105 protein-coding genes (2 of these 105 cut by a window edge) are annotated in these 112,838 nt (G+C 65.4%); 50 read left to right on the top strand and 55 right to left on the bottom strand.

All coding sequences use genetic code 11. From position 1 onward, the window contains the following. The 4 genes from ACO2Q5_RS04645 to ACO2Q5_RS04630 form a co-directional block, all read left to right on the top strand. Positions 1–195: the 3' end of a peptidylprolyl isomerase gene (locus ACO2Q5_RS04645; RefSeq protein WP_423288433.1), read on the top strand. 687 nt of this gene lie to the left of the window's left edge; 195 of the gene's 882 nt are visible here — the last part of the coding sequence; the start codon falls outside the window, past its left edge; it ends in the stop codon at positions 193–195. Positions 196–347: 152 nt separating this feature from the next. Next, on the top strand, positions 348–1,601 hold the full coding sequence (argJ, locus tag ACO2Q5_RS04640) for a bifunctional glutamate N-acetyltransferase/amino-acid acetyltransferase ArgJ (RefSeq protein ID WP_423288464.1): 1,254 nt from the start codon (positions 348–350) through the stop codon (positions 1,599–1,601). An 85-nt stretch (positions 1,602–1,686) separates the two neighbouring features. Next, complete coding sequence (locus ACO2Q5_RS04635; RefSeq protein WP_423288432.1) at positions 1,687–2,085, top strand: (deoxy)nucleoside triphosphate pyrophosphohydrolase; 399 nt, start codon at positions 1,687–1,689, stop codon at positions 2,083–2,085. A gap of 105 nt (positions 2,086–2,190) precedes the next feature. Then, on the top strand, positions 2,191–2,331 hold the full coding sequence (locus ACO2Q5_RS04630) for a hypothetical protein (RefSeq protein ID WP_423288431.1): 141 nt from the start codon (positions 2,191–2,193) through the stop codon (positions 2,329–2,331). Between the two features lie 100 nt (positions 2,332–2,431). Here ACO2Q5_RS04630 and infB read toward each other — a convergent pair whose 3' ends face one another. Genes infB through rimP form a run of 4 tightly spaced genes read right to left on the bottom strand, consistent with a single transcriptional unit; the run spans position 2,432 to position 7,949 of the window. After that, a complete protein-coding gene (infB, locus tag ACO2Q5_RS04625) occupies positions 2,432–5,041 on the bottom strand; it encodes a translation initiation factor IF-2 (protein ID WP_423288430.1) in 2,610 nt (869 codons plus the stop codon). 5 nt (positions 5,042–5,046) lie between these two features. After that, positions 5,047–5,679: an RNA-binding protein gene (locus ACO2Q5_RS04620; RefSeq protein WP_423288429.1), complete on the bottom strand. Its 633-nt coding sequence runs from the start codon at positions 5,677–5,679 to the stop codon at positions 5,047–5,049. A gap of 23 nt (positions 5,680–5,702) precedes the next feature. Continuing rightward, entirely contained in the window at positions 5,703–7,316 is a 1,614-nt protein-coding gene (nusA, locus tag ACO2Q5_RS04615; RefSeq protein WP_423288428.1) for a transcription termination factor NusA, read from the bottom strand. Positions 7,317–7,334: 18 nt separating this feature from the next. Beyond that, complete coding sequence (gene rimP, locus ACO2Q5_RS04610) at positions 7,335–7,949, bottom strand: ribosome maturation factor RimP (protein ID WP_423288427.1); 615 nt, start codon at positions 7,947–7,949, stop codon at positions 7,335–7,337. A gap of 329 nt (positions 7,950–8,278) precedes the next feature. Here rimP and ACO2Q5_RS04605 point away from each other — a divergent pair, with 329 nt between their 5' ends. Both ACO2Q5_RS04605 and ACO2Q5_RS04600 read left to right on the top strand, forming a co-directional pair. Then, positions 8,279–10,114 (top strand): autotransporter assembly complex protein TamA, encoded by a 1,836-nt coding sequence (locus ACO2Q5_RS04605; RefSeq protein WP_423288426.1) that lies wholly within the window; start codon positions 8,279–8,281, stop codon positions 10,112–10,114. Next, the gene (locus ACO2Q5_RS04600; RefSeq protein WP_423288425.1) at positions 10,114–13,653 is read left to right on the top strand and encodes a translocation/assembly module TamB domain-containing protein; all 3,540 of its coding nucleotides are present in this window, start codon (positions 10,114–10,116) and stop codon (positions 13,651–13,653) included. The genes ACO2Q5_RS04605 and ACO2Q5_RS04600 overlap by 1 nt, the downstream gene beginning before the upstream one ends. Positions 13,654–13,745: 92 nt before the next feature. On the opposite strand, the gene ACO2Q5_RS04595 is transcribed toward ACO2Q5_RS04600, so the two are convergent. The 10 genes from ACO2Q5_RS04595 to ACO2Q5_RS04550 all read right to left on the bottom strand — a co-directional run bounded on the left by ACO2Q5_RS04595 (position 13,746) and on the right by ACO2Q5_RS04550 (position 22,838). Next, the gene (locus ACO2Q5_RS04595; RefSeq protein ID WP_423288424.1) at positions 13,746–13,946 is read right to left on the bottom strand and encodes a hypothetical protein; all 201 of its coding nucleotides are present in this window, start codon (positions 13,944–13,946) and stop codon (positions 13,746–13,748) included. Positions 13,947–14,137: 191 nt separating this feature from the next. Further along, entirely contained in the window at positions 14,138–14,779 is a 642-nt protein-coding gene (locus ACO2Q5_RS04590; protein ID WP_423288423.1) for a YjbF family lipoprotein, read from the bottom strand. Then, positions 14,770–16,902, bottom strand: a complete 2,133-nt coding sequence (locus tag ACO2Q5_RS04585; protein ID WP_423288422.1) for a YjbH domain-containing protein — start codon at positions 16,900–16,902, stop codon at positions 14,770–14,772. Before ACO2Q5_RS04585 ends, ACO2Q5_RS04590 begins: the two co-directional genes overlap by 10 nt. 85 nt (positions 16,903–16,987) lie before the next feature. Next, the gene (locus tag ACO2Q5_RS04580; RefSeq protein ID WP_423288421.1) at positions 16,988–18,916 is read right to left on the bottom strand and encodes a polysaccharide biosynthesis protein; all 1,929 of its coding nucleotides are present in this window, start codon (positions 18,914–18,916) and stop codon (positions 16,988–16,990) included. A gap of 100 nt (positions 18,917–19,016) precedes the next feature. Beyond that, entirely contained in the window at positions 19,017–19,628 is a 612-nt protein-coding gene (locus ACO2Q5_RS04575) for a sugar transferase (RefSeq protein ID WP_423288420.1), read from the bottom strand. Beyond that, positions 19,625–20,443 carry an NAD-dependent epimerase/dehydratase family protein gene (locus ACO2Q5_RS04570; protein WP_423288419.1) on the bottom strand — a complete coding sequence of 273 codons (819 nt, stop codon included), beginning with the start codon at positions 20,441–20,443 and terminating at the stop codon, positions 19,625–19,627. The genes ACO2Q5_RS04575 and ACO2Q5_RS04570 overlap by 4 nt, the downstream gene beginning before the upstream one ends. A gap of 110 nt (positions 20,444–20,553) precedes the next feature. Beyond that, positions 20,554–20,997, bottom strand: coding sequence for a MarR family winged helix-turn-helix transcriptional regulator (locus ACO2Q5_RS04565; protein ID WP_423288418.1), 444 nt, complete (start codon positions 20,995–20,997; stop codon positions 20,554–20,556). Continuing rightward, positions 20,994–21,827 (bottom strand): carbon-nitrogen hydrolase family protein, encoded by an 834-nt coding sequence (locus ACO2Q5_RS04560; RefSeq protein ID WP_423288417.1) that lies wholly within the window; start codon positions 21,825–21,827, stop codon positions 20,994–20,996. The genes ACO2Q5_RS04565 and ACO2Q5_RS04560 overlap by 4 nt, the downstream gene beginning before the upstream one ends. Next, positions 21,824–22,081, bottom strand: a complete 258-nt coding sequence (gene grxC / locus ACO2Q5_RS04555) for a glutaredoxin 3 (protein WP_423288416.1) — start codon at positions 22,079–22,081, stop codon at positions 21,824–21,826. The genes ACO2Q5_RS04560 and grxC overlap by 4 nt, the downstream gene beginning before the upstream one ends. A 34-nt stretch (positions 22,082–22,115) precedes the next feature. After that, positions 22,116–22,838, bottom strand: coding sequence for a double zinc ribbon domain-containing protein (locus ACO2Q5_RS04550; protein ID WP_423288415.1), 723 nt, complete (start codon positions 22,836–22,838; stop codon positions 22,116–22,118). Positions 22,839–22,862: 24 nt separating this feature from the next. On the opposite strand from ACO2Q5_RS04550, the gene ACO2Q5_RS04545 reads away from it, so the two are divergent. Both ACO2Q5_RS04545 and hemH read left to right on the top strand, forming a co-directional pair. Continuing rightward, positions 22,863–23,705 carry a methyltransferase domain-containing protein gene (locus ACO2Q5_RS04545; protein ID WP_423288414.1) on the top strand — a complete coding sequence of 281 codons (843 nt, stop codon included), beginning with the start codon at positions 22,863–22,865 and terminating at the stop codon, positions 23,703–23,705. Positions 23,706–23,758: 53 nt separating this feature from the next. Then, on the top strand, positions 23,759–24,811 hold the full coding sequence (gene hemH / locus ACO2Q5_RS04540; protein WP_423288413.1) for a ferrochelatase: 1,053 nt from the start codon (positions 23,759–23,761) through the stop codon (positions 24,809–24,811). A 94-nt stretch (positions 24,812–24,905) separates the two neighbouring features. Here the strand turns inward: hemH and ACO2Q5_RS04535 are convergent, their stop codons facing one another. Both ACO2Q5_RS04535 and ACO2Q5_RS04530 read right to left on the bottom strand, forming a co-directional pair. After that, on the bottom strand, positions 24,906–25,085 hold the full coding sequence (locus ACO2Q5_RS04535) for a hypothetical protein (RefSeq protein WP_423288412.1): 180 nt from the start codon (positions 25,083–25,085) through the stop codon (positions 24,906–24,908). A gap of 147 nt (positions 25,086–25,232) precedes the next feature. Further along, positions 25,233–25,808: a L,D-transpeptidase gene (locus ACO2Q5_RS04530; protein WP_423288411.1), complete on the bottom strand. Its 576-nt coding sequence runs from the start codon at positions 25,806–25,808 to the stop codon at positions 25,233–25,235. Positions 25,809–25,993: 185 nt separating this feature from the next. Here ACO2Q5_RS04530 and ACO2Q5_RS04525 point away from each other — a divergent pair, with 185 nt between their 5' ends. Then, positions 25,994–26,509 carry a CAP domain-containing protein gene (locus tag ACO2Q5_RS04525; protein WP_423288410.1) on the top strand — a complete coding sequence of 172 codons (516 nt, stop codon included), beginning with the start codon at positions 25,994–25,996 and terminating at the stop codon, positions 26,507–26,509. A gap of 58 nt (positions 26,510–26,567) precedes the next feature. Here the strand turns inward: ACO2Q5_RS04525 and ACO2Q5_RS04520 are convergent, their stop codons facing one another. The 7 genes from ACO2Q5_RS04520 to ACO2Q5_RS04490 all read right to left on the bottom strand — a co-directional run bounded on the left by ACO2Q5_RS04520 (position 26,568) and on the right by ACO2Q5_RS04490 (position 34,864). Continuing rightward, positions 26,568–27,062: a L,D-transpeptidase family protein gene (locus ACO2Q5_RS04520; RefSeq protein WP_423288409.1), complete on the bottom strand. Its 495-nt coding sequence runs from the start codon at positions 27,060–27,062 to the stop codon at positions 26,568–26,570. 90 nt (positions 27,063–27,152) lie between these two features. Next, positions 27,153–28,394, bottom strand: a complete 1,242-nt coding sequence (locus tag ACO2Q5_RS04515) for a class I SAM-dependent RNA methyltransferase (RefSeq protein ID WP_423288408.1) — start codon at positions 28,392–28,394, stop codon at positions 27,153–27,155. Further along, positions 28,391–30,247: an ABC transporter ATP-binding protein gene (locus tag ACO2Q5_RS04510; RefSeq protein WP_423288407.1), complete on the bottom strand. Its 1,857-nt coding sequence runs from the start codon at positions 30,245–30,247 to the stop codon at positions 28,391–28,393. The genes ACO2Q5_RS04515 and ACO2Q5_RS04510 overlap by 4 nt, the downstream gene beginning before the upstream one ends. Next, entirely contained in the window at positions 30,244–32,091 is a 1,848-nt protein-coding gene (locus ACO2Q5_RS04505; protein ID WP_423288406.1) for an ABC transporter ATP-binding protein, read from the bottom strand. Before ACO2Q5_RS04505 ends, ACO2Q5_RS04510 begins: the two co-directional genes overlap by 4 nt. Positions 32,092–32,146: 55 nt before the next feature. Further along, complete coding sequence (locus tag ACO2Q5_RS04500) at positions 32,147–33,286, bottom strand: CCA tRNA nucleotidyltransferase (protein ID WP_423288405.1); 1,140 nt, start codon at positions 33,284–33,286, stop codon at positions 32,147–32,149. Continuing rightward, positions 33,283–33,888 (bottom strand): CoA pyrophosphatase, encoded by a 606-nt coding sequence (locus ACO2Q5_RS04495; protein WP_423288404.1) that lies wholly within the window; start codon positions 33,886–33,888, stop codon positions 33,283–33,285. Before ACO2Q5_RS04495 ends, ACO2Q5_RS04500 begins: the two co-directional genes overlap by 4 nt. Then, a complete protein-coding gene (locus tag ACO2Q5_RS04490; protein ID WP_423288403.1) occupies positions 33,878–34,864 on the bottom strand; it encodes an Hsp33 family molecular chaperone HslO in 987 nt (328 codons plus the stop codon). The genes ACO2Q5_RS04495 and ACO2Q5_RS04490 overlap by 11 nt, the downstream gene beginning before the upstream one ends. 79 nt (positions 34,865–34,943) lie before the next feature. Between ACO2Q5_RS04490 and ACO2Q5_RS04485 the strand changes: the two genes are divergently transcribed. Next, positions 34,944–35,390 carry an NUDIX hydrolase gene (locus ACO2Q5_RS04485; protein ID WP_423288402.1) on the top strand — a complete coding sequence of 149 codons (447 nt, stop codon included), beginning with the start codon at positions 34,944–34,946 and terminating at the stop codon, positions 35,388–35,390. Here ACO2Q5_RS04485 and ACO2Q5_RS04480 read toward each other — a convergent pair whose 3' ends face one another. Further along, positions 35,391–36,623: a PP2C family protein-serine/threonine phosphatase gene (locus ACO2Q5_RS04480; RefSeq protein WP_423288463.1), complete on the bottom strand. Its 1,233-nt coding sequence runs from the start codon at positions 36,621–36,623 to the stop codon at positions 35,391–35,393. It lies immediately after the preceding gene. Positions 36,624–36,804: 181 nt separating this feature from the next. On the opposite strand from ACO2Q5_RS04480, the gene ACO2Q5_RS04475 reads away from it, so the two are divergent. Next, positions 36,805–37,134, top strand: a complete 330-nt coding sequence (locus tag ACO2Q5_RS04475; RefSeq protein WP_423288401.1) for an Hpt domain-containing protein — start codon at positions 36,805–36,807, stop codon at positions 37,132–37,134. Positions 37,135–37,138: 4 nt separating this feature from the next. Here the strand turns inward: ACO2Q5_RS04475 and ilvA are convergent, their stop codons facing one another. Continuing rightward, positions 37,139–38,386: a threonine ammonia-lyase IlvA gene (ilvA, locus tag ACO2Q5_RS04470; RefSeq protein ID WP_423288400.1), complete on the bottom strand. Its 1,248-nt coding sequence runs from the start codon at positions 38,384–38,386 to the stop codon at positions 37,139–37,141. Positions 38,387–38,498: 112 nt separating this feature from the next. Between ilvA and ACO2Q5_RS04465 the strand changes: the two genes are divergently transcribed. Then, on the top strand, positions 38,499–39,731 hold the full coding sequence (locus tag ACO2Q5_RS04465; protein WP_423288399.1) for an argininosuccinate synthase: 1,233 nt from the start codon (positions 38,499–38,501) through the stop codon (positions 39,729–39,731). Between the two features lie 33 nt (positions 39,732–39,764). Here the strand turns inward: ACO2Q5_RS04465 and ACO2Q5_RS04460 are convergent, their stop codons facing one another. The 5 genes from ACO2Q5_RS04460 to ACO2Q5_RS04440 form a co-directional block, all read right to left on the bottom strand. Next, a complete protein-coding gene (locus tag ACO2Q5_RS04460; protein WP_423288398.1) occupies positions 39,765–40,691 on the bottom strand; it encodes a hypothetical protein in 927 nt (308 codons plus the stop codon). Positions 40,692–40,704: 13 nt separating this feature from the next. Next, positions 40,705–41,412 (bottom strand): HAD family hydrolase, encoded by a 708-nt coding sequence (locus tag ACO2Q5_RS04455; RefSeq protein WP_423288462.1) that lies wholly within the window; start codon positions 41,410–41,412, stop codon positions 40,705–40,707. Between the two features lie 103 nt (positions 41,413–41,515). Continuing rightward, positions 41,516–42,415 carry a D-amino acid aminotransferase gene (locus ACO2Q5_RS04450; RefSeq protein ID WP_423288397.1) on the bottom strand — a complete coding sequence of 300 codons (900 nt, stop codon included), beginning with the start codon at positions 42,413–42,415 and terminating at the stop codon, positions 41,516–41,518. 63 nt (positions 42,416–42,478) lie between these two features. Continuing rightward, complete coding sequence (locus ACO2Q5_RS04445) at positions 42,479–42,883, bottom strand: PaaI family thioesterase (protein ID WP_423288396.1); 405 nt, start codon at positions 42,881–42,883, stop codon at positions 42,479–42,481. Then, on the bottom strand, positions 42,883–45,138 hold the full coding sequence (locus ACO2Q5_RS04440) for an NADP-dependent malic enzyme (protein ID WP_423288395.1): 2,256 nt from the start codon (positions 45,136–45,138) through the stop codon (positions 42,883–42,885). Before ACO2Q5_RS04440 ends, ACO2Q5_RS04445 begins: the two co-directional genes overlap by 1 nt. A gap of 145 nt (positions 45,139–45,283) precedes the next feature. Here ACO2Q5_RS04440 and mutS point away from each other — a divergent pair, with 145 nt between their 5' ends. Beyond that, on the top strand, positions 45,284–47,914 hold the full coding sequence (gene mutS, locus ACO2Q5_RS04435) for a DNA mismatch repair protein MutS (protein ID WP_423288394.1): 2,631 nt from the start codon (positions 45,284–45,286) through the stop codon (positions 47,912–47,914). A gap of 102 nt (positions 47,915–48,016) precedes the next feature. Here the strand turns inward: mutS and ACO2Q5_RS04430 are convergent, their stop codons facing one another. Then, positions 48,017–48,547 carry a nucleotide exchange factor GrpE gene (locus ACO2Q5_RS04430; RefSeq protein ID WP_423288393.1) on the bottom strand — a complete coding sequence of 177 codons (531 nt, stop codon included), beginning with the start codon at positions 48,545–48,547 and terminating at the stop codon, positions 48,017–48,019. Between the two features lie 20 nt (positions 48,548–48,567). Then, positions 48,568–49,638, bottom strand: a complete 1,071-nt coding sequence (gene hrcA / locus ACO2Q5_RS04425) for a heat-inducible transcriptional repressor HrcA (RefSeq protein WP_423288392.1) — start codon at positions 49,636–49,638, stop codon at positions 48,568–48,570. A 121-nt stretch (positions 49,639–49,759) separates the two neighbouring features. On the opposite strand from hrcA, the gene rph reads away from it, so the two are divergent. Genes rph through hemW form a run of 3 tightly spaced genes read left to right on the top strand, consistent with a single transcriptional unit; the run spans position 49,760 to position 52,247 of the window. Beyond that, entirely contained in the window at positions 49,760–50,476 is a 717-nt protein-coding gene (rph, locus tag ACO2Q5_RS04420; protein WP_423288391.1) for a ribonuclease PH, read from the top strand. Next, positions 50,473–51,084: an RdgB/HAM1 family non-canonical purine NTP pyrophosphatase gene (gene rdgB / locus ACO2Q5_RS04415; protein WP_423288390.1), complete on the top strand. Its 612-nt coding sequence runs from the start codon at positions 50,473–50,475 to the stop codon at positions 51,082–51,084. The genes rph and rdgB overlap by 4 nt, the downstream gene beginning before the upstream one ends. Beyond that, positions 51,081–52,247: a radical SAM family heme chaperone HemW gene (gene hemW, locus ACO2Q5_RS04410; RefSeq protein ID WP_423288389.1), complete on the top strand. Its 1,167-nt coding sequence runs from the start codon at positions 51,081–51,083 to the stop codon at positions 52,245–52,247. The genes rdgB and hemW overlap by 4 nt, the downstream gene beginning before the upstream one ends. On the opposite strand, the gene ACO2Q5_RS04405 is transcribed toward hemW, so the two are convergent. From ACO2Q5_RS04405 to rho, 6 genes are read right to left on the bottom strand one after another with little or no spacing between them, the layout of a single operon-like run. Then, a complete protein-coding gene (locus tag ACO2Q5_RS04405) occupies positions 52,244–53,125 on the bottom strand; it encodes a ParB/RepB/Spo0J family partition protein (protein ID WP_423288388.1) in 882 nt (293 codons plus the stop codon). The two genes, hemW and ACO2Q5_RS04405, sit on opposite strands and share 4 nt — an antisense overlap. Before the next feature lie 19 nt (positions 53,126–53,144). Continuing rightward, positions 53,145–53,960: a ParA family protein gene (locus ACO2Q5_RS04400; RefSeq protein ID WP_423288387.1), complete on the bottom strand. Its 816-nt coding sequence runs from the start codon at positions 53,958–53,960 to the stop codon at positions 53,145–53,147. Then, positions 53,935–54,570 (bottom strand): 16S rRNA (guanine(527)-N(7))-methyltransferase RsmG, encoded by a 636-nt coding sequence (locus ACO2Q5_RS04395; RefSeq protein WP_423288386.1) that lies wholly within the window; start codon positions 54,568–54,570, stop codon positions 53,935–53,937. Before ACO2Q5_RS04395 ends, ACO2Q5_RS04400 begins: the two co-directional genes overlap by 26 nt. 1 nt (position 54,571) lies before the next feature. Then, the gene (mnmG, locus tag ACO2Q5_RS04390) at positions 54,572–56,431 is read right to left on the bottom strand and encodes a tRNA uridine-5-carboxymethylaminomethyl(34) synthesis enzyme MnmG (RefSeq protein ID WP_423288385.1); all 1,860 of its coding nucleotides are present in this window, start codon (positions 56,429–56,431) and stop codon (positions 54,572–54,574) included. Positions 56,432–56,442: 11 nt separating this feature from the next. Then, positions 56,443–57,720: a tRNA uridine-5-carboxymethylaminomethyl(34) synthesis GTPase MnmE gene (gene mnmE / locus ACO2Q5_RS04385; RefSeq protein ID WP_423288384.1), complete on the bottom strand. Its 1,278-nt coding sequence runs from the start codon at positions 57,718–57,720 to the stop codon at positions 56,443–56,445. Between the two features lie 22 nt (positions 57,721–57,742). Beyond that, entirely contained in the window at positions 57,743–59,011 is a 1,269-nt protein-coding gene (gene rho, locus ACO2Q5_RS04380; protein WP_423288383.1) for a transcription termination factor Rho, read from the bottom strand. A gap of 541 nt (positions 59,012–59,552) precedes the next feature. On the opposite strand from rho, the gene ACO2Q5_RS04375 reads away from it, so the two are divergent. The 9 genes from ACO2Q5_RS04375 to ACO2Q5_RS04335 all read left to right on the top strand — a co-directional run bounded on the left by ACO2Q5_RS04375 (position 59,553) and on the right by ACO2Q5_RS04335 (position 68,125). Beyond that, positions 59,553–60,143, top strand: a complete 591-nt coding sequence (locus ACO2Q5_RS04375; RefSeq protein ID WP_423288382.1) for a Maf family protein — start codon at positions 59,553–59,555, stop codon at positions 60,141–60,143. Then, a complete protein-coding gene (locus tag ACO2Q5_RS04370; protein ID WP_423288381.1) occupies positions 60,140–60,979 on the top strand; it encodes a shikimate dehydrogenase in 840 nt (279 codons plus the stop codon). The genes ACO2Q5_RS04375 and ACO2Q5_RS04370 overlap by 4 nt, the downstream gene beginning before the upstream one ends. Beyond that, a complete protein-coding gene (coaE, locus tag ACO2Q5_RS04365) occupies positions 60,976–61,566 on the top strand; it encodes a dephospho-CoA kinase (protein WP_423288380.1) in 591 nt (196 codons plus the stop codon). Before ACO2Q5_RS04370 ends, coaE begins: the two co-directional genes overlap by 4 nt. Next, on the top strand, positions 61,559–62,254 hold the full coding sequence (gene dnaQ / locus ACO2Q5_RS04360; RefSeq protein WP_423288379.1) for a DNA polymerase III subunit epsilon: 696 nt from the start codon (positions 61,559–61,561) through the stop codon (positions 62,252–62,254). The genes coaE and dnaQ overlap by 8 nt, the downstream gene beginning before the upstream one ends. Before the next feature lie 108 nt (positions 62,255–62,362). Further along, positions 62,363–63,190, top strand: a complete 828-nt coding sequence (locus ACO2Q5_RS04355) for a flagellar motor protein MotB (protein ID WP_423288378.1) — start codon at positions 62,363–62,365, stop codon at positions 63,188–63,190. A gap of 91 nt (positions 63,191–63,281) precedes the next feature. Then, positions 63,282–64,571, top strand: a complete 1,290-nt coding sequence (locus tag ACO2Q5_RS04350; RefSeq protein ID WP_423288377.1) for a flagellar hook protein FlgE — start codon at positions 63,282–63,284, stop codon at positions 64,569–64,571. Positions 64,572–64,581: 10 nt separating this feature from the next. Continuing rightward, positions 64,582–66,036, top strand: a complete 1,455-nt coding sequence (gene flgK / locus ACO2Q5_RS04345; RefSeq protein WP_423288376.1) for a flagellar hook-associated protein FlgK — start codon at positions 64,582–64,584, stop codon at positions 66,034–66,036. Between the two features lie 2 nt (positions 66,037–66,038). Next, positions 66,039–67,037, top strand: coding sequence for a flagellin (locus ACO2Q5_RS04340; protein ID WP_423288375.1), 999 nt, complete (start codon positions 66,039–66,041; stop codon positions 67,035–67,037). 26 nt (positions 67,038–67,063) lie between these two features. Next, a complete protein-coding gene (locus tag ACO2Q5_RS04335; protein WP_423288461.1) occupies positions 67,064–68,125 on the top strand; it encodes a flagellar basal body P-ring protein FlgI in 1,062 nt (353 codons plus the stop codon). A gap of 42 nt (positions 68,126–68,167) precedes the next feature. On the opposite strand, the gene metH is transcribed toward ACO2Q5_RS04335, so the two are convergent. The 3 genes from metH to ACO2Q5_RS04320 all read right to left on the bottom strand — a co-directional run bounded on the left by metH (position 68,168) and on the right by ACO2Q5_RS04320 (position 73,135). Then, positions 68,168–70,870, bottom strand: coding sequence for a methionine synthase (metH, locus tag ACO2Q5_RS04330; RefSeq protein WP_423288374.1), 2,703 nt, complete (start codon positions 70,868–70,870; stop codon positions 68,168–68,170). Further along, a complete protein-coding gene (locus tag ACO2Q5_RS04325) occupies positions 70,867–71,904 on the bottom strand; it encodes a homocysteine S-methyltransferase family protein (RefSeq protein ID WP_423288373.1) in 1,038 nt (345 codons plus the stop codon). Before ACO2Q5_RS04325 ends, metH begins: the two co-directional genes overlap by 4 nt. A gap of 91 nt (positions 71,905–71,995) precedes the next feature. Next, positions 71,996–73,135 carry an alpha-D-ribose 1-methylphosphonate 5-triphosphate diphosphatase gene (locus ACO2Q5_RS04320; protein WP_423288372.1) on the bottom strand — a complete coding sequence of 380 codons (1,140 nt, stop codon included), beginning with the start codon at positions 73,133–73,135 and terminating at the stop codon, positions 71,996–71,998. A 92-nt stretch (positions 73,136–73,227) separates the two neighbouring features. On the opposite strand from ACO2Q5_RS04320, the gene ACO2Q5_RS04315 reads away from it, so the two are divergent. After that, positions 73,228–73,902 (top strand): DUF1045 domain-containing protein, encoded by a 675-nt coding sequence (locus ACO2Q5_RS04315; protein ID WP_423288371.1) that lies wholly within the window; start codon positions 73,228–73,230, stop codon positions 73,900–73,902. Here ACO2Q5_RS04315 and phnN read toward each other — a convergent pair. The 7 genes from phnN to phnG all read right to left on the bottom strand — a co-directional run bounded on the left by phnN (position 73,884) and on the right by phnG (position 78,879). Then, the gene (phnN, locus tag ACO2Q5_RS04310) at positions 73,884–74,411 is read right to left on the bottom strand and encodes a phosphonate metabolism protein/1,5-bisphosphokinase (PRPP-forming) PhnN (RefSeq protein WP_423288370.1); all 528 of its coding nucleotides are present in this window, start codon (positions 74,409–74,411) and stop codon (positions 73,884–73,886) included. The genes ACO2Q5_RS04315 and phnN overlap by 19 nt on opposite strands. Beyond that, positions 74,408–75,091: a phosphonate C-P lyase system protein PhnL gene (gene phnL / locus ACO2Q5_RS04305; RefSeq protein WP_423288369.1), complete on the bottom strand. Its 684-nt coding sequence runs from the start codon at positions 75,089–75,091 to the stop codon at positions 74,408–74,410. Before phnL ends, phnN begins: the two co-directional genes overlap by 4 nt. 4 nt (positions 75,092–75,095) lie before the next feature. Continuing rightward, entirely contained in the window at positions 75,096–75,854 is a 759-nt protein-coding gene (phnK, locus tag ACO2Q5_RS04300; protein ID WP_423288460.1) for a phosphonate C-P lyase system protein PhnK, read from the bottom strand. 23 nt (positions 75,855–75,877) lie between these two features. Then, on the bottom strand, positions 75,878–76,723 hold the full coding sequence (locus ACO2Q5_RS04295; protein WP_423288368.1) for an alpha-D-ribose 1-methylphosphonate 5-phosphate C-P-lyase PhnJ: 846 nt from the start codon (positions 76,721–76,723) through the stop codon (positions 75,878–75,880). Between the two features lie 67 nt (positions 76,724–76,790). Then, positions 76,791–77,873, bottom strand: coding sequence for a carbon-phosphorus lyase complex subunit PhnI (locus ACO2Q5_RS04290; RefSeq protein ID WP_423288367.1), 1,083 nt, complete (start codon positions 77,871–77,873; stop codon positions 76,791–76,793). Beyond that, complete coding sequence (phnH, locus tag ACO2Q5_RS04285) at positions 77,873–78,439, bottom strand: phosphonate C-P lyase system protein PhnH (protein ID WP_423288366.1); 567 nt, start codon at positions 78,437–78,439, stop codon at positions 77,873–77,875. The genes ACO2Q5_RS04290 and phnH overlap by 1 nt, the downstream gene beginning before the upstream one ends. Further along, positions 78,436–78,879 (bottom strand): phosphonate C-P lyase system protein PhnG, encoded by a 444-nt coding sequence (gene phnG / locus ACO2Q5_RS04280; protein ID WP_423288365.1) that lies wholly within the window; start codon positions 78,877–78,879, stop codon positions 78,436–78,438. Before phnG ends, phnH begins: the two co-directional genes overlap by 4 nt. A 122-nt stretch (positions 78,880–79,001) precedes the next feature. Between phnG and phnF the strand changes: the two genes are divergently transcribed. From phnF to mmsB, 4 genes are all read left to right on the top strand, one after another. Beyond that, a complete protein-coding gene (phnF, locus tag ACO2Q5_RS04275) occupies positions 79,002–79,721 on the top strand; it encodes a phosphonate metabolism transcriptional regulator PhnF (protein WP_423288364.1) in 720 nt (239 codons plus the stop codon). A gap of 158 nt (positions 79,722–79,879) precedes the next feature. Beyond that, positions 79,880–80,959: a multiple monosaccharide ABC transporter substrate-binding protein gene (gene chvE, locus ACO2Q5_RS04270; RefSeq protein WP_423288363.1), complete on the top strand. Its 1,080-nt coding sequence runs from the start codon at positions 79,880–79,882 to the stop codon at positions 80,957–80,959. Positions 80,960–81,071: 112 nt separating this feature from the next. Next, positions 81,072–82,601, top strand: coding sequence for a multiple monosaccharide ABC transporter ATP-binding protein (gene mmsA / locus ACO2Q5_RS04265; RefSeq protein ID WP_423288362.1), 1,530 nt, complete (start codon positions 81,072–81,074; stop codon positions 82,599–82,601). Then, positions 82,601–83,827, top strand: a complete 1,227-nt coding sequence (gene mmsB, locus ACO2Q5_RS04260; protein ID WP_423288361.1) for a multiple monosaccharide ABC transporter permease — start codon at positions 82,601–82,603, stop codon at positions 83,825–83,827. Before mmsA ends, mmsB begins: the two co-directional genes overlap by 1 nt. Before the next feature lie 5 nt (positions 83,828–83,832). Here mmsB and ACO2Q5_RS04255 read toward each other — a convergent pair whose 3' ends face one another. Further along, positions 83,833–84,765, bottom strand: a complete 933-nt coding sequence (locus ACO2Q5_RS04255) for a LysR family transcriptional regulator (RefSeq protein ID WP_423288360.1) — start codon at positions 84,763–84,765, stop codon at positions 83,833–83,835. A gap of 199 nt (positions 84,766–84,964) precedes the next feature. Between ACO2Q5_RS04255 and araD1 the strand changes: the two genes are divergently transcribed. The 12 genes from araD1 (at position 84,965) to ACO2Q5_RS04195 (ending at position 98,466) form a co-directional block, all read left to right on the top strand. Continuing rightward, positions 84,965–85,957: an AraD1 family protein gene (gene araD1, locus ACO2Q5_RS04250; RefSeq protein WP_423288359.1), complete on the top strand. Its 993-nt coding sequence runs from the start codon at positions 84,965–84,967 to the stop codon at positions 85,955–85,957. A gap of 9 nt (positions 85,958–85,966) precedes the next feature. Then, positions 85,967–87,709: an L-arabinonate dehydratase gene (gene araD, locus ACO2Q5_RS04245; protein WP_423288358.1), complete on the top strand. Its 1,743-nt coding sequence runs from the start codon at positions 85,967–85,969 to the stop codon at positions 87,707–87,709. Next, complete coding sequence (locus ACO2Q5_RS04240; RefSeq protein WP_423288357.1) at positions 87,709–88,629, top strand: Gfo/Idh/MocA family protein; 921 nt, start codon at positions 87,709–87,711, stop codon at positions 88,627–88,629. The genes araD and ACO2Q5_RS04240 overlap by 1 nt, the downstream gene beginning before the upstream one ends. A gap of 7 nt (positions 88,630–88,636) precedes the next feature. Further along, positions 88,637–90,142, top strand: coding sequence for an aldehyde dehydrogenase (NADP(+)) (locus ACO2Q5_RS04235; protein WP_423288356.1), 1,506 nt, complete (start codon positions 88,637–88,639; stop codon positions 90,140–90,142). An 86-nt stretch (positions 90,143–90,228) separates the two neighbouring features. Next, on the top strand, positions 90,229–91,188 hold the full coding sequence (gene ytfQ / locus ACO2Q5_RS04230) for a galactofuranose ABC transporter, galactofuranose-binding protein YtfQ (protein ID WP_423288355.1): 960 nt from the start codon (positions 90,229–90,231) through the stop codon (positions 91,186–91,188). A 65-nt stretch (positions 91,189–91,253) separates the two neighbouring features. Continuing rightward, positions 91,254–92,750, top strand: coding sequence for a sugar ABC transporter ATP-binding protein (locus ACO2Q5_RS04225; protein ID WP_423288354.1), 1,497 nt, complete (start codon positions 91,254–91,256; stop codon positions 92,748–92,750). Continuing rightward, positions 92,747–93,760, top strand: coding sequence for an ABC transporter permease (locus ACO2Q5_RS04220; protein WP_423288353.1), 1,014 nt, complete (start codon positions 92,747–92,749; stop codon positions 93,758–93,760). Before ACO2Q5_RS04225 ends, ACO2Q5_RS04220 begins: the two co-directional genes overlap by 4 nt. Next, positions 93,757–94,731 (top strand): galactofuranose ABC transporter, permease protein YjfF, encoded by a 975-nt coding sequence (gene yjfF, locus ACO2Q5_RS04215; protein ID WP_423288352.1) that lies wholly within the window; start codon positions 93,757–93,759, stop codon positions 94,729–94,731. Before ACO2Q5_RS04220 ends, yjfF begins: the two co-directional genes overlap by 4 nt. Beyond that, a complete protein-coding gene (locus ACO2Q5_RS04210) occupies positions 94,728–95,576 on the top strand; it encodes an SMP-30/gluconolactonase/LRE family protein (protein ID WP_423288351.1) in 849 nt (282 codons plus the stop codon). The genes yjfF and ACO2Q5_RS04210 overlap by 4 nt, the downstream gene beginning before the upstream one ends. After that, the gene (locus ACO2Q5_RS04205) at positions 95,573–96,529 is read left to right on the top strand and encodes an aldose epimerase family protein (protein ID WP_423288350.1); all 957 of its coding nucleotides are present in this window, start codon (positions 95,573–95,575) and stop codon (positions 96,527–96,529) included. Before ACO2Q5_RS04210 ends, ACO2Q5_RS04205 begins: the two co-directional genes overlap by 4 nt. Before the next feature lie 267 nt (positions 96,530–96,796). Then, positions 96,797–97,849, top strand: a complete 1,053-nt coding sequence (locus tag ACO2Q5_RS04200) for a Bug family tripartite tricarboxylate transporter substrate binding protein (protein WP_423288349.1) — start codon at positions 96,797–96,799, stop codon at positions 97,847–97,849. Between the two features lie 71 nt (positions 97,850–97,920). Further along, complete coding sequence (locus ACO2Q5_RS04195) at positions 97,921–98,466, top strand: tripartite tricarboxylate transporter TctB family protein (protein ID WP_423288348.1); 546 nt, start codon at positions 97,921–97,923, stop codon at positions 98,464–98,466. A gap of 59 nt (positions 98,467–98,525) precedes the next feature. Here ACO2Q5_RS04195 and ACO2Q5_RS04190 read toward each other — a convergent pair whose 3' ends face one another. Continuing rightward, complete coding sequence (locus ACO2Q5_RS04190; protein ID WP_423288347.1) at positions 98,526–100,070, bottom strand: tripartite tricarboxylate transporter permease; 1,545 nt, start codon at positions 100,068–100,070, stop codon at positions 98,526–98,528. A gap of 271 nt (positions 100,071–100,341) precedes the next feature. On the opposite strand from ACO2Q5_RS04190, the gene ACO2Q5_RS04185 reads away from it, so the two are divergent. Further along, on the top strand, positions 100,342–101,460 hold the full coding sequence (locus ACO2Q5_RS04185; protein ID WP_423288346.1) for a Gfo/Idh/MocA family protein: 1,119 nt from the start codon (positions 100,342–100,344) through the stop codon (positions 101,458–101,460). A gap of 197 nt (positions 101,461–101,657) precedes the next feature. Here the strand turns inward: ACO2Q5_RS04185 and ACO2Q5_RS04180 are convergent, their stop codons facing one another. The 5 genes from ACO2Q5_RS04180 to ACO2Q5_RS04160 form a co-directional block, all read right to left on the bottom strand. Beyond that, positions 101,658–102,437 (bottom strand): 3-keto-5-aminohexanoate cleavage protein, encoded by a 780-nt coding sequence (locus tag ACO2Q5_RS04180; RefSeq protein ID WP_423288345.1) that lies wholly within the window; start codon positions 102,435–102,437, stop codon positions 101,658–101,660. Then, positions 102,434–103,426, bottom strand: coding sequence for a Gfo/Idh/MocA family protein (locus ACO2Q5_RS04175; RefSeq protein WP_423288344.1), 993 nt, complete (start codon positions 103,424–103,426; stop codon positions 102,434–102,436). Before ACO2Q5_RS04175 ends, ACO2Q5_RS04180 begins: the two co-directional genes overlap by 4 nt. Continuing rightward, positions 103,420–104,220, bottom strand: a complete 801-nt coding sequence (locus ACO2Q5_RS04170) for an alpha/beta fold hydrolase (RefSeq protein ID WP_423288343.1) — start codon at positions 104,218–104,220, stop codon at positions 103,420–103,422. Before ACO2Q5_RS04170 ends, ACO2Q5_RS04175 begins: the two co-directional genes overlap by 7 nt. Next, entirely contained in the window at positions 104,217–105,320 is a 1,104-nt protein-coding gene (locus ACO2Q5_RS04165) for an LLM class flavin-dependent oxidoreductase (protein WP_423288342.1), read from the bottom strand. Before ACO2Q5_RS04165 ends, ACO2Q5_RS04170 begins: the two co-directional genes overlap by 4 nt. Positions 105,321–105,416: 96 nt before the next feature. Next, positions 105,417–106,346 carry a LysR family transcriptional regulator gene (locus tag ACO2Q5_RS04160; RefSeq protein ID WP_423288341.1) on the bottom strand — a complete coding sequence of 310 codons (930 nt, stop codon included), beginning with the start codon at positions 106,344–106,346 and terminating at the stop codon, positions 105,417–105,419. Between the two features lie 117 nt (positions 106,347–106,463). On the opposite strand from ACO2Q5_RS04160, the gene ACO2Q5_RS04155 reads away from it, so the two are divergent. The 7 genes from ACO2Q5_RS04155 to ACO2Q5_RS04125 all read left to right on the top strand — a co-directional run. Further along, the gene (locus tag ACO2Q5_RS04155; RefSeq protein ID WP_423288340.1) at positions 106,464–106,979 is read left to right on the top strand and encodes a flavin reductase family protein; all 516 of its coding nucleotides are present in this window, start codon (positions 106,464–106,466) and stop codon (positions 106,977–106,979) included. 203 nt (positions 106,980–107,182) lie between these two features. Next, positions 107,183–108,232, top strand: coding sequence for a tripartite tricarboxylate transporter substrate-binding protein (locus tag ACO2Q5_RS04150; RefSeq protein ID WP_423288339.1), 1,050 nt, complete (start codon positions 107,183–107,185; stop codon positions 108,230–108,232). Positions 108,233–108,294: 62 nt separating this feature from the next. Then, positions 108,295–108,813 (top strand): tripartite tricarboxylate transporter TctB family protein, encoded by a 519-nt coding sequence (locus ACO2Q5_RS04145; protein ID WP_423288338.1) that lies wholly within the window; start codon positions 108,295–108,297, stop codon positions 108,811–108,813. Positions 108,814–108,826: 13 nt separating this feature from the next. Next, complete coding sequence (locus tag ACO2Q5_RS04140; RefSeq protein ID WP_423288337.1) at positions 108,827–110,359, top strand: tripartite tricarboxylate transporter permease; 1,533 nt, start codon at positions 108,827–108,829, stop codon at positions 110,357–110,359. Positions 110,360–110,372: 13 nt separating this feature from the next. After that, positions 110,373–111,446, top strand: a complete 1,074-nt coding sequence (locus ACO2Q5_RS04135; protein WP_423288336.1) for a Gfo/Idh/MocA family protein — start codon at positions 110,373–110,375, stop codon at positions 111,444–111,446. Position 111,447: 1 nt separating this feature from the next. Then, positions 111,448–112,185, top strand: coding sequence for a GntR family transcriptional regulator (locus ACO2Q5_RS04130; protein ID WP_423288335.1), 738 nt, complete (start codon positions 111,448–111,450; stop codon positions 112,183–112,185). 17 nt (positions 112,186–112,202) lie between these two features. Beyond that, positions 112,203–112,838: the 5' portion of an amidohydrolase family protein gene (locus ACO2Q5_RS04125; protein ID WP_423288334.1), read on the top strand. It continues 375 nt past the right edge of the window; only the first 636 of its 1,011 coding nucleotides appear in the window; its start codon is at positions 112,203–112,205; its stop codon lies beyond the right edge, outside the window.

The raw sequence follows: 112,838 nt of genomic DNA, 5'->3' as shown, positions 1-112,838 counted from the left end.
CACCTCGTGCTGGTCAAGGAAACCCGTGACGCCGCGAAACCCACCATCGACGAGGTACGCGAGGAACTGGCCGCCGAGATCGAGAACACCGCGGTCGAGGCGAAGATCAACGAACTGACCACAGCCGCCAAGATCGAAAAGCCCGGCGCCGGATTTGACCCGGCCGTGCTGAAAAACGCCACCCTGATCGACTGAGCGGAGCGCGGCAAATGGCAAAGACCGACTGGAAGGCTGAGGCCAAGTCCCTGAAAAAGAAGGTGAAGGCGCTGAAGGCCTCGCTGACCGAAACTGTCACCCCGGTGGCAGAGCGGATCAGCGATGCCGTGGCCGATGCGGCGGCGAATGTGATGGCCGCCGCGCGCAAGGCCGCCAAGCCGGTCTCGCCGCTGGCGCCCGACAGCTTCCCCGTCCTGCCGGTCATCGCCGGGGCGGCATTTGCCGCCACCGGGGCCGGGATCAAGTATCAGAACCGCTCGGATGTGATGCTGGTGAATCTGGCGCCCGGCACGGTGATCGCCGGGGCCTTCACCCGGTCGACCACCCGCTCCGGCTGCGTGCGCGATTGTGAGACGAAGCTGGCCACCCGCGTTCCCGCAGGTGCGGGCGCGGCGATCATCGTGAACTCGGGCAATTCCAACGCCTTCACCGGCAAGGTGGGCGATGAGGCCGTGGCCGCCGTCACCGGCGGCGTGGCCGAAGCGCTCGGCCTGCCCGCAAGCCGCGTCTTCTCCTCCTCCACCGGCGTGATCGGCGAACCGCTGCCCCATGGCAAGATCACCGCCGTGATCCCCGCGCTGGTCTCGGGCCTGACCGAAGCCGCCATTCAGGGCGCGGCAGAGGCGATCATGACCACCGACACCTTCCCCAAGGGTGCCGCGGCCACCATCGAGGGTGAAGGCGGCCCGATCCATATTGCGGGCATCGCCAAGGGTTCGGGCATGATCGCGCCGGATATGGCAACGATGCTGGTCTATATCTTCACCGATGCTAAGATCAGCGCCGCCGCCCTGCAGAAGCTGGTCAGCAAGCATGTCGGCGGCACGTTCAACTCCATCACCGTCGACAGCGACACGTCGACCTCGGACACGCTCTTGGTGGCCGCCACGGGCCAGTCCGCTGCGGCCGAGGTCAAGGGTCCGGTGCTGAAGACCTTCGATAGCGCACTGGCCGGGGTGATGCAGGACCTTGCCCTGCAGGTCGTCCGGGACGGTGAAGGCGCCACCAAGCTGGTCGAAGTCCGGGTAACCGGCGCCGCCAGCGACGAAGACGCTGCCAAAGTGGCCTTCGCCATCGCCAATTCGCCGCTCGTGAAAACCGCCGTCGCGGGCGAAGATCCGAACTGGGGCCGCATCGTCATGGCCGTCGGCAAATCCGGCGCCGCGGCCGAGCGGGACCGCCTGACGATCCGCTTCGGTGATGTTCTGGTGGCCGAAAAGGGCTGGAAGTCCCCCAAATACACCGAAGAGGCCGGCGCCGCCTATATGAAGGGGCAGGAACTGGTCATCGCGGTGGATCTGGGCATGGGCCGCGCCAAGCGCACGGTCTGGACCTGCGACCTGACCAACCGCTATATCGAGATCAACGCCGATTACCGTTCCTGACCGGCGCCATTCATTTTCTGTCCTTAAGTATCCCGGGGGTCCGGGGGCGGCGCCCCCGGCCTTCGTTCTGCCGAAAGCGCCACCGATGAAAACTCTTCTCGTCTCCGCCGTCGCGCTGATCGACGCCGATGGCCGTGTGCTTCTGGCGCAGCGCCCACCGGGCAAATCGCTGGCCGGTCTGTGGGAATTTCCGGGTGGCAAGGTGGAACCGGGCGAAACGCCCGAGGCTTGCCTGATCCGCGAACTGAAGGAAGAGCTGGGGATAGACACCTGGCAGTCCTGCCTGGCCCCGCTGACCTTTGCCAGCCACAGCTACGACGATTTCCACCTGCTCATGCCGCTGTTCGCCTGCCGCCGCTGGGAGGGGATTCCGACCGGGCGCGAGGGACAGGTTTTGGCCTGGGTGGCCCCGGCCCGATTGCGGGACTATCCGATGCCGCCAGCGGATTTGCCACTTATCCCCATCCTGCGGGATTGGTTGTAGAATATTCGTGCAAAATATGTGTCCGTTGCGTAAAAATAAATATTCCCAAAAACAATGACACTGCTACGCTCTTCCTGAACGGCAGTTTCTTGGGGGGAGAATCAAATGCTGCGGACCATTTCCATCGGTAGCCACATCTCGGTGCAGGGCATCATGGTCGGACAGTCGAAGGACGGGAAGATCATGGTTCGCGTGGACGACAAGACCTTTGTCGGCTATCCGGTCGCGCCCGCCCGCCCGAACTGACCGGATCGGGACGGGTGGCCAGAACCGCCTGTTGCAAACAGTGTGACAAATGAAAAGGGCCGGGAATTTCCCGGCCCTTTCGCATTCCTGGCGCCCTGGATCACAGCGAACGCTGCACTTCCTCACGCTCGAAGATTTCGATCACGTCATTCTCGCGGATGTCTTCATACCGCTCGAACGCCATGCCGCATTCGGTGCCGGACTGGACTTCCTTGACCTCGTCCTTGTGCCGCTTCAGCGTCTTCAGCGTGCCTTCGTGGATGACCACGTTGTCGCGCAGCAGACGCACGCCGGCCGAACGCCGCGCCACGCCTTCGGTGACAAGGCAGCCCGCCACATTGCCCACGCCGGTGATGCGGAAGACCTGAAGGACCTTCGCATAGCCGATGAAGTTTTCGCGCACTTCGGCCTTCAGAAGGCCCGAGGCCGCCTTGGTGATGTCATCCAGCAGATCGTAGATGATCGAGTAATACCGGATCTCCACGCCCTTCTGCGACGCCGCGCTGCGCGCGGTGGCATTGGCCCGGACGTTGAACGCCAGGATCGGAACGCCGCTCGCCTCGGCCAGGCCCACGTCGGAATCGGTGATGGCGCCCACGCCAGAGTGCAGAACGCGCACCCGGACCTCGGCATTGCCCACCTTTTCCAGCGCCTGAAGGATCGCCTCGGTCGAGCCCTGAACGTCGCCTTTGACGATCACGGCCAGCTCGGCCACTTCCTTGTCGGCCTTGGCCTTCGCCATCAGCTGTTCCAGCGTGGTGGCCGCACCGGCCGCCGCGCGTTTGTCCTTGGCGGCCGAGATCCGGTAATCCGCGATCTCGCGCGCCTGCGCTTCCGAGCTGACCACGTCCAGCACGTCACCGGCGGACGGGGTGCCGTCCAGACCCAGCACCTCGACCGGGACCGAGGGTCCGGCTTCGGTGATGGTTTCGCCCTTGTCGTTGACCAGAGCGCGCACCTTGCCCCACTTCTCGCCCACGACGAAGATGTCGCCCTTCTTCAGCGTGCCGTTCTGCACCAGAACCGTGGCGACCGGGCCGCGGCCCACGTCCAGCTTCGCCTCAATCACGGCGCCGCGGGCGGCCCGGTTCGGGTTGGCCTTCAGGTCCAGCAGTTCGGCCTGCAAGCCGATGGCCTCCAGCAGGGCGTCAATGCCAAAGCCGGTCTTGGCCGAAACCTCGACATCCTGCACTTCACCCGACATCGCCTCGACGATGACTTCGTGCTGCAGAAGATCGGTCCGGACCTTCTGCGGATCGGCGCCGTGCTTGTCGACCTTGTTGATCGCCACGATCATCGGCACCTTGGCGGCCTTGGCGTGGTTGATCGCCTCGATCGTCTGCGGCATCACCGCGTCGTCGGCAGCCACGACCAGCACCACGATATCCGTCACCTGCGCGCCACGGGCCCGCATGGAGGTGAAGGCCGCGTGGCCGGGCGTATCAAGGAAGGTGACCAGATCGCCCTTCGGCGTCTTGACCTGGTAGGCCCCGATATGCTGCGTGATACCCCCGGCTTCGCCCGAGACCACATTGGCCTTGCGGATCGCATCCAGAAGCGAGGTCTTGCCGTGGTCGACGTGACCCATGATCGTCACGACCGGCGGCCGGGTGATCAGGTCTTCGGCCTTGTCCTCGACGCTGTCGATGGCCTGTTCCACATCGGCATCGGTGACGCGGACAGCACGGTGGCCGAATTCCTCGATCACCAGTTCCGCGGTGTCGGCGTCGATGGGCTGGTTCATCGTGACCAGCATGCCCATCTTCATCAGCGACTTGACCACGTCAGCCGCCCGTTCGGCCATCCGGTTGGCCAGTTCGCTGACCACGATGGTTTCCGGCAGCTGCACGTCGCGGGCCTGCTTCTCGGGCTTCGAGAAGCCCATGGCCTTTTGCCGTGCCTTTTCCTGCTTGCGCTTCATCGCGGCAAGGCTGCGCTGACGGCCGCCATCTTCGCCCGTCGCGGCCGACAGGGTCAGCTTGCCGGCACGGCGCACGTCTTCGCCGCGCTTCGCGCCACGGTCGGTCGCACGGTCTTCCCGCTCACGGTCGGTCTTGCGCGGGGTCAGGCCGGGCTTCGGCCCGCCGCCGCTGCGGTCGGCTTCGCCACCGGCGGCTGCCGGGGCAGCACCGGGCCGCGGGCGCGACTGGCCAGCCCCACGGTCGCCGGGAACGGCGACGGGCGCGGGTTCAGCCGCAGGCGCGGCCGGCTGGCGGCGCTGCGTGCCCAGCACATCGGCCTTGCGGGCGGCGGCTTTCGCCTTCGCCTCTTCCTCGGCCTCGCGCTTCAGGCGCTCTTCCTCTTCGGCCTTGGCACGAAGAGCCGCTTCACGCTGGCGCTCCTCGCGTTCCTTGGCCTCGATCTCTTCGCGGCGGCGCTGGCGGTCTTCTTCCCGCTGACGCTCTTCCTCGGCACGGCGGGCATTGTCCTCCTGCTCGCGCGCCTTGGCGGCACGCAAAGCAGCAAGGCGCCGCTCCATCTCGGCGTCCGAGATCCCGGCGGGACGCTTGGACGGGTCGCCCAGATGCGACGCACCCGAACCGCCACCCCCTGCCGGAGCACCCGGCTTGGCCGGGTTGGGCACCAGCACGCGCTTGCGCTTGGTCTCGACAACCACCGCATGCGTCCGGCCATGGGAGAAGCTTTGCTTCACCTGTCCGGAACGCGGGCCACCCAGCCCGAGGGGTTTCTTGCCGTCAGTATCGCTCATCCGTCCTACATGTCCTTCCCGGCGGGCTGGCCGCCGAACTGCTCGCCCCGGGTTCTGACCCCGGCGAGCCTTGCCGCTTCCTCTACAACACGGGTCGTGAGTCCACCAGCCGCAAGCGCGGCGTGTATGGCACGTTCCCGGCCGAATGCCAAACCCAATTCCCCGGCCGAAAGGCAGGAAATCAGGCTTTCTTCGCCCGCTGGCGGGCGCAACTTCGTCTTTCCGCGCTCTGACCCGTCTTCGGCCTGGATCAGCACTGCGGCCCGGCCCGAAACGAGCCAGTCCTTCACCTTCTCATAGCCGGTGACCGCCTCGCCGGCCTTGCGGGCCATGGCCAGAAGATCGGTCACCCGCCGCAGCAGAAGATCGGCCACCAGATCGGCCAGCCCCTCGGGCGCCTTCACCGGCTGTCGCGCCGCGCGCGAGAACAGGTTCTTCGCCCCCGCCTTCGTGATGGCGGCCCGGTCGGCCGACACCCAGATGCCCCGGCCCGGCAGGCGACCCAGAATATCGGGCACCACCAGACCATCCGGCGAAACGACAAAACGGACGAGGCCCGCCTTGGGCCCCGTCTCGCCGGTGACGATGCATCGCCGCTCCGGCCCGTCCTTCATATCTTCCCGGCCGCCGCGCGTCATGCGCGTGTCCCCGAGGCCTGAGATCAGGCCTCGGCCTCCTCGTCTTCGCCGGCCGCCGGCTCTTCTTCGGCCGCCGCCTCGGTCGGATCGACCCAGCCCAGCATGACACGCGCGGTCATCACCAGCGTCTGCGCCTCTTCCAGGCTCATGTCGAACTTCTCAAGAATGCCTTCATCCTTCTTGCGCTGGCCATTCTCGGTCGTCCAGCCGCCCGCCAGTTCCCAGTCGGCACAGGTGGCGAAGTCTTCCAGCGTCTTGATACCTTCCTTGCCCAGCGCCTCCAGCATCTGGGGAGTGAGACCTTCGAATTCAATAAGGCTTTCCTCGACCCCCATCGTCCGGGCGGCCTCAAGCGCCTTGCGGGCCTGCTCTTCCAGATAATCGCGGGCGCGGGCCTGAAGCTCGTCCGCGGTGCCTTCGTCAAAGCCGTCGATGGACAGAAGTTCGTCCTGATCGACATAGGCCACTTCTTCCAGATTGGTGAAGCCTTCGGCCACCAGAAGCTGGGCCATCATCTCGTCCACATCCAGCGTCTCCATGAAGAGCGCGGTGCGGGCGGCGAATTCGGCCTGACGGCGGCTGGCCTCTTCGGCCTCGGTCAGGATGTCGATGTCCAGCGCCGTCAGCTGGCTGGCCAGACGGACGTTCTGGCCGCGGCGACCGATGGCCAGCGACAGCTGTTCGTCGGGCACCACCACCTCGATCTTGCCGGCATCTTCGTCCACCACGACCTTGGAGACCTGCGCCGGTTGCAGCGCGTTCACCAGGAAGGTGGCCTGATCGGCATTCCACGGAATGATGTCGATCTTCTCGCCCTGCAGCTCGTTCACCACGGCCTGCACGCGGCTGCCGCGCATACCGACGCAGGCGCCGACCGGATCGATCGAATTGTCGTAGGAAATCACGGCGATCTTCGCGCGCGAACCCGGGTCACGGGCCACGGCCTTGATCTCGATGATGCCGTCATAGATTTCCGGCACTTCCATCTTGAACAGCTCGGCCATGAACTGCGGGTCGGTCCGCGACAGGAAGACCTGCGGGCCGCGCACTTCGCGGCGCACATCCTTGATGTAGCAACGGATGCGGTCGCCGATGCGATAGGCTTCGCGGCCGATCTTCTCGTTCCGGCGCAGGATGCCTTCGCCGCGGCCCACGTCCACGATGACGTTGCCGTATTCCTCGCGCTTGACCACACCGTTGATGATGCTGCCCTTGCGGTCCTTGAATTCATCGAACTGACGGTCGCGCTCGGCCTCGCGCACCTTCTGGAGAATCACCTGCTTGGCCGATTGCGCGGCGATCCGGCCCAGATCGACCGGCGGCACATCGTCCACGATCTCATCGCCGATCTGCGGGTTGGGCAGGTATTGCTTGGCCTGCTTCACGGTCAGCTGGGCGTGGTAATTCTCCACCGCCTCATCCTCGACCACCGTCCGGATGCGGGTAAAGCTGGCACGACCGGTCTTGCGGTCGATCTTCACCCGGATGTCCATATCAGCGCCATAGCGCGACTTGGCCGCCCGGGCGAGGCTGTCCTCCATCGCCTGGATCACCAGATCCGGGTCGATCATCTTCTCGCGCGCGACCGCCTCGGCGGTCTGGAGAAGCTCAAGCTGGTTGGCCGAAGTAATCGCCATGGGTCTCTCCCGGAGTCCTTAGTGTTTCGTCTCGGGGGCGTCGGTCTCGTCGTCGCCCTCTTCGGTTTCTTCGATCTCGTCAAAGCCGCCGTCTTCGGGCAGCGCCACCTTCTTCTGGCGCAGCATCTCGGCGATCAGCTCGTCGGTCAGGATCAGCTTGGCATCGGACAGCCAGTCGAACTGCAGCCCGATGGTCACGTCCTGGCCGCCTTCCTCGATCTCGATCAGCACCTCTTCGCCCTCAACACCCATCAGCCCGCCCTTGAAGCGGCGGCGGCCGTCGATCAGCTCGGTCGTCTCGATCCGGGCTTCCCAGCCCTTCCACATCTCGAAATCCTTCAGCCGGGTCAGCGGCCGGTCGATCCCGGGGCTGGAAACCTCCAGCGTGTAATTGTCTTCGATCGGGTCTTCGACATCCAGCACGGCCGAAACCGCGGTGGAAATCTTCGAGCAATCCTCGACCCCGATCCCGCCTTCGGGGCGGTCGGCCATGATCTGCAGGGTGCGCTGCACCTTGCCATGCCCGCCCATCAGGCGCAGGCGGATCAGTTCGAATCCCAGCCCCTCGATCACCGGGCCGACGATGTCGGCCAGGCGGCGGTCGATGGCGGTTTTCGCGATAAGATCGTTCATCCTTGGTTCCAAAACGAAAAAGCGGGCTCAGCGGCCCGCTCGTGCTTTCCGGTAGCTTCGGGTTTGGACCCCGAAACCGCTGTTGCATGTGCATATACGCCGGACCCGCACGTTTCGCAAGGGCCGGAAAAACGGCGGAAAGCGGCCTGCCCGTATGACCGAAAGCCGTCGCTTGGCGGCCATCCGATCACAAGCTGCTGATTCCATTGAAAGTATGTATCCCAGGCCCGTGATCAACCTGTTGCGGTCCCCGGGCCAGAGTTTACCGCAGGGTGTTGCCCTTGGCGCCCTGCCTGCCATACTGATTCCCGATCCTTGGGGGTGTGTTCGTGCGACCTGTGTCCATCCGTCAATTCTTGTTGAAATCCTCCGGCGTTGCACTGGTTGCCGCCTTGGCCATGGTCGCGGTGCCACAGCCCTCACCGGCGCTGGACCGGCTGGATTTTGCCGTCACCGGGGGTGACAAGGCGCTGGAAAAGACGGTGCGTGGCGCCTCGCTTCTTCTGGCCCAGCAGGTGGATGGCAACACCGATGCCGAAGACCTGTTTGCCGCCGCCCGGGCCGATTACGCCAATATCCTTGGCGCACTCTATGCCGAGGGCTATTTCTCTGCCGTCATCCGCATCACCATCGACGGGCGCGAGGCTTCGGCCATCGCCCCGCTGGATGCGCCGTCGCGCGTCGGAACCGTGGCCGTCCGCGTGGAAACCGGACCCCGGTTCAAATTCTCGAAGACTGAGGTCGGTCCGCTGCGGCCGGACACCGAACTTCCTGTCGAATTCGCCCCCGGAGAGGTCGCCGCCACCGGCGTCATCGAAGATGCGGTTGATGAGGCCACGCTGGACTGGCGCAATGCCGGTTTCGCCAAGGTCCGCCCCGTGCGCGAAGACATCGTGGCGCATCACCCCTCGGCCACCCTGTCGGCCGACATCCGGCTGGACCCCGGCCCCGAACTGCGCTTCGGCCCCGTCACCGTGAAAGGTGCCGACCGGATGGAGGTGCGCCGCATCCTGAAAATCGCCGGCCTGCGTGAGGGGGAAAAGTTTTCTCAGCTTGAACTCGACCGCGCCTCGGCCCGGTTGCGGCGCAGCGGTGTATTCTCCTCGGTCACCCTGTCGGAAAGCGAGACGATCCTGAACGGCGGCCTTCTTCCCATTGAGATCACCGTCGCCGAACAGAAGCCCCGCCGCTATTCCGTGGGCGCCGAGATGACCAGCCAGGAGGGGCTGGCGCTGACCGGCTACTGGCTGCACCGCAATCTTCTGGGCGGGGGAGAGCGGTTCAAGATCGAAGGCGCGATCCAGAACATCGGCGCCAAGAACAGCGGGGCCGATTACGGGCTGACCATTTCGATCGAACGCCCGGCAACCCTGACCCGCGACACCACCGCCGGGCTGACCTTCACCCTCGGCCATCTGGACGAAGAGGATTATCAGGCCGATCTGGCAGAGTTCGGGCTGACCTTCACCCAATATGTCTCGGATCAGCTGACGGCACGGGCCGGTATCCAATACGAATACGTCCGCGGCAGTGACCCGGGCGGCAAGTTCGAATACCGCAACCTCTCGCTGCCGCTGGGCCTGACCTGGGACCGGCGCGACAGCACCACCGATGCGCGCCGCGGCTTTTATATCGACGCCACGGCCAAGCCCTTCCTCGGCTTCGGCACCACCGATTCCGGCATTCGCCTGACCTTCGACACCCGGGGCTACCGCAGCTTTGGCGAGCGCGACCGCGTTACTTTGGCCGCCCGCATCCAAGGCGGCGCGATCTATGGCAGCAGCCTGCTGGGCACGCCCCGGGATGAGCTGTTCTTTTCCGGCGGCGGCGGCACGGTGCGCGGACAGCCCTACAAATCTCTGGGAATTCCCGTCCTGCGGGGCATGGGGTCCGAATTCCTGATCGGTGGCAAATTCATGCTGGCCAGCTCGTTCGAGGTGCGCGCCCGCGTGACCGAAAGCATCGGCGTGGTCGGCTTTGTCGATGCCGGCCGCATCGGGGGCGAGGGGTTCTTCGACGATCTGGGCGGCTGGCATGCGGGCGCGGGGCTTGGCCTGCGCTATGAAACCGGCTTCGGCCCGATCCGTCTGGACGTGGCCGCCCCCGTAGGCGGCGATACCGGCGACGGGGTTCAGCTTTACATTGGTCTGGGGCAGTCTTTCTGATGCGCGCGCTTGTTCCTTTCGCCCTGACCGCCGCCCTTGCCCTTCCTCTGGCATCCCCCATCCTTGCGCAGGACAGCGGTGACAAGGGTTATCTCACGAATTTCCTTGAGGAAAATCTGTCCGGTGCTGGGCGCAATGTGGTGATCGACGGCTTCACCGGCGCCCTGTCATCCCGCGCGACCATCGCGAAGATGACCATCGCCGACGACACTGGCATCTGGCTGGAGCTGAACGATGTCGTGCTGGACTGGAGCAGGACAGCCCTGCTCTCCGGTCAGGTCATCGTCAATGAGCTGAGCGCGAAGGAAATCATCCTGACCCGCATTCCTGCGGTGCCGGCGGATGAGACCACCCCCACGCCCGAAGCGGGCACATTCAGCCTGCCGGAACTGCCGGTCTCCATCGACATCGGCGAGGTCCGGGCCGACCGTATCGTTCTGGGCGAATCCGTTCTGGGCCAGCCGCTGGAAGGCACGCTTTCGGCAAAGCTGCACCTTGCGGGCGGCGACGGCACCGCCGGGCTGACCATCCAGCGCACCGATTCCGGCCCCGACGGGCAGATCGTGCTCGACGCCAGCTATTCCAACGCCACCGGCCAGATTTCGGTCAATCTTGACGCCCGTGAAGGTGCGGACGGGATCGTGGCCACCAAACTTGGCCTGCCCGGCACACCTGCCGCCGCGCTGATCCTGCAGGGTCAGGGCACCTTGGATGATTTCGCCGCCGAATTCCGGCTGGAAAGCGACGGGGAAGAGCGGCTGTCCGGTCCGATCACACTGAAGGCGGCCGGAGAGGGCGCGCGCGATTTCGCGGCCGAGCTGACCGGCAACCCCGCGCCGCTGTTCCTGCCCGCCTATGCCGAATTCCTGGGCACCGATCTGCGGATCGGCGTTCAGGGCCGCCAATTTGCGGACGGCCGGCTGGACCTGTCGGAACTGGCGCTTCAGGGCCGCGCGCTGACGCTGGACGGCACCCTTGCACTGGCCGCCGATGGGCTGCCGGAGAAATTCGACCTGACCGCGGCGATTGCCTTGCCCGATGGCAGCCCGGTGCTGCTGCCGATCTCCGGCCCGAATGAGACGCGGGTGGACCGCGCCGATCTGGGCCTGAAGTTCGATGCCGCGCAGGACAGCGGCTGGACCGCCAATCTGGTGCTGACAGGACTAGACCGCCCCGATCTGACGCTGGACCGCGCCACGCTGAAAGGCTCCGGCACTATCGACCGGCTGGCGGGGCAACGCGGTGTCGCAGGCACGCTGGATTTCGCGCTGACCGCCATCGGCGGACTGGATGCGGCGCTGCTGGCGGCGCTTGGCCCCGATGTCTCGGGCACCACGCAATTTGTATGGCGCGAAGGCAGCGGCAGTTTCGACCTGCCGCAGATCGTCCTGAACGGAGCGGATTACGGTGCCACGGCCTCGCTGGCCATTCAGGGACTGGATACCGCGCTGACCACGACCGGACGGATTGCCCTGTCGGCAAAGGATCTGTCGCGTTTCTCGGCTCTTGCCGGGCAAAGCCTTGGCGGCGCGGCCGAGGCCACGGTTGCCGGCACCATCCAGCCGCTGACCGGCGCCTTCGATCTTGATCTTTCGGTCATCGGCACCGGGCTGAAATCCGGCATTGCCGAGGCGGACCGCCTGCTGGCCGGTTCCTCGGTCATCACGGCAAAGCTGGTGCGGGATCAGACCGGGCTGGCGCTGCGCAGCTTCACCGCAGATGCGGGCACGCTGAAGCTGACCGCGGCGGGCACGTTGGCCACCGCGGGCTCGGTGCTGGATGCCACATTGGACTGGGGCGATCTTGCCGATCTGGGTGGCCGCTATGGCGGTGGCCTGAAGGCCAGCGCGCGGTTCGACGGCACGGCCCAGAATGCCACCCTGTCGCTGAACGGAACCGGAAACAACCTTCGCATCGGCCAGCCAGAGGTGGACCGGCTCATCGGTGGCGCCTCGACCCTGGCCGTGGAAGCCGCCTTGCAGAATGGAACGCCGGTTCTGCGCAGCTTTGACCTTTCGGCCCCGAACCTGACGGCAGAGGTGGCCGCCGCAGGCAGCGACGGCACCCTGCGCGTCACCGGGCGGCTCCGCGATCTGGCGCTGATCCAGCCGGAGTTTCCGGGGCCGGTCACGCTCTCGGGCACGGTGCGTCCGGCGGGACAGGATGTGACGCTGGACCTGCGCGCACAGGGGCCTGCAGGTATTGACCTTCGGGTCAGCGGGCGGGCGGGCGCTTCGGCACCCGACCTGGCCGTTTCCGGCACGGCCAATGCGGCCGTGGCCAATCCCTTCACAGATCCGGTGACGCTGGCGGGCGCGCTGTCTTACGACATGCGGCTCTCAGGCGGCTATGCGCTGCAGAACCTGTCGGGCCGGGCGACCCTGTCCGGTGGCAGCGTCGCGGTGCCCGCACGTGGCCTGTCGCTGGAACGGGTGGCGGTCAGTGCCGACCTGTCCGGCGGCTCTGCCCGGGTCACCGCGACGGCGGAACTGCCACGCGGCGGCCGGCTGCGGCTGGACGGTCCGCTCGCCCTCGCCGCGCCTTATCGCGCCGATCTGGCGTTGACTCTGGACGGGCTGCGCCTGCGCGATCCTGAACTTTACGAGACAACGCTGAACGGCAGCCTGCGGCTTTCCGGCCCGATGCTGGGATCGGCGGCGCTGACCGGCAACATCGCGCTGGATGAAACCGAAATCCGGGTGCCCTCCACCGGCTTTGCCACGGCGGCCGATCTGGACAAGGTGTCCCATATCGGCGACAGCGCCGCCGTCCGGGCCACCCGCGCCCGTGCCCATGCGGGCGAAGGCGGCGGCGACGGTGGCAGCAGCGCCTCTGGCCTGCCGCCTTGGGCACTGGATATCCTGATCTCGGCCCCGAACCGGATCTTCGTGCGTGGCCGCGGTCTGGATGCCGAACTGGGCGGAGAGTTCAGGGTCGGCGGCACGCTGAACAATATCGTGCCCTCCGGCACGCTGGAGCTGATCCGCGGCCGTCTGGACATTCTGGGCAAGCGGCTGGACCTGTCCGAGGCATCGCTGGTGATGGAAGGGGATTTCAACCCCTACCTGACGGTGACGGCCAGCAATACCAGCGACGATGTGACCAGCATCGTCTCGATCACCGGGCCGGCGAATGCGCCTGAGGTCACCTTCTCGTCCGAACCTCAACTGCCGCAGGAAGAGGTGCTGGCCTGGCTGCTGTTCGGCCGCGGGTTGGACACGATCTCGGCCTTTCAGGCGGCCCAGCTGGCCAGTGCGGTGGCCACGCTGGCCGGACGCGGCGGCGAAGGCATCATCGGCAAGCTGCGCAAGGGATTCGGCTTCGACGATCTGGATGTGACCACCGACGCCGATGGCAGCGCCACGGTGAAGGCCGGCAAGTACATCTCCGAGAATGTCTATACCGAGGTGGGCGTGGACCAGAACGGCAATACCCAGATCAACCTGAATCTTGACCTGCGGCCCGGCGTCACCGTCAAGGGCAGCGTCAAAGGCAACGGCAACAGCGGGATCGGCCTGTTCCTGGAAAAGGATTACTGAGGCCGGACCCCCAGCCCACACCTGATCAGGAAAAGACAAAGGCCGGTCTTTCGACCGGCCTTTTCATTGGCTTCTTCGGACGATCCGTCGGATCAGGTACCGTCACCGCCGCACAGAGCGGCGCAGAGAAGAACGGCACCGGCAGCCAGCGGCAGCCAGCCAGCGGCCGACGACGAGGTCGTGCCGGTGACGACGATCGGCTCGTCTTCTTCTTTGATGACAACGGGGCCACCGGCGAACACTGCCGTGCCAAGCACGGACAGAGCGACCGAAGCGATCAGAACTTTCTTCATGGATGCCTCCAGGTTAAAATGACTTCTGTTTCCACATACCATCTGACAGCGTCAGATCAAAGTAAGCAGATTCTACTTTCGAGCACATTCTGAAACGAAGTCCAGAGCTGTGGCAAATTTGGGCAGCTTTCCGCTTTCTGCACTGCGGCGCGAGCGTTTTGGACCGCCCACTCTGCATCCTTGCACAGAAATCAGTCGATGATCCGCTCAAATTCCAGATAACCCATTGCGGGAGAGACCCATTCCCGCGCTTTGCGAATCACCGCGCCATCCATCCAGTATTCATTGGTGATGCTGCCGATGCCGCTGGTGCAATATTCGGTGACATGGGTGGTGGCATGACCGCGGCCAAAGACCGCGATATTGTCCGCCTGGCGCCCCTTGATGCTGCAGGTGAAATCAATGCGCTGTGCCACATCATCCGGCCCCAGCACGAAATAGGTCCGCGAATGGCCGTTGCCCTGCAGCAGCGTCGTGCGCAGCGGCATGGCTGAGGACAGGAGGTCCGGTCCCAGACCGCGGGTTTCGATCAGCACACCGTCGCGGAACGTCAGCAAAACGCCGTCAGGGGTGCCCCAGGACAGAATGCCATTGGCCTTGCGGTCGCGAATCAGCATCAGCGTATCGCGCTTCGTCTCGGCCATATTGGCCCAGAGCACCGGCTGACCCGCCTTCTCGATCTCGGCCCGCGGGATGGATTTCGCGGGGACCGGGGTTTCTTTCGCGGCCAGAAGCGACGCGATCAGCGTGCCTGCCGGGCTTTCCTTGATCTTCGCGCAGCCCGCGATGGTGACCGTCGCCAGAACCGCGACGATCAGAGATTTCAGCGCCATACCCTGCTCCACTGATCGTCCAGCCGGTCCACGTGATAATCGCGGATCGTATCATACAGCCGGCCCTGCACATCGACCCGGGCCCCGCCGTCGCGTTGCAGCGGGCGGATGGTCTGATCAATCTCTTGACGGGCGGGCGCGCCGAGAATCCAGTTCATCGGGATCGACAGCCGGATGCCCTTGTCGAACGAGCCTTCGCCGAAATCGGCCGAGCTGGCATCGGTGAACGTGGCAAATGCGCCAAGCCGCCAGCCGTTGGCGAATTCACGGTCAAGGCTGACGGTGGCCCCGATGTCGCCCGCCAGATAGCGGCCCACATCCAGCTGCCCCAGATAGCCGTTTCCGAAATCGTAATAGGCCGAGACATGACCGGTCACGATCGAATAATCGTATTCGCCGAAGCCGAAATCGCCATCCGTGTCACGTTGCTTGGTGTAGTTCACCTCGACACCCAGGGCAAAAGGGCTGTCCACCCGCTTCCACAGCACTTCGGCCGAAACCCCGGCATGCATCCGTTCCAGATAACCGGCGGTGACGCGGGTATAAAGATTGTCTGCGGGATGGGTATACCAGGCCAGCGTGACACGTTCGAACGACAGGCTGCTGTTCTTGTTGTATCTGCCCACATCGCTGCGGACATAAGGCAGCCCGGAAAACTCCTTCGGACGGCTGATCTTGTCGTAATTGTCGGCCAGCCGCTTGTAGACCTGACCGGAGGCGATCCAGCCCGGCGCCAGCTCATAAGTGCCGGAGAATCGCAGACCCACGTCGCCGCGCAGCGGATCGCTGGGCCGGGCCGCGGGCATCAGCCGCCAGGTGAATTTGGGATACAGCGCGTCATCCGGGCCGCTGCCGCCAAGCCGCGGCTCTGCCGCCGAGAAGGTGACACGATCATGCAGCACGGCATGGTTGCCCGCCGTATGTTCCAGCGTTTCCAGATCGCTGCGGCGGATGGTGATCTTCGACGTGCCCATGCCGCGGACCACCGGCACGATCTCGAACACCTCGACCGAAGCGGGCATGATATGGCTCAGCGCGCGCGCGGTCCGGCCCACGGCCTGGGCCCCGGAATCGAATGTGTTGTTGCGGATGCGGATCTGAACCGTACCGGCCGTATATTTGAAATCCTCGATGTAGATGCCATCGGGTTCCAGATATTTGCCCAGGCTCTTGCGCAGCAAAGCGTCTGCATCGGGCTGGGTCACCCAGCCGCCATCATAGGATTCGGGGTCCGAAGCACGCGACGGGCGCACCTTCACGGCCACCGGTGCGGCCCCCAGAATGCCCGGCGTGCTGCGGGTTTTCGGATCAAGGATCAGGTGAAAGCCCAGCCCCACCTCTGACCCGTAAAGGGAGTAAACCCCCATCCGGAACGTGTCGCCGCGCTGGTACTCAATGCCAAAGTTGAACGGGCTGTCGCGTTCAAACGTCTTGCGGTCTCCGGCCTCGACCTCATAGGCGTCGGTCGAATATTCCGCCTTCAGCGTCCAGTTGTCGTTGATCTTCCATTCCACCCCGCCAAAGACCGAGGCCGGGCCGCGGAACCATGTCTCGGGGTTGGGCTTTGCACCCTGCCCCACGTCCGGTTCCGGCCGGTCACCAAAGGGCGCACCGATGGAATTGTAGCTGCCAAGCCGGCCCCAGCCGACCCCGGCTGTGACCTTCACCCGGTCCGAGAAGGTTTTCGTTGCCGCAACATATTCGGCCGCATAAACCCCGGTGCCCGCAAAATCCTGCAGCCCGACGGTCAGTGCAGGCAGCCAGTTCGATTCGCGCAGCACATGGAAGCGCAGGTCGAAACTGCGGTCATTGTAAGACGAATATCCATCGTCCAGCGGCGTGCCCAGCACCGCATCGTTCCAGTTGCGCACGTTCTGGAGCCGGAAACTGCCGGAAATCCAAGGCGCGATCTGAAAGCTGAGCGTGGTGCGGCTGATCGGGCCGAAGCCTGCAACCGATATGGTGACGGCGCCGTCGGGCATCGCCTCGCCCGAGGGCATGTCGACCAGGCCCGGAACGCCCGAAAAGGTCAGAGTCGGCCGCATTTCGGCCCCGGCGGCCAGCGTGGTGGCCCCAAGGGCCATGGCGGCCATCAGAAAGGTGTTGGTCCAGCTGCGTGCCACTTTGGTCCCTCCGGCATCCCATCTATGGGCGGAGCAGCGGGCGCTGGCAAGCATTCCGCATGCCCGGCATCGCCATTCCCGCAGACTATGACTGGTTCGCCGCAGTCATCACCCGGAACGGGGCCGGATCCGCTTTGCCAAAGGCCACATCCAGCGCCAGCTTGCGCGCTGTATTCGCATCCCCCAGCGCAGCCAGTCGGCCAAGCTCCTGAATCGCGCCCGGAATTGAAAGGCCGGTCGCGGGGTTTTCGGCCGCGCGCAGGATCTTTGGATGCGGTGTCTTCTTCAGATCCTGATCATCGGTCAAAAGCTCCTCATGCAGCTTTTCGCCGGGACGCAGGCCCACCACCTTGATCTCGATATCGCCCGAGGGATTCGCACCGTCGCGCACGGTATAGCCCGCGGCATGGATCAGCTGCTCGGCCAGTTGCCGGATCTTCACCGGCTTGCCCATGTCCAGCACGAAGACATCGGCCTGACCATGGCTGGCGTCGTCGCTGAACGAACCGGCCAGCAGCACCAGACGCGCCGCTTCCTGAATGGTCATGAAATAGCGGGTCACATCCTCATGCGTCAGGGTCACCGGGCCGCCGCGGCCGATCTGTTCCTTGAACAACGGGATGACCGAGCCGGAAGAACCCAGCACATTGCCAAAGCGCACGATGGAAAACTGCGTCCGCCCGGACCGCCGCGCCATATCCTGGATCACCAGTTCGGCAAAGCGCTTCGATGCGCCCATCACATTGGTCGGCCGCACCGCCTTGTCGGTCGAGACCAGAAGGAACCGCTTGACCCCGTGTTTCACGCAGGCATCGGCCAGCGTCCGCGTGCCAAGGACATTGTTGGTCAGGCCGGAGATCGGGTTTTCCTCGACCAGCGGCACGTGTTTGTAGGCCGCGGCATGCAGGACAATCTCGACCTCGTGGTCATCCAGCGCCTGCCGGGTAGAGCGGGCATCCGTCACCGAACCCAGAACCGGAATGATCCGCGTGACCTTGTCATTGCACAGCTCGCGCAGTTCCCGGTCGATATTGTAAAGCGCAACTTCGCTGACCTCGAACAGCACCAGTTTGCGCGGGCGGCAGGCCAGAATCTGGCGGCAAAGCTCTGACCCGACCGAACCACCGGCGCCCGAGACCATGATCGACGCGCCCATATAGGCCGAGCTTCCGCTGGGCAGGCTGCCGTCCAGCCGGTCGCGGCCCAGAAAGGCCATCGGCACCAGCGGTGTAAGACGGTCCACCAGAACCTCGGTCCCGATCAGCTGCGCGAAGGACGGCAGAAGCTGCACCTCCAGCCCCAGCGCCTGAAGCTTGCGGCCGATCTGCGCCTGTTTCGGTGCCGAAATCGACGGCATGGCCAGAATCACGCGCGAGATTTCGTGGTTGCGGGCGATCTCTTCGATCTCCGACCCCGGATGGATGCGCAGGCCCGCCAGCCGTTCGCGGTGCAATGTCTCATCATCGTCGATGAAGCCGGCAACCGTGATCGTCTCATGCGACTTCAACGCCGAGGCCAGCTGAAGCCCGGTGGTCCCCGCGCCGTAGATCAGCACCTTGACCTGCGGTTTCTTGTAGCGCAGCGCCCAGATGAACATGGTCAGCAGCGCCATCCGGATGCCGTAGGACAGGAACAGCACGATCAGCGTAAAGGCCAGTGTACCCACCACCGGGAAAGCCAGCTCGGGCAGCAGGGTCATGGTCAGGGCCGCAGCCCCGAGGATGACAGAATAGGGCAAAATGCCCCCGATGCCGAAGGATTCATAGGTTTTCAGCTTGACCCACGGCAGGCCCAGCAACAGCGATGCTATCCCGCCGGTCAGCGCCAGCATGGGAAACAGCAGCGCCAGCCGCGACAGATGCGCCTCGGGCCAGAAGGCGGAATAAGTGAACATGCAGGCGATCAGGAACCCGGCTGGCGCCACGCCCACATCAATCAGCCAGATGGAAATTTGTTTGCTGCGGCGCGTCAACGCCTGTGAGAAGCCGAATAGAGAGCGGCGGAACAAGTCCATGATCAAGGTCTGTCCTGTGTTCATTGGCCAGCGGGGGCCGACAGTCCGAAATGGGTCATATTAAGCGAAGCTGCCGTCCTTATAGCATGCTCCGTAGGGATCAATGCCTACGGAATACCCTCCTAACGGTGTCGATGACAATCACAACATCATAACACAGGGTACGGTTTCGCTGATAAATCAGGTCAAGATACGCTTTTTTGGGCACGCAGCGTTTCGCATAAGCAGAATCAGTCTCTTCGCGGCTGCGGCATTCGGCAAGAATCCGCTCTTCATGGCGATGGAACAGCAGCGTCGCCAGCCCGGTCACGCCCGGCCGGCTTTGCAGTACGGCACCGTAGAGCCCGGGGAAACGCTCGACATACTGGCGCAGCGGCGGGCGGGGTCCGACAAAGCTCATGTCGCCCTTCAGGATGTTCCAGAGCTGCGGGATCTCATCCAGCCGAAAACGCCGCAGGATGCGGCCTTCGGGGGTGATCCGCGCGGTCTTGTCCCCGCCCGAGACGCCGGTATCGCCCGAGGCCACGGTCATGGTGCGGAACTTCCACAGTTGGAACGCCTCGGTCGGGGTCTTCATCCGTTCGGACAGATAAAACACCGGCCGGCCGGAACGGATCAGCACCCACAGCGCCAGCACCCCGGTGGGCAGGGCCAGAACGGACATCAGCAAAAGCGCGAGTGTTATATCGAACAGGCGCTTGGACAGGGTCATGCGCGCACTCCAAGACTGCGGATTTCGGCAATCAGACCGGCGGCGTCCGCCTGCGGCAACGGGCACAGCGCGGCCAGCCGGTCCACCGCCATCACCGCATCGGGCACCACCGCCGGATTGGGCGGCCCCCAGTGCCACGCCCGTCCGGCGGCCTCCAGCAGCGCCTCCATCGGCAGGGGCGGGTCCGATGCCACGTTCAGCACTGCGGGCAGGTGGCGTTGCGGTGCCAGCGCCGCCAGATGGGCCAGCACCACGGCCAGCGTCTTCGGCCCGATCCAGGACCGGACCGGACCGCTGTCGCGCCCGGGCACCGGGTCCAGCCGGACGATACCGTCATTGCGGCCCAGAAGCGCATCAGCCCCGGCCACATTGCCGATGCGCAACCGGGTGACCGGCAGCGTGGCCGCCGCAACCAGATGCTCGGCCGCAAGTTTCGCCCGGCCATAGGGGTTCTGGGGATCGGGCGGCGTGTCCTCTCCGGCCGGAACAGCCGAGGGGCGATAGACCGCCGCGGTCGAAGCGAAAAGCAGCGCCGCGGCGCCGTTCTGCGCACAGGCCGCCAGAAGCGGCGGGATCAACGCCGCATTGCGGGCCAGATCTGCCTCTGTCCCCCGCACCACGCCCGCCAGATGCAGCACGACCGCACCGCGCGGCCAGACCGGCACGGTTCCGGCCCCGATGTCCCATGACAGGTCATATCCGTCGCCGCGCCCGACCCAAATCGGCCGCAAATCCGCAGGCGCAGCTTCGGCCCAGGCGAGGCGGAGGAAACGGGCAATGCGCCCTCCCGCTCCGGTCACGACAAGATCAACCACGCCCTGATGGCCTCCGGACTTACATGCAACAGCGGGGGCGGCTCATCCCCCGGAACCGCTGCAAACTATGGCCGGCCGGAGGGATTGTCTATTCCCCGGCCCCTGCCGCCTCAGCCCTCACGCTCCAGCCGGGCGCGCAATTCGCGCAGCACCGGCAGGACCGCGCGCACCCGGTCGGCACCAAGCGCATCGACCACCTCGCCGATCAGCGGCGCCACGGATTGCACCGCCGCATCCCGCGCCGCGCGACCCGCGGGGCTGATCGCCACGAATTTCTGCCGGGCATCGTCCCAGTCGGGGCGGATATGCACATGCCCCGCCCATTCCAGCCGGTTCAGAGTATTGGTCATCGCGCCGCGGGTGACGTGGAAGGCCCGGGCCAGCTGTGCAGGCGTGCGTTCGTCACCGATCCGCGCCAGATGGTTCAGCACCGAGAAATGCGACAGCTCCATCCCTTTGGGCAGCGCCTTGGACACGCGGTTGCGGGCCAGCTGATCGGCCATGAACAGCTCTCCGAACAGCGCAACCGCCAGATCGTCGTTGCGCTCGCTCATGGCCCTTCGACCTGACGGTCGTGGCTCAGCGACGGCACCCGGCCGCGGGCACGGTCCACGGCGGAAAGGTCGATCTCGGCGAAGAGAACGCCCGGCTCCGTCCCGGCATCCGCCACCACCTCGCCCCATGGGGCTACCACCAGCGAATGGCCGAAAGTGCGGCGGCCCTTGCCATGCGCCTCGGCGTGAAAGCCGGTCTGCGCGGGCGCCAGAACCCAGCACCCCGTCTCAATCGCGCGGGCCCGCAGCAGCACATGCCAATGCGCCTCGCCCGTGATGTGGTTGAAGGCGGCGGGCACAGTCAGCACCCGCGCCCCGGCCTGCGCCAGACGGCGGTAAAGATAGGCGAACCGCACGTCATAGCAGACGCTCATCCCCACCGGACCGAAGGGCGTATCGGCCAGAACGGCGCGGTTGCCGGGCCGATAGCCCGCGCTTTCGCGGTAAACCTCGGTCTCGGACACGTTCACGTCGAACATGTGGATCTTGTCATAGCGCGCGGCAATGCCGCCGTCCGGCGCCACAAGGAAGGATCGGTTCGCAAACCGCCCGTCCGCATCGCCGGTCTGCAGACCAAGCGAGCCGATCAGCAGCCAGACCCCCGCCCGCGCCACCGCGGCGCGCAGCGCGGCCAGCGTCTCATCCTCATCTTCGGTCCGGTAGATCGCGCGCTGATGATCGCGGCTGGAGGACAGGCAGTTCGTCATCTCGGGCGTCAGCACGAATTCCGCGCCGCCCGCCACCGCCTGATCCAGATAGCCCAGCACCTGCCGCAGATTGGCGGCAGGATCGTCGGTCACGGTCAGCTGGATCAGCGCGACGCGGGTCATCCGGCCAGCATCGCGTCCAGCTTGCCCTGATGGTCAAGCGCGTGAAGATCGTCCGAACCGCCGACATGCTGTCCGCCGATAAAGATCTGCGGCACGGTGCGGCGGCCATGGGCGCGGTCCGTCATCGCGGCGCGCAGGTCGGGATCGGCACTTACGTCGATCTCGGTGAACTCCGCGCCCTTGCGGGTCAGCAGCCGCTTGGCCGCGTGGCAATAAGGGCAGGAGGGTGTGGTGTAGATTTCAACGGTTTGCATGCGGGGTCCCCGGTTCGGTGCGAACTATAGGGATTTAGGCATCCTTCGCAACGCGTGCGAGTGACAGGACGCAAACCTCTGTTGCACCTGCGGCAATCAGCGCCGTGGCCGCGCCCGCGAAAGTGGCGCCCGAGGTCATCACATCATCCACCAGCAGCACAGGGCGCCCGGCAATCCGCGCGGCGCGGCGGGGATGGATGGTAAAGGCCCCCGCCAACGCGGCAAAGCGCGCCTCGCGGTCCCGCCCCTCCTGACTGCCGGTGTTGCGGCGGCGGAGCAGCGCATCGGGGCAATGCGGCAGCCCCAGATCGCGCGCCAGCCCGCCCGACAGCAGCGCCGCCTGATTGTAGCGCCGCCGGAGAAGCCGCAGCCAGTGCAGCGGAACCGGCACCACCACCATGCCCGGCCGGACCATCGGCTGCGCCGCGCGGCGCAGCCAATGGACCGCCGGCCGTGCCAGTTCCATCCGGTCGCCATGTTTCAGGGCCAGCACCAGCTTGCGCCCATTGTCGCGGTACAGCATCGCCGCCGCCCCGACAGACCACGGGCGCGGGTTGGCAAGGCAATCGTCGCACTGAACCCCTGTCTCGTCCCCTTCACCCGCAACGGGCGCGCCGCAGGTGCCGCAGGTCAGCCCGGTGATGAAGGGCGTTGCGCGCCAGCAGGCCGGGCACAGGCCGAAGTCGCTGGCGACCTGTGTGTCACAGGTCACGCATTGCGGGGGATAAACCGCCGCGATCACCGCTTGCATCTTCATCCTGCCCGCCTATGGTTCCCGCCCATGTCGCAGCCCCCCCTTCTGACCGACCGCGCCGCGCTGGCGCAGCACCGCACCCGCGCCATGCGTCTGCCGGAACCGGCCTTCTTCCTGCAGGAAGAGGCGGTTCTGGAGGTGAAGGAGAGACTGGCAACGGTTAACAGAACCTTTACGGATCTGGTGATCGTGTCGGCTTTCCCCGATCTGTGGCAGCGCGCCTTCCCGCAGGCCCGCGTCATCCCCGACAGTGCCATTCTGGACCTTGCCCCCGGCGCGCAGGATTGCGTGGTGCATGCCATGGCGCTGCATTGGGCCGACGATCCGGTGGGCCAGATGGTGCAGGCGCACCGGGCGCTGCGGCCGGACGGGCTGTTCCTTGCGCTGTTCTTCGGCGGCCAGACCCTGCACGAGCTGCGCGCCGTTCTGGCCGAGGCCGAGGCTGAGGTTCTGGGCGGCCTGTCGCCCCGGGTGCTGCCCATGGCCGAAATCCGCGACGCAGGCGCCCTGCTGCAACGCGCGGGGTTCGCCCTGCCGGTGGCCGACGGCTTCACCCGTGAGGTGGCCTATCGCAACCTCTTCCATCTGGCCGAGGATCTGCGCGCCATGGGCGAAAGCAACGCGCTGGCCGCCCGGTTGCGCCGCCCCGTGCCTCGCGCGCTGTTCCTGCGCGCGGCCGAGATCTACGCCCGCAGCTTCCCCTCACCCGGCGACCGGATCGAAGCCACGTTCGAGGTGATCTGCCTGACCGGCTGGACCCCGCATGAAAGCCAACAGAAACCGCTGCGCCCCGGCTCGGCGGCGGCCCGGCTGGCCGATGCGCTGAATGCCACGGAACATCCCCTGCCCCGCGACCGCACGCCCGGTTGACCGCCGCGCGCCAGACTATATCTGGGAACGGAACAGAAGAAGGAGCGCGCAAGATGGACGGTTCTGCCCCGGCCAGCCCTATCCCCGCCGGCCATCCGCCGGTGAAACCGCCGAAGATCGGCGTGCTTCTGGCCAATCTTGGCACGCCGGACGGCTATGACTACTGGTCGATGCGACGCTATCTGAACGAGTTTCTGTCGGACAAGCGGGTGATCGACTATCCGTCATGGAAATGGCAGCCGCTGCTGCAGACCATCATCCTGACCAAGCGCCCTTTCAGCTCGGGCGCGAATTACAAGCTGATCTGGAATGAAGAGCTGAACGAATCCCCGCTGCTGACGATCACCAAGGCACAGACGGCGGCCATCGCAGCCGCGCTGTCCGAGCGCCACGGCGCGGCGGTGATGGTTGATTTCTGCATGCGCTACGGCAACCCCTCCACCGCATCCAAGGTCCGCGCCATGGTCGAGGCGGGCTGCACGAAGATCGTGTTCTTCCCGCTTTATCCGCATTACGCGGGCGCCACCTCGGGCACGGCGAACGACCAGTTCTTCCGGGCCCTGATGGAAGAAAAGCGTCAGCCCGCCGCCCGCACCGTGCCGGAATATTTCGAACATCCGCTGTATATCGAGGCCTTGGCCGGATCGGTGGAACGCGCCTATGCCGCGCTGGATCACCGGCCCGATGTTCTGGTGGCCAGCTACCACGGCATGCCGAAACGCTATCTGACGGATGGCGACCCCTACCATTGCCAGTGCCAGAAAACCTCGCGCCTGCTGCGGGAACGGCTGGGCTGGGAAAAGGGCACGATCGACACCACCTTCCAGTCGGTCTTTGGGCCGGAGGAATGGCTGAAGCCCTATACGGTGGAACATGTGGCCGGACTGGCGAAGCAGGGAAAGAAGCGCATCGCCGTGATGGCCCCCGCCTTCAGCGCCGATTGCATCGAGACGCTGGAAGAAATTCAGGGCGAGATTCAGGAGGCCTTCCTGCACGCTGGCGGAGAGGTCTTCACCTATATCCCCTGCCTGAACGACGACCCGGCCCATGTGACGGCGCTGGTCGCGGTGATTGAGGAGAATCTGGCGGGCTGGATCGGGCGCTGAGGCGCCCTTTCCCCGCCATGCGGGACAGGGAATATCCGCACAAATGAAAAGGACGGCAGCCGAAACTGCCGTCCTTTCCTGAAGTCTGAACCGCTTAGTTCGAGGCGGCGGCGGCGATGACCACCAGCAGCAGCAGCGGAACGATGATGCCAGCGGACGACGACGAAGTCGAAGCCTTGACGACTTCCGGCTCCATCACCGGCTCAACCAGGCCACCAGCCATGGCGGACGAAGCAGCAACCGACAGCGCAGCGGCGAGCGCGATTTTCTTCATAGTAAACCTCCAGTTATCGCGTGCCATCAGTTGTTGCAGAGGCGACGGCACGCACCCAAGACTGTCCTCGTGATCATCTGTTAAACCTCTGTGCGCAGAAATTGCAATCTGGCACGTCGCAGCCTGCAGATGACCATTCGGATATCGTCAAATTAGCAACACCTGTGTTCCAACTTGCGCCATCTCGAAAAGTTCCTCGATGTGCTCGTTATAAAGACCGACGCAGCCGTTCGAGGATTTGCGCCCGATCTTGCGGGTGTCATGGGTGCCGTGGATGCGGTAATAGGTCCAGCTGAGGTAAAGCGCGCGGGTGCCAAGCGGGTTGTCCGGGGCGCCGCCCTCGACCACATCCGGCCATTCGGGGTTGCGTTCCTTCATCGACGGCGTGGGCCGCCAGCTGGGATTCACCACCTTCTGCACCACCTCGGTCCGGCCCTTGCGGGTCAGATCGTCCGACAGCGGAACCGAGGTCGGATAAAGCCGGTAGATCGACTGATCCTCGGACCAGTAATGCAGCGCGCGCGAGGTGATGTCGACCAGGATGGCCCCCTTGCGCGTGTTGTCGAAATAGCTGTTCCAGTCCAGCATCCGGAAGCTGGAGGCGTTGTTGCGGATGATCGCGTCGGAATCCTGCGCGCGCACCAGCGCCGGCACGGCCAATGCACCAACGGCCACGGCGGCCCCGCCCAGCAGGCGGCGGCGGTTCAGCGGGCTGCCACTCATGATAAACTCCTCGACTCCTCGGGATGTTGTTCTTTGCCGCTTTCATACGCCTTCCGGCGGAAACCCGCAAATCAAAGCCCCGTCACACGGCGGCAATGCGCTGGCGAATGTTTGCCAGCGCGGCGCGTTTTCGCTAAACGAAAGGCGAGGTGCCCGTTTCGCGGGCTCGTGCAGTGGTGGAAAAAATGAACAGAAGAACGGTCGTGCTGCTTGGGCCGGCGCTTTTCCTCGCAGCCTGCGTATCGGGCGGAAGCGAGGTCCAGCTGGGCCCGGATGGCAAGCCCCTGCCGCGGGTTTACCGGATCACCCCGGATGTCGCGCAGCAGATTCCCTACAGATTTCTCGACTCGGTCAATACCCTGCGCTCGGCCAAGGGGCTGCAGCCGCTGGCCTTCAATGCGCAGCTGAATGCCGCGGCGGAAACACATTCGCGTGACATGTCGGTGCAGAACCGGCCGTGGCACTTCGGTTCGGACGGATCCTCGCCGCTGACCCGGGTGCAGCGCGTGGGCTATACGGGCAAGCTTCTGGGCGAGAATATCTCGGAAACCTACCAGACCGAGCTGGAAACCCTGTCCACCTGGATGGAGGCCCCCGATCAGCGTGCCATCATCATGGACCCCGCCGCACGGCAGCTGGGGTTCGCCTGGTATCAGGAAGAAGGCGGCAAGATCTGGTGGACCATGGTCACCGGCGCCTGACATGCAAAAGGGCGGCCGCGGCCGCCCTGTTCTTATATGATCCCGCAGAAAAACCCGGTCACGGGAAGATGTAGACCGGGGTCCCTTCCTTCACCATGGCATAGATCCGCTCGATCTCCTTGTCCGAGACGGCGACGCAGCCCGCGGTCCAGTCGCGCTGATAGATCTTCTTCTTCGGCCCGCCGTGGATGAAGATATCCCCACCCGGCGATTTGCCCATCGAACTGGCATAGGCCCGGTCCTGCGGGTTGGGATAAGAGATCTTCAGCGACAGGTGATATTCTGAATTCGGGTTCTTGTAGTTGACGTAATAGACGCCTTCGGGCGTCTTGCCGTCCCCCTCGAACTCCTTGTGGCCGACCGGCGCGAAGCCAAGCGCCATGTCATATTCCTTCAGCACCTTGTCATCGTGCAGAAGGTACATCTTGCGCGCGCCCTTGTGGACCTGCACCTGCGTGACCTCGGGTCCGCGGTAGGTCTTGAACTTGGAATTGCCGCATGCCGCCAGCCCAAGGGCCAGCACGAAAAGCAGAAGGAACCGGAATGCCCGCATCGTTGTTTTGCCTGATTGTTTTTTCTTTCCGATAGCCGATTTTCGGGCTTCAGGCCAGCACCACGAAGAAAGGCGTCGCTCACGGATTCGTTATGTTGCGCGGTGAAACCGGGCGGCCACCTCGATATGAACCGACCAACGGAACTGATCCACCACCTGCACCCAGTCCAAAGCATAGCCGCCCTGCACCAGAATCCGCGCATCGCGGGCAAATGTCACCGGGTTGCAGCTGACCATGGCGATGACGGGAATGGCCGAAGCGGCCAGCCGCGCCACCTGCGCCTCGGCCCCCGCGCGGGGCGGGTCGATGACCACGGCGCCATATCCTTTCAGCTCGTCGCTCTCCAGCGGGCGGCGGAACAGGTCGCGGGTTTCGGCGGTCACCCGGCGCAGCCCCGGCACCATCCGGGCGGCCCGGTCCAGCGCGGTGGTCAGCACGGAATCGCCTTCAACGGCATGAACCTCGGACACCTCGGCCAGGGGCAGGCTGAAGGTACCCATGCCGCTGAACAGGTCCAGCACCCGGCGCGGCTGGCCCGCTGCCCCGCCCACGGCCTCACGCACGGCGGACAGAAGGCTGGCCTCGCCCGCCTCGGTCGCCTGCATGAAAGCGCCGGGGGGAAAGCCGACGCGGGCACCGCCCATGGTCACCTGTGGTTCGATTCGCTGCGCCACGATTTCACCGTCCCAGGTCAGCCGGGCCAGCCCGAACTGCTCGGCCAGACGGGCCAGATCCATCCGCAATGTGGCATCGGCAGGCTTGCCGCCGGTCACCGTCACATCCGGCCCGGTCAGGCTGCGGGTGACGGTCAGCGACAGTTCCGCCGTGCGCGATCCGCCCAGCACAACCAGCGCCTCCAGCGCGGGCAGGGTGGCCATCAGATCAGGATGCAGCAACCGGCACTGCGGCACCGGAATGATCAGATCGCGGCCGCGTGCGTGAAAGCCCAGAAGGGCACCGCCCTTGGTACGCCGCCCGGACAGGGTGGCCCGCCGCCGGCTGTTAGGTGGAGAGGTCGCCACCCCGTCCCGGATCGGTGCCGACAGCCCCTGCTGCACCAGCGCCTGCCGGACGACCCCCTGCTTCCAGTCCGCCACGAACGGATCGGCCGCATGCTGCAACTGGCATCCGCCGCAGGCCCGCGCATGGACACAGGGCGGTTTCACCCGCGCGGAACTGGGGGTGACAATCCGCACCTCCTCCAGCCGGTCGCCGTTCAGCGTGCCCTCCACCTCTTCGCCCGGCAGGATGCCGGAAACGAAGACGGGACCCGAAGGCCCCGGCGCGATGCCGTCGCCGTGATGGCCCAGACGTTCGACGGTCAGCTTCATTCCGCGGCCTCGGGCTCATCTTCGTCGGTGATGATGAAACCGCCGGATTGCCGCTTCCAGTAGCGGGCATACAGCCCGTCCTGTGCGATCAGCTCTTCATGGCTGCCCTGTTCGGCGATGCGGCCCTGATCCAGCACGATGATCCGGTCCATTTCCGCAATGGTGGACAGGCGGTGCGCAATGGCCAGCACGGTCTTGCCCTGCATCACCCGGCCAAGGGCGGCCTGAATGCTGGCCTCCACCTCGGAATCGAGGGCAGAGGTCGCCTCGTCCAGCACAAGAATGGGCGCGTCCTTCAGGAAAGCCCGGGCCAGCGCGATGCGCTGCCGCTGCCCGCCGGACAGTTTCACTCCGCGTTCGCCAAGGAAGGCGTCATAGCCCTTGCGGCCCTTGTCATCCTGCATCTGGAGGATGAATTCATGCGCCTCGGCTGCGCGGGCGGCAGCGATCATGTCCTCTTCGGTGGCATCGGGCCGGCCGTAAAGGATGTTGTCCCGCGCGGTCCGGTTGAACATCGCGGTTTCCTGCGTGACCATACCGATGTTGCGGCGCAAACTCTCTTGCGTGACGCCGCGGACATCCTGCCCGTCCACCGTCACCCGCCCCTCTTCGGCATCGTAAAGCCGCAACAGAAGCGAGACGAGCGTGGATTTCCCCGCGCCAGAGGCGCCGACGATCCCGATCCGCTCTCCGGGCCGGATATGCAGATCAAGCCCCTGCACCCCACCACGCCGCTTCCCATAGGCAAAGCTGACATGGTCGAAATCCACCGCGCCCTGCACCCGGTCCAGCGCGAGGGCATCCGGCGCATCGGCCAGCAGATGCGGCACGGCGAGGGTGTTCATCGCGTCTTCCACTTCCCCGACCGAGGTATAAATCCCCATCAGGGTAAAGCTGACCCAGCCCGACATCTGCGAAATCCGGATCGAGATGGCCCCCGCTGCCGCAATCTCACCCGGGGTGGCCGCGCCTTGCGTCCACATCAGCACCGTGCCGCCGATCAGCAGCACCGGCAGAAGCCCGGCCAAAGTCATCAGGGACAGCCGGAACCATGTGGAAATCTCACCGAATTCCAGTGATTTGTCGCGGAACACCTCCATCGCGTCCAGCGCCACGCGGTCCTCATGCGCGGCATGGGCAAACAGCTTCACCGTCTTGATATTGGTGATGGTGTCCACGACCTGACCGGAGACCATGGCCCGCGCCCCGGCCCGCGCGGCGGAATTCACCCGCACCCGCGGCATGAAGAACCGGATCAGCAGCATATAGGCCACCAGCCAGACGCCCAGAGCCGCCGCCATCCGCCAGTCGATCGCCAGAAGGAAGATGACGGAACCAATGACCGAGGCCAGCGCAAAGGCCACGGTGTTGATCATTTCCGTGACCGTGTCGGTGACGGCGCGGGCGGCCTGCATCTGCTTCTGCGCGATGCGGCCCGCGAAGTCATTGTCGAAGAAGGTAACGGCCTGCCCCAAAGTCCAGCGGTGCAACCGGCTGAGCACAAGGGGCATCACATTCGGCCCGATCACGATGGAGTTCGAGGCCGAAGAAAGCCCGAAGGCCACCGGACGCAGGATCAGGTAGAAGGCCAGAAACAACAGCAGAAGTGCCGCATGTTCCACAAAGAACACGGCCGGTTCGCCGTTACTTACTGCGTCCACCACCCAACCCAGAATGGTGGCCGAAAACACCTCGGTCGCGCCGGCGATGGCGGAAATGACCGCGGCCAGCCACAGGGCCGGCCACGATCCCTTCAGGCACCAGCGGAAGAAGGCGCCCAGATGGCGGGGAGGCGGGCCATCCGCCGGGCGGAAGGCATCAACCAGATTACCAAGGCTCTGGATCACGTTCATTGCGCCGCCTCCTCGTCCAGCCCGATGAATCCGCCGGATTGCCGGGCCCAGAACCGGGCATAAAGCCCGTCCTGCGCCAGAAGCTCGGCATGGCTGCCTTCTTCGGCAATCGCGCCGTCTTCCAGAACCACGATCCGGTCCATCGCCGCGATGGTGGACAGGCGGTGCGCAATCGCGATCACCGTCTTGCCCTGCATCACGCCATACAGCGCCTCCTGAATCGCGGCCTCAGCCTCGCTGTCCAGGGCGCTGGTCGCCTCGTCCAGAATCAGGATCGGCGCATCCTTCAGGATCACCCGCGCCAGCGCCACCCGCTGCCGCTGCCCGCCCGAAAGTTTCACCCCCCGTTCGCCGACATGGGCATCATAGCCTTTGCGGCCCTGCGGGTCCTCCAGCGTCAGGATGAAATCATGCGCCTCGGCCCGTTTTGCGGCGGTGACCATCTCCTCCTCGCTGGCGTCGGGACGGCCATAAAGGATGTTCTCCCGGACCGAGCGGTGCATCAGGCTGCTGTCCTGCTGCACCATGCCGATCTTGCGGCGCAAACTGTCCTGCGTGACCTGCGCAATGTCCTGACCGTCGATCAGGATGCGTCCCGTCTCGGCGTCGTAGAACCGCAGCATCAGCTTCACCAGCGTGGATTTCCCGGCGCCGGAGCGGCCGACCACCCCGATCTTCTCACCGGGTTTCAGCGTCAGAGTGATGTCGCGCAACCCGCCCGAGCCGCGGCCGTAATGATGCGACACGCCCTGAACCTCGATCAGACCGGCGCGGTAATCCAGCGGTTTCGCGCCGCGCGCATCGACCAGACCGATGGGCTGGGTGATGGTCTCCATCCCCTCCTGCACCACGCCAAGCGCCTGCACCAACGAGGAAAACGCCCACATGATCCAATAGGTCATGTTGTTCAGCCGCAGAACCAGCGCCGAAGCCGCCGCCACTGTGCCCACCGAAGCCGCGCCCTGCAGCCAGAGTGCAATGGCCCAGCCGATGATCGCCACGATCAGGAAGCCGTTCAGCACCGTCAGCCACAGATCCATCTTGGTGATGATCCGCATTTCCTGCTTGAACGTCTCGCGCGCGGTCTCGATCGACTCCTTGGCATAATCCAGCTCGCCCTGATGATGGGCGAAAAGCTTGACCGAATGGATGTTGGTATAGGCATCCACCACCCGCCCGGTCACGGCAGAACGCGCGTCGGAACTGGCCTTGGCCGCCGGACCCGCGCGGCGGATCGTCCAGCGCACCAGCCACAGATAAAGGACAAGCCACACCAGCAGCGGCACCAGAAGCCGGGGATCCGCCTCGGCCAGCATCAGCCCCGCGCCCACCACGGTGACGCTGGCAAAGGCCACGGCGTCAAAGGTCTGGAACACCGCATCGCCCGCGGCGGGCGGCGTCTGCATGATGCGGTTGGCGATCCGGCCCGCGAAATCGCTTTCGAACCAGCCGACCGGCTGGCGGATCACATGGGCATGGGCGCGCCAGCGGATCATCGTGCCGAAGTTCGGCAGGATGGTGTTGTGCAGAAGGGCCACATTCCCCACAAGGATCAGCGGTCGCAACACCAGGACGGCCAAAGCCATGGTCAGCACTTCCCAGCCATGCGCCGCCACAAAGCCCGCCGCGCCGGTTTCGGTCAGCAGGTCCACCAGACGGCCCAGATACCAGATCAGCGCCACATCCAGAAAGGCCGCGGCCACGGACAGAACCGCCGTCACCGCGAACACCTTGCGGAACGGGCGGATATACTCTTTCAGAAACGGCCAAAGCCGCCGGGGTGGCGTGTCGGTCTGCTCGTAAGGACCATAGGGGTCCACGAGGTTTTCGAAATATCGAAACATCTTTGCCCTCGGGAATGTCCCGGGCCTATAGCCGCTTTTGCAGGCAAAGGGAATGTCACGCCAGAAGTTCGGCTTTGGTCAGCCGCAACCCGCTGTCCAGCCAGCGCTGCCGCAGTTCTTTCAGCCGCTGGCCCAGGGCGGGGCCGGACAAATCCGGCAGGTCTTTCGCGCTGATGGGGAACTGCGCCGCCGCGCCGCGCGCCACCTCGGCCTGCCAGCCCGCAGGCGGGGTTATGCCGGACAGGGCGGCACGGGCCAGCAGGATCGCCGCCGCACGGTCGACCCCCAGCAGAAAGCCCAGCGCATCCGGGCGGTCCAGACCGCCGATCCCGTCCCGCACCGCGGCCAGATCCGCCGCCTCGGCCCGGGACAGGCGCAGACGGTCGGCCGGGTCTTCGCCGCCCAGAACGGCCAGACGGCGCAGCCACCACGGCGGCAGGTCGCCCTCCAGATGCACCAGAACCGGCAAGGCGCGGGCATCGGCGCCGGGCAGGATCTGCGCCAGAACCCCCGCCGCCGACATCGCCGCTACGGCAGGCGCGGGATCGGGCGCGGACAGAAGCTTGCGCATTTCCGCTCCGATCCGCTCTCGCGAAAGCGTCTCTATTCCTGCGGAATCTGCGGCACAGGCGGCCAGACCCTCCGGGTCCGGTCCCTGTGCCGGGTCGCCATACCACGCATAGAACCGGAAGAAGCGCAGGATGCGCAGATAGTCCTCGCGGATGCGGTCTTCGGCATCGCCCACGAACCGCACCCGCCGGGCCAGCGCATCGGCAAGACCACCCAAAGGGTCCACCACCGTGCCATCCGCCAGCGCATAAAGCGCGTTCATCGTCAGGTCGCGACGCTGCGCATCCTCTTCGATCCGGTCCGAAAAGGCCACGACCGCGCGGCGGCCGTCGGTTTCCACATCGCGGCGGAAGGTGGTGATCTCATAGGGAATGCCACGGGCGACCACGGTGACAGTGCCGTGGTCGATCCCGGTGGGGATCGCCTTCAGCCCGGCCCCGCGGGCCAGCGCCATCACCCGTTCGGGCCGCGCATCGGTGGAAATGTCCACATCGCCGACCGCCGCGCCCAGAAGCGCATCGCGCACGCAGCCTCCCACGACAAAGGCGCTGTGGCCGGCGCCGGTCAAGAGACCCAGAACAGCCTGGGTCTCCTCGCGCGCCAGCCAGTCCCCGGCGATCTTCATTCCAGGGCCCCCGGCTCCGCGGCCCCGGCCAATCCGCGCAGCATCCGTGCGGTGGCCCCCCAGATGTAATAGGGTCCCCACGGCACCGTGTAGTAGCTGCGCCACTGGCCCAGCCAGCGCCGCCGTTCGATCCGGTAGCGGCGGGGATCCAGCAGATGCTCCAGCGGAACGGTAAAGACCTCTTCCACCTCACCCGCTTCGGGCACCGGGGTGAAGGGACCGCGGATCAGCGCCAGAACCGGGGTGACGGTGAAACCCGTCACCGTCTCATGCGCGGGCAACCGACCCAGAATCTGCACTGAAGCCGGGTCCAGCCCGATCTCCTCATGACTTTCGCGCAGGGCGGCCGCTTCGGGCGTACCGTCCTCCGCCTCGATCTTGCCGCCGGGAAAGGCCACCTGCCCCGGATGATGCTTCAGCTGCGACGACCGTTTGGTCAGCACCACCCGCGCACCATCCGCTGCGGAGATCACCGGCACCAGCACGGCGGCGGGGCGCAGCTTGCGCCCCTCCGGCAGGCGGATGCCGGGGTTCAGGTCGTAATCCGAAGATGCCCCGGCCGGGCGCGCCAGCAGCGCGCGCAGCCGCTGTTCAACCGGCATCCTTCCCCTCAAAGCCCAGCGTGACCGGGTCCATGTCGTAATGCGCGCCGCAGAACTGGCAGTCCGCCGTGACGCGGCCCGCTTCGTTCGTCATATGGCCGATGTCCTTCTGGCTGTAGATCGACATGGTGTTGCGCACCTTCTCTTCCGAGCAGGAACAGCCGAACCGTGCCGGTTGCGGGTCGAACACCCGCGGCTCTTCCTCATGGAACAACCGCACCAGCAGATCGGTCGGCGTGACGGTCGGCCCGATCAGCTCCAGCTCTTCGACCGTGTCCAGAAGGTGGTTCGCCCGGTTCCAGTCTTCCGACTGCTGGCCGGACAGGATGTCGGCATGGGTCAGAAGCCCGCCCTCGCCCGAACCTTCGGCCGCGGCCACCCCGCCGGTCTGCGGCATATGCTGCAGCATCACGCCCCCGGCACGCCAGCGCGACGGGCGCCCCGGCTCGGTGCTTTTGCCGAAAGACAGCGAGAACCGGGTCGGGATCTGCTCCGACTGCGCGAAATATGTCTCGGCACAAGCGGCGAGAGAGCGGCCGGTGATCGGCGTAAAGCCCTGATAGGGCAGCATCCCCTGCCCCTGATCCAGCATGACCGCAAGATAGCCCTCGCCGATCAGCGAGAACGGGTCCTTCGTCTCTACCATGCGGTCGGCATCATAGCTGGCATAGGCCCGGATACGGGCCGGTTCGCCCTCTTCGGTCGGGCCATAGTAATCCGTTGCGATCAGCCGGGCCGGACCCTTGCCGCGCACCTGCAGCGAGAGTTTCCAGCGCAGCTTGATCGTCTGCCCGATCAGCGCGGTCAGCAGCGCCATCTCGGCCACCAGTGCCTCGATCTCGGCCGGGTAGTTGTGCTGTTTCAGGATCTGGTCCAGCGCCCCGTCCAGCCGGGCCACGCGGCCGCGGATGCCGGAACGGTCAAGTTGGAACGGGAGGACGCTGTCGTCCCATGCGAGTTGGGTGCCAATGGCCATTTGGGGGTTTCCTTGGGGTGCCGGGTCTGGCAATCCGCGCCTATATAGGCGCAACTGCGGGCCTGACCAAGGGGGACACATGATCCGGCGTTACGGCGAACCCTTCCGCACGGGCCAAACCTACCGGCGCAGGCCCGGCATCTATTCGGTCCTGCTGCAGGGCGACCACATCCTTGCCACCCATCAGGCCAGCCCCCAGCCGGAGTTTCAGCTGCCCGGCGGTGGTATTGACCCGGGTGAACAGCCCATCGCCGCCCTGCACCGCGAGGTGTTCGAGGAGACCGGCTGGAAAATCGCCGTCACCCGCCGTCTGGGCGCCTTCCGCCGCTTTGTCTATATGCCGGAATATGACCTTTGGGCGGAGAAGGTCTGCACGGTCTATCTGGCCCGGCCGGTGCTGCCGCTTGGCCCACCCTCCGAACCCGGGCACACCGCCATCTGGCTGCCGGTGGAAGAGGCGCTGCACCTTCTGGGCAATGACGGCGACCGCGCCATGCTCGCGCTGGCTTTGCGTCCAGGCCTGTAGTCAGGGCACATAATCCAGGATCAGGCCCGAAACATCGTCGGGAAACCTGTCCGTCCCGGCATGGGCCGTCAGATCCCAGACAAGGGATTCCAGCAAGGCCGCGCTGTCCATTCCCGCCAACCGGGCCACGATCCGCTCTGCCCCGTCTTCGCCCAGTTCATGACCCTGTGGATCGGGGCATTCGGTCACCCCGTCCGACATGAGGAGCAGCCGGTCCCCCGGATGCAGCTGCAGGGCCACCGTATCATAACGCGCCTCCGGGATCAGGCCGACGGGCAGGCCGCCCTGTCCCGCCCGCTCAACACGGCCATCCCGCCGCAGGATCAGCGGATGGGGATGCCCGGCCTGTGCCAGCGTGACCTGCCCGGTCGCAAGCTCGATCACGGCATAGACCATGGTGAAATACTGTTCGACCTGCAGATCTTCCAGCATCAGATGGTTGAAGGCGGCCATCAGTTCGGCCGGGGTGCGGATGGTCCGCGTGCCGTCCGGCGCCATGTGATATGCAAAATTCTGATCCGGGGCGCCGCCAGACAGATAACCCGCGAGCCGCGCCGTCATCATCGCCGAAGCGACACCATGCCCCGACACATCCACCGAATAGACCGCCACCCGGCCGGGATCTATGCGGAAGCAGCCGACCAGATCCCCCCCCACGTGACCTGAGGCGCGAATCATCATCGCCACTTTCACGGCGCCATAGTCGCGCAGCCGGTCGCGCATCAGCGTCTGCTGCAGCTTCCGCGCCTCGATCAGGTCGCGGTCCAGCGAATCATATAGCCCCTGCAGCTCCTCCAGCGTGCGGGCCACCTGACGGTTCTTCTCGATCAGCTCGGCCTGCATGGTAAGGATGCGGATGCCGGCCCGCAGCCGCGCGCGCAGTTCATTCGCGCTGACGGGTTTGGTCAGGAAATCATCGGCCCCCGCCTCCAGCCCGCCGGCGATTTCGGATTTGGAGGATTTGGAGGTGAGCAGGATGAAATAGCCATAGCCCTCGCGCGGCAAGGCCCGGAACCGGCGGCAGAATTCCGGCCCCGTCATCCCCGGCATCATCCAGTCGCTGATGACCACATCAAAGGATTGCGTGGCACAAAGATCCAGCGCCTCTTCCGCGGTGCCGGATTCGATAACCTCATAGCCCCAGCGCCGCAGGCACATGGTCAGAAGCTGCCGCTGTGCGCGGCTGTCATCCACCACCAGAATCCGCGCAGGGATCTCCGGCAGCACATCCATGAACACCGGTTCCGTCACCACCCGCACCCCGCACCAGACCTGCCACAGGCTGCAGCGCGCAGGTTAACCCGATGTGAAATCTAAACTTTGAAAGACATTCGCCCTGCCCGTTACAGGTTGTTAATTCACGGGTGAAAGGCTGATGCCGGGGTGTGGCAGGCGTTTCGGGCCGGAGGGTGCGATGATCGACTGGAGCAGGCTGCGCGAATTGCGCGAGGAAATCGGTGCCGACGGCCTGTCCGATGTGGTGGGGGTGTTTCTGGATGAAACCGATGAGGTGATGGCAGGCCTGCCGCGGATGGCGCCCGCACAGCTGGGTGCGCCGCTGCATTTCCTGAAGGGCAGCGCCCTGAATCTGGGCCTGCGCGCCTTTGGGGCTCTGTGCGAAGAGGGGGAGCAGATGGCCACCGCTGGCGATGCCGCGCCGGTGGATCTGGCGCGGCTGCGAACCGTCTATGAAGCCTCAAAGACCGCCTTTCTGGCGGCCCTGGCCCGCGGCGCAGCGGCCTGACAGGTCAGACAAGAAATTCGGCCAAAGCCTCATCATCAGTGATGTCGCGGTAGGAGAAATCCGCCGCATCCATCCGCCCGGTGAATTCGGCAAAGCTCTCGGCCCGTTTCGTCTCGATCCCGATCAGCACCGATCCGAAGTTCCGCGCCGATTTCTTCAGATACTCAAAGCGGCTGATATCGTCATCCGGCCCCAGCATCGACAGAAACTCGCGCAACGCACCCGGTCGCTGCGGCATGCGCAGGATGAAATACTTCTTCAGCCCCGCATAACGCTGCCCGCGCTCCTTGACCTCCGGCAGCCGCTCAAAGTCAAAATTCCCGCCCGAGGTGACGCAGACCACCGTCTTGCCCCGGATCTCTTCGGCCAGCTGCGGCAAAACGTCGATGGACAGCGCCCCCGCCGGTTCCAGCACGATGCCTTCGACATTCAGCATCTCCAGCATGGTGATGCAGATGCGGTCTTCCGGCGCCAGCAGCACCTGATCGGGCGTGGCCCAGTTCAGGCACTGCCAGGTCAGATCGCCCAGCTTCGCCACCGCGGCACCGTCCACAAAGCTGTTCACCCGCGGCAGTTTCACCGGATGCCCGGCGTTCAGCGCGGCCAGCAGGCTGGCACCCCCCAAAGGCTCGACAAAGCGGAACTGCGTCTCCGGCGCCGCGGCCCGCAGGTAGCCCGTCACGCCCGAGGACAGCCCGCCCCCGCCCACCGGCAGAACCACCAGATCGGGCGCGCGGCCCAGCTGCGCCAGCAGCTCCACCCCCACGCTGGCCTGCCCCTCGATCACGTCCTGATCGTCGAAGGGTGCAAGGAAATGCGCGCCCTTCTCGGCACAAAATGTCTGCGCGGCAGCCAGCGTCTGGTCGAAATAATCGCCCAGCAACTCGATCGTGACATTCGGCCCGCCAAAGGCGCGGGTCTTGTCGATCTTCTGCTGCGGCGTCGTCACCGGCATGAAGATCGTGCCCTGCACCCCGAAATGCCGGCAGGCAAAGGCCATGCCCTGCGCGTGGTTGCCCGCACTGGCACAGACGAAATGCGTCTGATCGGGCGCCTCGGCCCGCACCTTGCGCATGGCGTTGAAGGCGCCGCGCAACTTGTAGCTGCGGACGGGCGTCAGATCCTCGCGCTTCAGCCAGATGTCGGCCTCATAGCGGGCCGACAGATAGTCGTTCCGCTGCAGCGGGGTTTCGGGAAACAGCTGGCGCAGGGCGCGCGTGGCGGCTTGGGCGGCAAGGGCAAACTGTGTCATGTGCCAGCCTTGGCGCAAGGCGCGGGTCCGTGCAAGCCTTGGCCTGCCGGCTCGCTTGCCCTTTGCAGCTTTTCCTTATATCCGCGGGCGAAACCGGCGATGGAGCCTTTGCATGAAAAAGCCCAATAAAGTCGTGCTGGCCTATTCGGGCGGCCTCGACACTTCGATCATCCTGAAATGGCTGCAGACCGAATACGGCTGCGAGGTGGTGACCTTCACCGCCGATCTGGGCCAAGGCGAAGAGCTGGAACCCGCGCGCCAGAAGGCGCTGCTGTTGGGGATCAAGGAAGAGAATATCCACATCCTTGATCTGCGCGAAGAATTCGTCCGTGACTTCGTCTATCCGATGTTCCGGGCCAATGCGCTGTATGAAGGCGAATATCTGCTGGGCACCTCGATCGCGCGCCCCCTGATCGCCAAGCATCTGGTGGAAATCGCGCAATCGACCGGCGCCGATGCCGTGGCCCATGGCGCCACCGGCAAGGGCAACGATCAGGTCCGGTTCGAACTGGGCGTGGCCGCGCTGGACCCGTCGATCCGGGTGATTGCGCCCTGGCGGGAATGGAACTTGTCCAGCCGCACCAAGCTGATCCAGTTCGCCGAAGAGAACCAGATCCCGATTGCCAAGAACAAGCGGGGCGAGGCGCCCTTCTCGGTGGATGCGAATCTGCTGCACACCTCCTCCGAAGGAACTGTTCTTGAGAACCCGGCCGAAGAGGCGCCCGATTATGTCGCGCAGCGCATCGTCGCCGTGGAAGACGCGCCCGACACGCCCGAATTCATCGAGATCGCCTTCGAGAAGGGCGATGCCGTGACCCTGAACGGCGAGGCTTTGTCCCCGGCCACCATGCTGACCCGCCTGAACGAACTGGGCGGCAAGCACGGGATCGGTCTTCTGGACTTCGTGGAAAACCGCTTCGTCGGCATGAAATCGCGCGGGCTTTATGAAACCCCCGGCGGCACCATCCTGCTGGCGGCGCACCGCGGGATCGAGCAGATCACGCTGGACAGCGGCGCGGGCCATCTGAAGGATTCGATCATGCCGCGCTATGCGGAACTGATCTACAACGGCTTCTGGTTCAGCCCTGAACGGGAGGCCCTTCAGGCGCTGATCGACAAGACGCAGGAGCATGTCACCGGCACGGTGAAGCTGAAGCTGTACAAGGGCATGGCGCGCGTCGTGGCGCGGTGGTCGGATCACACGCTTTACAGTGAAAAGCATGTGACCTTTGAAGAAGACGCTGGCGCCTATGATCAGAAGGACGCGGCAGGCTTTATCCGCCTGAACGCCCTGCGCCTGCGCCTGATCGCCACCCGCAACGCGCGCGTGGCGAAGAAGGGCTGAACCCGCCCGGAACGAAACGCAAAGAGGGGCTGATCAGATCAGCCCCTCTTCCGCTTTCAGCACCCCCTCGATCAGCCGGAACACCTGTCCCAGATCGGCCGAGGCCGAGCGGATGTCGGCCATGATCTCTGCCTCGCTGGCGCGCAGGCCACCTACCTTGAACAAATCCTTGTCGTGGCGCAGCGCGATGTGCCATTCGCCATTGGCGCTGTAGATCGAATAAAGCGCGGATTTGTGCAGCACCTCGGGCGCCAGATCGGCGATGCGCTTGGCCACCGGCCGCAGCAGCGCGGCATCGGTCGTGGCGCCTTCGGGGGTCCAGATCCCGTATTGCACGCCGTCCGGGCCCGAGACGGTGTCGATGTTCTGCATCCCCTCCACCCGGACATTGCCCTTGAAGAACAGGAACCCCTTGGTTTCCTTGTGCGAGGCCATCAGGAATTCCGGCGGCCGCCCCCGGCTGTGCAGGGTGATGACAACACCGCGGAACAGGGTCTGCGAATTCTTGCCCCCGGTCTCGGTCTTGACCTCGGCCAGCCGGAACCATTGTCCGGCCAGCTGGCCCGACAAAGTGTCATCACAGCTGCGACGACCGCCGAAGGGGATGAAGACCCGCGGGATGGTCTGGAAAATGCCGTTCGCATCCTTGGCATAGGTCAGGCCGAAGGTCTGGCAGACGGTCGGCAGCACCTCGCGCTCAATCGCCTTGCGCGCGCTTTCGGCGGGCCAAAGCGACAGGATCGGCCCGGTGATCAGCACGCCAATGCCATATCCCAGCGCATCGCCCCCGGCCATGATCAGCAGGACACCCACCACGATCGACACGACAAGGATCAGGATCACCCAGAGCCAGCCCATACGCTGGCGTCGTCGGATCACCGGCATGGCGGCGGACAGCGCGCGGATGGCAGGATCGTCGGCCCCGGAAATACCTGCGGGGCTGGTCAGCGCATCGGTCATTCAGACCTCCCGTTCATGAAATCGAATGCGGCAATAGCCTTTCATAATACGGAAGCGCCTGATCCACCAAGTGGCGGTATTCCGACGGCAGGTCGGGCAGATCGCCCTCGGGCGCGTCAAAGCCGGTCGAGGCGTGGACGGCATTATACCAATGCGGCGCCCAGACGCCGTCATGCGGCTTTGGCCCGGCGGGCCAGTTCAGCATACGGTCGGTGAAGGGGATCTCCAGCGCGGCACAGAGCTTTGCCAGCGCATCGCGCGGGTTGGCGCGGATCGTCACGCTGTCGATCACCGGCGGTGCCGATCCCTGCATCTGGGCGACCTGATCGAAGAGTTCCGCCTGCTGGACAAAGCCGATGTCCAGAAGCGTGGGCGCCTCGCGTTTCTTGGAATAGCTGGCCACCACCCGCGCGGGATGGCGGATCAGAAAGGCATTGCTCACCCGCCGCAGAAACCCCCGGTCGAAGCCGGGGATCATATGCAGCGTCATATGCTTCTGATAAAACAGGCTCTGCGCCTGCGGAATCGGCCCCAGGCAGGCCCCGGCCACATGATCGGGATCGACCAGACCGCTGGCGATGACCTGATCCTTCATCGGATGATCCAGCCCCGTGGCCGCCAGATAGGCGGCATAGAACGGCTCATCCCAGACGGCACAATCGCCGCGGGCAGCGAAGGCATACATCATCGCGGTCGAAAGGTTGCGCGGGCCGGACCACATGGCGATGCGGCTGGTCGGAAGGGTCATGCGTGGTGCCTTTTGCTGGCGGCGAGGCGGGGGCCAGCCCCCGCACCCCCGGGATATTTAGGAACAGATGAAGGGATCAGGCGCGGACCAGATCCTTGTACAGCGCGCGCAGGCGTTCTGTCATAGGGCCCATCTGTCCGGTGCCGATCTGGCGGCCGTCGATGCTGCCCACCGGGGTTTGCGCGCCGAAGGTGCCGGTCAGGAACGCCTCATCCGCGCCATAGGTGTCGACAAGGCTGAAGTTGCGTTCGAAGACCGGGATGCCGTTCGCGCGGCAGAGGTCGATGACCTTCTGCCGGGTGATGCCGTTCATGCAATAATCACCGGTCGAGGTCCAGACCGCACCCTTGCGCACGATGAAGAAGTTGCAGGCGTTGGTCGTGTTCACAAAACCATGGATGTCCAGCATCAGCGCCTCATCCGCGCCGGCCTTCTGTGCGGCGATACAGGCGAGGATGCAGTTCAGCTTGCTGTGCGAATTCAGCTTCGGGTCCTGCGTCATCGGCAGGCCGCGCAGATGCGGCACGGTGGCAAGCGTGATCGGGCGCGGCAGTTTCGGGCGGGAATGTTCCATGATGATCACCATGGTCGGCCCCTGCTGGCTGAGCCGCGGATGCTGGAAGGGCCGCGTCTTCACGCCGCGCGTGACCATCAGCCGGGCATGGGCATCCGTGGTCATGCCATTGGCCTTCTGCGTCTCGAACAAGGCGGAAATCACCTGTTCCCGGGTCCGGCCGATGTCGAGGTCGATGGCCTTGGCCGCCTCGAACAGGCGGTCCATGTGATCGTCCATAAAGGCCCAGCGCCCGTCGTAAAGCCGCAGCCCCTCCCACACGCCATCGCCCAGCATGAAGCCGGAATCGTAGACCGAGACCACGGCCTGCGGCTTTGGCTTCAGCGCGCCATCGACCCAGATCAGGATATTTTCGTTGCGGGCGTCTTCCTCGGCCTGATGGGTCGAGACGTGGTCGGTCATGGCCTTGGTCCTTCGCGGGCTGTGCCGCAGGCTAGACCGGCCCCGCGACGGGCGGAAGGGGGATCAGCGCGGCCGCAGCGTCAGCTGGGTCTGCGTCACGATGGCTGCCACTTTTCCGTCCGGCAGCAAAAGCGTGGTTTGCCAGACCTGTGTGGTGCGGCCCCGGTGCAGCGGCACCGCCACCGCGCGCAGCACCGTATCGGGCGGAACCGCGCGGAAGAAGTTGGTCTTGCTTTCCACCGTCGTCGTGCCCTCGCCCTCGGCCAGGTTCAGAAAGGCCGCGGTTCCGCCGATATTGTCGGCCACCGCCATGATCGCCCCGCCATGCAGCACGCCGTTGCGGTTGATCAATTCCGGCGCGACCGGCAGTTCGGCCACCACCTCATCGGGGGTGGCCGAGACGATACGCAGGCCCAGATGCCGCGAGAACGGCGGCTGGTCCAGTGCAATGGGGTGAATTTCGGCCATCAGCCCACCTTGCAGGCGGCCATCACCGCCATGTTCAGGATGTCATTCACCGTGGCATTGGTCGAGCAGATCTGGATCGGCTTTTTCACCCCGGTCAGGATCGGGCCGATCACCGTGGCACCGGCCATTTCCTGCATCAGCTTGACCGAGATCGAAGCCGAGTGCCGCGCGGGCACCACAAGGATATTGGCCGGGCCGGTCAGGCGGCAGAACGGGTAATGCGCCATCTGATCGGGGTTCAGAGCCACATCCACGGTCATTTCGCCGTCATATTCGAAATCCACCCCGATACGGTCCAGCACTTTGGGCGCAACATGCATCTTGGTGGCACGCTCGCTGACCGGATAGCCGAAGGTCGAGAAGGAGACGAAGGCGACCCGCGGCTCCAGCCCCAGATTGCGCGCCACACCCGCCGCGCGGATGGCGATGGTCGCCAGATCCTCGGGCTCGGGCCATTCATGGACCAGGGTGTCGGCGATGAAGAGGATGCGGCCCTTGTGCAGCAGCGCCGTCACCCCCACGGCGCCATCTGTGGCCTTGGCATCGAAGACGTTGTTGATCAGGCTCAGGACATGGGCGGATTTCCGGGTGGCCCCGGTCACCAGCCCGTCGCCATGACCATGGGCCAGCATCAGGCTGGCAAAAACGTGACGGTCGCGCGCGGCCAGACGGTGGATATCCTGCCGGTCATGCCCCTGCCGCTGCAGGCGGCGGTAGAGAAAATCCTTGTAGGCGTCCAGATGCCGGGTGTTGGCGGCATTCACCACCTCCAGCTCGCGCACGGCATCGCCAAGGCCCGCGGCTTCCAGCTTTTCCTTCACATCCGTGTCGCGGCCCACGACCAGCGCCTTGCCCAGACCGGACCGCTGATAGGCCACGGCCGCGCGCAGCACGCGCGGATCGTCCCCTTCGGCAAAAATCATCCGGGCCTGGGCCTGCCGTGCACGGGCATGGATGCCCTGCAGGATGCTGGCCGTCGGGTCCATCCGGGCCTTCAGGCTGGCCTCATAGCCCTTCATGTCGATGATCGGACGGCGGGCGACGCCGGTGTCCATCCCGGCCTGCGCCACCGCCGGCGGGATCACATAGATCAGCCGCGGGTCGAACGGCGTGGGGATGATGTAATCCCGCCCGAACGACAGCTTGCGGCCATAGGCCATCGCCACCTCATCCGGCACATCCTCGCGGGCGAGTTTCGCCAGCGCCTGCGCGCAGGCGATCTTCATCTCGTCATTGATGGCCCGGGCATGGATGTCCAGCGCGCCGCGGAACAGATAGGGGAAGCCCAGGACGTTGTTCACCTGATTGGGATAGTCGCTGCGCCCGGTGGCCACGATCGCATCGGCGCGGACGGCATGCGCCTCTTCCGGGGTGATCTCCGGATCAGGGTTCGCCATGGCGAAGATGACCGGATTGTCGGCCATGCTGGCCACCATCTCGGGCGTCACCGCACCTTTGGCGGAGACGCCTAGGAACACATCCGCGCCCTTCATCGCCTCTTCCAGCGTGCGGGCATCGGTCCGCGCGGCATGGGCCGATTTCCACTGGTTCATGCCCTCGGTCCGGCCCTGCCAGATCACGCCCTTGGTGTCGCACATGATGCAATTGTCATGCTTGGCGCCCATGGATTTCAGCAGTTCCAGACAGGCGATCCCGGCGGCCCCGGCGCCATTCAGGACGATCTTCACATCCTCGATCTTCTTGCCCGAGATTTCCAGCGCATTGATCAGACCGGCGGCACAGATCACGGCGGTGCCGTGCTGATCGTCGTGAAACACCGGAATGTCGCAGATTTCCTTCAGGCGCTGTTCGATGATGAAGCATTCGGGCGCCTTGATGTCCTCAAGGTTGATGCCGCCGAAGGTCGGCGACATCAGCTTGACCGCCTTGATGATCTCATCCGCGTCTTCGGTGTCCAGCTCGATGTCGATGGCATTCACATCGGCAAAGCGCTTGAACAGCACCGCCTTGCCTTCCATCACCGGCTTCGACGCCAGCGCCCCCAGATTGCCCATGCCCAGAATGGCCGTCCCGTTGGAAACGACCGCCACCATGTTCCCCTTGACCGTATAGTCATAGGCCGTCTCGGGCGCGTCGGCGATGGCCTGCACCGGCACGGCAACCCCCGGCGAATAGGCCAGCGACAGGTCGCGCTGCGTCGCCATCGGCTTCGAGGCCACGATATCGTATTTCCCGGGGCGGGGTTCGAAATGGTAGGCCAGCGCTTCTTCGGGCGTGGTCTTGGCGCGGGACATGGGCAGGCTCCTCCTCGGCGACCCCGGAACGGGGCTTTGGGGTGTTATCGCGGGGGCGGCCACCTGAAAAGCCTGTTTGCGACGGACATTCATCTTTTGCAGGGCGGGCGGCTTTTGTAGGGTCCCCCCAGCCGAAGGGGACCCCATGACAGAAGACGCAGTCACGCCGATGATGGCGCAGTATCTGGAGATCAAGGCGCAGAACACAGGCGCGCTGCTGTTCTACCGGATGGGCGATTTCTTCGAAATGTTCTTCGAAGATGCGGTGCAGGCGGCCGAGGCGCTGGATATCGCCCTGACCAAGCGCGGCTTTCATCAGGGCGAACCGATCCCGATGTGCGGTGTCCCCGTCCATGCGGCCGAGGGTTATCTGCTGACGCTGATCCGCAAGGGATTTCGCGTGGCGATTGCCGAACAGATGGAAGACCCGGCCGAGGCCAAGAAGCGCGGGTCGAAATCGGTGGTGAAACGGGCGGTGGTGCGGCTGGTGACCCCGGGCACCCTGACCGAAGATTCCCTGCTGGAGGCGCGGCGCCACAACTACCTTGCCGCCTTTGCCGAGGTACGGGACGAAGGCGCACTGGCCTGGTGCGACATTTCCACCGGCGCGCTGCATGTGATGCCCTGCCCGGCGGAGCGTCTGGGGCCGGAACTGGCCCGGCTCGCCCCGCGTGAGGTGCTGGTGTCCGATGCGCGTGATCGCGATTTCGCGGAACTGGTGGCAGATTCCGGCGCGGCGATGACACCCCTTGCCCGCGCCAGTTTCGATTCCGCCGGGGCGGAAAAGCGGCTGTGTGCGCTATATGCCGTGGGCTCTCTGGAGGGGTTTGGCAGCTTCACCCGGGCTGAACTGTCCGCCATGGGCGGGCTGGTCGATTACCTGGACCTGACGCAGCGCGGGCGCCTGCCGCTCCTGCGCCCGCCGGTCCGCGAAAGCGCGGGCGGCACGGTGCAGATCGATGCCTCCACCCGCCGCAATCTGGAAATCGCACAGGCGCTGTCCGGCGGGCGGGAAGGCTCGCTCCTCATGGCGGTGGACCGCACCGTCACCGCGGCCGGCGCGCGGCTTCTGGAACGGCGGCTCGCCTCGCCCTCGCGCCATCTGCCCCTGATCCATGCCCGGCATGAGGCATTGCGCTTCCTTCTGGACCAAAGCCCGCTGCGCCATACCCTGCGCGAGGTGCTGCGGCGGGTGCCGGACATGGACCGCGCCCTGTCCCGGCTGGCGCTGGACCGCGGCGGCCCGCGCGATCTGACCGCGATCCGGGCCGGGCTGACCCAGGCGCTGGAGCTTTCCGCGCGGCTGACCGAGGTGCAACCGCTTCTGGCGCAATCCGCCCGCGCACTGACCGGGCATGAGGCGCTGACCAGCCTGCTGGATCAGGCCCTGGTGGCCGAACCGCCGCTTCTGGCGCGCGACGGCGGCTTCATCGCCGAAGGTTTTGATGCCGAACTGGACGAAACCCGGCTTCTGCGCGACGAAGGCCGCGGCATCATCGGCCAGATGCAGGCGCAATATGCCGAAGCCGCCGGCGTGCCCGGCCTGAAGATCAAGCACAACAACGTGCTGGGCTATTTCATCGAGGTGACGACCACCCATGAAGAGAAGCTGCGCGCCCGGCCCGATCTGTTCATCCACCGCCAGACCACCGCCGGACAGGTCCGGTTCACCACCGTGGCGCTGTCCGATCTGGAAACCCGCATCCTGAACGCCGCCAATCACGCGCTGGAGATTGAAAAACGTCACTATGACAGCCTGAAGCGCGCCATTCTGGACCAATCCGGCCCCATCGGGGCCGCCGCCGCCGCGCTGGCCGAAATCGACCTGACCGCCGCCTTTGCCGATCTGGCCGCGGAACAGGACTGGACAGAGCCGCAGGTGGATGACAGCCGCGCCTTTATGATCCGGGGCGGCCGGCACCCCGTGGTAGAACGCGCCTTGCGCCGTCAGGGCGGCGCGCCCTTCGTGGCGAATGACTGCGACCTGACCGCCGGGAAAAGCCCGGCGATCTGGCTGCTGACCGGGCCGAACATGGCCGGGAAATCCACCTTCCTGCGGCAGAATGCACTGATCGCCCTTCTGGCGCAGGCGGGCAGCTTTGTCCCCGCCGCCAGCGCCCATATCGGCCTTGTCAGCCAGATCTTCAGCCGGGTCGGCGCCTCTGACGATCTGGCGCGGGGACGGTCCACCTTCATGGTGGAAATGGTGGAAACCGCCGCAATCCTTAATCAGGCGGATGACCGCGCATTGGTCATTCTGGATGAGATCGGCCGCGGCACCGCCACCTGGGACGGGCTCTCCATCGCCTGGGCCACGCTGGAACATCTGCACGAGGCGAACCGCTGCCGCGCGCTTTTCGCCACCCATTACCATGAGATGACCGCGCTGGCGGGCAAGCTGCCCGGCGTAGAAAACGCCACCGTGGCGGTGAAGGAATGGGAAGGCGAGGTCATCTTCCTGCACGAGGTGCGCCGCGGCGCCGCCGACCGCAGCTACGGCGTGCAGGTGGCCCGGCTGGCCGGGCTCCCCGCCAGCGTGGTGGACCGCGCCAAGGTCATCCTCGACGCGCTGGAAAAGGGCGACCGCGACGGCGCCAAGGCCCCGGCCCTGATCGACGATCTGCCGCTGTTCCGCGCAGCCCCGCCGCCGCCCGCGGCCAAACCGCAAAAGACCTCGGATGTCGAAGACCGGCTGAACGCGGTGCAGCCCGACGATCTGACCCCGATCGAGGCGCTGCGGCTGGTCTATGATCTGAAGGCCATGACGCAGAAATAGAAATGCCGCGCCCTGACCTGCGCGGCATTCCATTCCAGTTTGCACAAATATCCTCTGGGGGTCCGGGGGGCGAAACGCCCCCGGCGGGCCGCCCGAAGCGCCTCAGCCCGGGGTCGAGGAGACACCCACCTGCGCGGGCCTCAGCAGCCGGTCATGCAGCAGGAAGCCCTGGGTCATCACCTGAATGATCTGGCCCGCCTTGGTGCCCGGAACCGGCGCCTCGAACATCGCCTCATGCTCCTGCGGGTTGAACATATCGCCTATGGCGGGCGAAATCGCCTTCACGCCGTGCTTGTCCATCACCTTGGTCAGCTCGCGCAGGGTCAGCTCCACCCCTTCGATCAGCGCGGCCGAGGCGGCGCGGCTGTCGTCCGGGATCGCGGCCAGCGCGCGGCTCAGGTTGTCATAGACCGGCAGCAGATCGCGGGCCAGCCGCGTGCTGCCATACATTTCCGCCTCGCGCCGGTCGCGGTCGGCGCGCTTGCGGGCATTTTCCGCATCGGCCAGCGCCCGCATGAACTTGTCGCGGTATTCATCCCGCTCCGCCTTCAGCGCCTCCAGCTCACCATCGGTGATGAACTCTTCCAGCTCGGGCAGATCCCCGGTTTCGGGGGCCGCATTGTCCTGCGCCATGTCCTTCGTCTTCCTTGTCCTCAGGCCCGCCCGCGGTCGGCAACCATCCGCCCCACAAGCTGCGCCGTGTAATCCACGATGGGGACCACCCGCCCGTAGTTCAGCCGCGTGGGGCCGATGACTCCGACTGCGCCGATGATCTTCCGCTCGGCGTTCATATAGGGAGAGACCACCAGACTTGAACCGGAAAGTGAGAAAAGCTTGTTCTCCGAGCCGATGAAAATGCGCACCCCGTCGCCGTCTTCAGCAAGGTCGATGAATTCGGCAATGTCCCGCTTACGTTCCAGATCGTCGAACAGGCTGCGGATGCGTTCCACATCCGCCTCGCTGGCCCCGTCCAGCAGATTGGCCCGGCCGCGCACGATCAGCCTTTCCTGCGACATGCCGGGGTTTTCCCAGACGGCGATACCGCTTTCCACCAGCTCCCGCGCCAGCGTGTCCACCTCTTGCCGCCGCGCCTCGATCTCGCGCCGCAGGCTCCGGCGCAGGTCTTCGAGTGTCCGCCCCCCCGCCATGGCATTCAGGAAATTCGCCGCCTCGCGCATCGAACTGGGTGTCTGGCCCGCAGGCGGCCGGAACAGCCGGTTCTCCACCTGGCCATCGGCAAAGACCAGCACGACCAGCGCCCGGTCCGCGGCCAGCGACACGAATTCGATATGCTTGATCGGCGCCGATTCATGCTTTGGCGTCAGAACGATGCTGGCCCCCCGCGTCAGCACCGACAGCGCATTGGACACATGGTCCAACAGGGATTCCACGTCCTGATCATTCCGGCTCATCGTGGCGTCGATCCGCTCACGGTCGGCCTCGGCCACGGTGCCCACTTCCATGAAGCCGTCCACGAACATCCGCAGGCCCAGCTGCGTGGGCACCCGCCCGGCCGAGACATGCGGCGAATCCAGAAGGCCCAGGAATTCCAGATCCTGCATCACATTGCGGATCGTGGCGGCCGAAACGGTTTCGGTCATGGCACGGGTCAGCGTGCGCGACCCCACGGGTTCACCGGTGGCCAGATAGCCTTCGACCACGCGGCGGAACACCTCGCGTGAGCGATCTGTCATTTCGGTCAGGACTTTGGCCTTGTCGGACATCTGTTCTGCAATGCGGCAGCTTCTTTCCCTGAATAAAGGCGCTGCGGGGCCGCTCGTCAATCGGGGTTGCATCAAGGGGGGCACGGGGCCTATCTGGCCGGGAATCACGAAAGGAAATGCCATGCGTCCCTCTGGCCGTGCTCTGGACCAGCTCCGCGCCCTCTCCATCGAAACCGGCGTTTCGCGCCATGCCGAAGGCTCCTGCCTGATCAAGGTAGGTAACACCCACGTTTTGTGCACCGCCTCGCTGGAAGACAAGCCGCCGCCCTTTCTGCGCAATTCGGGCATGGGCTGGGTGACGGCAGAATACGGCATGCTGCCGCGGTCGACCCATACCCGGTCAAAGCGTGAGGCGGCCTCGGGCAAGCAATCCGGCCGGACGCAGGAAATCCAGCGGCTGATCGGGCGCAGCTTGCGCGCCGTGGTGGACCGGCAGGCCTTGGGTGAGCGGCAGATCACCGTGGATTGCGACGTGATCCAGGCCGATGGCGGTACCCGCTGCGCGGCGATCACCGGCGGTTTTGTCGCGCTGCGTCTTGCAGTGAACCAGTTGATGAAGAAGGGTCTGGTGACCTCGGACCCGATCATGGACCATGTGGCCGCGGTCTCCTGCGGGATCTATGCCGGGCAGCCGGTGCTGGATCTGGACTATGATGAGGATTCCGCCGCGGGCACCGACGGGAACTTTGTCATCACCGGCGCGGGCCGTCTGGTCGAGGTGCAGGCCTCGGCGGAAGGTGCGCCGTTCTCGGTCCAAGATCTTGGGGTTCTGATGGATCTGGCCACCAAGGGTATTGCCGATCTGGTGCAGGCGCAGAAGGAGGCGCTGTCCAAGTGACCCGCCGTTTCTCGGGCGACCGGCTGGTCGTCGCCACGCACAACAAAGGCAAGCTGGAGGAATTCTCCGCGCTTCTGGCGCCCTTGGGCATCACCTGCCTCTCTGCCGGAGAGTTGGGCCTGCCGGAGCCGGAGGAGACGGAGACCAGCTTTCTGGGCAATGGCCGGATCAAGGCGCATGCCGCGGCAAAGGCCAGTGGCCTGCCCGCGCTGGCCGACGATTCCGGCCTGACGGTCGATGCTTTGGCCGGCGCGCCCGGGGTCTACACCGCGGACTGGGCCTTCACCCCCCATGGCCGGGATTTTTCCATGGCGATGGAAAAGACCTGGGGCCTTCTGGAAAAGGCCGAAGCTCCCCTGCCCCGGTTGGCACAGTTCCGCTGCACGCTGGTGCTGGCCTGGCCGGACGGGCATGACGAATATGCCGAAGGCGTCTGCGCCGGGCAACTCGTCTGGCCACGTCGCGGGGCCGAGGGTCATGGCTACGACCCGATGTTCCAGCCGGACGGCCATGACCAGACCTTTGGCGAGATGTCCGCCGATCTGAAGAACCGCATCAGCCATCGCGCCCGCGCGGTGGAGCAGATGCTGGTCCAGTGTTTCACGTGAAACAGAGCGATGATCCGGTAGAGGGCGGCTTCGCCCTTTACCTGCACTGGCCCTTTTGCAAGGCCAAATGCCCCTATTGCGATTTCAACAGCCATGTGCGCGCCCGGATTGATCAGGCGGACTGGCAGGCGGCCTATCTTCAGGAACTGGACCGTGCCGCTGAAGAGACCGGCGGCCGCATCCTGCGCAGTGTGTTCTTCGGGGGCGGCACGCCGTCGCTGATGGAACCTTCGGTGGTCGGCGCCATTCTGGACCGGATCTCCCGGCATTGGCGGCTGTCCAACGATATGGAGGTCACGCTGGAGGCCAACCCGACCTCGGTGGAGGCCGGGCGTTTCGCGGGCTATTGCAGCGCGGGGGTCAATCGGGTATCTCTTGGGCTTCAGGCGCTGAACGACACCGACCTGCGCCGCCTTGGCCGCCAGCATTCCGCGGCCGAAGGGCTTGTCGCGCTGGATCTGGCCCAGTCGATTTTCGACCGTACCTCCTGTGACCTGATCTATGCCCGTCAGGATCAGTCCTTTGATGCATGGACCAAAGAGCTGCGCGCCCTGCTGTCGCGCCGCCCCGATCACATCTCGCTTTACCAGCTGACAGTTGAAGACGGCACAGCCTTCGCGCAGCTTTACGACGCTGGCAAACTGCGCGGATTGCCGGATGAGGACCTTGCCGCCGACATGTATGAGGTCACGGCAGAGCTTTGCGCTGAAGCCGGGCTGAAGGCCTATGAAGTCTCCAATTATGCCATTGAAGGCGCCGAATCGCGCCACAATCTCGTCTATTGGCGAATGGGGGATTATCTGGGCATAGGGCCCGGAGCGCACGGAAGGCTGACGCTGGACGGCACACGATATGCGACGAACACCCATCGGATGCCCGAGTTCTGGCTGGAATCGGTGCGGCAGAAGGGCCACGGCGAAGTTTCACGTGAAACACTCGATCCCCGGGCGCAGGCGATTGAATATCTGATGATGTGCCTGCGGCTCAGCGAAGGCCTGTCCCTGTCGCGCTACACCCGTCTGAACGGCGCACCGCTGAACGGACAGAAGCTGGCGCAGTTCCGGGAAGACGGGCTTGTCCTCGTCGAGGGCGACCGGCTGCGCACGACAAACAGCGGCCGGTTGCTGCTGAACCGGCTGCTGCTGGAGCTTTCAGACGACTAATCGCGGGCGAAGCGCTCTCCAGCCGCCGAGAGGAGCTGGCAGATCGCGTCCAATTCTTCCAGATTGCTGTAGCGGATGGTCACACTGCCCGCCCCGCCGCGGTCGTCGATCGACACCGGCAGGCCCAGATTGGCCGAAAGATCGCCTTCCAGCGCGCGGGTATCGGCATCTTTCTCCGCCGCGCCGCCGGAAGGCCGCTTCGGGGTCTTGCCGCCCTCGCCTTCGCGCACCAGCTTTTCCGCCTCGCGCACCGACAGGCCGTTGACGGCGATCTTCTTCGCCACGCCCACAGCATCCGGCACGCCGATCAGCGCCCGCGCATGCCCGGCCGAGATCACGTCCTCGCGCACCATCTTCTGCACCTCATCGGGCAGGTTCAGCAGGCGCAGAAGGTTCGCCACATGGCTGCGACTTTTGGACAAGGCTTCGGCCACCTTCTCCTGCGTATGGCCGAAACGGTCGATCAGCGCCTTCAGGCCCAAAGCCTCTTCAATGGCGTTCAGATCTTCGCGCTGGATGTTCTCGATGATCGCAACTTCCAGCACCTCGGTGTCATCCAGTTCACGGATGACCACGGGCACCTCATGCAGCTGTGCGATCTGCGCCGCGCGCCAACGACGTTCCCCGGCAACGATTTCATAGCTGTTGTCGCCCACCGGGCGCACCACCAGCGGCTGGATCACCCCCTTCTGCCGCAGGGACGCGGCAAGAGCCTCCAGCGCGGTCTGGTCGAAATCCTTGCGCGGCTGATTGGGATTGGGGCGGATCCGTTCCACCGGCAGCGTGGCATCCGGCCGGCGCGGACCTTCGGATTCCGGCCGCAGATTCACATCCGACATCAGCGCCGACAGGCCGCGGCCCAGACCCTTGCGTTCCATCTTATCCTCCGGATTCGTCTTAGCGCCGCAAACGGGCGGCGATTTCGTCTGCCAGACCACGATAGGCCTCGGCCCCTTTCGATGCGGGATCGTAAGAAGTCACCGGCAGGGCATGGCTGGGCGCCTCGCTCAGGCGCACGTTGCGGGGGATGATGGTCTGGAACACCAGCTCCCCCAGATTCTCACGCGCGTCGGTTTCCACCTGCTGCGCCAGGTTGTTGCGGCCATCATACATGGTCAGCAACACGCCTTCGATCCGCAGATTCGGATTGGCGGACCGCCGCACATCCCGCACGGTCAGAAGAAGCTGCGACAGCCCCTCCAGCGCAAAAAACTCCGCCTGCAGCGGCACCAGAACCGCATGCGCGGCCACCAGCGCGTTCACCGTCAGCAAGGACAGCGACGGCGGGCAGTCGATCAGCACCACGTCAAAGCCCATGGCGTCGATTTCGGGGTGCCGCAGGGCATCATGCAGCAGGAAACTGCGCTTTTCATTGGCCACAAGGTCAATATCAGCCGAAGCCAGATCGGAATTCGCCGGCGAAATCCAGAGATTCTCCAGCTTGCTGGGCCGGATGATCGCCTCCGGCCGGCCATCCGACAGAATCAGGTCATAGGTGGTCAGCTTGCGGTCATTCGTGGCCACGCCAAGGCCGGTCGAGGCATTGCCCTGCGGGTCAAGGTCCACCAACAGCACGCGAAAGCCCTTTTCCGCCAGCGCGGCGGCCAGATTGATGGCCGTAGTGGTTTTGCCCACGCCCCCCTTCTGGTTGGCGATGGCAATGACATGGGCAGGCTTCAGGTCAGCTTCAGGCAAGGGTTTCGCGGCCAGCACGATGCAGGTTCCTCAACGCCAGGATTGCCGAACCCTTATGCCCCGGATCGGCGTGCGCATCCAGTTCGAACCGCCAGTTTTTCCGCGCCGCGGCAACTTCTGCCTCCCAGGTCTCGCCCTTCGGGAACAGCGCCGTGGTTTCCGGCACGCCATGTGTCTCTACAATGGCGCAAAGTGCGTCCAAAGCGGCCAGAGCACGGGCTGAAATGACATCCGCGACCAGCGGGGAAATGGCTTCTGCCCGTTCCGCCCGGACCTGCACCGAAAGACCCAGAAGACGGGCAGCTTCACGCAAGAAAGTGGACTTTCGCTGATCGGATTCAATCAGCACCACTTGGGTCTGCGCCCCGCGGTCGGCCAGCAGGCAGGCCACGACGATGCCCGGAAAGCCGCCGCCTGCGCCGAAATCGGCCCAAAGCCGGGGCTCCGGCGGTGCGACCAGCAGAATCCGCGCCGAATCCTCAATATGCCGCGACCAGAGGTCCGGCACCGTCGATTTCGAGACAAGATTGATCCGCGCCGTCCATTTTTCGGCCAGCGCGGCAAATTCCTTCAGCTTGGCCAGCCCCGATTCGCTGGTGCCCAACATCTGCCAGAGCGTGTGTTCCACCTCAGACCGCCTGCTTTCGCGGCTTTTTCAGCGTGGCAATCAGCAGCATCAGGGCGGCCGGGGTCATCCCCTCCATCTGCCGCGCCTGATGAATATTGTCCGGCCGTCTGCGTTCCAGCTTTCCGGTCAGTTCCGACGACAGACCGGACAGCGCGCGATAATCGAAATCCTCGGGTATCCGCAGCGATTCGTGTTTGCGCAGATCCTCGGCATCGGCGGCCTGACGGTCCGCATATTGCGCATAAAGCGCCTCGATCTCGGCCTGCGCCCGCACCTCGGCCGGGTGATCGGCCAGATCAGGCACCAGACGGTCCAGCACGGCCGGATCATAATCGGCAAAGGCCATCAGGTCGAAGGCGGACCGGCGGCTGCCATCCTGACTGACCTGAATTCCCACGGCGCCCAGCTCTTTCGGGGTGAAGCGATGCTCCTTCAGCACGGCAACCGTGCGTTCCAGCGCCTCCATCTTCTCGCCAAATGCCCTCGCCCTACCCTCACGGACACAGCCCAAGGCCAGACCCTTCGGGGTCAGCCGCTGATCGGCATTGTCGGCCCGCAGGCTCAGCCGGTATTCGGCGCGCGAGGTGAACATGCGGTAGGGCTCTGTCACGCCGCGGCTGGTCAGATCGTCGATCATGACGCCGATATAGCTGTCCGTCCGGCTGAAGGTCGCCGGATCACGGCCCTGCACGGCCAGCGCGGCGTTCAACCCGGCCACCATGCCCTGGGCTGCCGCTTCCTCATATCCTGTGGTGCCATTGATCTGGCCCGCAAGATACAGGCCCGCCAGCGCCTTCAACTCCAGCGTCGCGCGCAACCCGCGGGGGTCCACGTAGTCATATTCGATAGCATAGCCCGGCTGGGTGATCACTGCCCGTTCCAGCCCGGCGATGGTGCGGACATAGGCCTCCTGCACCTCGGCGGGCAGGCTGGTGGAGATACCGTTCGGATAGACGGTATCATCGTCCAGCCCCTCCGGCTCAAGGAACACCTGATGGCTGTCCTTGTCGGCAAAGCGCACCACCTTATCCTCGATGGACGGGCAATAGCGCGGGCCGACACCTTCGATATGGCCGCCATACATGGCACTGCGGCCAAGGTTCTGGCGAATGATCTCATGCGTGGCGGCGCTGGTATGGGTGATCCCGCAAGCGATCTGCCGCGCAATCGGCTTGCGGTTCAGGAAGGACAGCATCACCGGATCGTCGTCAGCCGGCTGCATCTCCAGCCGGGCCCAGTCGATGGTCTTGCCATCCAACCGCGGCGGGGTGCCGGTCTTCAGCCGCCCGGTCGTCAGACCCAGACCCCGGATCTGCTCGGCCAGCCGGACCGAGGGCTGGTCGCCCACGCGTCCACCGGGCCGCTTCTGATCGCCCACATGGATCAGCCCGTTCAGGAAGGTGCCGGTGGTCAGAACCACAGCGCCTGCGGTCAGCTCTGACCCGTCAGCCAGCCGCAGACCAGCAACGCGGAGGCCGTCCAGCATCAACTCTGCCGCCTCACCTTCGACAATCGTCAGGTTCGGCTCTTCCGCAAGCAGGGCCTGAACCGCCTGCCGATAAAGTTTGCGGTCGGCTTGGGTGCGCGGACCCTGCACTGCCGGACCTTTGCGGCGGTTCAGCAGGCGGTACTGAATGCCACCCATATCCCCCGCGCGGCCCATGATGCCATCCATCGCGTCGATTTCGCGGACCAGATGGCCCTTGCCCAGACCGCCAATGGCCGGGTTGCAAGACATGACGCCAATCGTCTCTGCCCGCATGGTCACAAGGGCCGTGCGCGCACCCATCCGGGCCGCCGCCGCCGCCGCATCGGCGCCCGCATGACCGCCCCCCACTACAACCACGTCGAAGTGTTTCACGTGAAACATCCTCACTTCCCGATGCAGAAGCTGGAGAAGATCTCGCCCAGCAACTCATCCACATCCACCCGGCCGACCAGAGCGTCCAGCGCCCGGATCGCCCGCCGCAATTCCTCGGCCGCGATTTCCGCAAGATGCGGACCGGCCAGCATGTCCTGAACCCGGCGAATCGCCAACAGCCCCTGTTCAAGGGCCAGACGGTGCCGTTCACGGACCATGATACCAGCCCCCGCCACCTTTTCCGAGAGGCGGCACGAAATCTCTTGCAGCAGGGCGTCCACCCCGGCCCCGGTCTTGCCGGAGACCGCCAGCCCCTCGCCCGATGTCAGATCGGCCTTGCCACGCACCACCAGATCGCCGGGCTGCGGCGTCAGATGGGTTTCCCCGCCGCCCAGAAACACCCGCAGATCGGCGGCCAATGCCCGATCCACCGCACGGCGGATGCCTTCGCGTTCCACCGGGTCGTCACTGTCGCGCAGACCCGCGGTGTCCAGCAGGGTGACGGCCAGACCGTCCAGATCCATCCGGACCTCGATCACATCCCGCGTCGTGCCGGCGATTTCCGAGGTGATTGCTGCCTCTCGTCCCGCCAGACGGTTCAGGAGGGTGGACTTCCCCGCATTGGGTTCGCCCACGATGGCGACTTCGAACCCCTCGCGGATGCGTTCCGCCTTTTGCACGGCGTCCGCCTCGTGCTGAAGTTCGGCCATCAGGGCGGACAGCAGCTCCAGAACCTCCGGCGTCACATCCACCGGCACGTCTTCTTCGGCAAAGTCGATGGTGGCTTCCAGCAGCGCCGCGGCACGGATCAGGTGCGCACGCCAGCCCTCCACCCGCTGCCCGATCTGCCCGGACAGAACGCGCAACGCTTGTTTCCGCTGCGCCTCGGTCTCGGCGTCAATCAGATCGGCCAGACCTTCGACCTGTGTCAGATCAAGAACGCCGTTCTCCAGCGCGCGCCGGGTGAATTCGCCCGCTTCCGCCAAACGGCACAGTCCGGTTTCCGACAGCGCCCGGAGCACCGCGGACGAGGTGGCAAGGCTGCCGTGGATCTGGAACTCCACCACCTTTTCGCCGGTAAAGCTGGCGTTGTCGTCAAAGACCAGCACCAAGGCTTGATCCAGAAGCTCTCCACCCCACGATATGTTGCGGAGAACAGCTTGGCGGGATACAGGAACCCCGCCCGTCAGCAGACGGCACACCTCATGCGCGGACGACCCGGAAACCCGGATGACCGCCACCCCCGCCCGGCCGCGGGCCGTGGCGCTGGCATAGATCGTGTCCGCCATGACAGGGCCCGTGCGCCTTGGATCAGGTGTTCATCGAGTCGAAGAACTCGGAATTGGTCTTGGTCTGCTTCAGCTTGGACAGCAGGAATTCGATAGCCTCGGTCGTGCCCATCGGGTTCAGGATCCGGCGCAGCACATAGGTCTTCTGCAGATCGGTCTTTTCGACCAGCAGATCCTCTTTCCGGGTGCCGGACTTCAGAATGTCCATCGCCGGGAAGACGCGCTTGTCGGCAACCTTGCGGTCGAGCACCAGTTCCGAGTTGCCGGTGCCCTTGAACTCTTCAAAGATCACCTCGTCCATCCGGCTGCCGGTGTCGATCAGGGCGGTCGCGATGATGGTCAGCGACCCGCCCTCTTCGATGTTCCGCGCCGCGCCGAAGAACCGCTTCGGCCGTTGCAGTGCATTGGCATCCACACCGCCGGTCAGCACCTTGCCCGAGGACGGGACGACAGTGTTATAGGCGCGGCCCAGACGGGTGATGGAGTCGAGCAGGATCACGACATCCCGCTTGTGCTCGACCAGGCGCTTGGCCTTTTCGATCACCATCTCCGCCACGGCCACGTGCCGCGTTGCCGGTTCGTCGAAGGTCGAGGAGATGACCTCACCCTTCACGGACCGCTGCATATCGGTGACTTCTTCCGGCCGTTCGTCGATCAGCAGAACGATCAGATAGCATTCCGGATGGTTCACTTCGATCGACCGGGCGATGTTCTGCAACAGAACCGTCTTACCCGTGCGCGGCGGCGCCACGATCAGCGCGCGCTGGCCTTTGCCGATGGGGGCCACAAGGTCGATGATCCGGGCCGAACGGTCTCGGATCGTCGGGTCCTCGATCTCCATCTTCAGCCGTTCATCGGGGTAAAGCGGCGTCAGGTTGTCGAACAGAACCTTGTGCTTGGCGCGTTCCGGATCGTCAAAATTGATCCGCGTCACCTTCACCAGGCTGAAGTAGCGCTCATTCTCCTGCGGGGCCTTGATCACACCTTCGATGGTGTCGCCGGTGCGCAGGCTGAACTGGCGCAGAATTTCGGGCGAGACATAGATGTCATCGGGTCCGGGCAGATAATTCGCCTCAGGGCTGCGCAGGAAGCCGAAGCCGTCCTGCAGCACTTCCAGAACGCCGTCACCGCCGATTTCATAACCTTCCTCGGCATGTTCCTTCAGAATCTGGAACATCATCTCGCCCTTCCGCATGGAAGGCGCGTTCTCGATTTCCCATTCTTCGGCCATGGCCAGAAGGTCGGCCGGGGTCTTGGCCTTGAGATCGGAGAGGTTCAGGCGTTCGGTCATGGCAATATCCTGCGGGCAGACACGCCAAACGGCGCGGGCCGGGATCAATATGTAAACGGGAGGCGCTTGGACCGGACGGCCCTGCTGTGCAGCCAGATAGTGCTGCTTCTGTGCAAAGTCAATCTGGGCGCGCGAGTGGTCTTCTTCCTTCTTCAAAAGACTAAAAGAAAGAAAAGAGATGATGTTGATTTAGGGGCCGGGGATAAGAGGATCACCGCACCCCGGGATTGGCTGCCCCCAGAGCTGCAGACATGTGGGCAAGTGCGGGAAAAGCTGCTGCCCAAACGAAGAGGTGATAATTTTAGTATTAAAATCAAAGTATTAATCCGGTGTGCAAAAAAATCTTCTCCACAGGGTCTTTGAGTATGGGCATCGGAGGAATCGGTTTTCCCACAGACAGGGGATAGTGTCATGCGCCTTGGGATAACCCGCGCCCGGCTTGACAGGCAAAGGCCGGACAGGGCAATCCTGCCCGCAAGGGGTGGTTTATCCGCGGACCGGCCCGCAAGAACAAATCAGGTTTTTCCCCAGGGTTTCCCTCATGCTTCTTTTGGCCTCGGCCTCGGAAACCCGGCTTAAGATGCTGCGCGCAGCCGGTCTTACGGTCTCAGTGCAGCCCGCACGGGTGGATGAAGAATCAATCCGGTATGCGCTGGAGGAAGAAGGCGCCACTCCGCGCGATGTGGCCGATACCCTGGCCGAGATGAAGGCGCGCAAGCTGGCCGACCGCAATCCTCAGACACTGGTTCTGGGCTGCGATCAGGTGCTGGAGCTGAACCGCAAGATCTACGGCAAGCCCGCCTCACCCGAAGAGGCGATGCATCAGCTGCAGGCCTTGCGCGGGCAGACGCACAAGCTGCTGTCCGCCGCTGTCTTATATGAGCATGGCCGCCCCATCTGGCGCCATGTCGGCGAAGCACGGCTGACCATGCGCGCGTTTTCCGACAGCTATCTTCAGGATTATGTCGCCCGGAACTGGGATGCGATCCGCCATTCCGTGGGTGGCTATCAGCTGGAGGCGGAAGGTGTGCGGCTTTTTTCTGCCGTGGCTGGCGACCATTTCACCATTCTTGGTCTGCCGCTCTTGCCGCTGTTGAACTATCTGTCTGACCGGGGAATGATCGAGGCATGACTGACCATCCGCGTATCCCGCTGGCCGGCGTTCTTGGCCATCCCGTTGCCCATAGCCGCAGTCCTGCGCTGCACGGCTACTGGCTGCGCCGCTATGGGCTGAAGGGACATTATATCCCGATCGACGTGGCGCCCGCAGATTTGCCCCATGTGCTGCGGACCCTGCCGCAAATGGGCTTTGTCGGGGTGAATGTCACCATCCCGCATAAAGAGGCGATCCTGCAGATCGCCGATATCATCACCGACCGGGCGGCACTGATCGGGGCGGCGAATACCGTGATCTTCCGCAAGGATGGCAAGATCCACGCCGACAACACCGATGGCACCGGCTTTATGGCGAACCTCCGCCAATATGCAACGCTCTGGGACCCCTCCGCCGGCCCCGCGGCTGTTCTGGGTGCCGGGGGTGCCGCCCGGGCCGTGATCGCCGCGCTGATCGAAGCAGGCGTGCCGGAAATCCGGCTGGCCAACCGCACCCGTCCCCGGGCTGATGCGCTGCGCGCTGATTTCGGCGCGAAGGTCGTGGTTCATGAATGGAACATGGCCGGGCTGATGATCGAGGATTGCGCGACGCTGGTGAACACCACCTCGCTTGGGATGACCGGCAAGCCGCCGCTGCATCTGAATATGGAGCGGCTGTCCCCCGATACGCTGGTGACCGATCTGGTCTATACGCCGCTGAAGACCCAGTTCCTGCTGGAGGCTGAGGCGCGGGGCTGTTTCACTGTGGACGGTCTGGGGATGCTGCTGCATCAGGGCGCCCCGGGGTTCGAACGCTGGTTCGGACAGCGGCCGGAGGTGGATGAGGCGACCCGTCAGGCCGTTCTGTCGGCATGAGTGCGTTCCGTCTGGGCCTGACCGGCTCCATCGGCATGGGGAAAAGCACCACGGCTGCGATGTTCGCGGCCGAAGGTGTCCCGGTCTGGGATGCGGATGCGGCGGTGCACCGGCTGTATGGTGCGGGCGGTGCGGCGGCCGCAGCGCTGACAGCGCAGTTCCCCTCTGCCGTGACGGACGGAATTGTTTCACGGGAAACATTGAAGCGGCTTCTGGCACAGGACCCGGCGCTGCTGCCGGTTCTGGAATCGCTCGTGCACCCTTTGGTGGCGGCGGATCGGGCTGCTTTTCTGGCTGCGGCGGATGCCGATCTGGTTGTTCTGGACATCCCTCTGCTGTTCGAAAAAGGGACTGAGGGCGAATGTGACGCCACGCTTCTGGTCACCGCCCCGTCTGCGGTGCAACGCGCGCGCGTTCTGGCCCGGCCCGGCATGACCGAGGAGCAATTCACGCTGATCCTGTCACGCCAGATGCCCGATGCGGAAAAACGCCGCCGGGCGACCCATATCGTCGAGACTCTTTCCCAAGACAGCACCCGCGCCTATGTGCAGGCCCTGATCGCCCATCTGCGGAGCCGTCATGCGTGAGATCGTCCTTGACACCGAAACCACCGGCTTTGACCCTGAACAGGGCGACCGGATCGTCGAAATCGGCGGGGTGGAGCTGTTCAATCACCTGCCCACCGGGCGGACCTATCACCAGTATATCAACCCAGAACGCTCCATGCCGGCCGAGGCCTTTGCCGTGCACGGGCTGGGCGACGAATTCCTGCGCGACAAGCCGGTTTTCGCGCGGATCGGGCAGGAGTTCGCGGATTTCGTCGGCGATGCGAAGCTGGTGATCCACAATGCCGCCTTCGACATGAAATTCCTGAATTTCGAGCTGAAGCGGATAGGCCTGCCCACTTTGCCATGGTCGCAGGCCATCGACACGCTGGCGATTGCGAAGCAACGCTTCCCCGGTTCGCCGGCCTCGCTGGATGCTTTGTGCCGCCGGTTCGGCGTGGACAATTCCAAGCGGGAAAAACACGGCGCGCTGCTCGATTCCGAAATTCTGGCCGAGGTTTATCTGGAACTGATCGGTGGCCGTCAGCCGGATCTGGTGCTGGCGCCTTCGGGTGCCGGGCGCAGCGCGGGGGGTGTGGCGCAGGCTGACTGGCGTCCCCGGCCCCGGGCTGAACCGCTCCCCCCCCGTCTGACCGGGGCCGAGGAAGAGGCCCATGCCGCCTTTGTGGCCAAGCTGGGTGCCGGGGCGATCTGGCTGAAGCGGCAGTAGCCCCGCCGATTGTGGCAAGCCCGCGGCATTTCCCTCAATTCCAAAGGCTTAACCCCGGATTCACCAGCCCCCGCCATTCTGGCCCTGGGTGTGAAGACGGGTGAACGGATGGCCGGGCAGACGAATGCGCCGCCAGTCATCATCAAACGGAAAAAGGTTGTGGCCGGGGGCGGCCACCATGGTGGGGCCTGGAAAGTGGCCTATGCGGACTTTGTGACCGCCATGATGGCCTTTTTCCTGCTGATGTGGCTGCTGAACGCGACAACGGAGAAGCAACGGAAGGGGCTGTCGGATTATTTCAATCCGTCCATCCCCATGAGCCGGGTCTCCGGCGGTGGCGACGATACGCTGCAGGGTGATACGATCTTTGCCGAGGATACGCGGGTGCGCAATGCCACGGGCGGCACCGCGATGGAACGCGGCGCCTCCAACGGTGCCGATCGCGACAATCTGGCCCGTGAACAGGCCGAGGCACAGCAGAAGGCGGTGGAAAAGGCCCTGTTCGACCGTGGCGGCGAAAGCAACACGATGCGGCAGATGCTGCGCCATGTGATCACCCGCGTGACGGATGAGGGGCTGGTGATCGAACTGTTCGATCTGGACCGTACGGCGCTGTTCATGGGCGATACGGCCACCCCGCAGGACAGCACGCGCGCGCTGATTGGCATCGTGGCCGAAGTGCTGGCGCTGGCGCAGAATGGCATCGCGGTGAACGGTCATGTCCGAAGCTATCCCGTCACCCTGACCGCAGACCCGGGCTGGGACCTGTCGGCCGAACGCGCGCAGGCGATTCGGCTGCTTCTGCAGCAGGCCGGGATTCCGGCGGTGCGGATTCAGCGGATCGGCGGTTTTTCCGACCGGAAACCCGCCGTGGCCAATCCCGCGGCCATTCGTAACAACCGGATCGAGATCATTCTTCTGCGCGAGGACCGCTGAGCGATCCTTCAAATTTTAGCTGTTAGAGGAAATTTAGCACCCGCGCCCCAGTCTGCGGCTGACAGGTCACAGCATCAGAAAGGCGCAACCGATGACCATTTCCTCTGCCCTGAATGCGGGTGTGGCCGGGCTGAATGCCAATGCGGCCCGGCTCTCCTCGATTTCGGACAACATCGCCAATTCGGGAACCTATGGCTACAAACGCGCCTCGACTGAATTCTCCAGCATGGTCCTGACCGGCAATCAGGGGTCCGGTCTCTATTCCGCTGGCGGGGTGCGGGCGTCTTCCCTTCGCCTGATCGAGGAGCGGGGCGGCCTTGTCGGCACCTCGAACCCGATGGATCTGGCGGTCAGCGGGCGGGGCATGTTGCCGGTCACCACGGAAACCGGCGATGGCGGTCTCTACATGACCACGACCGGCGCCTTCCGCACCGATGAAAACGGTGTGCTCAGGACCGAAACCGGGCTGGTGCTGATGGGCTGGCCCGCCAATGCCGATGGCACGGTACCTGCTTTCCCGCGCGATTCCTTGGCCGGGCTGCAGCCGATTGTCATCAATGCCAGCCAGACCGCGGGCGACCCGACAACGCGCATTTCCCTGGGAGTCAACCTGCCCGCCACGGCCACCTCGGCCGGGGCCACGGGCACCGCGCAGCCGCTGCCGGTGGAATATTTCGGCAATCTTGGCAGTTCCGAGAGATTGGACATCTCTTTCACCCCCACCGTTCCCGCCACCGGGTCATCCAACCAATGGACCATGACCATCCGGGATTCGGCCAGTGGCGGCGCAGTCGTGGGCGAATATTCCCTGACTTTCGATGAATCGCGGGCCGCGGGCGGCACCATCGCCTCGGTCACGCCGGTCTCGGGCGGGGGCTATAATGCCGCTACGGGTGAACTGGCGCTGACCGTGGCGGGCGGCCCGCTCAGCCTGTTCATCGGCCGTCCCGGCGATACCGCGGGTCTGACGCAGCTTTCGGATGCTTTCACACCGGGTCAGATCACCAAGGACGGCTCACTCGTCGGCAATCTCAGCTCGGTCGAGGTGGATGAGAACGGCTTCATCAATGCGACCTATGACACCGGGTTCACCCGCCGCCTGTATCAGATTCCGCTGGTCGATGTGCCCAATCCGAACGGGCTGACCGCGCTCAGCAACCAGATTTATGAGGTTTCGCCGGATTCCGGTGCCTTCTACCTGTGGGATGCTGGCGATGGTCCGACGGGTTCGATCGAAGGTTATGCGCGTGAGGGGTCCACCACCGATGTTGCGGCAGAACTGACCTCGCTGATCCAGACGCAGCGTGCCTATTCGTCGAACGCGAAGATCATCCAGACCGTGGATGAGATGCTGCAGGAAACCACCAATATCAAACGTTAAGGGCTGAGCCATGTCCGTTGCCGCCGCCTTCAGCAGCGCCCTGTCCGGTCTGGGTGCTGCTGCCCGACAGGCCGAAGTGCTGTCCTCGAACGTTGCCAATGCGGCAACCCCCGGCTATGCGCGGCGCGAGGTGGCGCTGACCGTGCGGGATGTTGCGGGCACAGGACAGGGCGTCCGGGTCGCGGCGATCCTGCGGGATGTGGACCTGCATCTGCTGAACGACCGCCGCCGGGCCGAGGCAGGATCGGCAGCCGCCGACAGCCGGGCTGCCTTTCTGAACCGGCTGGAAGACATCCATGGCGACAGCGACAGCCCCGGTTCGCTGACCGGGCGGATCAATGCATTGGACAGTGCGCTGATCACCGCGGCCAGCCAGCCACAGTCCGAAGCGGGCCTTGCTGCCGCGGTCACGGCTGCCGGGGCGCTGGCCGATGCGCTGAACGCGGCGACCGATGCCGTTCAGGCAGAAAGGCTGGCCGCGGACCGGGCGATTGCTGCCGGGGTGGACCGGATCAACACCGCCTTGCAGCAGATCCGCGACCTGAATGTCGAGATCGCCGCGTTCGGTGGGGCCGGGCGCGATCCTTCCTCACTGATGGACCAACGGGCGCAGATCGTGGATGGCATCGCCGGGTATTTGCCCCTGCGGGAAGTGCAGCGCGATAACGGACAGATTGCCCTTTTTACCACGGGGGGCGCGGTCTTGCTGGAGGGCAGTCCCGCGACACTCGGCTTCACACCCGCGAATGGCATGGTTGCGGAAATGACCCTTGCGGCGGGCGCGCTGTCGGGCCTGACGCTGAACGGGCAGCCTTTGGCAACCTCTGGTCCCGCCAGCCGGATTCAGGGCGGGGAACTGGCGGCCCTGTTTTCCCTGCGCGACGATCTGGGCACCCGGGCGCAATCCGGTTTGGATGCGCTAGCGCGCGATCTGGTGGAGCGGTTTTCGCAATCCGGTCTTGACCCGACACTTGCGCCCGATGCGCCCGGCCTGTTCACCGATGCAGGACTGGCGCTGGACCCTGCGCAGAATACCGGGCTTGCCGGACGGATTGCGCTGAATTCCGCGGTCGATCCCGCGGCGGGGGGCAGCGTGACACGGTTGCGCGACGGCTTGGCGGCGGCAACCGCGGGGCCGTCCGGGGCCGCGGCTCTCCTGAATGCGTGGTCCGGTGCGCTTCAGGCGCAGCGCCCTGTGGCCGGCGGCATTCCGGCTGGCCAGTACAGCGCCGACGGTCTGGCGGCAGATCTTCTGTCGGGTGTCGCCACCGCCCGCCTCTCGGCCGAAACGGAGCAGAGCTACAACGGTGCCCGCCTGTCCGCCCTGCAGGATATGCAGGCGGCGCAGGGTGTCGATGTCGATGCCGAGATGCAAAGCCTTCTGGTGATCGAAAAGAACTATGCCGCCAATGCCCGGGTGATTCAGGCGCTGGACGAAATGCTGCAATCGCTGCTGGGGATCTGATCATGACCGTGCTGACCGCCTCTCCCTTCCTCACTCCCTCCTTGTCCCGTCAGGGGGCCGGGCTGCGCGCCGCGATCGAGCGTGCCACCGCGGAACTGGCCAGCGGCCGGGTCCAGGATCAGGGCGCAGCGGTGAAGGGTGATTTTTCGGCCCTCTCTGCTCTGGACCGCTCGCTCTCTCGGCTTGACGGCTATGCAGCGGCGACTTCAGCCTTGTCCTTCACGGCCGTGGCGATGCAGACGGCATTGAAAACCATGTCGGATACGGCGGATGATCTGGCTTCGCGCCTGACAAGCACAGCTGCTCTTTCCGGAGAGGCGCAGCTTTCGACGCTGGCGGCCTCGGGCGCACAGGGATTTGCCACGGCTTTGGCGGCAGTGAACACCTCGGCCGGCGGTCAATCGCTGTTTGCCGGGATTGAAACCGGCACCGCGCCCTTGCCCAGGCCCGACGCTTTCCTCGCCGCGCTGGAAACAGCGGTCGCCGCCGCAATGACTGCAGAGATGGCCAAAACAGCCATCGCCGGATGGTTCGCCGATCCCGGCGGATATGCGGCATTGTATCAGGGCGGCGATCCCCGTGCCGCGCTGCCCGTCGCTCCCGGAGAGGCGGCGCAGCTTTCCGTGACCGCGCTGGACCCCGCGCTTCGCGACACGCTGGCAGGTCTGGCGACATTGGCGCTTCTGGACCGCGGGCTCCTGTCCGGAGATCCGGCCGCCCGGGCCGCACTGGCCGCTGGGGCGGGAGAGGATCTGATGTCCGCCGTTGCGGGGCGGGTCCAGCTTCAGGCGCGGCTTGGCGTGGTGGAGGAACAGGTCACCGCGGCGAAGACGCGGAATGAAGCCGAACGCACGACCCTTGATATTGCACGGCTTTCGCTGATCGAGGCGGATCCCTACGAAACCTCGGCCCGGCTGAAGGATCTGGAGACGCGGCTCGATGCCTTCTACACCCTGCTCTCCCGGCTTTCGGGCCTGAGCCTGACGGGATATCTGCGGTGATCCGGCTGGTTCTGGCGCTGATCCTGATGGCGCTGCCGGTGATGGCCCAGCCGGTCCGTCTGAAGGATCTGGTCGAGGTGGATGGGGTCCGGGGCAATGATCTGGTGGGTTACGGGCTGGTGGTGGGCCTGAACGGCACCGGAGACGGTATCCGCAATGCGCCCTTCACCGAAGAGATCATGGCCAATCTGCTGGAACGGCTGGGCGTCAACGTCGCCGGAGAGGATTACCGGCCGAAGAACGTGGCCGCCGTCTTTGTGACGGCAACCCTGCCCCCCTTTGCCCGGGCGGGCGGGCGCATCGACGTGACGGTTTCCGCCATCGGCGATGCCAAAAGCCTCTTGGGCGGTACACTGGTGATGACACCGCTGAACGGGGCGGATGGTCAGATCTATGCCGTGGCGCAGGGCACGATCATCGCCGGCGGTGTCTCGGCCGAAGGCGATGCGGCGCGGGTGGTGCAGGGTGTGCCCACAGCAGGCACCATTCCCACCGGCGCGCGGGTGGAGCGGGAAGTGCCTTTCGATTTCAGCCAGCTCTCCGTCCTGCGGCTGGCGCTGAAAGTGCCGGATTTCACCACTGCCCTGCGGATCGAACGGGCGGTGAATGCGGAATTCGGGCGCAGGGTGGCGCTGATGCAGGATGCGGGCACGGTGACGCTGGACCTCGCGCGCAGCAATGCCGCGTCACCCGCGCATGCTCTTGCCCGGATCGAGGGGATTCTGGTCGAGCCGGAAACCCGCGCCCGGGTTGTGGTGGACCAACGCTCTGGCACCATCGTGATGGGTGCCGATGTGCGCATCAGCCGCGTGGCCGTGGCGCAGGGCAACCTGACCCTGCGCGTGGAAGAGGCGCCGATGGTCGTGCAGCCAAACCCTTTCGCGGAAGGGGAAACCATCGTGGTGCCCCGCAGCAATGCCTCGGTCGAGACGACGGGCACCGGACTGGCCGAGGTGGCGGCCGGAACCAGCCTGTCCGAGGTGGTGGCCGGGCTGAACGCACTTGGCGTGCCGCCGCATGACATGATCGACATTCTGAAAAGCATCAATGCCGCGGGGGCGCTGCATGCGGAATTCGTGATCCAGTGATACCGCAGGGTGCTGACCCCCCGGGCCCGCGGTGGTGTGGGGTCAGGCCACCCGGTCCACCGCAGGTGCCGGCTGATAGTTCAGGATCGGCGCCAGCCAGCGTTCCGCTTCGGCCAGATCCATCCCTTTGCGGCGGGCATAGTCTTCGGCCTGATCCCGCTCTACCTTGGCCACGCCGAAGTAATAGGACTTCGGATGCCCGATATAGAGGCCCGAGACAGAAGAGCCCGGCCACATCGCCATGCTTTCGGTCAGCGTTACGCCGGTGGTCCGCTCGGCATCCAGCAGGTGGAACAGGGTGCGCTTTTCGGTATGGTCGGGCTGCGCCGGATAGCCGGGCGCGGGGCGGATGCCGGCATAGGGTTCTCCGATCAGCTCTTCGGGGGCATAGCTTTCAGCAGGGGCATAGCCCCAGAACTCGCGCCGGACCCGTTCATGCAGCATCTCGGCCATGGCCTCGGCAAAGCGGTCTGCCAGCGCCTTCACCAGGATCGCGCCGTAATCGTCATTCGCGCGCTCATAGCGGGCGGCGACCTCCTGCTCTTCCGGTCCTGCCGTCACCACGAAGCCGCCGACCCAGTCCCGCGCCACCCCCGCGGGGGCCACGAAATCGGCCAAAGCCACATTCGGGCGGCCGTCGCGTTTGGCTGTCTGCTGGCGCAGGGTATGCAACGTGGCCAGCGGATGCACTCGGTCCTCACCCGAGAACAGCACGATATCGTCGCCCAAAGATTGCGCGGGCCAGAAGCCCACCACCGCGCGCGGCCTGAACCAGCGCTCGGCGATGATCCGGGCCAGCATCTCCTGCGCATCGGCGAACAGCTGGCGCGCGGCCTCGCCCTGCGCCTCATCCTGCAAAATCTTCGGATAGACGCCCTTCAGCTCCCATGTCTGGAAGAACGGGGTCCAGTCGATGTAGCGCGCGATCTCGGCCAGGTCCCAGTCATCCACCACGCGCGGGCCGGTGAATTGCGGGGCGGGCGGCGCATAATCCGCCCAGTCTAGCCGCAGCGCATTGGCGCGGGCCGCCTGCAGCGGCACCCGCTGCTTCGCCCGTTCGCTGCGTTCGTGGCGGGCCGCCACCTCGGCATATTCCTCGCGCAGCGCCTGCACATAAGGCGTCTTCTGCGTCGTCGACATCAAGGAGGAGACCACACCCACCGCACGGCTGGCATCGGTGACATAGACCGCCGGACCGCGGGTGTAGCGCGTCGCGATCTTCACCGCGGTATGCACCTTCGAGGTGGTCGCTCCGCCGATCAGCAGGGGAATGTCAAAGCCTTCCCGCTCCATCTCGGCCGCCAGATGCACCATCTCATCCAGCGAAGGGGTGATCAGGCCCGAAAGGCCGATGATGTCCACCTTCTCCGCCCGCGCGACCTCAAGGATCTTCTGCGGCGGCACCATCACGCCCAGGTCGATAATCTGGTAATTGTTGCAGGCCAGCACGACGCCGACGATGTTCTTGCCGATGTCATGCACATCGCCCTTGACCGTGGCCATCAGCACCTTGCCTGCGGCCTGACTGGTGCCGTCCTTTTCCGCCTCCATATGCGGCAGCAGGACGGCCACGGCCTGTTTCATGACGCGGGCGGATTTCACCACCTGCGGCAGGAACATCTTGCCCGCACCGAACAGGTCACCCACCACGTTCATGCCCGCCATCAGCGGGCCTTCGATCACATGCAGCGGGCGTTCGGCGGCCAGACGAGCCTCTTCGGTGTCGGCCTCGATGAATTCGGTGATGCCGTTCACCAGCGCATGTTCCAGCCGCTTTTCCACCGGCCAGTCGCGCCATTGCAGATCGCGAACCTTTTCCTCTTTCGCGCCACCGCGGAAGCGTTCGGCCACCTCCAGCATGCGCTCGGTCGCGTCGGGGCGTCGGTTCAGCACCACATCTTCGCAGGCCTCGCGCAGATCGGGGTCTATCTGGTCATAGACGGCCAGTTGGCCCGCATTGACGATGCCCATATCCATGCCCGCCTGAATGGCGTGATACAGAAACACCGCATGCATCGCCTCGCGCACGGCTTCGTTGCCGCGGAAGCTGAACGACAGGTTCGACACCCCGCCCGAGACATGGGCGTGGGGCAGGTTCGTCCTGATCCAGCGGGTGGCTTCGATGAAGTCCACGCCGTAATTGTTGTGCTCTTCGATCCCGGTCGCCACGGCAAAGACGTTGGGATCAAAGATGATGTCTTCCGGCGGAAAACCCATCTCCTCGGTCAGGATGCGGTAAGCGCGGGCGCAAATCTCGGTCTTGCGCTGATAGGTGTCGGCCTGCCCGGTCTCGTCGAAGGCCATCACGACCACCGCGGCACCATAGGCCAGACACAGGGCCGCATGGTGGCGGAACGCCTCTTCGCCCTCCTTCAGGCTGATCGAGTTCACGACCGGCTTGCCCTGCACGCATTGCAGCCCGGCCTCGATCACCTCCCATTTCGAAGAGTCGATCATCACCGGCACGCGGGCGATGTCGGGTTCAGAGGCGATCAGGTTCAGGAATTCGACCATGGCGGCGCGGCTGTCGATCAGCCCCTCATCCATGTTGATGTCGATGATCTGGGCGCCGTTTTCCACCTGATCGCGGGCCACCTCCAGCGCGGCGGCGTAATCGCGGTTGGTGATCAGCTTGCGGAAGCGGGCGCTGCCGGTGACATTGGTGCGTTCGCCCACGTTGACGAAGGGAATGTCCGGGGTCAGGACAAAGGGCTCCAGCCCGGACAGGCGCAGGGTACGGGTCATTTCACGCTCCTCGGGGCGAAGGGGGCGACGGCCTCGGCAATGGCGCGGATGTGGTCGGGCGTGGTGCCGCAGCAGCCGCCGACGACATTCACCAGACCTTCGCGGGCGAAATCGGCCACCTGCCGGGCGGTGTCTTCCGGGCCTTCGTCATATTGGCCAAAGGCATTGGGCAGACCGGCATTGGGGTAGGCGCAGGTGAAGGTATGGGCCACCCCCGCCAGTTCCGCGATATGCGGGCGCATGGCGGCTGCGCCAAGTGCGCAGTTCAGCCCTACGGTGAAGGGTCGTGAATGGGCGACCGAATGCCAGAAGGCCGTGGGCGTCTGCCCGGTCAGCGTCCGCCCCGAGGCATCGGTGATCGTGCCCGAGATCATGACGGGCAACCGCTGGCCATGTTCGGCAAAGGCCTCGAAACAGGCAAAGATTGCGGCCTTGGCGTTCAGCGTGTCAAAGATCGTCTCGATCAGGATGATGTCAGCGCCGCCTTGGATCAGGCCGCGGACCTGCTGGCCATAGGCGCGGCGCAGATCGTCAAAGCTGACGGCACGGAAGCCGGGGTTGTTCACATCCGGGCTGATGCTGGCGGTGCGGTTCGTCGGCCCCACGGCCCCGGCCACAAACCGCGGCTTGCCGTCGATGGCGGTGGCCCGGTCCAGCGCGCGGCGGACGATGCGGGCGCCTTCGACGTTCAGGTCATGCACCGCGCCTTCCATCCCGTAATCGGCTTGCGCGATGGTGGTGGCGGAAAAGGTGTTGGTCTCCACAATATCCGCGCCTGCCATGGCATAGCGGAAGTGGATCTCCTCGATCGCGTGCGGTTGGGTCAGGATGAGAAGGTCGTTGTTGCCCTTCTGCGGGTGATCGGAATGATGGTGGCAGGCACAGCCAGAGCCGTGGCCGGTGTAATCCTCCTCGCCCAGACCCAGGCCCTGAATCTGCGTGCCCATGGCGCCGTCCAGAATCAGGATACGCTGACGCGCCAGCGCCTCCAGCTGGGCGATGGCGGGCGACGGCGGAAGGTCTAGGCGGATCATCGGCATCTCCTGCAGAAGGCGCAGGCATAGGCTGGATGGAGCGCAAGGTGAAATTCATAATCCTCACAAGGATTATGAATTTCCTGCAAGTTCAGGCAGTCCGTTCGCCCGCGACCCAGACCCCGCGCACCGCAACCGCACCGGCCACCCGGGTGACGCGGATCACGTCGCCGCGCAGGCCGGGTTTAATTCGGCCGCGGTCCGCAAGGCCGGTGGCCGCAGCGGGGGCCGCCGTCACCGTGGCGATGGCGCGGGCCATATCGCCCCACAGATCGCCCAGCATCATCGCGCCCGACAGGAGCGAGGACGGCACGTAATCCGACGACAGGATGTCCAGAAGCCCCTTTTCCGCCAGATCGGCGGCGGCCACATTGCCGGAATGCGACCCGCCCCGAATCAGGTTCGGCGCACCCATCATCACCTTGATGCCATGGTCGTGGCAGGCCCGCGCAGCCTCTGCCGTGGTTGGGAATTCGGCAAAATGCACCCCGTGGCCCGCCGAGGTGGCCACCTGCGGCGCGGTCGTGTCGTCATGGCTGGCCAGAACCGCGCCGAACCGCCGCGCTTCGGCCACGGCGGTCGCCTCGTGCAGGGCACCCAGACGGTCGCGCAGGGCGCGCTGGCTGGCCACATGGTCCAGAAAGCCCTGATCGGACAGGCCATGCTTGCCGCAGACATATTCTTTCAGCTTCGACAGATCACGGAACTGCCGCTCACCCGGCGTATGGTCCATCAGGCTGACGATGCCGATGGCATCATCAGGGCCGAATTTCGCCAGCTCCGCCACCAGCGTCTCCGAGCAGACCTCGGCCCGCAGATGCAGGAAATGGCTGATCTTCAGCGCGCCCTTGGCCCGCAGGTCCAGAATCTCATCGGCCAGCGCGCGGGCATATTCGCCGTAATTGGTGGCGTTGTTCACCACCGACCCCACCCGCAGCGCGTCGAACACCGTGGTGATCCCGGTCGAGGCGAGTTCGGCATCATGCGCGATGATCGCCGCCTGATGCGGCCAGTTCACCCGCGGCCGCGGCTGCATATGCTGTTCCAGATTGTCAGTGTGCAGTTCGATCAGCCCCGGCATCAGCAGATCGCCGTTGCAGTCCACCGCGCCCGGCGGCACCGCGCTGCCCGGATCGACCGAGGCGATCTGCCCGCCGGTCATGCGGATCGATCCGCGGATCACCTCTTCCGGCAGGACAAGGGTGGCATTGGCAAGGATGGTCTCGGTCATGGCAGGTCCTGTCTTGCGGTCGGGCGGAGGAGGCGGCTGAATGGCACCCGGCTGTCACAGCGGTGTGACACCCGAAGGCTAAGGCGCGCGGTATGGATCAGATCAAGCGATATGCCGTGTATTATGCCCCGCCGGCGGGGGAATTTGCCGATCGGGCGGCGGAATGGCTGGGCTGGGATGCCGCCCGCGGTCTGGCCGTGGTGCAGCCCGATCTGGGCCTGCCCGCGGCAGAGATCACCCGCGACCCGCGGAAATACGGGTTCCACGGCACGATCCGCGCGCCGTTCCGGCTGGGCGAGGGCGTGGATTTCCCGGCGCTGGATCAGGCGTTGACGGCACTGGCGGCACGGCTGGCTCCCGTCAGGTTGGACGGGCTGCGGTTGGAAAGCCTGGGCGGGTTCCTTGCGCTGGTGCCCGAAGGGGACGAAAGCCCGCTTCTGGAACTGGCGGCCGAGGTGGTGTCTGCGCTGGACCCCTTGCGCGCGCCGCTGACCGCGACCGAGATCGCAAAGCGGCGGCCCGAGCGGCTGTCCTTCCGCCAGCGCCAGCTGCTGGAAATCTGGGGCTATCCCTATGTGATGGAGGAATTCCGTTTCCATCTGACCCTGACCGACCGGCTGGCCGATCCGGGCCCGGTGGCGGCGGTGCTGCGGGACCATTTTGCCCCGGTCCTGCCCCGGCCCTTCCCCATCGGCGATCTGTGCCTGTTCGGCGAAGGTCAGGACGGGCAGTTCCGCATCCTGCATCGCTACACCCTTTCCGGCTGAAGCGCGGCCAGAAACCGCGCCAGCCCCCGCGCTGCCGTTCCGTCATTCGTCACTGTGATGGCGGAAATCCCGTCCGGCAGCGCAAATTCGGCCCGGGCCAGACGGGTGGCGCGGTCACCGGCCGCCTCTCGTCCGCGGGCGGCAAGGCGCTGGGCGAGAACCTCGGACGGGGCGGTGACAAGGATCACCGAAAGTTCAGGGTAAAGCGCCCGCGCCTGTGGCAGCACGGCGCGCGAGCCGTTGAACATCAGCACGCCCTGCCCCGTCAGTTCGGCCCGCGGGATGCCGTAATGCAGACCATGCGCCTGCCAGTGCAGCGCGAAATCGCCTTGGGCCAGACGGTCGTCAAAGACCGCATCCGTCACGCCCTCGAAATCCTCGCCGCCTGCTGCCTCGGGGCGGGTGATCACACGGCGCACCGCACGGATGCGCGGATCGGCGGCGCAGGCCAGCGCCATGAGCGTATCCTTCCCCGCGCCCGAGGGGCCGACGACCGCCACCAGCCTCATGCCGCGCGCCCCGGGGTGAAGGCGGTGACATCGACCAGCCGGTCACAGACCCGCGCCCGGGCCGGTTCGTCGTGGAAAATGCCCAGGATCGCTGCGCCGCGGGCCTTTGCCTCTTCGATCAGGGTCAGCACGACCTCGCGGTTCTGCGCATCAAGGCTGGCGGTCGGTTCGTCCAGCAACAGCGCCGGGTAGGGATGGGCAAAGCCGCGGGCGATGTTCACCCGCTGCTGCTCCCCGCCCGAGAATGTCGTGGGCGACAAGGACCACAGCCGTTCCGGGATATTCAGCCGGGCCAGCAGCGCGGCCGCCCTGCCCCGCGCCTCCTCCGGGTCTGTGCCAAGGCGCAGCAGTGGCTCGGCCACGACCTCGATCGTCGGAACGCGGGGCACCACCCGCAGGAACTGGCTGACATAGCCCAGCGTGTCACGCCGCAAGGCCAGCACCTGCCGCGGGGCCGCGGTGACGACATCGGTCCCGCCGATAAGGATTTCCCCGCCCGCCGCCAGATAATTGCCGTAGATCATCCGCATCAGCGTGGATTTCCCCGCCCCGGACTGGCCCACCAGCCCAACGCATTCGCCGCGGCGGACCGACAGTTTCGCCCCTGCCATCACCGGGATCTCCGCGCTGCCCTGATTGTGCAGGGTGAAGCTTTTCGAAAGGTTCCTGACCTCAATCATGTCTCTATACCTGCAGAACAGAGGAAACGAGCAGCTGGGTATAGCCATGCTGCGGATCGTCCAGCACCTGATCGGTCAGCCCGGTTTCTACCACACGCCCCGATTTCATCACCATCAGCCGGTCGGCCAGCAGCCGCACGACGGCAAGGTCATGCGTGACGATGATCACGGACAGGCCCAGATCGCGGACCAGCCCGCGCAGCAGGTCCAAGAGCCGAGCCTGAACGGACACGTCCAGCCCGCCGGTCGGCTCGTCCATGAACACCAGCCGCGGCCCGGTCACCAGATTGCGGGCGATCTGTAACCGCTGCTGCATCCCCCCGGAAAAGGCCGAGGGCCGGTCGTCGATCCGTTCGGCCGCGATCTCTACCCGGCCCAGCCAGTCTGTCGCGGTGTCGCGGATATTGCCGTAGTGGCGGGCGCCGGTGGCCATCAGCCGTTCACCCACATTGCCGCCGGCGCTGACACCCATCCGCAGCCCGTCGCGCGGGTTCTGATGGACATAGGCCCAATCCATCCGCAACAGCCGCCTCCGTTCCGCCTCGCTAAGGGTCAGCACATCGTCTCCGTCATAAAGCACGTGGCCAAGATCGGGCCGCTGATGGCCAGCCAGACAGGAGAGCAGCGTGGATTTGCCGGATCCGCTTTCGCCGACGATACCCAGCACCTCTCCGGGATAAAGGTCGAAGGACACGTCCGCACAACCGATCCGCGCGCCGTAGCGCTTGGTCAGGCTCTGCACGGAGAGGAGTGGAACCGTCATTTCGGCATGTTTAGAGACGATATTCATGGCTTTCCTCCGTCCCGCTGCCGCGTTTCACAGAAATCGGTGTCCGAGCAGACGAACATCCGGCTGCCGCGGTCATCGGTGATCACCTCATCCAGATAGCTGGTGGCCGAACCGCAGAGATCGCAGCAATGGTCGGCTTTGCTGGGTGTGAACGGGTGGTCTTCGAAATCAAGGCTGACCACTTCGGTATAGGGCGGCAGCGCATAGATCCGCGCCTCACGTCCCGCACCGAACAGCTGGATCGCCGGATTGCCGCCCAGCTTCGGATTGTCGAACTTCGGGATCGGCGAGGGGTCCATGACATAGCGCCCCTCGACCTTCACCGGATAGGCGTAGGCGGTGGCAATCTCGCCATGGCGGGCGATGTCTTCATACAGTTTCACATGCATCAGGCCGTATTCCTCCAGCTCGTGCATCTTTCGGGTCTCGGTCTCTCGCGGTTCCAGAAAGCGCAGGGGTTCGGGGATCGGCACCTGATAGACCAGAATCTGCCCCTCGGTTAACGGCTGTTCGGGGATGCGGTGGCGGGTCTGGATCACGGTCGCTTCTGCCGTGTGACCCGTCACCTCCACCCCCGCGGTGCGCTGAAAGAAGCGGCGGATCGACACGGCATTCGTCGTGTCATCGGCGCCTTGGTCAATGACCTTCAGCCGGTCCTCGGGCACCAGACAGGCCGCCGTCACCTGCACCCCGCCGGTGCCCCAGCCATAGGGCATGGGCATTTCCCGGCTGGCAAAGGGCACCTGATAGCCCGGCACGGCCAGCGCCTTCAGCAAAGCGCGGCGGATCATCCGCTTGGTGTCTTCGTCCAGATAGGCGAAATTATAGGCCTGATCGGTCATCTCGGGCGGACCTTCTTCTGGCCGCACAGCAGCGCGGCGGCGGCGAACAGTGGGATCATCGGGCGGGTCATTCGGCGGCCTCCCGCATCTGCAGAGCTTCGGCCCGCAGGCGGCGGACCAGTTCCAGCTCTGCCTGAAAATCCACGTAATGGGGCAGTTTGATATGTTCCAGAAAGCCGGTGGCCTGCACATTGTCGCAATGGGACAGGACGAATTCCTCATCCTGCGCGGGGGCGCCCATGTCGTCTTCGCCCAACTCCTTCCAGCGCAGGGCGCGGTCCACCAGGCTCATCGACAGGGCCTTGCGTTCTGACTGTCCCAGAACCAGCCCGTAACCGCGGGTGAACTGGGGCGGTTCGGTTTTCGAGCCCTTGAACTGGTTCACGGTTTCGCATTCGGTCAGCTCAACCTCGCCAATGGCGACCGAGAAACCGAGTTCCGGGATCTCCATCTCCACCTCGACCCGGCCGATCCGCAATTCGCCCACGAAGGCATGGGTCCGGCCGTAGCCGCGCTGGGTGGAATAGGCCATTGAGAGGAGGAAGCCCTCATCCCCCCGCGCCAGCGCCTGCAACCGCAGCGCGCGCGAGGCAGGCAGCTCCAGCGGCTCGCGCGTCAGGTCCGGCGGCGGGGTGTCGTCCATGGGTTCGGATTCGATCAGCCCGTCCCGGCCCAGCAGGGCCATGACATGGGGCACCGCTTCTGCCGTGGCAGGGGCGCGGGGCGCGGGCGGCACTTCGCCTTCGGCCATCAGCGCGAAATCCAGCAGCCTGTGGGTATAATCGAAGGTCGGCCCCAGCACCTGCCCGCCGGGCAGGTCCTTGAAGGTGGCGCTGATGCGGCGGTCCACGGCCATGGTGGCGGTCTCCACCGGAGCCGAGGTGCCGAAGCGGGGCAGCGTGGTGCGATAGGCGCGGATCAGGAACACCGCCTCGATCAGATCGCCGCGGGCCTGCTTGATCGCCAGCGCGGCCAGATCGGGATCATACAGCGAACCTTCGGCCATCACCCGGTTGACGGCCAGCGCCATCTGTTCGCGGATTTGCGGCACCGAAAGCTCCGGCACGGCAGGATCGCCGCGGCGTTCTTCCGCCAGCCAGCTGTGGGCGGCGTCGATGGCGCGTTCGCCCCCTTTGACGGCAACATACATCAGTTGTCCTCCACGCGGGTGGACCGGGGCAGCGCCGCAAGCCGGGTGCCGCAGGTCAGGATCGTGTCAAAGCCCAGCGGGTAGAGCGCCCGGTTGGCACGGAAGGCGGCGGTTTCCGGCAGGGACAGGGCGGCTTTCCGGGCAATGCCGGGGCCGGTCAGGACTGCGCCTTCCGCTTCCAGCCGGTCCATCTCGACGATCAGCGTGGCTGCGCGGTCGGGATAGGACGGTTCGCCGATGCGGAAATGGGTGACCGGCTGAAGCGCGGCCCAGGTGCCAAGGGCAAAGCGCGCCTCTTCGGCGCTGACCAGCGGCGCGCCGGTGTGAAAGGCAACCCAGCCGCGCACCGCCGGGCAGTCGGCCGCGCCGGCCAGATGCAGCGGGGTGGTCGGGTCCGTCAGCGTGAGCAGCATCACCCCGGCCGCCACCGACAAGGGCGCGGGCGGTTCGGCGCCGGTGACCGGAAAGATGCGGCCGGGGCGGGCCATGGCTTCCATGATCGCACGGAAGGCCTGTGCCGATTGCACCGCGGGTTCGGCGAAGCCGCCGGTCAGCAGCGCGGTCATTTGTCCTCTCCCCGCACGAGGGTGAAGAATTCCACGCGGGTGGCGGCGGCTTTTGCGGCCCGCTCCTCATGCCTCTGGTCGGCCTCATCGCGCAAGGGGCGGATCAGAACAGTCTCGAACGTGGCTGAATTACTGCCCTGCATCAGCGCATCGCCCAAAGCCGCGCGGCGGGCATGATCCTTGTCGCGGCCCTGCACCCAGGCGTGTCCGACGGTGCCGTCCTCCAGCCGGACGGAGCAGCGGGTCACCGTCATCTCGCCCAGATTGAACGGCGATCCGGTGGCACCGGTGCGCCCCCGCATCATGACGGTGCCGGTCTCCGGCCCGCGCAGCAGGGCATGGGGCGGCAGGTCTGGCATCAACGCGGCCAGACGGGCGGGCGCGGCCTTCGCCAACACGCCCATCCAGTTCCGCCGCGGGTTTTCGATGATTTCCGTCATTCGCCCCTCGACAAGTTTGCGGATTTGTCTAGATTACTATACAACTAGACAAGTGATAGCGCGCTGCCTGAGTCGGCTCAACAAGAGAAGCGTGAATTTTCCGTGACAGAGGCCTTGCCGCGATGACCCGTAGCCCGATCTGGAAATCCATCTCCACCGCGCTGGCCGCGGAGATCGCCCAGGGGCGCTACCACCCCGGGGACCGCCTGCCGACTGAGGCGGAACTGGCTGCACGCTTCGGGGTGAACCGGCATACGGTGCGGCATGCACTGTCGGCGCTGGTGGAGCAGGGCACCCTGCGCACGCGGCGGGGGGCGGGTGTGTTTGTTGCGGCCCGGCCCACGGATTACGCCCTTGGCCGCCGGGTGCGGTTTCATCAGAACGTGGCCGCCTCGGGGCGCACGCCCTCGCGCCGTGTCACCCTGCGCGCGACCCGCAGCGCCGATCCGCGTGAAGCGGCGGCGCTGCACTTGGCCGAAGGTGCTGCGGTCCACGTGATCGAAGGTGTTTCGCTGATCGACGATCAGCCGGTGGCGGTGTTTCGGTCGGTTTTCGACGCGCTGCGCTTTCCTGCCCTGCTGGACCATATGGCCGAGCAGAACTCGGTCACTGCAGCGCTGGCGGCCTGTGGTCTGACCGATTACACGCGGGCCGAGACACGGCTGACGGCCAAGGCCGCCCCGGCCACGCTGGCGCTGACGCTTCAGATCGCCGAAGGGGCGCCGTTGCTGCGGTCGGTCGCGGTGAATGTGGATGCCGCGGGGATTCCGGTGGAATATGGCACCACATGGTTTGCCGGGGACCGGGTGACATTGACCATCCATCCCGATGACAAGGGTTGACGCCTTCAGCATACCACATTTGCTATAGATCAGCGCCAAACGTTCATTTGACGATCATGGCCCCGGCAGCGCAATGCTGTGCTGGTCCACCCGTGCCGCGAAGGCCCGGGTCCGCAGAGGACAATCCATAGCGGCACTGCTTTCTAGGGAGGAAAAGCATGAAGCTTTCAAGACGCGCCGCGCTGGCACTGGCCAGCGGGCTTGCAACGCTCAGCCTCGTGGCGGGTGCCCCGATCTTTGCCCAAGACAAATCCACCATCGGCATCGCCATGCCGACGAAATCCTCGTCGCGCTGGATTTCCGACGGCAATTCCATGGTCCAGCAGTTCGAGGCCGCAGGCTATGCGACCGATCTGCAATATGCCGAGGATGACATTCCGAACCAGCTGGCCCAGATCGAGAACATGATCACCAAGGGCGTGGATGTGCTGGTCATTGCCGCCATCGACGGCACCACCCTGTCCAACGCGCTGGAGAATGCGCAGGCGGCGGGCATCAAGGTCATCGCCTATGACCGGCTGATCCGCGACTCGGGCGCGGTGGACTATTATGCCACCTTCGACAACTTCAAGGTCGGCGTGCTGCAGGCCGACAGCCTGGTCCAGTGCCTGAAGGAACGTTTCCCGGACGCCAAGCCCTGGAACATCGAACTGTTCGGCGGCAGCCCGGACGACAACAACGCCTTCTTCTTCTACAATGGCGCCATGTCCGTCCTGCAGCCGATGATCGACAGCGGCGAGATTGCTGTGCCCTCGGGTCAGATGGGCATGGATGTCGTGGGCACCCTGCGCTGGGATGGTGCGGTGGCCCAGTCGCGGATGGACAACCTTCTGTCGGCGAATTACGGCGACAAGACCCTGATGGGCGCGCTGTCACCCTATGACGGGCTGTCGATCGGCATTCTCTCCTCGGTCAAGGGCGTGGGCTACGGCTCGGGCGATCTGAAGATGCCCTGCGTCACCGGGCAGGATGCGGAAATCCCCAGCGTGAAGTCGATGCTGGCGGGCGAGCAGTACTCGACCGTGTTCAAGGACACCCGGGCGCTGGCCGGTGTGACCGTGAAGATGGTGGATGCGATCCTGAAGGGTGGCGAGCCGGAGATCAACGACACCACGACCTATGACAATGGTGTCAAGGTGGTGCCGTCCTATCTGCTGGAGCCGATGGCGCTGGGCGTGGCCGATATCGACAAGGTACTGGTCGAGTCGGGCTATTACACCGCCGATCAGCTGAAGTGATCTGAATCTCCCGGGGGTGCGCCTGTCTTCGGATGGCGCGGTGGGGGGCCAGCCCCCCACACCCCCCGGGATATTTATGCCAAGATAAAGAGCAGGCCGGGGCGGGGGAATCATGGGAACGCTTCTGGAAATGCAGGGGATCGGGAAGGCCTTTCCCGGGGTCCGCGCGCTGGATCATGTGAACCTGTCGGTCGAGGCGGGCGAAATCCATGCCATCTGCGGCGAAAACGGGGCGGGCAAGTCCACGCTGATGAAGATCCTGTCAGGGGTCTATCCGCAGGGCAGCTATGAGGGCCAGATCGTCTATGACGGGCAGGTGCTGGCGCTGCGCGACATCCGCGACAGCGAGGCGCGGGGCGTCATCATCATCCATCAGGAACTGGCGCTGGTGCCGCTGCTGTCCATCGCCGAGAATCTTTTCCTGGGCCACGAGGTCGCCCGGAACGGCGTCATCGACTGGCCGCTGACCTTTCAGAAGACCGAAGGCTGGCTGCGCAAGGTGGGGCTGAGCGAGGCACCCTCCACCCCCGTGGGCAAGCTGGGCGTGGGCAAGCAGCAACTGATCGAGATTGCCAAGGCGCTGGCCAAGGATGTGCGGCTGCTGATCCTGGACGAGCCGACGGCCGCCTTGCAGGAGAATGACAGCCAGAAGCTCTTGGACCTGATGCTGGAGCTGAAGGCGCAGGGCGTGACGCAGATCATCATCAGCCACAAGCTGAACGAGATTTCCCGCGTGGCCGACCGGATCACCGTGCTGCGGGACGGGCGGTCGGTGTCCACCATGGACCGTGACGAGATTTCCGAGGACCGGATCATCCGCGACATGGTGGGCCGCGACATGGCGCACCGCTACCCCGAGCGCAGCCCGCAGATCGGCGAGGTGCTGATGGAGGTCAAGGGCTGGTCCGTCCGTCACCCCGAAGATCCCGAGCGGATGGCGATCCGCGATGCCGCATTCACCGTGCGGCGCGGCGAGATCGTCGGCATTGCCGGGCTGATGGGGGCGGGGCGCACCGAACTGGCGATGAGCCTGTTTGGCCGCAGCTATGGCAGCGGGCACCGGGGCGAGGTTCGGATGAACGGCCGGCTGGCCGATGTCTCGACCGTGGAAAAGGCGATTGCCGCGGGCCTGTCTTATGTGACCGAGGACCGCAAGGGTCTTGGCCTGATCCTGGAAGAGCCGATCCTGAAGAACATCAGCCTTGCCAATCTGGCCGGTGTCGCACTGCGGGGCGTGCTGGACAAACGGCGGGAGGCGCGGGTGGCCGAGGATTACCGCAAAGCGCTGGCGATCCGCACGCCGGGGGTGCAGCAGAAGGTGGTGAACCTGTCCGGCGGCAACCAGCAGAAGGTGGTGCTGTCGAAATGGCTGTTCACCGATCCGCAGGTGCTGATCCTGGACGAACCCACGCGGGGCATCGACGTGGGGGCCAAGTTCGAAATCTATCAGATCATGAACCAGCTGGTGGCCCAGGGGCGCGGCGTGGTGATGATCAGCTCTGAAATGCCCGAGCTTCTGGGCATGTGCGACCGCATCTGCGTCATGAACGAGGGCCGGATCGTGGGCGAGCTGACCCGTGAAGAGGCGTCTCAGGAAAAGATCATGGCAATGATCCTCAGGACCACCGGAAAGGCTGCGTGATGGCAGGGAATTCGACGGCTCGGCCCGCGGCGGGCAAGGGTATCAGCGCCCATCTGGGCGGACATCTGCGGGAAAACGGCATGTTGGTGGCGCTGGTCGCCATCGTGTTCTTTTTCACGGTGATCGTGCGGGTCACGATCGACGTGGATTTCCTGTCGGCGCAGAACATCACCAACCTGTTCCTGCAGAATTCCTACGTCATCATCATGGCGCTTGGCATGCTGCTGGTGATCGTGGCGGGGCATATCGACCTGTCTGTCGGATCGGTCGCAGCGTTTACCGGGGCGATTTCGGCAGCGCTGACCGTCACGCTGGGCCTGCCGGTCTGGGTGGTTATCCCGGTCACCCTGCTGGCGGGGGCGGTGATCGGCGCGGCGCAGGGCTATTGGGTGGCGTTCTGGGGCATCCCGTCCTTCATCGTGACGCTGGCCGGGATGCTGGTCTTCCGCGGGCTGACGCTGTGGCTTCTGGGTGGGCAGAACATCGGCCCCTTCCCTCGGACGTTTCAGGGCATGTCCAACGGCTTTGTCCCCGATATTTTTGGAGACTGGGATCAGGCGCTTCTGGGAATGGAACGGCTGAACGGCACCGCCGTTCTGGCGGTTCTTGCCGCGGCGGCGGTGCTGGTCTGGCTGGGGCTGCGCGCGCGGCGGCGCGATGCGGAATTCGGCATCGTGCCGGAACCTGCGGGCCTGTTCTGGGCGCGCAATCTGGTGGTGTCGCTGGCGCTGGTCTTTGTCGGCTGGAAGCTGGCGCAGTTCCGCGGCCTGCCGAATGTGCTGGTGATCCTGGTCGTGCTGACAGTGCTTTATGCCTTCTTCACCGAAAACACCTCGGCCGGGCGACGGATCTATGCCACCGGCGGGAATGAAAAGGCCGCGCGGCTGTCCGGCATCCGCACCAGCCGGCTGGTCTTCTGGTGCTTCGTCAACATGGGGGCGCTGGCGGCGCTGGCGGGGATGATCGTCACCGCGCGGCTGAACAGCGCCACGCCCAAGGCGGGCGTCGGGTTCGAGCTGGACGTGATCGCGGCCGTGTTCATCGGCGGCGCGTCGATGGCCGGCGGATCGGGGCGGATCGTCGGCGTGGTGGTCGGCGCGCTGATCATGGGGGTGATGAACAACGGCATGTCCATTCTGGGCATCGGCATTGATTACCAGCAGGTGATCAAGGGGCTGGTGCTTCTGGCCGCCGTCGCCTTCGACGTCTACAACAAGCGCAAGTAATTAAGTCAGTTCCGGGGGATCTGCGCGGCGAGCACCATGTCGCGCAGCCGCCGGGCCAGCGCCGAAAGCTCGCGCCGCCGCAGGTGCAAGAGGTAATAGGGCGCCACAAGGATCTCGCCCGGCAAGGGCAGTGCCACCAGTTGCGCGGCGACCGGCGGGCGGATCATCAGATCCGCCACCTCGCTGGAGACGGGGGCCACCGCGAAGGATTGGGCGATATAGGCCAAAGCCAAGAGGCTGGACGGGCTGTTGATGACATTCCGCGGCTCAGGCAGGCCAATGCCGGAAAAGGCGGACAGCACCGCCTCGCGGATGGGGGCGCCGCGCTGCTGCATGACCCATTCGTAATCCTGCAATTCGGTCAGCGTCACCACCGGCGCGCGGGCCAGCGGATGATCGGCCCGGGCGAGGATGCTGACCTTTTCATCCGCCATCGGGTGCACCACAAATTCGTTCCCGTCGAATTCCGGCAGGTTGCGGGCCAGCACGAAATCCATCTCTCCCGCCACCAGATGCGAGAGGAGATCGCGGGACGGCAGCACGTCCAGCGTGATTTCCGCCCCCGGGGCCAGCTTGCGCAGGTCCCGCACGGTGGACACCAGCGTGCCCACCGCAGGCCCTGTCACCGCCCCCACCCGGACCGAGCCGCCCAGCCCGCCCAGCACATTGTGCAGATGCAGGCTAAGCCCCTGCAATTCGCGCAGGATGATGGCGGCACGGCGCAGCACCATTTCCCCCACCTCGGTCGGCACCATGCCGCGGGGCTGACGCTGGAACAGGGCGGCGCCCAGATGCCGCTCCACCTCGGCCAGCATGCGCGAGGCGGCGGGTTGCGTCATGCCCAGCACATCCGCCGCCTGCAACAGCTGGCCATGTTCGGCAATGGCCACGATCAGCTGCAGCTGCACCGGCTTCAGCATCTGGCGGATGTTCTGCATGGCTTATCCGTTTTGGTATCTGAAACGTGTCAGAAGTCATTTTACCTGCAATCCGTTCTGGTGCTATCCCCAATGTGCTGTGGAGGAGCAGCCCATCCGTGCCTGATTGTCCGCCCGCAGGGCGGTCATGGTCACCGGCCCTTGCGGGGGCCGGGCGATGTTGTGTCCTCTGCGTGAAGCCGGACGGAAGAGGACGACCATGCTGCATCTTTCCCAGATTCGTTTGCCGCAGGGCGGTCGCACCGTGGTGGCCCGGCAGGGGGACGTGGCGCGGATCGTGCCCGGCGCCATGTCCGTGCTGGAACTGGCGCAGGCGGCCATTGCCGCGGGCCACGGGCTGGCGGATGAGGTCTCGGCCCGCGGGCCGGGTGAGGCAGTGGATCTGTCCGCCGCGCTGGCCGACGGGCGCGTGCTGCTGCCCGTGGATCATCCCGATCCGGCCCATCTGCATCTGACCGGCACCGGGCTGACCCATCTGGGCAGCGCCTCCACCCGCGATGCCATGCATGCCAAGGCCGACCCAGAGACGATGACGGACAGCATGAAGATGTTCCGCATGGGTCTGGAAGGCGGGCGTCCCGCTGCGGGGGCCGTGGGCGCACAACCGGAATGGTTCTACAAGGGCAACGGCCATGTCGCCGTGGCGCCGGGCGCGCCGCTGGTCTCGCCCGGTTTCGCGCTGGATGCGGGCGAGGAGCCGGAGCTGGTCGGCCTCTATCTGATCGGCCCGGATGGCACGCCCTTCCGGCTGGGCTTTGCGCTTGGCAATGAATTCTCGGACCATGTGACCGAGCGGGGGAATTACCTCTGGCTGGCGCATTCCAAGCTGCGGCCCGCCAGCTATGGCCCGGAACTGCGCGTGGGGCCCCTGCCCGCCGATGTGCGCGGCACCAGCCGCATCTGCCGTGACGGCGCGGTGATCTGGGAAAAGCCGTTCCTGTCGGCCGAGGCGAACATGTCCCACACGCTGGCCAATCTGGAGCACCACCACTTCAAATATGCGCTGTTCCGCCAACCGGGCGACCTGCATGCGCATTACTTCGGCACGGCGACCCTGTCCTTTGCCGATGGCATCACCCCCCGGTCGGGCGATGTGTTCGAGATCGAGGCCCCCGATCTGGGCCTGCCGTTGCGCAATCCGTTGCAGGTGGAGCCCGCGCGCCCCGGCATCATCCCCGTCACCGCCCTCTGAGAGCATGCGATGAGCTTCAAACCCGCGCCCTGGCCCCGGAAACTCCGCTCGCAGCACTGGTATGGCGGCAATTCCCGCGACACGATCTATCACCGCGGCTGGCTGAAAAATCAGGGCCACCCGCATGACCTGTTCGACGGGCGCCCGGTGATCGGCATCCTGAACACATGGTCGGACCTGACGCCCTGCAACGGCCATCTGCGCGAACTGGCCGAGAAGGTGAAGAACGGCGTGTGGGAGGCCGGCGGCTTTCCGGTCGAGGTGCCGGTGTTTTCCGCCAGCGAAAACACCTATCGCCCGACCGCGATGATGTACCGCAACATCGCTGCCATGGCGGTGGAAGAGGCGATGCGTGGCCAGCCCATCGACGGCGCGGTGCTGCTGGTCGGCTGCGACAAGACCACGCCCAGCCTCTTGATGGGCGCGGCCTCGACCGACATTCCGTCGATCGTCGTCACCGGCGGGCCGATGCTGAACGGCTGGTTCCGGGGGGAACGGATCGGGTCGGGCACCCATCTGTGGAAATTCTCCGAAGCCGTGAAGGCCGGAGAGATGACGCAGGAGGAGTTTCTGGAGGCGGAGGCGTCGATGTCCCGCTCCTCCGGCACCTGCAACACCATGGGCACCGCCAGCACCATGGCCAGCATGGCCGAGGCTTTGGGAATGGCCCTGTCCGGCAACGCCGCCATTCCCGCGGTGGACAGCCGCCGCCGCACCATGGCGCAGCTGACCGGGCGGCGGATCGTGCAGATGGTGAAGGACGATCTGAAACCGTCGGACATCATGACCAAACAGGCGTTCGAAAACGCCATCCGCACCAATGCGGCCATCGGCGGCAGCACCAATGCGGTGATCCACCTTCTGGCCATCGCGGGCCGTGTCGGGCTGGACCTGACGCTGGACGACTGGGACCGCTGCGGCCGCGACGTGCCGACCATCGTGAACCTGATGCCTTCGGGCAAATATCTGATGGAGGAATTCTTCTATGCCGGTGGCCTGCCGGTCGTGCTGAAACGGCTGGGTGAGGCGGGGATGCTGCACCGCGATGCGCTGACCGTCTCGGGCCAGACCGCGTGGGAGCAGGTGAAGGATGTCACCAACTGGAATGACGACGTGATCCTTCCGGCGGAAAAGGCGTTGACGCAATCCGGCGGGATCGTGGTGCTGAAGGGCAATCTGGCCCCGAAGGGCGCGGTCCTGAAACCCTCGGCCGCCAGCCCGCATCTGATGGTCCACCGCGGCCGCGCCGTGGTGTTCGCGGATATCGACGACTACAAGGCGAAGATCAACGATGACGCGCTGGACATTGACGAGACCTGCGTGATGGTCCTGAAGAACTGCGGACCCAAAGGCTATCCCGGCATGGCCGAGGTCGGCAATATGGGCCTGCCGCCGAAGGTTCTGAAAAAGGGCATCACCGATATGGTGCGGATTTCGGATGCGCGCATGTCGGGCACCGCTTACGGCACCGTGGTCCTGCACACCGCGCCCGAGGCGGCAGCGGGCGGCCCGCTTGCGGTGGTGCAGACCGGCGACTTCATCGAACTGGACGTGCCGAACCGCCGCCTGCATCTGGACATTTCCGATGCGGAACTGACCGCCCGGCTGGCCGCATGGCAACCGGCGGCGGATCGTCCGGCCTCGGGCTATGCATGGTTGCATCAGGCGCATGTGGAGGGCGCCGATACAGGGGCGGATCTGGATTTCCTGAAGGGTTGCCGTGGCAGCGAAGTCGGCAAGGATTCGCATTGATGGACCGGCTGAACGTCGCCTTGGTGGGGATTGGCAAGATCGCGCTGGATCAGCACGTGCCCGCACTGCTGGCCAGCGGGGACTGGACTCTGGCTGCCACCTGCTCGCGCCATGGCGCGGTGGAGGGCGTTCCCGCCTTCACCGATTTCACCCGGCTGCTGGAAGACCGGCCCGATATCTCCGTGGTCTCGCTCTGCCTGCCGCCTGTGCCGCGCTTTGCCTATGCCGAGGCTGCGCTCCTGGCGGGCCGCCATGTCATGCTGGAGAAACCCCCCGGTGCGACACTGGCCGAGGTGCGGGAGCTGGAGGCGCTGGCCTCCGCCCGCGGCCTGACGCTTTACACCACATGGCACAGCCGCATGGCCCATGCGGTGGAGCCCGCGCGGGCGTGGCTGGCCGACAAGGCCGTGCAGGAGGCGCATATCACCTGGCGCGAGGATGTGCGGAAATGGCATCCCGGTCAGGACTGGGTGTTCGAACCCGGCGGCATGGGCGTCTTTGATCCCGGCATCAACGCGCTGTCGATCCTGACCCATATCCTGCCGCAGCCGGTGCATCTGACCGAGGCCACGCTGGAATTTCCCGCCAACCGGCAGACGCCGATTGCCGCGCAGCTGCGCTTCTCCGGGCAGGTCACCGCCGATTTCGATTGGCGCCAGACCGGGCCGCAGACCTGGGATATCGTGGTGGAAACCGACCGCGGTCAGCTGGCGCTGCGGATGGGCGGCAATGTGCTGGAGATCGACGGCGCGCCCGCGGGCGGGGCCAATACGATCATGGGCGAATATCCCGCGCTTTATGCCCGGATGGCGGAACTGGTCCGCGCCGGGCAGTCCGAGGTCGATCTGGCTCCGATGATCCATGTCGCCGATGCGCTGACACTGGGCCGCCGCCAGATCACCGATCCGTTCGAATTCTGAGGTCAAGATGTCCTATGTCCCTCATGGAATGCATCTGATCGGCGGCGACTGGGCCGGGTCCGGCGCCAGCTTCCTGTCCGCCCCGGCGCGTGGCGCCGCGCATCGCTTTGCCTCGGGCACGGCAAGGCTGGTGGACAAGGCCGCTCGCGCGGCCGAAGCGGCCTTTGCGGATTACAGCCAGACCAGCCGTGCCGATCGCGCCGCCTTTCTGGAGGCTATCGCCGATGCGATCGAGGCGCGGGCCGAGGCGATCACCGAAATCGGGTCGCAGGAAACCGGTCTGCCCGCCGCCCGGTTGCAGGGCGAACGCGGGCGCACCACGGGGCAGCTGCGGCTGTTCGCCCGGCATATTCTGGCGGGCGACTACCTTGACCGCCGCCACGACCCGGCGCTGCCCGACCGTCAGCCCCTGCCCCGCCCGGATCTGCGGATGATGCAGCGGCCCATCGGCCCGGTGGCGGTGTTCGGTGCGTCTAACTTTCCGCTGGCCTTCTCCACCGCGGGGGGTGACACCGCCTCGGCGCTTGCGGCGGGATGTCCGGTGGTGGTGAAGGGCCATCCGGCGCATCCCGGCACCTCGGAACTGGTGACCGAGGCGGTTCTGGCCGCGATCCATGCCACCGGCATGCCGGCCGGCACCTTCTCGATGATCCATGGCGATACCCATGAAACCGGCGCCGCGCTGGTCACCCATCCGCTGATCCGCGCCGTGGGTTTTACCGGATCTTTGCGCGGGGGAAAGGCACTGTTCGACCTCTGTGCCGCACGGGCGGAGCCGATCCCGTTCTTTGGCGAGCTGGGCAGCGTGAACCCGGTCTTCGTGTTGCCCGCCGCGCTGGCCGCGCGGGCCACGGCAATGGCGCAGGGCTGGGCCGCCAGCCTGACCATGGGCGCCGGGCAGTTCTGCACCAATCCGGGCGTTCTGGTCCTGTCCGAAGGTGGCGATGATTTCATCGCCGCCGCGCGGGCCGCGCTGGAACAGGTGGCGCCGCAGGTCATGCTGACCGACGGCATCGCCGCGGCCTATGGCAGCGGGGCGGACCAGATGGCGGCGGGTGCGCAGTGCCTGATCACCGGCGTGGCCGAGGGGCGGAATGCCCGCCCTGCCCTCATGCAGACCGATACCGCGGGGTTCCTTGCCAATCCCGCGCTGGCGCATGAGGTGTTTGGGCCGCTGGGTCTGATCGTCACCACCCGCGATGCCGCGGACCGCGCCGCGCTGGCCGCCGCCTTCGAAGGTCAGCTGACCGCCACGCTGCAGATGGACGAGGCCGATACCGCCGAGGCCCGCGCCCTGCTGCCGGTGCTGGAACGCAAAGCCGGGCGCATTCTGGTGAACGGCTGGCCCACCGGGGTGGAGGTGGCCGATGCCATGGTTCATGGCGGCCCCTACCCCGCCAGCACGAATTTCGGCGCGACCAGCGTCGGCACTCTGGCCATCCGGCGCTGGCTGCGCCCGGTTTGCTACCAGAACCTGCCCGCGGCGCTGCTGCCCCCGGATCTGGCCGCCTGACTGCGGCCCGACCAACCGCCGGTCCTGCAGGGCCGGTGAACCCGCCGGAAGCCAAGACCGGCACCACATGCGAGGGAGGAACTCACATGACCATCAAGACGCTGCTTGCGACCACCGCCACACTGGCGGCCTTGTCCACCGCCGCCTTTGCCGAAGGCGAGGTGATCGGCTTTTCCCAGATCGGATCTGAATCCGGCTGGCGCGCGGCCGAAACCACCGTGACCAAATCCGGCGCGGAAGAGCGCGGCTATACGCTGCAATTCTCGGATGCGCAGCAGAAGCAGGAAAACCAGATCGCTGCGATCCGGTCCTTCATCGCGCAGGGCGTGGACGCCATCCTTGTCGCCCCCGTCGTGGCGACCGGCTGGGATGCCGTGCTGACCGAAGCCAAAGAGGCCGAAATCCCGGTCGTCCTGCTGGACCGGATGGTGGACAGCGACCCGTCGCTTTACCTGACCGCCGTGGGGTCGAACCTTGTGCATGAGGGAGAGGTTGCGGGCCAATGGCTGGCCGAGACGGTGGGCGATAAAGAATGCCGCATTGTCGAGCTTCAGGGCACCACGGGTTCCTCGCCCGCCATCGATCGCAAGAAGGGCTTTGAACAGGGCATCGCCGGTCACCCGAACCTGACCATCGTGCAAAGCCAGACCGGCGATTTCACCCGTTCGCTGGGCAAGGAAGTGATGGAAACCTTCCTGCAGGCCGAAAACGGCGGCAAGGACATCTGCGCGCTTTATGCCCATAACGACGACATGGCCGTGGGCGCCATTCAGGCGATCAAGGAAGCCGGGCTGAAGCCGGGGACCGACATTCTCGTCGTGTCGATCGACGCGGTTCCGGATATCTTCAAGGCGATGTCCGAGGGTGAGGCGAATGCCACGGTGGAATTGACGCCGAACATGGCGGGCCCCGCCTTCGACGCGCTGGAAGCCTACTGGAAAGACGGCACCGAACCGCCGAAGTTCATCCAGACCGAGTCGAAGCTTTACACGCAGGCCGATGACCCGGCGGGCGAATATGAAAAGCGCAAGGGTCTGGGCTACTGATCGTCTGACACCGGCCCGGGCCGCCTTTGGCCCGGGTCCCCTTCGCAACGGACAGGAGGCGCGGAATGCTGCTGTCGATCCGGTCTCTGACCAAGTCCTTTCCCGGCACCCGTGCACTGGACGGCGTGGATTTCGACCTGCGCGCGGGTGAGGTTCACGCCCTTCTGGGCGAAAACGGTGCGGGAAAATCCACCCTGATCAAATGCCTGACCGGCGCCTATGCCCGGGATGGCGGCACCGTCACGCTGGACGGGCAGGAGATCGACCCCCGGTCCACCGGCGCGGCACAGGAACTGGGCATCGGCACCGTCTATCAGGAGGTGAACCTGCTGCCGAACCTGACGGTGGCGCAGAACCTGCTGTTCGGGCAGGAGCCGCGGCGGTTCGGCTTTGTGGACCCGCGGGCGATGCGGGTGAAGGCGCAGGCGCTGCTGGCCGAATACGGGTTGGACCTGAACGTGGACCGCGACCTTGGCACCTATTCGGTGGCGATCCAGCAGATCGTGGCCATCGCCCGCGCGGTGGCGCTGTCGGGCAAGGTGCTGATCCTGGACGAACCCACGGCCAGTCTGGACGCGCGCGAAGTGGAAATGCTTTTCACCGTGGTGCGCGGGCTGCGCGACCGCGGGCTGGGGATCATCTTCGTCTCACATTTCCTGTCGCAGGTGTTCGACCTGTGCGACCGGGTCACCGTGCTGCGCAACGGGCGCCATATCGTCACGACCGAGATTGCCGCGCTGGACCGGGTGAAGCTGATCGAGCATATGCTGGGCCGTTCGCTTCAGGATGAGGTGCTGCACGGCCGCCCGCCCGCGCGGACGACCACGCCGATGCTGCGGTTTGAGGGCATCGGCCGTCCGGGCGTGGTGGAGCCGTTCGACCTGACCATCGGCCGGGGTGAGGTGGTGGGGCTGGCCGGACTTCTGGGGTCCGGCCGCACCGAAAGCGCCGAGCTGCTGTTCGGGCTGACCCCGGCGCAGACCGGCACCGCGCGCGACGATACCGGCCCCCTGTCCCTGACCAGCCCGCGGGCGGCCATCGCCCATGGCTTCGGCTTTGCGCCCGAAGACCGCAAGACCTCGGGCATCGTGGCGGATCTGTCGATCCGTGAGAATATCATTCTCGCGCTGCAGGCGCGGCGTGGCTGGATGCGGCCCATTCCCCGGGCCGAGCAGAACCGCATTGCCGAGGACTATATCCGCCGGCTGGACATCCGCACCTCGGGCCGGGAAAAGCGGATCGGAGAGCTGTCGGGCGGCAACCAGCAGAAGGCGGTTCTGGCCCGCTGGCTGGCCATGAACCCGCGGTTCCTGATCCTGGACGAACCCACCCGCGGCATCGACGTGGGCGCCCATGCCGAGATCCTGCATCTGATCCATCAGCTGGTGGACGAGGGCATGTCGCTTCTGGTCATCTCATCAGAACTGGACGAACTGATTGCCGTGTCGAACCGGGTGATTGTGCTGCGCGACCGCCGCCACATTGCCGAACTGACCGGAGACACCATCACGGGCGAGGCCATCATGCGCGCCATCGCCGCCACGGAAGACGCACCCGCATGACCCTGATCCGACGCCTTGCCCCGCAACTTCTGGCCATGGCCGCGCTGATTGCGGCCGTCTCGATCTTCTATCCCGGCTTCCTGTCCGTGCAGCTGACCGAGGGGCGGCTGGTCGGCCCGGTCATCGACATTCTGAAGCGCAGCGCGCCGGTGGCGCTTCTGGCCATCGGCATGACGCTGGTCATTGCCACCCGCGGGATCGACCTCTCGGTCGGCGCCACCATGGCCATCTGCGGCGCGATGGCGGCCTGGGCCATCGGCGCGGGTTACGGCATCGCCGCCGCCATCGGGCTGGCGCTGGTCGCGGGCGCGGTGGCGGGCATCTGGAACGGGGCGCTGGTGGCGCTTCTCGGGGTGCAGCCCTTCGTGGCAACGCTGATCCTGATGACCATGGGCCGCGGGATTGCCCAGCTGATCACCGAGGGCCGCATCCTGACCTTCACCGATCCGGCTTTTGCCTTCCTCGGCTCCGGCTCTGTGCTGGGCCTTCCGGTGCCCACCTGGATCTGGCTGGCGGTGCTGGTCGTGACGGCGCTGCTGGTCCGCCGCACCGTGCTTGGCCTCTTGATCGAGGCGGTGGGGATCAACCGCCGGGCCGCCGCCCTGTCCGGGGTGAATGCCACGGTGCTGCTGATTGCGGTCTATGTGGCCGCGGGGTTGTGCGCCGCGCTGGCCGGGCTGATCGTCACCGCCGACATCCGCGGGGCGGATGCCAATAACGCAGGCCTCTGGCTGGAGCTGGACGCCATCCTGGCCGTGGTGATCGGCGGCAACTCCCTTCTGGGCGGGCGGTTCTCGCTGGTGGCCTCGGTCCTTGGGGCGCTGATCATCCAGACCATCACCGTGGGCATCCGGCTGGCGGGCTTTCCGGCGGAATACAACCTTGTCATCAAGGCGGTGCTGGTCGTGGTGATCCTTGTGCTGCAATCGCCGCGGATGGCGCAGGAATGGCATTTCTGGCGGGCCGAACTGCGCCGCCGCCGTGCCGGTGCGGAAGGAGCCGCCAAATGAACACCCGCGCCTTGCCGCTTTACGTGACCATCGGCATCTTTCTGGTGGGCTGGTTCATCTGCTGGCTGCAGTTTCCGAACATGCTGTCCACCCGGGTCGTGGGCAACCTGCTGACCGACAACGCCTATCTGGGCATCGTCGCCGTGGGGATGACGGTGGTGATCCTGTCCGGCGGGATCGACCTGTCGGTCGGATCGGTCATCGCCTTCACCGGCGTGTTCATCGCGGTGATGCTGCGGGACACCGGTCTGCACCCCCTGCCGGTTTTTGCGCTGGCGCTGGCGCTGGCCACCGGATTCGGCGCGGCGATGGGGTTCCTGATCGACCGGCTGGCCATGCCTGCCTTCATCGTCACGCTGGCGGGCATGTTTCTGGCCCGCGGCGCGGCCTATCTTCTGTCCATCGAATCCGTGCCGATCCAGCACCCGTTTTATGAAGGGCTGACAAAGGCCTATTGGCTGATGCCGGGCAAGGGGCGGCTGACGCTGATCGGCGTTCTGATGCTGCTGACGGTGCTGGCGGGCATGGTGCTGGCGCATCGCACCCGCTTTGGCGCCTCGGTCTATGCGCTTGGCGGGGGGGAGCAGACGGCGCGGCTGATGGGGGTGCGGCAGGGGCGGACGACGGTGCTGGTCTATGCCTTTTCCGGTCTTATGGCGGGGCTGTCGGGGATCGTCTTTTCCATCTACACCGGATCGGGTTATTCTCTGGCCACAGTGGGCACGGAACTGACGGCGATTGCCGCGGTTGTGATCGGCGGAACGTTGTTGTCGGGTGGGGCGGGTTATGTCTTCGGGACGCTGGTGGGGGTGCTGACCATGGGGCTGATCCAGACCTATATCGTCTTCGACGGCTCTCTCTCGTCATGGTGGACAAAGATTGTCATCGGGCTGCTGCTGCTGGCCTTCATCCTGTTGCAGAAGGGTCTTCTGAAACTTTCGGAAACCCGGTTGCGGAGGGCGGGCGCATGATGGCCACCCTGCATGATACCCGCGTCTGCGATCTGGGTGAGGGCGCGTTCTGGCACCCCGGCCGGCAGGAGTTCTTCTGGTTCGACATCCTGAACCGCCGCCTTCTGTCGCAATGCTGTGGCGGGCCCGAGGAATGGCGCTTCGACCGCATCGCCACCGCCGCGGGGCAGGTCGGGCCGGATGAATTCCTGATTGCCACCGAAACCGGGCTGGCGCTGCTGGACCTGCAGGACGGGGCACTGCGCGACCTGATCCCGGTCGAGGCGAACCGGCCCGACACAAGATCCAACGATGGCCGCGCGGACCGGCAGGGCGGGTTCTGGTTCGGCACCATGGGCAAAGCGGCTGAGGCCGGGGCCGGGTCGATCTACCGCTTCTACCGCGGCCATGTGGAGCGGCTGTTCCCGCGCATCACCATTCCCAATGCCATCTGCTTTGCGCCCGACGGCCGCACCGCCTATTTTGCCGATACCGCCGAAGGCATGATCTGGGCCCAGACCCTGGATGCGGACGGCTGGCCGGAGGGGGAACGCCGGGTTCTGGCCGATTTCCGGGAGGAAGGGCTGAACCCCGATGGTGCCGTGGTGGACGAGACGGGCGCCCTTTGGGTCGCGCTTTGGGGGCAGGGGGCGGTGTTGCGGCTTGGCCCCGATGGCACCCGGCTGGAGCGGCACGCGGTGGGTGGGGCGCACAGCTCCTGCCCGGCCTTCGGCGGCCCGGATCTTGGGCATCTTCTGGTGACGACCGCGACCGAGGGGATGGACGACCCCGGCCCCGGTCAGGGCCAGACCTGGCTCTTGACGCCGGGTGTGCGTGGCCTGGCCGAACCTTCGGTGATCCTGTGACCGGGGTGTTCGGCACCCTGCCCGATGGCCGCAAGGTCGAGGCGGTCACCCTGCGCTCGGCCGCGCTGACCGCACGGGTCCTGACCCTTGGCGCCACGGTGCAGGACCTGCGGCTGGAAGGCCGGGACCATCCGCTGGTGATCGGCTACCCCGAGGTCGGCCCCTATCTGGCGGGTGGCGAATATGTCGGCGCGTTGGTGGGGCGGTTTGCCAACCGGATCGGCGGCGCCGCGTTCACGCTGGACGGGGTGCGGCATCAGGTCGATGCCAATCAGAACGGCCGCCACATTCTGCACGGCGGGACGGACGGTATCCACCGGCAACTGTGGACCGTGGCAGAGCAGACCGCGGACAGCGTTACCCTGACCCTGCACCTGCCCGATGGCCATATGGGCTTTCCCGGGGCATTGGACCTGACGGCGGAGATCGCGCTTCGTGACATGGCGCTGTGCTTTGACCTGCGCGCCACCTGCGATGCGGCCACGCCGGTCAGTCTGGCCCATCACGGCTATTTCTGTCTGGACGGCAGCGGCGATATCCGCGGCCACCACCTCTCCATCGCGGCGGACCATTACCTGCCCGTCGATGCGGATCTGATCCCGACCGGAGAGATTGCGCCGGTTCAGGGCACGCCCTTCGACTTTCGCCACGGGCGGCAGATCGGCGGCGGCTATGACCACAATTTCTGCCTGTCCTCTGCCCCCGTCCCGCTGCGGCCGGTCGCGCGTCTGAGCGGGCAGGACGGGCTGTGGATGACGGTGGAGACGACCGAGCCGGGGGTGCAGCTTTATGACGGGCGGCATTTCGGCACCGATGGTGTCGGCCCCTATGCGGGCGTCGCGCTGGAAACGCAGGGCTGGCCCGATGCGGTGAACAGGCCCGGCTTTCCGGACTGCATTTTGCGGCCGGGTCAGGCCTATCGTGCAGTCACCCGCTACGTCTTTCACCGCTGAGCGCACCCCCTGCCGGGCGTGATGGCCCCTAGCAGAAACTCTGATTTCCTGCCCCGCCTGCATCCGCCGTATCCTTTGACGGCACAGCGCTTTTCCATCCCATGCACCCCTGACCGGGGTGACAGCATCCCGACCCTGCGGAACCGGCACGACCGGCGGCGGAGAGGAGCCGCCGCACGGATCGTCCTTTTCTGCGCCGGGGTGTTGCGGGGCAGGCGGGCGCGGCGGCGGGGGCCGATGGGCGGTCTCCGAACCTGGGAGGACGCAATGACAAGACGACAGGGTTTCATCCGTGCGGCGGCGCTGGCGGCGGCACTGGGCGGTGCAGGCACGGCCGTGGCCGAGCCGGTGTTCAAGGACGGGGTGTTGCAACCCCTGCCCGACGGGTTTCCGAACCGGCCCCTTACCATCATCAACGTGGATGATCCGGGCACCCGCGACGGCATCTATGCCCGGTCGCTGCAAGAGGCGCTGCGCAGCATCTCTCCGGTCGAGGTGCTGGTGTCGGACGAACCGGCGCCGTCCTTCGGCACCTTCTATGCGGTGCAGGACATCGGCAGCCGCGAAGGCGGGAACGAGGGCTATTATCCCATCGTCCTGACCATCCCCGGCTCCAGCGCGGATATCCTGGTGGAACCGATCACCGAGGAAACCGGCCTGACGCTGGACGACCTGAACCTTGTGATCGGGACGGAGCGGATTCCCTATGTGCTGATCCAGCGCAAGGATGCCCCTTGGGGCAAGACCTTTGCCGAGCTGGTGGCCCATATCAAGGCCAATCCCGGCAAGGTGAAATACATCAGCCATCAGGTCGGCACCGGCAATGATCTGGCCATGTCCTGGATCATCCAGCAGCTGGATCTGGACGTGAACAAGGTGCCCGCCCCGTCTGACCCTCAGGTCGGTGCCATCGTCGGCGCGGGCGAGGGGGACTTTTCGCTGGCGCAGGCGGATATCGCGCTGAACGCATGGCAGTCGGACAAGGTGGACGTGCTTCTGGTGACGGGCGACAGTGTGCCCGCACCCTGGACGGATGACCCGAACGTGGTCTCGGCCACCGCGGCCGGGCTGCCGCCCGCGCCCTTCGGCCTCTTCATGGGGTTTGTCGTGCCCAAGGAGGTTCCGGCAGAGCGGGTGGAATGGCTTTACACCTTGTTCAAGGCCGCCGCCGAAAGCGAGGTGCACCAGAAGCGCGCGGGCACCATTCCGGGTCTGACCTTCGATATCATCGGGCCGGAGGCCGCGCAGAAGGTGAAGGAGGATATCATCACCTTCCTTGATCCGGTCGTCCGCGACCTGGGCCTGCATATCGACGGCTGACAAAGACGCTGACATGGACACCGGGGGCCCGCATTGACCGGACCCCCGGCCTTTCCGCAGGAGAGACCAAGATGACCGACGAGATTTCGCATCCCATCACCATGGACAAGCGCGTGGATCTGGCGCTGGCCGGGGCTGTGGTCGCCACCGGCCTTCTGGCCATCTGGATGGCGCATGACTTCCGTATCGGCAAGTTTCCCGATCCGCTGACCTCACGCGGGGTGCCCTATATCGCCGGGGGGGCGCTGGTGGCGGGGGGCGCGCTGCTGGCCTTCCGCCGCCTGTCCGGCTGGCGTGATCTGCCGGGTCACCTGACCGTGTCCGAAGGCACCGAGGATGAGGCGGGCCACCCCGCCAGCAGCCTGCGCGCCTTTGCCATCATGGCCTGTGCCTTTGTCTGGGCGGCGCTTCTGGTGCCCGCGGGCTATCTGATCGCCACGCCCTTGTGCCTGTGCGGGATGATGTGGGCCATGCGGGTGCGGGCGCCGCTGCGGCTGATCGGCTTTCCGGTCGGGTTCACGCTGATCACATGGGTGATTTTCGCGCAGATGCTGAACGTTCTTCTGCCGCTGGGGCCGTTGGCACCTTTGGCGCGGCGGCTGGGGCTGATGTATTAGGACCTGCAAAGGATCCGGTGGCAAAGGGCCGCGGCGGAATATCCCGCCGCGGCCCTTTCTTATTGCGCCTGTCCGATGTCGCGCAGCCGTTGCACAGCTTCGGCCCGGGCGGCGGCGGCACGGCGGGCGGTCCTGACGGTGGTCACCGTGCCATAGGCCAGAAAGGCCAGCGCCAGCAGCAGGATGCCCGCGGTCCACGGGCGGCTGACGAATTGCCAGACCGAATTGTCCTGCAACAACAGGCCCGAGCGCAGGTTGTTTTCCATCCCCGCGCCCAGCACCGCGGCCAGCGAGGCGCCCGCGACGGAATAGCCGTAGCGCAGCATGAAATAACCCACGACCCCGAAGCCCAGCATCAGGAACACCTCCAGCACCGAACGGTTGATGGTGTAGATCCCCAGCATCGTCAGACCAAGCGCGCCCACCAGAACCATCGTGCGGTCCAGCCGCACCAGATAGACCAGCGCCTTGCTGATGGGCCAGCCGATCAGCGCGAGCAGCACCGTGGCCCCCAGAAGGCCCGCGACGCAGGCATAAAGCAGCTCCGGCGCCTCGCGGATCATCATCGGGCCGGGCACGAAACCATGGATCAGCAGCGCGCCCAGCAGGATGACCATGGCCCCGCCGGAGGGGATGCCCAGACCGAAGGTCGGCACCATCTCGCCCGCCTGACTGGCGTTCTGCGCGGATTCGTTGGCGGCGATCCCCTCGACCGAGCCTTTGCCGTATTCCTCAGGCCGTTTGGACCAGAGCTTGGACTGCTGGTAGGAGATCACGGCCGAGGCGGTGCCGCTGACCCCCGGAATGGCGCCGATCACGCCGCCGATCAGCGTGCCGATACCCACGGCGGGGGTGATCTTCCACAATTCGCGCAACGGGGGGAAGGTCGCGTCGAACTTGGTCGACAGCTTGTCCCAGTCAAAGCTTTGCCGCATCGACCGGAACAGCTCGCTCACCGCCAGAAGGCCCACCACCGCGGCCGAGGTCTCGATCCCGCCGCGCAACTCGGCAATGCCGAAATCATAGCGCGACACGGCGGTGGTGGGGTCCCGCCCCACCATGGCGATCAACAGGCCGAAGGCGGCCGAGATCAGCCCCTTCACGATATTCTCGGACGTGATCGAGATGATGGCCGTGATGCCGAGGAAATAGAGCGCGAACATCTCGGGTGACAGGAAGACATAGGTCAGCCCGGACAGCGGCACCACCATCAGCAGGAACAGGAAGATCGAGAAGAACTGCCCCACGACCGAGGCATAGAAGGTCACCCCCATGGCCAGCCCGGTCTGCCCCTTGCGGTGCAGCGTATAGCCGTCGATCGCCGTCAATACCGCCGAAGGCGTTCCGGGCAGGCCGACAAGAATGGCCGGAATCGAATTGCCGAAACTGGCGCCGACATTGATCGCCACCAGAAAGGCCACCGCATAGACGGGCGACAGGCCAAAGGTGAAGGGCACCATCACCCCGATGGCAATGACCGAGGTGATGCCCGGCAGCGCCCCCGCTGCCGATCCCCAGACCACCCCGGCAAGGATGATCAGAAGCATGAAAGGGTCCAGCCCGAAGCGCAACGCCTCGGCCAGCGAAGTCAGCATGATATCCATAGCGGCAATCCTCCCAAAGCGCCGTCCGGTTCTGGCCGGGCGCCTTTGGCGCAGGTCCGGCCTTGCGTCCGGCCCCCGGTTGCCTCGGCCGACGGGGTGAATGCGGGGGCGGATCAGACGATTAAGCCGCCGCAAGGCCGGACAGGTCAACATAAACCACTGAAATCATGATATAATATTATCGTATGCCCCTTAGTATGAATGATGATTTCCGGCCCCGGCCCGGATCGGATTATCACGGGTCCACACCGCCAGCGCAGGAGGAGAAGGCATGGCAGTTGCACGGGAAATCGGTCTGGCCATCGTGGGATGCGGCACCATCGGACGTATCCGGGGCATTCTGGCGCGGGATTATCCGGGCATCCGCTGGCTGGGCCTGTGCGATGTGAACGAAGGGCTGGGCCAGCGGCTGAAAGAGGACACGCGGGCCGATTTCTTCACCACGGATTATGAGGAACTGCTGGCCCGCCCCGAGGTGGATGCCGTCATCATCGCCACGGATGAAAACAACCACGCCGGGCCCACGATCATGGCGGCCGGCCTGGGCCACGCGCTGTTCATCGAAAAGCCCCTTGCCACCGACGCGCGGGAATCTCTGACCATCCTCCGCGCGATCGAGGCCGCGGGCGTGGATGCGGTCCTTGGCTACACCCAACGTTTCCGCCGCCGGTTTCTGGCGGTGAAGGAACGGCTGGTCACCGGCCAGATCGGCGATGTGCATTCCGTGGTGACGCGGGCCTTCATGAACCGCATGGTGCCCATTGCCACCGTGCGCCGCACCCAGAACCGCCGCAACCTGACGCCCATGGTGGTCTCGGGCACCCATTCGCTGGACATGAGCCTGTGGCTGATGGAGGGCAAGCAGCCCGCCAGCATCTATGCCCGCTCCACCGACAAGGTGCTGTCGAAATGGGGCACCAAGGATTCCACCTTTGGCATCTTCACCATGGATGACGGGACGATCTTTTCCATGAACATCTCATGGGGCCTGCCCGAGGTCTGGCCCGGCTCGGTCTACGGGCTGGAGATCGGGATCGTCGGCACCGAGGGCGTGATCGACATCGAGGATACGCACCGCGATCTGGTGATGGCCACCAATGTGGCGCAGGGTGGCGGCTATGTGCCCGACGGCTATAACCCGCCCGCCCGGCATGTGGACTTCCTGACCAGCTATCCGCCGGGGGATCTGCATATGGGCCAGCTTTGGGGACCCATGCGTGAGGAAACCGTCAGCTGGTATCAGCGGCTGTGCATGGATCAGCCCACGCCGCATGCTACCGCGCAGGATGGCCACCGCAACCTTGTGCTGACCATGGCGATGGACCTGTCCGCCCGTCGCGGGGCCGAGGTGGCGCTGCCGGTCGATCTGGAGGAGTTGATGGAGGATTAGGCAACGGAGCGCCTTGCCGCGCCCCCGGGGAGGTTTTGCACCTCCCCGGACCCCTCCGCAGGATATTTGGACAATGTGGAATGGGATCGGGTTGCATGCCACGCGGGTGGCGGTGCTTCGCCTGCGACCCGCCCTGTGTTGGACGGGAGAGCCGCAATCAGACACTCCCGCTAATGGGGATGGCGGTGGGGCGCTGCTCAGCTGGCCTGCAGGAGAGACAGCGCCGCGGCCACCTCGGCCACCCGTTCGGCATTGTCGCGGGCGATGCGGCCGTCGGCCATGTAGATGTTGTTTTCAAACCCCACCCGCGCCTTGCCGCCGCGGCGGGCGGCCTCGGTCAGGCAGGCCGTTTCCTGCGGGCCGAAGGCGCAGACCGCCCAATCCGCGACCAGCCCCACCGACCGCGCCCGGGCCAGAGGCGCGTCCATGTCGGCGGCGGCGGAGAGCTGACCGGTCGCATAGCGGCCCAGCACATGCAGCACCTGAAGGCCGTGCCTTGGCACCGTGCCATCGGCCACCAGTCGGGCCAGAACCGCCACCTCGTCAGCCGAATAGAGGATGTGCTGCACCGCCGTTCCCGCCTCGGCGCATTCGGCGAACAGCCGTGCGGTATCCGCGGTGTCGCCGTCGTCCAGAATCTCTCCGATGGCGATGGAGACCGCCGCCGGACGCAGCGCACGGACCAGCGCCCGCTGCTGCGCGGCGGTATAGCGGCCCACCGCTTCGGTGGTGATCTGCACGGCCATGCCGGGCACATGCTGCGCCATCCCGGCCAGAAGCTCCCGGTAGAGGCCGGCATCCAGCACATGCGCGCCCGATCCGTCGCGCACATGGGCATGCAGGCCGTCTGCGCCGGCGGCATGGCAGGCGGCGGCGGTTTCCACCACCTGTTCCACGGTCAGCGGCAGCGCAGGGTGATCGACCCGCCCGCGCCGCGCCCCGTTCGGAGCGACCATCAGCCGGGGCAGCGGCGTCACAGAAGCACCGTCTGCCCGCTGTCGGCGGAGCGGCAGATCGCCTCATAGACGGCGATATTGCCGATCAGTTCGGCCTCGCTCCAGGGATATGGGGCCCGTCCGCGGATGGCATCGGCAAAGGCCTCCAGGTTGGCGGTGACGGCATCGGTCCAGTCGATGCCCACCCGTTCGGGCACGCCGCCTTTGGGGCAGTAGATCCAGTCCGTCACCCCGCCGGGTGTGTCGGGATGGGTGCCGTTGCGCACCTCGACCCAGCCGTCCGAGCCGAAGACGTGAAAGCGCATGAAATGCGGGGTGTTGAGGATCGCCTGCATCTGGCCGGTCATCCCCGCGGCAAAGCCGAATTGCGCCACCACCATATCGCCGGTGGGCCAGCCCAGCGTGCGGTCCCGCACCTGCGCCTGAACGGTGGCGACGGGGCCGAACATCCACAGGAGCAGGTCGGTCAGGTGAATGCCCATCCCGGTCATCCCCGCGCCGGGCGACAGTTCTTTCGAGGTGCGCCAGCCATCGGCGGGAATGCCGATCAGCTTGTTATGGCTGAAGGCGCATTCCACATGCATCACCGTGCCCAGACCGCCTTCGTCCAGCAGCGCCTTCAGCCGCCGCATCGCGGGTTCGAAGCGGCGCTCATGGCCGATGCCCAGCACCACGCCCGCGTCGCGGCAGGCAGTGACAGAAGCGCGGGCGCTGGCCTCGGTCAGGCCCAGCGGCTTTTCGCAGAACACATGCTTGCCCGCGGCGGCCGCGGCGCGGACCTGCTCTTCGTGGAACATATGCGGCGTGGTCAGCACCACCGCCTCAATCGCCGGATCGGAGAGCAGCGCATCATAGCTGTCGCGCGCGGCGATGCCCATGGCCGTAATGTCGGCATGCAGTGCTGTGACGGGTTCGGCCACCGCCACCACCTGCAACTCCGGGTGGCCTTTCAGCCGGGTGGCGATATGGCGGCCCCACCAGCCGAAACCTGCAATTCCCAGCGTCAGCATGCGCTTCCTCCCTGTGCCAGAAACGGCGCGGTTGTGGCATTGAACAGGCCGGGGTTCTCCATGTTCGGCACATGGGCCAGCCCCGGCAGCTGCGTCAGATGGCCCTGCGGGGTGACTTCGGCCATGGCCTGCATCGCGGCGGGGGGTGCGGCCAGATCCTCGGCGCCCACGACATACAGAACCGGCATCGGCAGGCGGGCCAGATGCCGCAGATAATCCAACCCCTGCAAGGCGCGGGCGCAGCCGGTATAGCCGGTGACCGGGGTGGCAAGGATCATCGCTGCGGCGCGGTCGCGCGGGCCGGGCGGGCAGGTGGGAGAGAACCAGCGCGACAAAGTGCCCTCAAGAATCGCCTCCATCCCGCCCGCGGCGATGGCCGCGATCCGGTCGTCCCAGCCCGAGACGAAAGGCGGCGGATTGTCGGCCCGGGCATCGCAGACCACCATCCGCCCGATCCTGTCGGGCTGCGCCAGCCCAAGGCCAAGCGCCGTCATCCCGCCCAAGGACAGGCCCATGACATCGGCCTTGTCCGCGCCGACATGATCCAGCACCGCGGCCATGTCGGCCACTAGCATCGGGAAATCATAGGGGCCTTCGGGTGCGCTGCTCTGGCCATGGCCACGGGTGTCATAGCGGATGACCCGGTGGGTCCGGGTCAGCGCCGTAATCTGGTCGTCCCACATCGTCAGATCTGCGGCCAGAGAGTTGGACAGGAGAAGCCAAGGCCTCCCGTCCTGCCCGTCGATCCGGGCGGAAAGGGTGGCGCCGTTCGCAGGAATGCTGATCCGGGTCATTGCGCGGCCTCCTGCCGGCCCTCGGCGGCATTGATCAGCGGCAGCACCTTTTCCGCCATCAGAACCTTGGACCGCCGCGCCAGCGCCGTATCCACCCAGTCATGCCCGGCATAAAGCAGCGTGCCAAAGCGGCCGGTCTGTTCGCGGAAGGCCAGCAGGTCATCGGCCACCTTGTCCGGTGTGCCGAAGGTGACAAGCCGGTCCATCACATAGTCCAGCGTTACCGCCTCATCCGGCATGGACTGATCCTCCTTGAACAGATTGGCGCGGCCGTTCTTCACCAGCTTGGTCAGAAGCTGGCGGTAATAGAACAGATAGGGGCTGTTTTCCCCCAGGACATAATCACGGGCCACTGCGGGATCGTCTGAGACGAAAACACTTTTCGCCACACGCCAGTTGTCCAGATCGGCCACACGCCCGCCCTGACGACAGCCCTCCTCATAACAGCCGCGATGCGAGGCGACCCATTTCGGCATCAGGAAATTGGCCGAGATCGGGTCCCATCCGCGGGCCGCCGCCGCCGTCACCCCCTTGGAAAAGGGCGCCACCGCGGTGACGATCACCGGCGGATGCGGGCGTTGCAGCGGCTTTCCCACGACGCCCTGCCCGATCTCTTCCATCAGGGTGCGGGCGGTGGAGATGGTCCAGTATTTGCCTTTCAGGTCATAGGGCGGGTTCTGTGTCCACAAGGCCAGCACCATGTCGATGGCCTCCAGAAACATGGCGTTGCGGTCCTGGTCCAGCGTCCCGAAAATCTCGGCATCGGACAAAAGACCGCCCGGGCTGATCCCGAAATTCAGCCGTCCGTCCAGAAGATGGTCCAGCATGGCGATCTGGGCCGCCACATGGGCAGGGTGGATGTTCGGCAGGTTCACCGTGCCGGTGCCCAGCCGCATCTGGCGGACACGGCCTGCCAACGTGGCGATGAACAGCGCCGAGGAGGTGATGTTCTCCGCCGCATCGGTGACATGCTCGCCCACATAGCCTTCGGCAAAGCCCAGCTCATCGGCCAGCAGGAACGCCTCCTGATCCTCGCGCAGCGACTGGCGCCAGTCCTTTGCCAGCGGATGGATGGGCATGGTAAAAAACCCTAGACGCATGAGCGGCCTCCCTTGTTGGGGGCAGGTTAGCTTGCGGCGGGATACCAGAAGAAACGATAAGTTCTGATAGAGGTAATCCGAATCCGGAATACCCCTTTACGCAGCATGGGCCGCCAGAACCTCGCGCCAGCGCCGCGCGCTTTCCTCATATTCCGCGCGCAGCCGCGTCAGGAACAGGCCCGCCGCCGGGGGCAGCGCCCGGGTCGCGGGTTCCACCACGGCATAGCTGACCGTCATGGCCGGATCGACCAGCGGGTTCAGGCACAGGGTCCGCGCCTCGATATCCCGGGTCACCATGGTTGCGGGCAGGATGGTGACATAATCCGACGACCGCACCAGCTCCAGCGTGGCGATCATCGCGTCCATGTCCAGAATCGAGGCCACGCGCAGGTTTGATTCGCCAAGGAAAGCCTCAATCGCGTTGCGCCGCGCATTTCCCGGTGCGGGCAGCACCAGCTTCAGCGGCTGAAGATCGGCCAGCCGGACGGGGGCCAGATGGGTCAGCGGCCCGTCAGCCCGGCTGACAAGAATTTCCCGGTCCGTCCCCAGATAGCTGGCCGTCAGTCCGGGCGGGGCCGGTGCCTGCGGGACAATGGCGAAATCCGACACGCCTTCCTGCACCATCTGGGTCAGCACGGCGCTGAATGCCTCGACCACGGTCAGGTCCACATTGGGATACTGGGTCACGAAATCATTCAGCACCGGGGCCAGCAGATTGCGGGTAAAGGTCGGCATCAGCCCGACTTTCAGCGGACCCGAAACCTTTCCGGAAAGGTTTTTCAGTTCAGCCTCGGCCTGATCGATCTGCCGCAGGATCTCGACCGCGCGGGCATAGAACAGCTGGCCCGGACGCGTCAGCGTCACCCCCCGGGGCGAGCGTTCGAACAGCGAAACACGCAGGTCCTCCTCCAGATTGCGGATCTGCATCGACAGGCCGGATTGCGTGGCGTTCAGCCGCTGGGCGGCCTTGTTGAAAGACCCCTCTTCGGCAATGCCGACAAAGGTATGAAGCTGCCGCAGGTTCATGGAAAAGCCCTTCCGGTATCATGCCACATGATAGCTAGGTGCAAATCTTATTGTTATGCCTGAATGCCGTTTGTCAAATATCTCTTTCGGCAGACCCCCAGTTCTGCCGGAGGAGAGATGCTTGCCACCCCCGCCAAACCCGCTGACCCCGGCCCCGGCTGCACGCCGGAGCTTTATCGTCAGGTCATGGGCTGCTTTCCCACCGGGGTGACGGTGATGACGGTCAGCCTGCCCGACGGCAGCCGCGCCGGTGTCACGGCCAGTTCGTTCAACACCGTGTCGATGGACCCGCCGCTGATCCTGTGGAGCCTTGCGCTGAAGGCACCCAGTCTGGCGGCCTTTCGCGCGGCGGATCATTTCGCCGTCAATGTGCTGGCCGAGGCGCAGCACGGGCTGGCGCTGCAATTCGCCCGCCCGTCCGAGGACAAATTCGCCGGGGTCGGTCTTGTGGCAGGTGTCACCGGTGCGCCGCTGATTGCCGGGGCGTTGGCCCATATCGAGTGCCGGATCACCCAGCGCTATGCCGGCGGTGATCATGAGATCATGCTGGGCGAGGTCATCGCCCTGTCCCGCGACGAGGGGGAGCCTCTGGTCTTTCGCGGGGGCCGGTTCCACCGGCTGACCCCACATTGAACATGCCATGTCCGGACAAGGGCATTGACTCATGTCCGGACATGGTTAGTCTCTTGTCACCAATCCGGCGGGGAGACCGGAGGTGACGCAGGACTTCCGGTCTGATCTGCGCCCAGGGTTTCAGTTTGATTTCGCGCAGTTCGTTTCCCGGAGGGAGGAGGGCGCGCGCCATGGTGGCGCCGCGTCGCAAGGGAGGAACAGACATGACACTGACGGTGAACCGCCGCATGGCGGTGCGCGGCCTCTTGTTGTCCGCGGCGATAGGCCTTGCCGGGCCTGCCCTGTCGCAGGACAAGAAGGCCCCGCTTGCGGATGGATTTCCGAACAAGCCCATCATCCTGATGGTGATCGACGAACCGGGATCGGTGGATTCCCTTTATGCCAACCAGCTGGCCGAGGCGGCGAAGAAGATCTCGCCCCAGCCGGTGGTGGTGGAACACCGGGTGGACTTTACCAATTTCGGCACCTGGGAGGGTATCGCCTGGATCAAGGATCAGGGCGAACTGGGCGCGCAAGGCTATATCACCTATGTGCTGACCCTGCCGGATGCGATGATCGACATGGCGGCCATCGACATCGAGGGCATGACCGGCATGACGGTGGATGACATGAACCCCGTCATCGCGACCGAGCGGGTGCCTTTCATGTTTATCCAGCGCACCGGCGCCCCCTGGGGCGATACGATTCAGGGCTTTGTCGAACATGCAAAGGCCAATCCGGGCACGGTGCGCCATATCACCGGCGGCCCCGGCGGCGGGATGGATGCGGCGATGCGGTTCTGGCTGTCGGGCCTTGGCGTGACGGTGATGGATGTGATCGGCGGCAACCCGACCGAACGCGCGCTGGCCGTCGCCTCGGGCGAGGGGGATATCACCGCCGCGCCGCCGGATGTGCTGATGCCGCATCTGGACGCGGGCAAGGTCGTGCTGATGATGGGGGCGGGCACCGATCCCTTCCCGGCTCCGTGGGATGCGGTGCCGACATCCGGCAGCCTTGGCATCGAAAACGATCCCTTCCAGCAGACACGGACCGTCGCCACCTCGCCCGATGTGCCGGACGAGCACCGCCAGTGGCTTTACGAGATGTTCAGTGCGGCGGCACAGGACCCGGCCTTTGTGGAACAGCGCCACAAGATCATGGCGCTGGACATGGTGGATCTGGACCCGGCCGAGTCCAAGGCGCTGTCTGAACTGGGCCTGAACACGGCCATCGGCATGTTCAAGTCGCTGGGCATCTACTGGGCCGACCAGTAGGCGCCCGCGCCCGCCGGCGCGTCTGGGACGTGCCGGCGGTGCAGCAATCAACGGAGACAGGTATGGACCGTCGTCTGGATATCGCCCTTGCCGTGGGCTTCATGGTGCTGGGCCTCGTCGTGCTCTGGCAGGCCGGCGGCATCCGCATGGGCGTGATGCGCGATCCGGTGGGGCCGCGCGCGGCCTTCTACTTCTGCGGAGCAATCATGCTGGGCGGAGGCGGATTGGTGGTGCTGCGGCACTGGCGTGCGCTGCGCCGGGGTGCGGGCCGCCTGACCGATCCGGAAGGATCGACCGATACCGAGGGCTTTCCGGCCAGCCTGACGCGGGCGGCCTCACTGGCAGGACTGTGCTTTGCCTATGCGGCCCTGTTCAATCCGCTGGGCTATCTGCTGGCAACCCCGCCCTTCATCGTGGCGGCTCTGGCCGTGCTGGACCAGAGGCGATGGGGCGTGAATGTGCTGATCGCCATTCTGTTCACCGGGATCGCCTATGTCGTCTTCGGCCATGTGCTGGGCGTGCGGATGCCGCATGGGCCGCTGACGCAGCTGTTCCGCGATCTTGGCCTGATCAACCTGTAAGGACCCAAAGCCGATGGATTTTCTTGCCCCCCTGATTGGCGGCGTCTCGCTTCTGGGCGATCCGATGATCTGGCTGGCCGTGGCCGCCGGAACCGTCTTCGGCGTCATTGCGGGCGCCATGCCCGGCATCGGAACGACACTGGCCTATGGCCTTGTGCTGCCCTTCACCTTCGTCATGCCGCCGGTGATCGGCGTGGCCTTCCTGCTGGCGATCAGTGTGGGCGTGGGCTACGGCAATTCGATCCCTGCCATCCTGATGGGTATTCCGGGCAACCCGGCCGCCATCCTGACGGTGATCGACGGCTTTACCCTGCACAAACGCGGCGAAAGCGGGTTGGCGCTTGGCGTGTCTTTCGTCGCGGCACTCGGCGGGCAGATCCTGTCTATCGGGATGTTCGTCATCCTTGTCGTGCCGCTGATGGGCATGGCCTATCATTTCTCCTTCCCGGAAATCTTCGCGCTCTACTCGCTTGGCATCGTGGCGCTGGTCAGTCTGGCCGGGGACAATATCGTCAAGGGACTGATGGCCGCGGCACTGGGCCTGTGCATCGGGCTGGTGGGGCTGGACCCGATCAACATGGTCACCCGGCTGGATTTCGGCCTGCGCGACCTGCGGTCCGGCTTTGACGAGGTGGCCGTGGTCATCGGGATTCTGGCGATTGGAGAGCTGTTCCGGTCCGCCCGGCAGGTGTTCCAGTGGCAGGACGGGTCGGCCGGGGCCGAGGGCAACCGCTTTCCGTCGTGGAAGCGCATCCGCCCCGCGGTGCCTGCCATGGTGACGGGCACGGTCACCGGCACCTTTGTCGGCGCCATCCCGGGCGCAGGGGCCACGCCGGCCGCGATGATCAGCTATCAGGTGGCGCAGATGCTGTCGAAAAAGCCCGAGGAATTCGGCCGCGGGTCTATCGAGGGGATCGGCGCGAATGAGGCGGCGCAGAACGCCTCCAACTCGGGCGAACTGATCCCGACCTTGGGCCTTGGCATCCCGGTCTCCGGCTCGATGGTGCTGCTACTGGCCGCGCTGACGGTGCAGGGCTTTGTGCCCGGCCCGCTGATGGTGACCAATGCGCCGGAGCTGCTGTTCGCGGCCATCGCCGGGCTTCTGGCTTCGTCCCTGCTCTTGCTGGCTACCGGCTGGGGCATGGCCCGGGCCATGCTGAAGGCGGTGCAGCTGAACCGGCAGGTGATCCTTGTGCTGTCGCTGGCGATGATCGTCATCGGCGTCTATGCGATGAACACCAAAAGCTTTGACATCATGGTGGCCATGATCGCGGGCTGCGTCGGCTATGGCATGCTGCGCTATGGCTATTCCACCGCCGCCTGCGCGCTTGGCGTGTTCCTGGGACGCGAGTTCGAACGCAGCCTGCGCATCGGCCTGAACATGAACGACAACAGCGCGGCGCAGTTCTTCAGCCGACCGATCACGCTGGTGATCCTGCTGGTGGCGCTGGCGCTTCTGGTCTTCGGCCTGCGCAAACAGGCGCAGACCCGGGCTCGGGTGCGGGCCGCCCGGGCTGCGGATGTAGCCAATAATCCCCTCAACTGACGGAACAGAAACGATGAGACAGGTTGAAGTTGCGGTTATCGGCACCGGTTGGTGCGGGGGCATCCGGGCGCAGACACTGGCGCAATCTGCGCTGGTCGACCGCCTGCACATCTGCGAAATCCGGCCCGAACGGCTGGAGGAAGTGCGCGCGCTGGTGAACCCGGCGACGGCCACCGCGGATTATCAGGAGATCGTGGCGAATCCGGCCATCGAGGTGGTCTATATCTCTACCACGCCGGAGCCAACGCATTACCCGATTGCCCGCGATTGCCTGAAGGCGGGCAAGCATGTGCTGCTGGAGAAACCCATCGCGCTGGAGCTGCACGAGGCGGATGACCTGATCAATCTGGCCCGCGCTGGGAACCTGAAGTTCACCATCGGCTATTCGCAGCGGTTCAATCCGAAGATCGCCTTCGCCAAGAAGAAGATCAGTGATGGCACCTTGGGGCAGGTGGTCAATGTCATGGTCAGCCGCCATCTGTCGCGGTCGCTGGGTAAGAAGATTGCCAGCCGGGTCAAGCTGTCCCCCGCGGCGATGGAATCCACCCATGATCTTGATTTCGTCTATTGGCTTCTGGAACCGGCCAAGCCGGTGCGGGTCTATTCGCAGGGTGCCTATGGCTATATGCAGCCCTTGAACGGGTCCTTCGATTGCCAGTGGTCCATTGTCACCATGGACAATGGCGTGGTGGTCACCGTGGGGGGCGGCTGGAATCTTCCGCCCAGTTATCCGAACTATTGCGGGACGTGGATCGAGATCACCGGCACCGAAGGCGCGCTGATCCTGGATGACACCGCGCGCGATCACTGGCTGAACACGGTCGAGGGCGGCACGCAATTTGCCATGTCCACCATGCCGGGCGAACATGTGGACCATGTCTTCGCCGGCCAGATGGGGCCTGAGACGCTGCACTTCCTTGAGGCCTGCCTGATGGACCGCCCCGTGATGGTGGAACCCACCCATGCAAGGCTGGTGATGGAAAGCTACACAGCCGCCGACATCTCGGCCGCGCTGCACGAGCCGGTGAACCTGCCCCTATCCAATGCCGCGCTGGCGCAGCTGGCCGATATGAAGAAGGCCGGATGACATGCCCCCGCGCCCCCGCCAGCGCGAGCCGCTTTATGCCGTGATCGAGGCGACCCTGCGCGACGACATCGCCGCCGGGGTGCAGCCGCTCGGCTCATGCCTGCCGACCGAGCATGAGCTTTGCGCCCGGTTTCAGGCCAGCCGTTTCACCATAAGGCAGGCACTGAACGGGTTGCGTGCGGCGGGGATGATCGAACCGCGGCCGGGCATCGGTACCTTTGTGGTGGCCACCGCGCCGCGGGCCGCACTGGTGCAGACGCTGACCTCGGTCGAGGAGCTGCTGCAATATCCCGGCGCCATGCTGCGGGAAAACCAGCGCTCGCAGCAGATTGCCGCCGATGCCGCGCTGGCCGACCTTCTGGATTGCGCGCCGGGCGATCCGTGGCTTTGGCTGCATGCCACGCGCCGCACCGTGGGGGCGGAGTTGCCGCTCTGCTTCATGGAGGCGTGGCTCGCGCCCCGGTTCGCCGCGGTGACAGAGGCGGCCCGCAGCGACGGCAGCCCGCTGCTGATCCTGCTGGAACGGCAGTTCGGCCAGCGCGCCGCCCATGCGCAGATCCAGATGACGGCGGGCCGGGTCACGTCAGACATTGCCGCCCCCCTGATGGCCGAGGCCGACAGCCCCGCGCTGGTGATCACCCGGCGCTACCGCGATGCCACGGGGGCGGTGTTTCTGGCCACCCGGCTGACCCATCCCGAGGGCCGCTTTTCGCTGAACTTCGAATTCCAGACGCCCTGATCATGAAAGAGGACGCCATGACCGCTGACCGCCCCCGCACCTTCGACATCCACGCCCATATTCTGGAGAAGGAGACGGTCGCCGCGCTGAATGCCGCCACGCCCGAGGCGCAGGTTTCGATCACCGACACGGACGAGGATTTCTCGGACCTGACCGTGCGCGGCGTGACCTACCGGAAATTCCCCCGCGGGGGGTGGGATGTGGCCCGGCGCATCGCCGATATGGACCGCATCGGCTATGACCGGCAGCTGCTGGCCGCCACGCCGCAGACGTTTCTTTATGACATCCCGGCCGAGCATGGGCTGATCGCCGCGCAGGTGCAGAACGATGCCATTCTGGCGCGCTGTGCCGCGCAGCCCGACCTGTTCATGGGTCTCGCCACACTGCCGATGCAGGCACCGGACAAGGCGGCGGCGGAACTGGCCCGCGCGATGGACCGCGGCATGACGGGCGCGATGATCGGGTCCAACACCAATGGCACCAATCTGGACGACCCCGCGCTGGAACCCCTCTGGGCCGAAGCCGAACGCCGCGGTGCCTTCATGATGATCCATCCGGTCAAGGTGGCCGGGATGGACCGGCAGAAAAGCTATTACCTCCAGAACTTCATCGGCAACCCGTTGGACACCACCATCGCCGCCGCCAGCCTTGTC

This window comes from Neotabrizicola sp. VNH66 (assembly GCF_049445895.1).
GTDB lineage: Bacteria > Pseudomonadota > Alphaproteobacteria > Rhodobacterales > Rhodobacteraceae > Pseudogemmobacter.
The sequence above is the reverse complement of the archived record's forward strand: the minus strand, read 5'-3'. Positions and strand labels throughout refer to the sequence as shown.

Coding starts and splice junctions, on each gene's coding strand:
- argJ (WP_423288464.1), top strand. CDS start 348: ATGGCCGCCGCGCGCAAGGCCGCCAAGCCGGTCTCGCCGCTGGCGCCC.
- ACO2Q5_RS04635 (WP_423288432.1), top strand. CDS start 1,687: ATGAAAACTCTTCTCGTCTCCGCCGTCGCGCTGATCGACGCCGATGGC.
- ACO2Q5_RS04630 (WP_423288431.1), top strand. CDS start 2,191: ATGCTGCGGACCATTTCCATCGGTAGCCACATCTCGGTGCAGGGCATC.
- infB (WP_423288430.1), bottom strand. CDS start 5,041: ATGAGCGATACTGACGGCAAGAAACCCCTCGGGCTGGGTGGCCCGCGT.
- ACO2Q5_RS04620 (WP_423288429.1), bottom strand. CDS start 5,679: ATGACGCGCGGCGGCCGGGAAGATATGAAGGACGGGCCGGAGCGGCGA.
- nusA (WP_423288428.1), bottom strand. CDS start 7,316: ATGGCGATTACTTCGGCCAACCAGCTTGAGCTTCTCCAGACCGCCGAG.
- rimP (WP_423288427.1), bottom strand. CDS start 7,949: ATGAACGATCTTATCGCGAAAACCGCCATCGACCGCCGCCTGGCCGAC.
- ACO2Q5_RS04600 (WP_423288425.1), top strand. CDS start 10,114: ATGCGCGCGCTTGTTCCTTTCGCCCTGACCGCCGCCCTTGCCCTTCCT.
- ACO2Q5_RS04595 (WP_423288424.1), bottom strand. CDS start 13,946: ATGAAGAAAGTTCTGATCGCTTCGGTCGCTCTGTCCGTGCTTGGCACG.
- ACO2Q5_RS04590 (WP_423288423.1), bottom strand. CDS start 14,779: ATGGCGCTGAAATCTCTGATCGTCGCGGTTCTGGCGACGGTCACCATC.
- ACO2Q5_RS04580 (WP_423288421.1), bottom strand. CDS start 18,916: ATGGACTTGTTCCGCCGCTCTCTATTCGGCTTCTCACAGGCGTTGACG.
- ACO2Q5_RS04575 (WP_423288420.1), bottom strand. CDS start 19,628: ATGACCCTGTCCAAGCGCCTGTTCGATATAACACTCGCGCTTTTGCTG.
- ACO2Q5_RS04565 (WP_423288418.1), bottom strand. CDS start 20,997: ATGAGCGAGCGCAACGACGATCTGGCGGTTGCGCTGTTCGGAGAGCTG.
- ACO2Q5_RS04560 (WP_423288417.1), bottom strand. CDS start 21,827: ATGACCCGCGTCGCGCTGATCCAGCTGACCGTGACCGACGATCCTGCC.
- grxC (WP_423288416.1), bottom strand. CDS start 22,081: ATGCAAACCGTTGAAATCTACACCACACCCTCCTGCCCTTATTGCCAC.
- ACO2Q5_RS04550 (WP_423288415.1), bottom strand. CDS start 22,838: ATGAAGATGCAAGCGGTGATCGCGGCGGTTTATCCCCCGCAATGCGTG.
- ACO2Q5_RS04545 (WP_423288414.1), top strand. CDS start 22,863: ATGTCGCAGCCCCCCCTTCTGACCGACCGCGCCGCGCTGGCGCAGCAC.
- hemH (WP_423288413.1), top strand. CDS start 23,759: ATGGACGGTTCTGCCCCGGCCAGCCCTATCCCCGCCGGCCATCCGCCG.
- ACO2Q5_RS04535 (WP_423288412.1), bottom strand. CDS start 25,085: ATGAAGAAAATCGCGCTCGCCGCTGCGCTGTCGGTTGCTGCTTCGTCC.
- ACO2Q5_RS04530 (WP_423288411.1), bottom strand. CDS start 25,808: ATGAGTGGCAGCCCGCTGAACCGCCGCCGCCTGCTGGGCGGGGCCGCC.
- ACO2Q5_RS04525 (WP_423288410.1), top strand. CDS start 25,994: ATGAACAGAAGAACGGTCGTGCTGCTTGGGCCGGCGCTTTTCCTCGCA.
- ACO2Q5_RS04520 (WP_423288409.1), bottom strand. CDS start 27,062: ATGCGGGCATTCCGGTTCCTTCTGCTTTTCGTGCTGGCCCTTGGGCTG.
- ACO2Q5_RS04515 (WP_423288408.1), bottom strand. CDS start 28,394: ATGAAGCTGACCGTCGAACGTCTGGGCCATCACGGCGACGGCATCGCG.
- ACO2Q5_RS04510 (WP_423288407.1), bottom strand. CDS start 30,247: ATGAACGTGATCCAGAGCCTTGGTAATCTGGTTGATGCCTTCCGCCCG.
- ACO2Q5_RS04505 (WP_423288406.1), bottom strand. CDS start 32,091: ATGTTTCGATATTTCGAAAACCTCGTGGACCCCTATGGTCCTTACGAG.
- ACO2Q5_RS04500 (WP_423288405.1), bottom strand. CDS start 33,286: ATGAAGATCGCCGGGGACTGGCTGGCGCGCGAGGAGACCCAGGCTGTT.
- ACO2Q5_RS04495 (WP_423288404.1), bottom strand. CDS start 33,888: ATGCCGGTTGAACAGCGGCTGCGCGCGCTGCTGGCGCGCCCGGCCGGG.
- ACO2Q5_RS04490 (WP_423288403.1), bottom strand. CDS start 34,864: ATGGCCATTGGCACCCAACTCGCATGGGACGACAGCGTCCTCCCGTTC.
- ACO2Q5_RS04485 (WP_423288402.1), top strand. CDS start 34,944: ATGATCCGGCGTTACGGCGAACCCTTCCGCACGGGCCAAACCTACCGG.
- ACO2Q5_RS04480 (WP_423288463.1), bottom strand. CDS start 36,623: ATGGATGTGCTGCCGGAGATCCCTGCGCGGATTCTGGTGGTGGATGAC.
- ACO2Q5_RS04475 (WP_423288401.1), top strand. CDS start 36,805: ATGATCGACTGGAGCAGGCTGCGCGAATTGCGCGAGGAAATCGGTGCC.
- ilvA (WP_423288400.1), bottom strand. CDS start 38,386: ATGACACAGTTTGCCCTTGCCGCCCAAGCCGCCACGCGCGCCCTGCGC.
- ACO2Q5_RS04465 (WP_423288399.1), top strand. CDS start 38,499: ATGAAAAAGCCCAATAAAGTCGTGCTGGCCTATTCGGGCGGCCTCGAC.
- ACO2Q5_RS04460 (WP_423288398.1), bottom strand. CDS start 40,691: ATGACCGATGCGCTGACCAGCCCCGCAGGTATTTCCGGGGCCGACGAT.
- ACO2Q5_RS04455 (WP_423288462.1), bottom strand. CDS start 41,412: ATGTGGTCCGGCCCGCGCAACCTTTCGACCGCGATGATGTATGCCTTC.
- ACO2Q5_RS04450 (WP_423288397.1), bottom strand. CDS start 42,415: ATGACCGACCACGTCTCGACCCATCAGGCCGAGGAAGACGCCCGCAAC.
- ACO2Q5_RS04445 (WP_423288396.1), bottom strand. CDS start 42,883: ATGGCCGAAATTCACCCCATTGCACTGGACCAGCCGCCGTTCTCGCGG.
- ACO2Q5_RS04440 (WP_423288395.1), bottom strand. CDS start 45,138: ATGTCCCGCGCCAAGACCACGCCCGAAGAAGCGCTGGCCTACCATTTC.
- mutS (WP_423288394.1), top strand. CDS start 45,284: ATGACAGAAGACGCAGTCACGCCGATGATGGCGCAGTATCTGGAGATC.
- ACO2Q5_RS04430 (WP_423288393.1), bottom strand. CDS start 48,547: ATGGCGCAGGACAATGCGGCCCCCGAAACCGGGGATCTGCCCGAGCTG.
- hrcA (WP_423288392.1), bottom strand. CDS start 49,638: ATGTCCGACAAGGCCAAAGTCCTGACCGAAATGACAGATCGCTCACGC.
- rph (WP_423288391.1), top strand. CDS start 49,760: ATGCGTCCCTCTGGCCGTGCTCTGGACCAGCTCCGCGCCCTCTCCATC.
- ACO2Q5_RS04405 (WP_423288388.1), bottom strand. CDS start 53,125: ATGGAACGCAAGGGTCTGGGCCGCGGCCTGTCGGCGCTGATGTCGGAT.
- mnmE (WP_423288384.1), bottom strand. CDS start 57,720: ATGGCGGACACGATCTATGCCAGCGCCACGGCCCGCGGCCGGGCGGGG.
- rho (WP_423288383.1), bottom strand. CDS start 59,011: ATGACCGAACGCCTGAACCTCTCCGATCTCAAGGCCAAGACCCCGGCC.
- ACO2Q5_RS04375 (WP_423288382.1), top strand. CDS start 59,553: ATGCTTCTTTTGGCCTCGGCCTCGGAAACCCGGCTTAAGATGCTGCGC.
- ACO2Q5_RS04370 (WP_423288381.1), top strand. CDS start 60,140: ATGACTGACCATCCGCGTATCCCGCTGGCCGGCGTTCTTGGCCATCCC.
- coaE (WP_423288380.1), top strand. CDS start 60,976: ATGAGTGCGTTCCGTCTGGGCCTGACCGGCTCCATCGGCATGGGGAAA.
- dnaQ (WP_423288379.1), top strand. CDS start 61,559: ATGCGTGAGATCGTCCTTGACACCGAAACCACCGGCTTTGACCCTGAA.
- ACO2Q5_RS04355 (WP_423288378.1), top strand. CDS start 62,363: ATGGCCGGGCAGACGAATGCGCCGCCAGTCATCATCAAACGGAAAAAG.
- ACO2Q5_RS04350 (WP_423288377.1), top strand. CDS start 63,282: ATGACCATTTCCTCTGCCCTGAATGCGGGTGTGGCCGGGCTGAATGCC.
- flgK (WP_423288376.1), top strand. CDS start 64,582: ATGTCCGTTGCCGCCGCCTTCAGCAGCGCCCTGTCCGGTCTGGGTGCT.
- ACO2Q5_RS04340 (WP_423288375.1), top strand. CDS start 66,039: ATGACCGTGCTGACCGCCTCTCCCTTCCTCACTCCCTCCTTGTCCCGT.
- ACO2Q5_RS04335 (WP_423288461.1), top strand. CDS start 67,064: ATGGCGCTGCCGGTGATGGCCCAGCCGGTCCGTCTGAAGGATCTGGTC.
- metH (WP_423288374.1), bottom strand. CDS start 70,870: ATGACCCGTACCCTGCGCCTGTCCGGGCTGGAGCCCTTTGTCCTGACC.
- ACO2Q5_RS04325 (WP_423288373.1), bottom strand. CDS start 71,904: ATGATCCGCCTAGACCTTCCGCCGTCGCCCGCCATCGCCCAGCTGGAG.
- ACO2Q5_RS04320 (WP_423288372.1), bottom strand. CDS start 73,135: ATGACCGAGACCATCCTTGCCAATGCCACCCTTGTCCTGCCGGAAGAG.
- ACO2Q5_RS04315 (WP_423288371.1), top strand. CDS start 73,228: ATGGATCAGATCAAGCGATATGCCGTGTATTATGCCCCGCCGGCGGGG.
- phnN (WP_423288370.1), bottom strand. CDS start 74,411: ATGAGGCTGGTGGCGGTCGTCGGCCCCTCGGGCGCGGGGAAGGATACG.
- phnL (WP_423288369.1), bottom strand. CDS start 75,091: ATGATTGAGGTCAGGAACCTTTCGAAAAGCTTCACCCTGCACAATCAG.
- phnK (WP_423288460.1), bottom strand. CDS start 75,854: ATGACGGTTCCACTCCTCTCCGTGCAGAGCCTGACCAAGCGCTACGGC.
- ACO2Q5_RS04295 (WP_423288368.1), bottom strand. CDS start 76,723: ATGACCGATCAGGCCTATAATTTCGCCTATCTGGACGAAGACACCAAG.
- ACO2Q5_RS04290 (WP_423288367.1), bottom strand. CDS start 77,873: ATGTATGTTGCCGTCAAAGGGGGCGAACGCGCCATCGACGCCGCCCAC.
- phnH (WP_423288366.1), bottom strand. CDS start 78,439: ATGACCGCGCTGCTGACCGGCGGCTTCGCCGAACCCGCGGTGCAATCG.
- phnG (WP_423288365.1), bottom strand. CDS start 78,879: ATGACGGAAATCATCGAAAACCCGCGGCGGAACTGGATGGGCGTGTTG.
- phnF (WP_423288364.1), top strand. CDS start 79,002: ATGACCCGTAGCCCGATCTGGAAATCCATCTCCACCGCGCTGGCCGCG.
- chvE (WP_423288363.1), top strand. CDS start 79,880: ATGAAGCTTTCAAGACGCGCCGCGCTGGCACTGGCCAGCGGGCTTGCA.
- mmsA (WP_423288362.1), top strand. CDS start 81,072: ATGGGAACGCTTCTGGAAATGCAGGGGATCGGGAAGGCCTTTCCCGGG.
- mmsB (WP_423288361.1), top strand. CDS start 82,601: ATGGCAGGGAATTCGACGGCTCGGCCCGCGGCGGGCAAGGGTATCAGC.
- ACO2Q5_RS04255 (WP_423288360.1), bottom strand. CDS start 84,765: ATGCAGAACATCCGCCAGATGCTGAAGCCGGTGCAGCTGCAGCTGATC.
- araD1 (WP_423288359.1), top strand. CDS start 84,965: ATGCTGCATCTTTCCCAGATTCGTTTGCCGCAGGGCGGTCGCACCGTG.
- araD (WP_423288358.1), top strand. CDS start 85,967: ATGAGCTTCAAACCCGCGCCCTGGCCCCGGAAACTCCGCTCGCAGCAC.
- ACO2Q5_RS04240 (WP_423288357.1), top strand. CDS start 87,709: ATGGACCGGCTGAACGTCGCCTTGGTGGGGATTGGCAAGATCGCGCTG.
- ACO2Q5_RS04235 (WP_423288356.1), top strand. CDS start 88,637: ATGTCCTATGTCCCTCATGGAATGCATCTGATCGGCGGCGACTGGGCC.
- ytfQ (WP_423288355.1), top strand. CDS start 90,229: ATGACCATCAAGACGCTGCTTGCGACCACCGCCACACTGGCGGCCTTG.
- ACO2Q5_RS04225 (WP_423288354.1), top strand. CDS start 91,254: ATGCTGCTGTCGATCCGGTCTCTGACCAAGTCCTTTCCCGGCACCCGT.
- ACO2Q5_RS04220 (WP_423288353.1), top strand. CDS start 92,747: ATGACCCTGATCCGACGCCTTGCCCCGCAACTTCTGGCCATGGCCGCG.
- yjfF (WP_423288352.1), top strand. CDS start 93,757: ATGAACACCCGCGCCTTGCCGCTTTACGTGACCATCGGCATCTTTCTG.
- ACO2Q5_RS04210 (WP_423288351.1), top strand. CDS start 94,728: ATGATGGCCACCCTGCATGATACCCGCGTCTGCGATCTGGGTGAGGGC.
- ACO2Q5_RS04200 (WP_423288349.1), top strand. CDS start 96,797: ATGACAAGACGACAGGGTTTCATCCGTGCGGCGGCGCTGGCGGCGGCA.
- ACO2Q5_RS04195 (WP_423288348.1), top strand. CDS start 97,921: ATGACCGACGAGATTTCGCATCCCATCACCATGGACAAGCGCGTGGAT.
- ACO2Q5_RS04190 (WP_423288347.1), bottom strand. CDS start 100,070: ATGGATATCATGCTGACTTCGCTGGCCGAGGCGTTGCGCTTCGGGCTG.
- ACO2Q5_RS04185 (WP_423288346.1), top strand. CDS start 100,342: ATGGCAGTTGCACGGGAAATCGGTCTGGCCATCGTGGGATGCGGCACC.
- ACO2Q5_RS04175 (WP_423288344.1), bottom strand. CDS start 103,426: ATGCTGACGCTGGGAATTGCAGGTTTCGGCTGGTGGGGCCGCCATATC.
- ACO2Q5_RS04170 (WP_423288343.1), bottom strand. CDS start 104,220: ATGACCCGGATCAGCATTCCTGCGAACGGCGCCACCCTTTCCGCCCGG.
- ACO2Q5_RS04165 (WP_423288342.1), bottom strand. CDS start 105,320: ATGCGTCTAGGGTTTTTTACCATGCCCATCCATCCGCTGGCAAAGGAC.
- ACO2Q5_RS04160 (WP_423288341.1), bottom strand. CDS start 106,346: ATGAACCTGCGGCAGCTTCATACCTTTGTCGGCATTGCCGAAGAGGGG.
- ACO2Q5_RS04155 (WP_423288340.1), top strand. CDS start 106,464: ATGCTTGCCACCCCCGCCAAACCCGCTGACCCCGGCCCCGGCTGCACG.
- ACO2Q5_RS04150 (WP_423288339.1), top strand. CDS start 107,183: ATGACACTGACGGTGAACCGCCGCATGGCGGTGCGCGGCCTCTTGTTG.
- ACO2Q5_RS04145 (WP_423288338.1), top strand. CDS start 108,295: ATGGACCGTCGTCTGGATATCGCCCTTGCCGTGGGCTTCATGGTGCTG.
- ACO2Q5_RS04140 (WP_423288337.1), top strand. CDS start 108,827: ATGGATTTTCTTGCCCCCCTGATTGGCGGCGTCTCGCTTCTGGGCGAT.
- ACO2Q5_RS04135 (WP_423288336.1), top strand. CDS start 110,373: ATGAGACAGGTTGAAGTTGCGGTTATCGGCACCGGTTGGTGCGGGGGC.
- ACO2Q5_RS04130 (WP_423288335.1), top strand. CDS start 111,448: ATGCCCCCGCGCCCCCGCCAGCGCGAGCCGCTTTATGCCGTGATCGAG.